This window comes from Rhodobacter capsulatus, from assembly GCF_052363175.1.
Classification (GTDB): Bacteria; Pseudomonadota; Alphaproteobacteria; order Rhodobacterales; family Rhodobacteraceae; genus Rhodobacter; species Rhodobacter capsulatus_D.
Window position 1 is genome coordinate 2,314,499 of sequence record NZ_CP198946.1, and the last position, 113,728, is coordinate 2,428,226.

Below are 113,728 nucleotides of genomic sequence, written 5' to 3' on the forward strand. Positions count from 1 at the left end.
AAATCCATCGCCGAGGCCGCACGCGGCGCCGAGGTCGTCATCACCATGCTGCCCAATGGCGCGATCCTGCGTGCGGTGGCGGACGAGGCGCTGCGCGCGATGACACCGGGCGCGGTGCTTTGCGATTGCTCGACCGTCGATGTCGAAAGCGCGCGTCAGGTCGCGGCCGAGGCGGCCACCGCGGGCATGGGCGCGCTCGATGCGCCGGTCTCGGGCGGCGTCGGCGGGGCGACGGCGGGCACGCTCACCTTCATGGTCGGCGGCTCGGATGCGGCCTTTGCCACGGTGAAACCGCTTTTTGACGTGATGGGTCAAAAGGCCGTGCATTGCGGCGCCTCGGGCGCCGGACAGGCGGCAAAGATCTGCAACAACATGATCCTGGGCGTCACGATGATCGCCACCTGCGAGGCCTTTGCGCTGGCCGACAAGCTGGGCCTTGACCGGGCGAAGATGTTCGATGTGGTCTCGACCTCATCCGGTTACAGCTGGGTGATGAACGCCTATTGCCCCGCCCCCGGCGTCGGCCCGAAAAGCCCGGCGGACAATGGCTACAAGCCCGGTTTCGCCGCCGAACTGATGCTGAAAGACCTGCGGCTGAGCCAGCAGGCGGCGACGGGTGCCGATGCCGACACGCCGATGGGCGCGCTTGCCGCCGAGCTTTACGCCCGCTTCGTCGAGGAAGAAGACGGCAAGGGGATGGATTTTTCCGCCATGCTGCCGCGGTTCGAGAAACGCGGGCGCGGCTGAACGTCCGCCCCCTTGCAGGCGGGTGCGCGGCGGCGATAGACATGCGAATATGACTTGGATCGACGCCGCCCCCGCCCTCGCCTGCCTTGACGACATTGCCCGCGCCACGCTCGCGCCGCTGGTGCCCGTCGAGGTGCCAAAGGGCACCGTGCTCTTTCGTCCCGGCGATGCGGTGCAGGGTTTCGTTCTGATGCTCGACGGCCGGATCGAGGTGTTTCTGACCGGGGCGAACGGCCGCGAGCTGCTGCTTTATGCGGTCGAACCGGGGCAGACCTGCGTGCAGACGACGCTTGGTCTGCTCGGCGAGGCCACGTACAGCGGCGAGGCGATCACCACGCAGACAAGCCGCCTTGTGCTGGTGCCACGGCCCATCTTCCTGACATTGATGGAGAATTCTGTCGGGTTTCGCAGCCTTGTCTTTGCAGCAATGGCGGCGCGGATGGAAGATCTGATCCGGCTGATGGAGCGGGTCTCGTTCCAGTCGGTCGAAAGCCGTCTGGCGGGCTGGCTTGTGGCGCGGGCCGAGGCCGGGCGCGTCACCGCCACCCATGCCGAGATCGCGGTGCAGATCGGCTCGGCGCGCGAGGTGGTGTCGCGCCGCCTTGACGCCTTTGCCCGTCGCGGCTGGGTGCGCACCGAACGCGGCGCGGTCGAACTCTGCGATGCCGCAGCGCTCTCGCGGCTTGCCGCGACCGAGCCTGTGTGACGAGGTCACCGACAGCGCCCCCCGGGCTTTGTTACCCTTCCGCATCGGCCGGATCTGCCCGGCCCGGAAGGGAGCACATATGTTCAAGACCAATGTTGGCGGGCTCGACAAGATCGCCCGCATCGCCGCCGGTGTCCTTTTGCTGCTGGCCGGGTTCCTGACCCGTGGCGAAGGCGCCTACAACTGGATCTTCCTCATTGGCGTCGTGCCGCTGGCGACCGGGCTTCTGAATACCTGCCCGCTGTACACGCTGATCGGCCTCAACACCTGCAAGCGCTGACCCGAGCCGACCCGCTGCGGCCCCGGCTGCGGCGGGTTTTCTTTTGCGCGGCCTGCGCCTAAATTTGCCCCATGCGCGCGCCCCTGCTTCTGCTTTGTTTGACCCTGCCCCTGCCCGCTCTGGCCGAGGATCTGCCGCTGCCGCCTGGCGCGACGGAATGCAAGGTGATGCAATCGACCCACGACACGTTCTGCAAATTCGGCAACCGCTGGCGGCTGCAGAATACCCGCCCGGCTGGATTCCAAGTCGGCGATGACTTCCCGGTCGCGAGCCAGTCGATGCTGATCGAGCTTGATCGCTACGACCTGCCCCCCGTCGACGGGCGCTGGCGCTATTACCTGCGCGATTGGGTGATCTACAAGGTCTCGGCCGAGACCGGCAAGGTGATCGAGGTCGTCGGTCCGGCCCACACGGATTAGGCTCAGCCCGGCTTACGCGCGACGATGTAGCGGCTGTGGGCGCCCTTGCCGAAGGTCCGCTCCGTCTCGATGGTGAAGCCCGCGGCGGTGATCAGCGCCCGCAACTCCGACGCTTTCAACGCCCGTGCAGGCGGCATCCAGCCACGCAGCCGCAACAGCGGCAGGATCGCCTTCATCCAGAGCGGCAGATCGGCCAGACACCAGGTCTTCGACAAGAACAGCCCGCCGGGTTTCAGCTGCGCGAACAGCGCATCCAGCGTCGCCCCGGCATCGGGCACCAGATGCAGGATGTGAAAGGCGCAGATCGCATCGAAAGGCGCCTCGGCGTGGTGGGTCTCGGCCGCAGCCAGCCGGAACTGCACCGGGGCGCAACCGGGCTTGGCGCAGGCGATCCGGTGCATCTCGGGCGAGAGGTCGGTGGCGAGCCACAGCCCCACCTGCGGCCCGAGCCGCAGCGCGGTCGAGCCGGTGCCGCAGCCGATTTCCAGCACCTTGTCGCCGGGGCGCAGCCGCCCGGCCACCTCGGCCAGCATCTCCTGATAAGCGGCACCATCACGCACCGGCCGCGCCGCATAGCGCTCGGCCACCCGGTCCCAGAACCTGACCTGATCCGCCGTCATTCCGCGGCCTCCTTCATCCCCAGCATCGGCGCCAGATAGCGCCCGGTGTGGCTGGCCGGATTGGCGGCCACCTTCTCCGGCGTGCCCTCGGCCACGATCCGGCCGCCGCCATCGCCGCCCTCGGGGCCGATATCAATGATCCAGTCGGCGGTCTTGATGACATCGAGGTTATGCTCGATCACCACCACTGTATTGCCCTGATCGACCAGAGAATGCAGCACTTCCAGAAGCTTGCGCACATCCTCGAAATGCAGCCCCGTGGTCGGCTCATCCAGGATGTAAAGCGTGCGCCCGGTCGCCCGGCGGGAAAGCTCCTTCGACAGCTTCACCCGCTGCGCCTCGCCGCCAGACAGCGTCGTCGCCTGCTGACCGACCTTGATATAGCCCAGCCCCACCTCGACCAAAGCATCCATCTTTTCGCGGATCGAGGGCACGGCCTTGAAGAACTCCTGCGCATCTTCCACCGTCATTTCAAGCACATCGGCGATGCTCTTGTCCTTGAAGCGGATCTCCAGCGTCTCGCGGTTGTAGCGATGCCCCTTGCAGGTCTCGCAGGTCACATAGACGTCGGGCAGGAAGTGCATCTCGATCTTGATCACACCATCGCCCTGACAGGCCTCGCAGCGCCCGCCCTTGACGTTGAAGCTGAACCGCCCGGGCTTGTAGCCGCGCGCCTGCGCCTCGGGCAGGCCCGCGAACCAGTCGCGAATGGGGGTGAAGGCGCCGGTATAGGTCGCGGGGTTCGAGCGCGGCGTGCGCCCGATCGGCCGCTGATCGATATCGATCACCTTGTCGAGATGCTCGAAGCCCTTGATGCTGTCGCAAGGCGCAGGCGTTTCGCGCGCGCCATTGAGCCGCATCGCCGCGGTTTTATAGAGCGTCTCGATCGTCAGCGTCGACTTGCCACCGCCCGAAACCCCGGTCACGCAGACGAATTTGCCCAAGGGGAACTCGGCCGTCACATCTTTCAGGTTGTTGCCGCAGGCCTTTGAAATCTTGAGCTTCTTGCCATTGCCCTCGCGCCGGACGCCGGGCACTTCGATGCGCCGCGTGCCCGCCAGATATTGCCCGGTGAGGCTCGCCGGATCGGCAGCAATCTCGGCGGGCGTGCCATGCGCCACCACCTGCCCGCCATGCACCCCGGCGCCCGGACCGATGTCGAAGACGTAATCCGCATGGCGGATCGCATCCTCGTCATGCTCGACCACCAGCACCGTATTGCCTTGATCGCGCAGGTTCTTCAGCGTTTGCAGCAACCGGTCGTTATCGCGCTGATGCAGCCCGATGCTCGGCTCATCAAGCACATAAAGCACTCCCGTCAGCCCCGAGCCGATCTGGCTCGCCAGCCGGATCCGCTGGCTTTCACCGCCCGACAGCGTGCCCGCCGCGCGGCTCAGCGTCAGGTAATCCAGGCCCACATTGATCAGGAAACCCAGCCGTTCGCGGATTTCCTTCAGGATCGGGCGGGCGATCTCGTTCTTCTGCTTGCTCAGATGCTCGGGGACTTCCTCGATCTTCGCGTAAGCCTCCTTGATCGACATTTCCACGACCTGCCCGATGTGCAGCCCGCCGATCTTCACCGCCAGCGCCTCGGGCTTGAGCCGATAGCCGCCGCAGGCGCCGCAGGGGCGGTTGTTCTGATAGCGCTCCATTTCCTCGCGCGACCAGGCAGAGTCGGTCTCGCGGTAGCGCCGTTCCATGTTCGGAATGATGCCCTCGAAGCTGCGCGCGACCTCATAGACCCGCCCGCCCTCGTCGAAGCGGAACTTGATCTCGTCTTTGCCGGAGCCATAAAGGAAAAGCCGCTGCACCTCGGGGGCCAGATCCTTCCATTGCTTGCGCTTGTCGAAACCGTAGTGCTTCGACAGCGCGTCGATGGTCTGGGTGAAATAGGGGCTTTTCGACTTCGACCAGGGCGCCAAGGCCCCCGCGGCCAAGGTCAGCGAGGTATCGGGCACCACCAGCCGTTCGTCGAAGAACAGCTCCACCCCCAGCCCGTCGCAGACTGGACAGGCACCGAAGGGCGCGTTGAAGGAGAAGAGCCGCGGCTCGATTTCGGCAATGGTGAAGCCGCTGACCGGACAGGCGAATTTTTCCGAAAACGTGATGCGCCCGGCTTCCTTGCCCGCCTCGGTTTCCTCGGAACTCAGCGCATCTTCCCAAAGCGCGATGCCATCGGCCAGATCGAGCGCCGTGCGGAAACTGTCGGCCAGCCGGGTTTCAAGACCGGGTCGCACGACGATCCGGTCCACCACCACATCGATGTTGTGACGGAATTTCTTGTCAAGCGTCGGCGGGTCTTCAAGGTCGTAAAACGCCCCGTTCACCTTCACCCGCTGGAACCCCGCCTTGCGCCATTCGGCGAATTCCTTGCGATATTCGCCCTTCCGATCGCGGATCACCGGGGCCAGCAGATAGCCCCGCGCGCCCTCCTCCATCGCCATGACGCGATCGACCATGTCCTGCACCTGCATCGCCTCGATCGGCAGGCCGGTGGCGGGCGAATAGGGCGTGCCGGCGCGGGCGAACAGCAGACGCAGATAGTCGTAGATCTCGGTCACCGTGCCGACGGTCGAGCGCGGGTTCTTCGAGGTCGTCTTCTGCTCGATCGAAATCGCGGGGCTGAGCCCCGAGATGTGATCCACATCGGGCTTGCCCATCTGATCGAGGAACTGCCGCGCATAGGCCGACAGGCTTTCGACGTAGCGCCGCTGCCCCTCGGCATAGATCGTGTCAAAGGCGAGCGAGGACTTGCCCGAGCCCGAAAGCCCGGTGATCACCGTCAGCGCATCGCGGGGAATGTCGAGATCGACGCCCTTGAGGTTATGCTCGCGCGCCCCGCGCACTTCGATGAACTTTTGCTCGGCCATGCCCGCCCCCAGATGTCAGGCCCCATAGATAGGGGCTTGCGCCCGAGTCTCCAACGAGAAATTGCGAACGTAACGAGAACTTTTCTCCTGCTGCGCCCGGAAACAGGGCAATGGCAGTCATTGCATTCAAATCTTCGAATGTATAATATGAAAAGGCTTGAAAGCCGCGGCGGTTTGGCCGCATGAAAAGCGTCAAGGCGCCGGTCGGGGCGCATGGAGAAGGAGTTTTCGATGTTCAACTTCCTGCGTTCTGCCGTGTCGGGTGGCGCCCGCGTGCAACGGATCGCGCCTGCCGATGCGGTGGCGAAAGCTGCCAAGGGCGAGGTGGTGCTGATCGACGTGCGCGACGGGATGGAGCTGCGCGCCTCGGGCACCGCCAAGGGGGCGCTGCATGTGCCGCTGGCCACGGTGAAGATGAAATGCGACCCGTCGAGCCCGGAATGCCTGAAGGAGCTGTCGCTCGAAAAACCCGTGGTGCTGTTTTGCGCCGCGGGCGGACGCAGCGCGGGCGCGGCGCAGATGCTGGTCGAGATGGGCTATAAGGAGGTCTACAACCTCGGCGGCTTTGGCGACTGGGTGTCGGGCGGCGGCGCGGTCGTTAAGGTGTAAGAAAGCGGGGGCGCCGCCCCCGCACCCCCGGGATATTTGCGGCAAGATAAAACATGAAGGGCGCTCCGCGATGGGCGCCCTTTATCTTGCCCCAAATATCTCGGGGGGAGTCCGCTTGCGGACGGGGGGCAGAGCCCCCCTTTCCGTCACATGTGCAGCGCGCGTCCATAGGCGTCGAGCACCGATTCATGCATCATCTCGCTCAGCGTCGGATGCGGGAAGACGGTGTGCATCAGGTCTTCCTCGGTGGTCTCCAGCGTGCGGCCGATCACATAGCCCTGGATCATCTCGGTCACCTCGGCGCCGACCATATGCGCGCCGAGCAACTCCCCGGTTTTCGCGTCGAAGACGGTCTTCACCATCCCCTCGGGCTCGCCCAAAGCAATCGCCTTGCCGTTGCCGATGAAGGGGAAGCGACCGACCTTGACCTCGTAACCCGCGGCTTTCGCCTTTTCCTCGGTCATGCCGACCGAGGCCACCTGCGGCGTGCAATAGGTGCAGCCCGCGATCGTGCCCGGCTTGATCGGATGGGCATGCTTGCCCGCGATCAGTTCGGCCACCATCACGCCTTCATGGCTGGCCTTGTGGGCTAGCCACGGCGCCCCGGCGATGTCGCCGATGGCGTAAAGCCCCGGCACGCCGGTGCGGCAAAATTCATCCACGACCACATGGGTGCGGTCGATCTTCACGCCAAGCGCCTCGAGCCCCAGCCCTTCGACATTGCCGACGATGCCCACGGCCGAAATCACCGTGTCGAACTCGGCCGTCACCGTGCCCTTGGCATCTTGCAGATGCGCGACGACCTTGCCCGGGCTGCGGTCGAGCTTCACCACCGTCGTCTTTTCAAGGATCTTCATCCCCTGCTTGACGAATTGCTTCTTCGCGAAAGCCGAGATCTCGGCGTCTTCCACGGGCAGCACCCGGTCCATCACTTCGACCACCGTGGTATCGGCGCCCAAGGTGTTGAAGAAGGACGCAAATTCGATCCCGATCGCGCCCGAGCCGATCACCAGAAGCTTCTTCGGCATCCGTTTCGGCACCAGCGCATGCTTGTAGGTCCAGACCAGATCGCCATCGGCCTCGAGCCCCGGCAGGGTCCGCGCCCGGGCGCCGGTGGCGAGGATGATGTTCTTGGCCGTGATTTCCTCGACGCTCGCGCCGCTTTTCACCGCCACCACACCGGCGCGGGGCAGCGTGGCCTCGCCCATCAGCACAGTGACCTTGTTCTTTTTCAAAAGATGCCCGACTCCGCCCGACAACTGCTTCGCCACAGCCCGCGACCGCGCCACCACGGCATCAAGATCATAGCCCAGCCCCTCGGCCTTCAGCCCGAAGTCCTTGGCGCGGTGCATCAGGTGGAACACCTCGGCCGAGCGCAGAAGCGCCTTCGTCGGGATGCAGCCCCAGTTCAGACAGATGCCGCCCAGATGTTCGCGCTCGACCACGGCCACCGAAAGCCCCAGCTGCGCACCGCGGATCGCGGCGACATAGCCCCCCGGTCCCGCACCGATCACGATCATGTCGAAGCTCTTGGCGGCCATATGTCCCTCCATCTCAAGATGGTTTGGCATTAAACTATTTTCGCGGCCGCTTCAAGAAGCCGCACCCTGAAAAGGAAAACGCGCCCTGAAAAGGGCGCGTTTCAGGATCTTTGCCTGCGCGATCAGCGGGCGACGTGGGCCAGCATCCGCTCGTAGCCGCCCTGCCACAGGAAGACGGCTTCCTCGTCCGAGGAATAGCGGCCAACGAGCTCGTTGCGCCACGGGAAGCGGCCGAACCGCGCGATCACCGCGCGATGGGCTTTGGCGTGCAGCAGATGCTCGTCCGGCATCCGTTCCGCCGCCAGACGCACACCGCGTTCCTGATCGGCAAGGCTTTCGGAATGCATGAACGGCACATAGAAGAACTGCCGCAGCGGGTCGACGATTTCCATGTCGAAGCCGCGCTCGATCGCGGCATCGGCCACCTTGCGGGCCTGCGCATCGGTCGCGAAGGCCAGTTTCTCGCCGCGGAACATGTTGCGCGGCATCTGATCGAAGAGGATGCAGAGCGCGAGCGCGCCCACGGCCGATTGCGCCCAATCATCACAGGCGCCCGTTCGTGCCCGTTCCCACAGCCCCTGATAGCGGGTGCGGATCTCGGCATCGAGTTCGGGTGTTGCGTTGTACCAGCGGTCCGGCCCGACATCGTCGTGCCAGTACGCGATCACTTGGGTGATCTCATCCATTGTGTCCCCCCTTGGGTTAGGAGCAGCCCTGTTAGCGTGCCAACTGGCCCGCGAATTGCAAGTCTGCTCCGCTTCCGCGGAGAATTGGTCTGCAGATCTGCCCCATCTTGCCCAAATGTTCAGCAGCTTGCCCAAGGCTCAGGCAGAGTGAGAAGGCCGTGGCTTGGGCCCTTCGGCCCCCGAGTCGAGCACCGCCTCGACCGCCAAAGCGGTTGCGGCGGGGGACACCACCGCGAAGGAGGCCGGATAGGCCCCGGCCCGTCCGGGCGCGCGCAGGATGCGCCAGCCCGCGTAAAGCGCGATGCCCGCCATCAGGATCGCGACGTACAGGAAGAAGCCGCCCGAGCCCGTGCGCTCCATCAGCCAGCCGGTGACGGGCGGGCCGGTGATGGCGCCGACGCCGTTGACGAAGAGAAGCCCGCCTGAGGCCGCGGCCATGTCGGTATTGTCGAGGTAGTCGTTCGTATAGGCGATGAGCAGGCCATAAAGCGGGTTCGCCACGCCGCCGATCACGGCGCCAAGGCCGACCAGCGCCCAGAAGCCCGGATTGAGCAGCCCCGCCGCGAGCATCGCCGCCGCGCCGACGATCGCCACCTGCAGGATCAGCTTGCGCCGGTCCATCCGATCCGACATCCAGCCGATCGGATATTGCGCGACAAGCCCACCCAGATAGATCGCGCCGACGAAGATCGAGATCTCGCGCACCGACAGCCCGGCCGAGGTGCCCCAGACCGAGACCATCCCGAAAAGCGCCGAGAAGACGCCCCCCATCAGGAACATCGCCACGACGCCCAAGGGCGAGACGGCAAAGAGCTTGCGGAAATTCAGCCGCCGCACCTCGGAAAATTCGGGGGCGGGCGCGACCGAGAGCAGGATCGGCGTGAAAGCGACCGACACCAGCACCGAGGGGATGACGAAGAGAAGATACCCACCCGGATCGCCGACGTTCATCAGCGCCTGCCCCGAGATGATGCCGATCATCTGCACGATCATATAGGCCGAGAGCGCCTGCCCACGCATCCGGTTACTGACCGAGGCGTTCAACCAGCTTTCCGCGGTGATGTAGACGCCCGAGAAGGAAAACCCGATCACCACCCGCATCGCCGCCCAGCCGATCCAGTTCGGCCAGGCCGGATAGAGGATCAGCACCGCGGAAATCATCGAGCCAAGGGCCGCGAAGACCCGCACATGGCCCACGCGCGCGATCATCTGCGGGGTGAAATGCGAGCCCAGAAGGAAGCCCGCGAAATAGGCCGACATCACCATCGACATCTTGTAGGTGCCGATGCCTTCGAGCGCGCCGCGGATGCCGAGCAACGTGCCCTGCATGCCGTTGCCGACCATCAGCAGCATCACGCCCAGAAGCAAAGGCCAGGTGGAACGCAGAACGGACAGCATCGGAATACTCGCAGTTGGGGGACGTCACCCGGGTAGCAGAAGCGAGGCATCACCATAAGAGAAGAAGCGATAATTCTTCGTGAGCGCATGGGCATAGATTTCGCGAATGCGGTCTTGCCCCATCAGGGCGGACACCAGCATCAGCAGCGTCGATTTCGGCAGATGGAAATTCGTCATCAGCGCATCGGCGATGCGGAAGCGATAGCCCGGGTAGATGAAGATGTCGGTCGTGGCGGCAAAGGGCGCGATCACGCCCGGCCCTGTCGCGGCGCTCTCGATCAGCCGCAGCGCCGTCGTGCCCACCGGAATGACCCGCCCGCCTGCGGCTTTCGTCGCATTGATCTCGGCCGCGGCTTGGGCGGAAACCTCGCCCCATTCCGCATGCATCTTGTGCGTCGTCACATCCTCGACCTTGACAGGCAGGAAGGTTCCGGCGCCGACATGCAGCGTCACCTCGGTGAACTGAACGCCTTTTTCGCGCAGCGCTTCAAGCAGCTCCGGGGTGAAATGCAGGCTGGCCGTGGGCGCGGCGACAGCGCCCGGCTTTTGCGCGAAGACGGTCTGGTAATCGGTCTTGTCCTGCTCGTCGGGCGCGCGCAGCGCCGCGATATAGGGTGGCAGCGGCATCGCCCCGGCTTCCGCCAGCGCCGCGTCGAAATCCGGTCCCGTCAGGTTGAAGCGGATACGCATCTGGCCCTCGGCAATCGCCTCGATGCGGGCCGAGAGGGCGTCGGAAAAGACGATCTCCTCGCCCTCCTTCAGCTTGCGCAAGGGCTTCGCCAAGGCCATCCAGTCGCCTCCCGGGGCGGGTTCCAGAAGCGTCACCTCGACCCGGGCCACCACCTCGCCTTGCACGCTCTGGCGCGTGCGCCTGCCCGAGAGCCGCGCCGGAATGACCTTCGTCGTGTTCAGCACCAGCCGATCGCCCGGCCTCAGAAGATCGGGCAGATCCGCCACGGTCAGATCGCGGATCGCCTCGGGCGTCGCCACCAGCAGTTTCGCCGCCGTGCGCGGGCGGGCGGGCCGGGTGGCGATCAGCCCCTCGGGCAGGTCGAAGTCGAAGTCGGACAGGTTCATTCGGTTACCAGTTTCGGCGGAGCGCGGCGGAAGATCTCGCGGAACATGCCGGGGGTGAAGATCGACAGCGGGTTGATGGTGATGCGCGGTGCCTCAGACGTGCCGCGCATGCGGTAGTTGAAGCCAAAAAGCCCCTCGCCCTTGCGCGCAAAGATCTGGCCGATGGAATTGACCAGATAGAAGGGCGTCACCACGCCCTGCATGTCGATGGCCTTGGTGTCGGGGTAGTAATTGCCGGTCATCGTCACTCCCATCGAGGCGCCGATCGCCTGCCCCGCGGTGACGGAAACGCCCTGCGGCGACAAATGGAACTGGCCCGAAACACTCGAGAACTGAATGCCTTCGCCGTTCAGCTGTTCCAGCAGCCCGATCACCGAGGCCGCCGACAGCATCGAGGCCAGAACCGGCGCATCCTTCACCCGCAGGTTCGACACCGCAAGCCGCCCGTCGAAGCTTTTTGACTCGACCGGCATCAGCGTCAGATCGAGCGTGCCGCCGCGGGCCTTCGTGAACACCCCCGCCGCCGCCAGCGCCGCCCCGGCATCCGGCCCGGTGATCCGCACCGCCGACCGTCCGTTGCCCGCAGGCAGCATCGCCCCCGTCACCTCCGGGCCGCCATTCACCTTGCCGCGGAAATCGCCCGAGACACCGCCCTTCACCACGAACTGCCCGGCAAGCGGCGTCAGCGCGATGCCGTTTGAGATCGTCAGCCGGTCCAGATGCGCATCAATCCGGCTGCCTGACCCGGCCCCACCACCGCCCGCCGCCGCTCCGGCGCCGCCGCGCGAGCCTCCGCCCCCTGAAGCGCCGCCAAAACTTGCCGTGCGCAGATCGAGCCAGCCGGAATGCACCGTCACATCGGGCACCCGTCCCTTGCCGCGGCCGATCAGATCGACCGCGCCATCGAACCATTTGCCGACGGCAAGCTTGCTGAAAATCGCCTTCTCGAAGCCCTTGTCCGAGATCTGCAGCCGCCCCTCGGCCGCCAGACCGGGGGCCGTGGCCTTCAGGCTGTCGACAGAGGCCACCGGGCCCAAATGCCCCGCCACCTCGATCCGCCCGGTCGCCGCAGCACCTTTCGACCAACCCACTTCGGGGATCGCGAGCTTCAGCCCCTTCAGGTCGGAGGCAAAGCGATAAAGCGGCAGCTGATCCTTGTGCAGATCGATCACTAGAGAGCCCCAGCCCTCGCCCTGAACCGAGCCCTTGGGCAGCGCGATCTTGAAGTGATCGAGCCCTTCGGGTGTCACCTCGACAAAGCCGTCGACACGCGAAATGCCGCGGAATTCCGGGCCGAAGCGCTGCGCCCAGCGGCCCTGGAAAGGCACGATGTCAAACGTCCCGGCGCCCGAAATCACCATCCCGGCGCGATCGGCGGTCAGCGTCAGCCGCGGCGCCGTCAGGGTGTGGCCCGGCACGATCTTGTCGGAGACGACATCGGTCAGCCGTGCCGCGACCTGAAAATCGACGTCTTCGGTCAGGATGCGCTTCTTCATCTGAAAGCGCAGCTGCGTGCGCGCCTCGGCCCAGCCGGTGGCAATGTCGGTGCCGCGCCCGGCCTTCGACATGAAATGGAAGGGCTCCTGATCGAGCAACGACAGCGCCGCGGGAATCGGCGCGCGGGTGACCAGCTTCACCTCGGCGCGGGCGGGTTTTTCGCGGATGTCGGGCACGGTCATCACCGAATCCGCCACCTCGATCTGCCCACCCGAGGGCGCCTGCAACGTGCCCTCCTCGACCATCAGCGTGTGCTTGTTCTCGGTGATCCCGGCGAAACCGCGCCCCTCCCGCACGGGGGGCAGCGTGCGCAGCACCTTCACCTCGGCGCCGCGGAACTCATAGCCAAGCTCGAACCGCGGCGGCGCCTTTGGAACGAGCCGCAAGGCCGCGTGAACATTGCGCAATTCGCCAGTGGCCACATTCTCGGCCAGCCATTCTCGGGTCGGCGGCACCATCGATTTCGGCCAAAGTGCCAGCAGATCGGCGCTGCTGATCGCGCCCACCCCCGCGTCAAAGGCCACCCGCCAGCCCGCAGGACCGGCCGTGACCTGCCCCTTCGCGGAAATCCGGCGGTCCCCCTCGACCAGCTGCACCTGTCCCAGATCGACGCGGAACGGATCGAGCCGCAGGCGCAGATCAATCGCGCCTTGCGAGATGCGGGCGGGTTTTTCCAAAAGTCCCTCGGGATCGGCGTCGATGTCGGACAGCTGCACCTGTGCCAGCGCCTCGCGCGGCAAGCCCTTTTCGAAATCGCGCAGCCGCACCTTGCCGGTCGCCGAAAGCCGCAGCGTCTGACCTTGCAGATCAAGACGGCTGATCTCGACGATGCTGCTGCGCGGCTTGTAGGTCAGCTTCAGATCGGCGGCATCGAAGGGCACGGGCTTCACCCCCTCCGAAGGCTGCAGCGCGCCCTGCCCGATATGCAGGCTCGCATCAAGGCGGCGCAGCGTCCCCTCTGCGGTGATGCCCGAGCGCAGCGTGCCCGAGATCGGCGCATCCAATGTGCGCAGCACCGCCAGCGCGGGCGATTGCACCGCCAGATCGGCGGCGGGCATCCCGGTCACGGCGGCGCCGAATTCGGCGGCGGGGCTGTTTTTCTGCGTCGAGGCGGTCAGCGCCACCTGTGCGGGCAGCGTCCCCCTGGCGCCCACATCGAAGGCCAGCGTCAGCGCGATCGCCTCCGCCGTCTGGGTCAGGCGGAACCGCCCCTGCGACACTTCCCAGACCCGATCCAGCCGCTCGTCGACCATGCGGATATGCAGATCCTCGGCCGAGACCTCGGTCACGCCCTGAAGCGCCGGGGTGGCAAAGAGCGCCTCGATGCTGTCGGTGACCTTCACCGGATCGGTCAGGTCAAGCTTGATCGCCCCGGCCCCGGCATCGTCGAGATTGAGATCGATCCGGCCATCCGCGCCGCGGTAAAGCGCGACCGAAGCCCCGGCGATCTGCAGCCGCTGCGGCCGCAGCCGGCCCTGCAGCAGTTCCTCGGGGCGCAGTCGCGTGCGCAATTCGGGCAGGGCCGCCAGCGGCAGGCCGGAGGGCTGGGCAATCTGCACCATGTTCAGCCGCACCTCGGGGGCGAAGCCTTCTTCGATCACCAACGCGGCAGAGCCGACATGCAGCACCATCCGCCCGGCCAGCGCCGCATTGGCGCGCGCCTCGATCCGGCTGAGCAAGGCATGTGGCACCGGCACCGGCAGATGCGTCAGCGCCACCCCGGCCCCGGCCAGCGTCAGCGCAAAAAGCGTCAGCCCCAGCACAAGCCAGATCCCCAGCCGACGGCGCGGCCGCGCAAAGCCAGACGGCTGTGCCGTCGGCCGCCCGCGAGGATGCCCCCCGAGATCCGAAATATCGTCCGTTTCGTTCATCCTGCCCTTGACGTCGCGCCCCTTTGACCGCGCGTTCTTCTGCCCTACTCTAATTTACGCATCCGACAAGGAGGAACGCAAATGATCGCTATCGGCGAAAAGGCGCCAGATTTCACCCTTCCCGTCACCCGTCAGGGCGAAGAGACGGGGGAACTGACGCTCTCCAGCCTCGCACCGCGCAAGGTGGTGCTCTATTTCTACCCCAAGGACGATACCCCCGGCTGCACCACCGAGGCGCTGGATTTCACCCGTCTCGGCCCCGATTTCGACGCCGCGGGCGCGATCGTGGTGGGGATTTCCAAGGACAGCACGAAATCGCATGCGAAATTCTGCGCCAAGCACGCGCTGGGTGTGGCGCTCGTCTCGGATGAAAGCGGCGCGGTCTGCGACGCTTACGGCACCTGGGTCGAGAAAAGCATGTATGGCCGCACCTCGATGGGGATCCAGCGCGCCACCTTCCTGATCGACGCCACCGGCACGGTGGTGCAGGTCTGGCCCAAGGTTTCGGTCAAAGGCCATGCCGAAGCGGTTCTGGCGGCGGTGCAGGCGCTGGCCTGATCCGCCTCAGGTCAAAGGGGCGGTTTTCGGCAGGTTTTCGCCCAAACCGCCCCGCCGACGCGGGGCGTCCTGCATGCGGGGGTGAAAGCGGTTGCGCCGCGGGTACGGCAGTTGGTAAGTCCGACGAGGACCGGGCCCTGCCCGCGTGGTAAGACCGGGCCCTGCCCGCAAGACAGGAAAACCGCTTTGCCCAGACGGATACTCGACCGCGTCAATGCGGTGCTCGACCGGTGGCTTCCCGAACAACGTCTGTTCCTGAAATCGGAGGATGCCACACGCTTCGTGCGGATGCGCCCGCTGACTCAGGCGATGACGCTTGTGGCGGGGCTGGTGCTGTTCCTGTGGTCGGTGATCGCCACCTCGCTTCTGTTCATCGACGGGGATTTCCTCGGGCGGCGCGCGCGAGCAGTCGGCGATTGCGCGGGCGCAGTTCGAGGCTCGTCTCGACAGCCTCTCGCGCGAGCGTGATGCCCGCGCGGCCGAGGCGCTGGCGGCGCAAAAAACGCTTTCAGCTGGCGCTGGATCAGGTGTCACGGATGCAGTCGCAACTGCTTTTATCCGAAGAGCGCCGCCGCGAACTGGAAACCGGGATCAACGTGATTCAGACGACGCTGAAGCGCACGATGACCGAGCGCGACACGGCGCGGGCGGAACTGGACAAGAGCCGCGGCACTGGCTCTGGCAGCGCCGCGGCGCTGCGCCAGCGCGTCGGCGAAATGGACGGAACGGTCGATCTGCTGGCCTCTGCGCTTGATCAGACCGCGCAGGAGCGCGACCGCGCCACCCGTTCGGCCCAAAGCGCGCGCGCCGAAGCCGATCAGGCGCTGCAGGAACGCCGGATGATCGAAGAACGCAATGCCGAGATCTTCGACACGCTCGAAGGCGCGGTGACGGTCTCGATGGAGCCGCTCGACCGGATGTTCCGCAAATCGGGGATGGACCCCGACTCGATCCTGCGCGAGATCCGCCGCGGCTATTCGGGCTCGGGCGGGCCGCTGCTCTCGGCCGCGATCTCGACCAAGGGCTTCGTCGACAACAGCGAGGATCTGGCCCGCGCCAAGGGCATCTTGAAGCAGCTCGACGAGATGAACATGTATCGCATCGCCGTCGACCAGCTGCCCTTTGCCATTCCGATCAAGGGCGGGTTCCGTTTCACCTCGCCCTTTGGCTATCGCTGGGGGCGGCTGCATGCGGGCATCGATCTGGCCGGGCCGGTGGGGATGGATGTGCATGCGCCCGCCGATGGCGTCGTGACCGATGCGGGATGGGAGAATGGCTATGGCCAGGTGATCAAGCTGCGCCACAAGTTCGGCGTCTCGACGGTCTATGGCCATCTGTCCAAAATCCGCGTGAAGGTCGGGCAAAAGGTGTCGCGCGGGGATGTAATTGGTGATAGTGGGAATACCGGACGGTCCACGGGACCGCATCTGCACTATGAAATCCGGGTCGGTGGCGCCCCCATCAACCCGATGACCTTCATCAAGGCGGCTCAGGATGTTTTCTAAAAGCAAAATCCACGAACCCGGCCCGAAAGCGGCCTCTGAACCCGAGAAGAAGTCCGAGGCGATGAGCTCGCCGCAGCGGCCTCTGGGCGATTTCGTTCCCGCCGCGCCGCGGCCGAAGGCAGCCGCTTCAGTGCTGTCGGCGGACCTGACGGTGACCGGCAACATCAAGACCACCGGCGACGTTCAGGTGGAAGGGATCGTCGAGGGCGATATCCGCGCGCATCTGCTGACCGTTGGCGAAAGCGCCACGATCAAGGGCGAGATCGTCGCCGATGACGTCGTCGTGCATGGCCGCGTCGTCGGTCGCGTGCGCGGCCTCAAGGTGCGTCTGACCTCGACCGCGCGGGTCGAAGGCGACATCATCCACAAGACCATCGCGATCGAAAGCGGCGCGCATTTCGAAGGCTCGGTGCAGCGTCAGGATGACCCGCTGCAAGGCGCGAATGCCCCCAAGCTGATGCCGCCGGCGGCGGACGCGCCTTATACGGGCAAATAAGTCTTCCCCGGGAACGGGACAAAAGGGCGGCTCATGCCGCCCTTTTGCTTGGGCGGGTGTCTTGAGGCCAAGGCCGGGGCTCTGCCCCGCAGGGCTTCCACGGGCAGCCCGTTCGACGGAAAAGCCTTCCGCCCGGAAGGCTTTTCGATCCCGTCTCATCCGGGGATATTTGAGGCAAGATAAAGAGGATGCGGCTCAGAGCGCCGCGAGCCGCGCCAGCACCTTTGCCAGAAGGTCCTCAAGCGGCATCGAGCCCGACAGTTCCAGCACCGGCTCGGGACGGCCCGAGAGCCAGTTGCGATGGCGTGTCAGCGACCGGCCCGAGAAATAGGGCTCGTCATAGCTCGCCGCCCATTTCAGGAATTGCGCATGGGCATGTTCCATGTCGCCGCCGGGCTTGATGCGGGCGCCGAATTTTTCGCCCTCGCGGCGGCGGATCCGGGCCAGACGCACCGGGGTTGGCGCGGTCAGGAAGACGATCAGCTCGGCCCCGGCAATCGCCGTGTCGCCCCAGCCATCGCAAGAGCCCGCCAGCACCCAGCCACCATCGAGCCCCTGCCCCAGCTGCGCCGCCGAGATCAGCGCCAGCCGCTCAGCCACCGCGCGCTTTTGCGTGAAGGGCTGCGCGGTCGGCGCCCAGTAGAAATCGTCGGTATCGAGAAAGGGCAGATCAAGGTCGGCAGCAAGCGCGCGGCCCAGCGTCGAGGTTCCTGACCCGGCGGCGCCGGTGATGTAGATCCGTGCCGCCACCGGCTCAATCGTCCGAATTCGCGTCGGCGCGCGATTTGCCCGCCACATCCATCGCCAAGGTCGCCGCCATGAAGGCGTCGATGTCGCCATCAAGAACCCCCTGCGTGTCCGAGGTCTCGTGGCCGGTGCGCAGGTCTTTCACCATCTGATAGGGCTGCAGGACGTAAGAGCGGATCTGGTTGCCCCAGCCCGCATCGCCCTTGGCTTCGTGCTGCGCGTTGATCGCCGCATTGCGCTTGTCGAGTTCGAGCTGATAGAGCCGCGCGCGCAGCGCGATCATCGCGGCTTCGCGGTTCTGGTGCTGCGATTTCATCGACGAGGTCACGACGATATTGGTCGGCAAGTGGGTGATCCGCACCGCCGAGTCGGTGGTGTTGACGTGCTGCCCACCGGCGCCCGACGAGCGATAGGTGTCGATGCGGATATCGCTGGCCGGGATCTCGATCTCGATATTGTCGTCAACGACCGGATAGACCCAGACCGAGCTGAACGAGGTATGCCGCCGCGCGGCGCTGTCGTAGGGCGAGATCCGCACCAGCCGATGCACGCCCGATTCCGACTTCAGCCAGCCATAGGCGTTCTGCCCGGAAATCTTGTAAGCGACCGAGCGGATGCCCGCCTCGTCGCCCGCGGTTTCCGATTGCAGCTCGACCGTGTAGCCCTTTTTCTCGGCCCAGCGGGTGTACATCCGCGCCAGCATCGAGGCCCAGTCGCAGCTTTCCGTGCCACCCGCGCCGGCGTTGATTTCAAGGAAGGTGTCGTTGCCGTCGGCCTCGCCATCGAGCAGGGCTTCGAGTTCCTTCGCCGCGGCGAGTTCCTTCAGCGCGCGCAGGGATTTCTCGGCCTCGGACACGATTTCGGGATCGTCCTCCATCTCGCCCAGTTCGATCAGCTCGATGTTGTCGGTCAGATCGCGGTCGATCCGGCGATAGGTTTCGAGCTTGTCCATCAGGGTCTGGCGCTCGCGCATCAGTTTTTGCGCGCGGGCCGGATCGGACCACAGATCGCCATGTTCGATCATGGCGTTGAATTCCTCGAGCCGGTGCGGCGCCGTCTCGAGATCCATGCGCTGCGCAAGCAGCTTGAGCGTCTTGCGGACGGCTTCCACGATATTGAGCATTTCGGCGCGCATGGCACTGTCCTTTCGCGGGGTTGGCCGGGTCATACAATCCCCGCGCGTCTCGGGCAAGGGGGGCGGGAAAGGCCATGTCCTTCCCGCCCGCCTTAGACCTCAGACGGCCTCTTCTTCCGGCATCAGCACATCGCCGTAAAGCTCGCGCAGACGCGCCTTGACCACCTTGCCCGTGGCCCCCAACGGCAGGTTGTCGATGAACAGAACCCGGTCGGGGATCTGCCAGCTCGGCACCTTGCCCTTGTAGCAGGCGAGGATTTCTTCCTCGGTCACTTCCATGCGCAGATGGCGCTGCACGATCACCACCGGGCGTTCGTCCCATTTCGGGTGCCGCGCGGCGATGGCGGCGGCATTGACCACGGCGGGATGCGCGATGGCGATGTTTTCGAGTTCCACCGTGGAAATCCACTCGCCGCCCGACTTGATGATGTCCTTCGAGCGGTCGCGGATCACCATATAGCCATCCGGGTCGATCGTCGCGATGTCGCCGGTGTCGAACCAGCCGTCGAAGGTCAGGGCCGAGCGGTCCTTGTTGTAATAGGTATCGACGACCCAATGGCCGCGAATCTGCAACTCGCCTTGGGTGACGCCATCATGCGGCAGCACATGCCCGGCGCTGTCCACCAGACGCAGCTGCACGCCAAAGGGCGGACGCCCCTGCGCCAGACGGCGTTCGGCCTGCTCCTCGGGCGGCAGATCGAGGTGCTTTTGCAAGAGCTGGTTCACCGTGCCCACCGGGCTCGTTTCCGTCATCCCCCAAAGATGCACGAGATCGACGCCATGCTTGTCGCGGAATTCGGCGATCATTGAGGGCGGCAGCGCCGTGCCGCCAACCATCGCGCGGCGCAGGCAGGACACATCCGCCCCGGTCGCTTCGAGCCCTTGCAACAGACCGAGCCAGACCGTCGGCACGCCAAGCGCCAGCGTCACCTTTTCCGAGGAGATCAGCCGCGCCAGACTTTCACCATCCAGCTTCGGGCCGGGCAGCACCAGCTTCGCCCCCACCGCAGCGGCGATATAGGGAATGCCCCAGGCATTGACGTGGAACATCGGCACCGCGGGCATCACCGTGTCACGCGCCGACAGCGCCAGCCCGTCGGGCGAATTGCCCGCCAGCGTGTGCAGCAGCGTCGAGCGGTGGGTGTAAAGCACGCCCTTCGGGTGCCCCGTCGTGCCCGAGGTGTAGCACAGCGACGAAGGTTCGGTTTCGGCGAACTTCGGCCATTTGAACGCGGCATCGCCCTGCGCGATCAGCTCGTCGTAAAAGACCAGACCGTCAAGTTGGGCCGCCAGCGCCTCGTCGCGCGCGCCCATCATCACCACCATCTTCACCGTCGGCATCTGGTCGATCAGCCCGGCAATGGTGGCGACGAAGCCGCGGTCGATGAACAGCACCCGGTCGCGGGCGTCATTGACGATATAGACGAGCTGCTCGGCCGAGAGCCGCGGGTTCAGCGTGTGGCAGACCATGCCGCCGCCCGAAACGCCGAAGTAGATTTCAAGGTGGCGCCGCGTGTTCCAGGCGATGGTGCCGCAGCGGTCGCCCTGCATCACCCCGTGCATCTCCAGCGCCGAGGCCAGACGGCGGGCGTTGCCGATCACCTCGCCCCAGCTGGTATGGGTCACCTCGCCCGTGGTTTCGACCGAGACCACCTCGGTCGCGGTGTGAAAGCGCTCGGCATGATCGGCCAGCGAACCGATCACCAGCGGCATGTGCATCATCGAATTCTGCATGGGTCCCTCCCTCGATACGACCTCGCGCGGCGGCCGTCCTCGGGGCTGCGCGCGGGGGTCCTCACTCCTCGCGCGTATTCCGACGGCTCGGGGCTATCGTGTCAAGCGGTCGCACGGGCGAAAGGCCGCAGCGCAGAATTGACGTTACGGCATTTGCCGCAATGCGGCGGAAATCGCGCAAAGGTTGAACGGGCGGAAAAGGAAACGCATCGCGTTTCCCCGCCCGCAGGCGCCACGGGTGCAGCACGACCGTTTCCGCAAGCACACCAGAGGCCTGCGCTCCGCCCCGGCGGCGCGAATGCGCCCGCCATGGGCGGGGCGGGCGCAGGCCGAGTGCCTTTGGGCCCTCGGCGGTCACGGGGCCGATGTCACGCTGTGCCTCGGCGATGGCCTCGGCAAAACGAAAACGGCGGCCCCGAAGGACCGCCGTCTTTTCTGTCACTGGTCTCAGTTGCCCGAGATCGGCGCGCCGCCCAGCCCCAGGGGCGCCGGGATGCCGAGGCTCGCACCGCCTGCAGGCGGGGTCACCGGCTTGCCCGCGGGCGCACCCAGACCCGGCGGCAGACCACCAAGGCCCCCCGGCGCGGGGATCGCGCCACCGGCCGCGGGCTTGCCTCCGATCGGCGGCAGGCCCATGCCGCCCGGCAGGCTCAGCCCGCCGCCAAGACCGCCACCGACGCCACCGCCCGGCACCACGACCTTGACATGCGACACGTCCACCGGCTTGCCCTTGTAATGCATCACCAGGCTCGGGAAGGCGATCACCACGCCGATCATCACGATCTGGATGAAGACGAAGGGCACCGCGCCCCAATAGATCTCGGAGGTTTTCACCGGATCGGTCAGCTTGCCCGTCACCTTGTCGAGGAACGGCACCTTCGGCGCGACCGAGCGCAGGAAGAACAGCGCAAAGCCGAACGGCGGGTGCATGAACGAGGTCTGCATGTTCACGCCCAGGATCACCCCGAACCAGATCAGGTCGATGCCGAGCTTCTCGGCCGGTGCGACCAGAAGCGGCACGATGATGAAGGCCAGCTCGAAGAAGTCGAGGAAGAAGGCCAGGAAGAACACCAGCATCGAGACGAAGATCAGGAAGCCCATCTCGCCGCCCGGCAGCGACACCAGCAGATGCTCGACCCAGATATGCCCGTTCACGCCATAGAAGGTGAGCGAGAACACCCGCGCGCCGAGCAGGATGAACATCACGAAGGCCGAGAGCCGGGTGGTGGCGGCCAGCGCCTCGCGCACCACCTCCATCGACAGGCGCTTCTTCACGCCCGACAGGATCAGCGCCCCCACCGCGCCCATCGCGCCGCCTTCGGTCGGCGTCGCAACGCCAAGGAAGATGGTGCCCAGCACGAGGAAGATCAGCGCCAGCGGCGGGATCAGCACGATGATCACCTGCTGCGCCAGGTGGCTCATCCGGTCGAGCCCGCTCGCCTTGTCAATCAACGCCATCAGATAGACGAAGAGCACCGCGATCGACGAGGCCAGGATCGGCGTGTTCTTCGTCGCCGCCGTCGTCGCCAGCCACTGCGCGGCAAGGACATAGACCGCGACCGCGATCGCCATGGCGACGAAGAAGGACATCACCCCCGAGCCCAGCGTGCGCGCCTCTTTCGGCAGCGCGGGCATCGAAGCGGGTTTCACGATCGACATGACGAGCACATAGGTCATGTAGAGCCCGGTCAGCACGAGGCCGGGGATCATCGCGCCCTTGTACATGTCGCCCACCGATTTGCCGAGCTGGTCGGCCAGAACGATGAGAACGAGCGAGGGCGGGATGATCTGTGCGAGCGTCCCCGAGGCGGCAATCACGCCCGAGGCAATCCGCCGGTCATAGCCGTAGCGCAGCATGATCGGCAGCGAGATCAGCCCCATCGCGATCACAGACGCGGCGACGACGCCCGTCGTGGCGGCCAGAAGCGCGCCGACGATGATCACCGCATAGGCCAGACCGCCGCGGATCGGCCCGAAAAGCTGCCCGATGGTGTCGAGCAGATCCTCGGCCATGCCGGATTTCTCCAGCACGATCCCCATGAAGGTGAAGAAGGGAATGGCGAGCAATGTCTCGTTCGACAAGACCCCCCAGAACCGTTCCGGCATCGCCAGCAGAAGCGGCCAGTCAAGGTTGATCGAGCCGCCCGACAGCGGCGCCAGTTCGACACCGACGATGAAGAACACCAGACCGTTCGCGGCGAGCGAAAAGGCGACCGGATAGCCGAGCAGCAGGAAGATGATCAGCGAGACGAACATGATCGGCGCCATGTTCTGCGCGATGAGTTCCATCAGCATCAGATGCCTTCCTCTTCGACGAAGGCCTCGGCAGCGCCATGATGGCCCGCGAAGGTATGCGGATCGGGGATCAGCCCCATCATCACGCCGACCTTCTTGATGATTTCAGAAATGCCCTGCAGGAAGAGCAGCCCGAAGCCGATCAGCAGCAGCGATTTCGCCGGCCAGATGATCAGACCGCCGGAGTTGGTCGAGACCTCGCCCGAGCGCACCGACATCATCAGCCAGGGGAACATCAGCCACAGCATCAGCACAAGGAAGGGCATCAGGAAGAAGACATGGCCAAAGAGGTCGATCCAGTGCTGGATGCGGCGCGAGAAGGCGCCGTAAACGATGTCGATGCGGATATGCTCGTTCTGCTTCAGCGTATAGGCGGCGGCGAGCAGGAAGGCCGCGCCGAACAGATACCACTGCGCTTCCAGCCAGGCGTTCGACGAGACGTCGAAGATCTTGCGGATGGCCGCGTTGATGGCAGAGACCAGCACCGCCACCAGAATGAGCCACGACACCGATTTGCCGATGAATTCGTTGATACGGTCGATGCCCCGTGCGAGGGCAAGCAAAGCGCCCATCGTCTCCTCCCCTTCCCTTATTTCCCTTGACCCCGCTGCGGGGGCTGCGGACTTCCTTGCCGGGTTGTGCTGCGGAAATCAAGAAACTCGGGCCTGTCCGGTCCTCTTTTCTTACCAATCCCGCGAAAATTCGACGAAGAGACGGTCCGAACTGCCCTTAGAGTAAAGATTTGATCAAAGAAGAAAAGCGAAAACGCGTCGCAATCGGCCTTTGCAACCGATACGCGAAGCGGGCGATCGGGCCGACTCGGTCCTGTTTTTTCCGGGGTCCAAATCGCCCTTCCCCAACGTCACCCAAGGTGTTTTTTCCGGAAATGTCGCGCGACTTGCCGTTTTGCGCAATTTTCGCAATGCGATTTGCCCAAAGCGCGACATTATATTCACGGATTTGCCGTTGACGCTGTTCCGATCCCCCCCTAATGTCCGCCGCGATAGTGGGAAAGGATCAGCGATGCTCTCGCTTCTTGTCGTAGGGAAGGAATGGCGCATGGGCCGGTGACGGTCGACCATGATGGTTCCCATGCGCCCTCGCCAACCCAGCGGGGGCTTTTTGTTGACGAACGGGCGGGGTTCGAGACCCCCGGAAAGGACGGAGAAGATGTCGCGGCAGATGACCGGCGCGGAAATGGTGGTGCAGGCCCTGAAGGATCAGGGGGTCGATACGATCTTCGGATATCCGGGCGGTGCCGTCCTTCCGATCTATGACGCGATCTTCCAGCAAAACGACATCCGCCACATTCTTGTGCGGCATGAACAGGCGGCGGTGCACATGGCCGAGGGCTATGCCCGCTCGACCGGCAAGCCGGGCGTGGTGCTGGTGACCTCGGGCCCTGGCGCGACGAACGCCGTGACGGGCCTCACCGACGCGTTGATGGACAGCATTCCGCTCGTCGTCTTCTCGGGTCAGGTGCCGACCTTCATGATCGGCACCGACGGCTTTCAAGAGGCCGACACGATCGGCATCACCCGTCCCTGCACCAAGCACAACTGGCTGGTGAAGGACCCGGCGAAGCTGAGCGAAACCATCCATCAGGCCTTCCATGTCGCCACCTCGGGTCGTCCGGGCCCGGTGCTGATCGACCTGCCGAAGGACGTGCAATTCGCCACCGGCCAATATACCGGGCCGAAACTGGCGCGCGTCGATCACTATCAGCCGAAGGTCAAGGGCGATCTGGAGGCGATCACCAAGCTGGTCGAGCTGATCGAAAAGGCCGAGCGGCCGATCTTCTACACCGGTGGCGGCGTGATCAACTCGGGCGCCGGGGCGTCGCAGCTCTTGCGCGAACTGGTCGATGCGACCGGCTTCCCGATCACCTCGACGCTGATGGGGCTCGGCGCCTATCCGGCCTCTGGCAAGTCGTGGCTGGGCATGCTCGGCATGCATGGGCTTTACGAGGCCAACCTCGCGATGCACGGCTGCGATCTGATGATCAACCTCGGCGCGCGGTTTGACGACCGCATCACCGGGCGCGTCGCCGATTTCAGCCCCCATTCGACCAAGGCGCATGTCGATATCGACGCCTCCTCGATCAACAAGATCATCACCGTCGATCTGCCGATCGTGGGCGATATCGGCCATGTGCTGGAAGACCTGCTGAAGGTCTGGAAGGCGCGCGGGCGCAAGGTGAACAAGGACGGTCTGGCCAAGTGGTGGCACAAGATCGAGGAGTGGAAGAAGATCCGCTGCCTCGCCTACACGAACTCGGACAGCATCATCAAACCGCAATATGCGCTGGAGCGGCTGGAGGCCCTGACCAAGGGTCGCAACCGCTACATCACCACGGAAGTGGGTCAGCATCAGATGTGGGCGGCGCAATATCTGGGCTTCGAGGCGCCGAACCGCTGGATGACCTCGGGCGGGCTTGGCACGATGGGCTATGGCTTCCCGGCCTCGATCGGGGTGCAGATCGCGCATCCGGACGCGCTTGTGATCAACATCGCAGGCGAGGCCTCGTGGCTGATGAACATGCAGGAAATGGGCACGGCGACGCAGTTCCGCACCCCGGTCAAGCAGTTCATCCTGAACAACGAGCGTCTGGGCATGGTGCGGCAATGGCAGGACCTGCTGCATGGCGGGCGCTATTCGCAAAGCTGGTCGGAAAGCCTGCCCGATTTCGTGAAACTGGCCGAGAGCTTCGGCTGGAAGGGCATCCTCTGCCGCGATCCGAAGGAACTGGACGACGCGATCATGGAAATGATCAATTACGACGGTCCGGTGCTGTTCGATTGCCTCGTCGAGAAGCACGAGAACTGCTTCCCGATGATCCCCTCGGGCAAGCCGCATAACGACATGCTGTTGTCGGCCGATGCCGAGGCCTTCCGCGGCGGCGCCGCGCTGGTGTGAGAGCGCCGGGGGCGCTGCCCCCGGACCCCCGGCGTATTTGCGCCAAGAAAAAGAGATACGTTGAGAGGAGAGAGCCCATGGCCGCTCTGAACATCAAGAAAGGCTCGTCGAGCCACTCCGCCTATGACCTGCGCGACTTCCATTCGGATGTCGAACGCAGCCACACGCTCGCCGTCATCGTCGAGAACGAACCCGGGGTTCTAGCCCGCGTAATCGGGCTATTTTCCGGGCGCGGCTACAACATCGACAGCCTCACCGTGGCGGAAATCGACCACAAGGGGCACCGGAGCCGCATCACCATCGTGACGCGCGGCACGGAAGCGGTGATCGAGCAGATCCGCGCCCAGCTTGGCCGCATCGTGCCGGTGCATGAGGTCCACGACCTGACGACCGAGGCCCGCGCGGTCGAGCGGGAACTGGCGCTGTTCAAGGTCACGGCGACCGGCGAAAAGCGGGTGGAATCGCTGCGTCTGGCCGATATCTTCCGCGCTTCGGTGGTGGACAGCACGCTTGAAAGCTTCATCTTCGAGATCACCGGCACCTCGGAAAAGATCGACGCCTTTGCCGAGCTGATGCGGCCCTTGGGTCTGGTCGATGTCGCCCGCACGGGCGTCGCGGCGCTGGCGCGCGGCGTCTGAACAGCCGATCCGGAACAGCATCAGGGGGCCTTTCGGCCCCCTTTTCTTCTGCCATTCAATCTGTTGCGGCCCGAGAAGGAGTCAGTGCCCGACGCCGTTCCGGATCCGGCGCAGCGCCAGCCAGACCACCGCGACGACGAAGGGCGTCAGCCCGGCCACCGCCATTTCCTTGCTGATGCCGATTTCCTTGGCGATCGGATAAACCGCATAGGCCGCCAGACTGACCGCGTAATAGCTGATCGCCACCACCGACAGCCCCTCGACCGTGCGTTGCAGCCGCAGCTGCAGATCCGAGCGCCGGTCCATGCTTTCCAGCAGTTTCTGGTTTTGCGCCTGCCGCGCCACATCGACCCGGGTGCGCAGCAATTCGCCCGCCCGCGCCGCGCGTTCGACCATCGCATTGAGCCGCACTTCGGCCGATTTCACCGTCCGCATCGCCGGATCATAGCGGCGGTTCATGAATTCGGAAAACTTCTGCCGCCCGTGGAAGCGGCTTTCGCGCAGCACCTCGACCCGCTCGTTCACGATCGCCTCATAGGCCGCAGTGGCGGAGAACCGGAACGTGTTCGTCACCGCAAGGCTTTCAAGCTCGGTCGAGACCTCGAGCAGCCGGTGCAGCGTATCCTCGGCCGGATGGGCGTCGTCGTTCATCAGCGCGACGATATTGGTCAGCTCGGGGTCGAGCGCATTGAGCGTCTGCGTCAGCGCCCGCGCCCGGCCAAGGCCCAGCATCGACATCGCGCGATAGGTCTCGAGTTCGCAAATCCGCTGCACGATCCGGCCAATCCGCCCCTGCCCCGTGCCGGGTTTGGCAAAGACCGCAAAACGCATCTGCCCGGCCGGGTCGATGCGGAAATCGGTGGCGATCACCGCGGTTTCCTCGAGCACCCAGGTGCAGACAAGGCTTTCGGGCACGAACCAGCTGTCGATCAGCGGCAGGATCGCCTCGGTATCCTCGGGCAGGTCCTCGATCCGGATCGAGACCGCCGCCAGCCGCCGCCCCGGCGCATTCTGAATCCAGTCGGACGGAAAGACTTCCGCCTCGGCCGGATCGAAGGGCCGGGCCGAGACCCCCGGCGCATAGGCAAGGAAGGTGGTGAATTCGGTATGGCTGTCCCATTTCAGCGTGTGCCTGCCGATCTCGCCCGAGTAATGCGTGACATCGGCGGGCGGGATCGCGGCGCCGTAGCGGGTCAGCAGATCGCACAGATGCGTGTGATCCTTGGCGCGATCGCGGTTGGCGGCGTCGAAGGGCTCCTTGATCGCAAGATAGACGACATGGGCTGGCGCGCCGACCGAGGGAAAGGGACGGGCGTGAAGCTCGTTCACCAACGCATAGCGCAGCGGATGGTCGTCGATGGGCGTCATGTCAAAGCCTTTGGCTGAGGTCTTGTTGTGCTCTTTCGTCCAGATAATCCTGCACGGTGACGGCACAAGAACGGAAGAGGCGGAATTCACGCAGCTTTGCGGCATACCGGCGCATACGGGCATTGCTGCAACAGCGAAGCTCTGAAAGCAAAGGCCCCGGCTATGCCGAGGCCCGCGTCATTTGGAACCGCGAACGGCTCAGTCGGCCATCAGCCGCGAGACGACGACCGTCACCTCGGGTTTCTTGCCGATCTCTTCCATCGCGACCTGCCGGGCGATGCGACGCAGCGCTTCGTCCAGCTTGTCGTCATCGCGCACGATCTTTTCGGGCGCGGTTTCAAGGAAGGCCGAGAGCTCGTCCTCGATGATCTTCATCATGTCGCCGCCCGACTTGCCGCGCTCGGGCAGGCCCATCAGCTCGACCCAGGCATCGCCCAGGGGCACGTCGTCCTCGTCGATGATCACGGTGATCAGCACATGGCCGTTCAGCGCCATGCGGATCCGTTCGCGCACGACCCCGTCGAGCGCGCCGATCAGCACCGTGCCATCCAGATAAAGCCGCCCGGTCTCGATATATTCGACCACCTTCGGCGCGGCGCCGGTCAGGTCGACCATCGTGCCGTTCGTCGCCACCTCGGTCGCGATGCCCTTCGACATGGCGATCTTCGCGTGCTCGCGCAGGTGGCGGTGCTCGCCGTGCATCGGAATGAGGATCTGCGGCCGCAGCAGGTCATGCACCGCATCCAGATCGGGGCGGTTGGCGTGGCCCGAGACGTGGTAAAGCCCGCCCCGGTCATCGACCACATCGACGCCCATTTCAGAAAACGCGTTCATGATCCGGATCACGCCGCGCTCGTTGCCCGGAATGACCTTCGACGAGAACAGGAACGTGTCCCCTTCCTTCATCGAGAGGCCCAGATATTTGCCGCGGCTCAGTTGCGCCGTCGCCGCGCGGCGTTCGCCCTGCGAGCCGGTGACGATCAGCATCAGGTTTTCGCGCGGCACATCGACCGCATCCTCGGGCTGAATTGTGCCCGGAAAGCCCTTGAGAACATTTGCCTCTTCCGCGACCTGCACCATCTTGCGCATGGCCCGGCCCAGAAGACAGACCGAGCGCCCGGCAGCGCGGCCCGCTTCGGCCAGCGTCTTCAGACGCGCGACGTTCGAGGCGAAGGTGGTCGCCACCACCATCCCCTTTTGCGAGGCGATGAAATCGCGCAGCGGCGCCACCAGCGTCGATTCAGACCGGCCCGGGTTGTGGGTGAAGACGTTCGTCGAGTCGCAGCACAGCACCTTGATGCCCGCGCCCTCGTTCGCGATCTCGTGCCATTCCAAGGGGTCGAAGGGCTCGCCGACCACCGGATTGCCATCCAGCTTGAAGTCGCCCGTATGCACGATGCGCCCCGCGGGCGTGTCGATGATCAGCGCCGAGCTTTCCGGGATCGAGTGGCTGACGGGGACGAACTGCACCCGGAACGGGCCGACATCGACCGCCTTCGGGCGCGGCTCGACGACGCGGATCATGTCCGAGGCCATCCCGGCCTCTTCCATCTTCATCGCGACAAGCGCGGCGGTGAAGCGACGGGTGAAGACCGGCGCGCGCAGCTTCGGCCACAGATGCGGCATCGCGCCGATGTGGTCCTCGTGGCCGTGGGTCAGGAAGATCGCATCGATGCGGTTGACGTTGGCTTCAAGCCAGGCGGTATCGGCCATGATCAGATCGACCCCGGGCGAGCCGTCCATATCCGGGAAGGTGACACCCAGATCGACGACGATCAGCCGTTCCTTCCCCTCGGGCCCATAGCCATAGACATAGGCATTCATGCCGACTTCGCCGGCACCGCCCAGAGGAAGGTAGATCAGTCGCTCGCTCACGCCCCAAGTCCCTTGTTGTAATCGAAGATCAGACGCAGACCATGCATGGTCAGGTCGTCCTCGACCTTATCGAACAGATCGAACCCCAGATCGAAGAGCGAGGCAAGACCCCCGGTGGCAATCACCTTCATCGGGCGGTCCCGTTCCATCCGGATCTGCCGCACGATGCCTTCGACAAGGCCGATATAGCCCCAATACACCCCGGATTGGATACAGGCCACCGTATTCGTGCCGATCACCCCTTGCGGTTTCGTGACATCGACATGCGGCAGGGCCGCTGCCGCCATATGCAGCGCTTCAAGACTGAGGTTGACCCCCGGCGCGATCACGCCGCCGATATAGGCGCCATCGGGGGCGACCACGTCGAAGGTGGTGGCGGTGCCGAAATCGACGACGATCAGATCGCCGCCGTGGCGGTCAAACCCGGCCACGGTGTTCACCAGACGGTCCGGCCCGACGGTGGTGCCGACATCGACCCGCGGCGCGACCGGAAGCTCGCAGCCCGGCTTGCCGACGACATAGGGGCGGCAGTCGAAATAGCGGTTGCAGAGCACCCGCAGGTTGAACACCACGCGCGGCGCTGTCGAGGAGATGATCGCCTCGGAAATCCGGCCCTGCAGGCCCTTCAGTTGCATCAGCGTGTTCAGCCAGACGAAATATTCGTCGGCGGTGCGGCGATGGTCGGTGGCGATGCGCCAGGTGGCGGCGAAATCCGCCCCGTCCCAGACCGAAAACACGGTGTTGGTGTTGCCGCAGTCGATGCACAGAAGCATGGGGCTTGCCCTCAGAAGAAGATGTCCGCCGCCGAGATCGCCCGCCGCCCCGAGCCGGTCACAAGGATCAGCGCGCCGGTGTCGTCGATCGTCTCGAAGGTGCCCGTGGTGCTCTCGGTGCCGGTGCGGGCGGTGATCCTTTGCCCGATCCTGGCCGCGCGGGCAAGCCATGCCGCGCGAATGGGGGGGAAACCATAGCGTTCAAAGGTTGCGGCATAATGCGCGAAGGCCCGCGCGAGCGGCGGCAGGAAATCAAGCGGGGCGATCTTCAGCCCGGTTTCGCCCATGAGCGAGACCGGGGCGACGGCGCCCGGTTCCAGCGCCGCGGCGGGCGGCGCCGCGGCCAGATTGACGCCGATGCCGATGGCAAGATGGCTGATCTGCCCACCGGTGCCGACGCTTTCCAGCAAGATCCCGGCGATCTTGCCGCCGTTCAGAAGCACGTCATTGGGCCATTTGATCGCGGTGACGGGACCGGGGCCAGTGACCTCGGCCAGCGCCGCATCAAGCGCGAGCGCCGCGACAAAGGAATACAGCGCCGCCGTCGCGGGCGTCACCGCCGGGCGCAGCACCAGCGTTGCGGCGAAATTGCCCTCCGGCATCAGCCAGTCGCGGCCCCGCCTGCCCCGCCCCGAGGTTTGACGATGGGCAAAAACCCAAGCTGGCCCCGCAAGATGCGGAGCCAGTCTGGCCGCTTCGGCCATGGTCGAGTCTGTCTGCCCAAGGACGTGGCGGGCCACACCCTCGGGCCAGTCGTCCTCACTGGACAAGGGATGCCGCCGCAGCCTGCGCCGCGCCTTCGATGCCGACCATGTTGATCGCGCCGCCCACCATCGCCACAGCCGCCAGCACGAGGAAGGCGAATTGCAGCACCGGCATCCGGCCGTCGAGCGGCTCGGACTTGTCGCCGAAGTACATGAAGTAGACGATGCGCAGGTAGTAGAAGGCGCCAATGACCGAGGCCACGACCGCCGCCACCGGCACCCAGAGGAAGCCCGCCGCGATCGACGCCTTGATGACGGCGAATTTCGCGAAGAAGCCAAGCATCGGCGGCACACCGGCCAGCGAGAACAGCAGCACCAGCAGCGCAAAGGCCTTCACCGGGTCGGTCTTCGACAGCATGTTGAGCGCCGCGATTTCGGTGACCGGCTTGCCGTCGCGCTCCATCGACAGGATGAAGGCGAAGGTGCCGACGTTCATCACGATGTAGATCGTCATGTAGATCAGCATCGACTGCACGCCCTCGGCACTGCCTGCGCTCAGGCCCAGCAGGGCAAAGCCCATGTGCGAGATCGAGGAATAGGCCATCAGGCGCTTGATGTCGCGCTGCCCGATCCCGGCGATGGCGCCGAGATACATCGAGGCAAGCGCGAGCGCGGCCAGAACCTGACCCCATTCGCCCGGCACCTGACCGAAGGCGTCATGCACGACCCGCGCGATCAGCGCCATCGCGGCCAGTTTCGGCGCGGTGGCAAAGAAGGCGGTGACCGGGGTGGGCGAGCCTTCGTAGACGTCGGGCGTCCACATGTGGAACGGCACGGCCGAAACCTTGAACGCCAGCCCCGCCAGCAGGAACACCAGACCGAACAAGAGGCCGATCGGCAGGTGGCCTTGCTCGACCACGGTGATGATGCCCGAGAAGGTGGTGGTGCCCGCAAAGCCATAGACGAGCGAGGCGCCGTAAAGCAGCAGCCCCGACGACAGCGAGCCGAGCACGAAGTATTTCAGCCCCGCTTCCGACGAGATGGCCGAGTCCCGACGCAGCGCCGCGACAACGTAAAGCGCGAGCGATTGCAGCTCGAGCCCGACGTAAAGCGACATCAGATCGCCCGCCGACACCATCATCATCATGCCGACGACGGCCAGCACGATCAGGATCGGATATTCGAACCGCAGCAACCCGCGACGGCCCATGTAGTCCGAGCTCATCGCCAGAACGGCGGAGGCCGACACAAGGATCACCACTTTCGAGAAGCGCGCAAAGCCGTCGGCGATGAAAAGCCCGCCAAAGGCCGTGTCATTGCCGGTGCCCATGCCGATGATCAGCGCGAGCGCCAGCATCGTCGCCGCCGAAGCCCAGAGAATGGGCTTCGCGACCTTGTCCTTGCCGGTCCAGACGCCGAACAGCAGCACGCCCATCGCATAAAGGGCGAGCAGCACTTCGGGCAGGACGAGAGAGAGTTCCGCTTTGGTCATGGGTCTTTCTCCTCAGTTGCCCGCGGTCGCTTGCGCGACGGTGCCGAGGTCGGCGTGGTAAGTCTGGACAAGATTGGCCACAGACGGCCCGATCATGTCGGTCACAAGGCTCGGATAGATGCCGAGCAGCAGCGTCATCACGACGAGCGGCGCGAAGATCGCCTTTTCGCGGGTCGTCATGTCGGAGATCGTCTTCAGGCTTTCCTTGACGAGTTCGCCGAAGACGACGCGCCGGTAAAGCCACAGCGCATAGGCCGCCGACAGGATCACCCCCGAGGTCGCAAACAGCGCCACCCAGGTGTTGACCTGGAAGATGCCCATCAGCGTCAGGAATTCGCCGACGAAGCCCGAGGTGCCCGGCAGGCCGACGTTCGCCATGGTGAAGAACATGAAGATCAGCGCGTAAGCCGGCATCCGGTTCACCAGACCGCCATAGGCGGCGATCTCGCGGGTGTGCATTCGATCATAGATCACGCCGACCGAAAGGAAGAGCGCCCCCGAGATGAAGCCGTGGCTGAGCATCTGGAAGATCGCCCCGTCAACGCCCTGCTGGTTCGCCGCAAAGATCCCCATCGTCACATAGCCCATGTGGGCGACCGACGAATAGGCGATCAGCTTCTTCATGTCTTCCTGCGCCAGAGCGACAAGCGAGGTGTAGACGATCGCGACGGCCGACAGGATGAAGACGAAGGTCGTCATCGTCTCGGTCCCCACCGGGAACATCGGCAGCGAGAAGCGCAGGAAGCCGTAGCCGCCCATCTTCAGCAGAACCGCGGCCAGCACGACCGAGCCCGCCGTCGGCGCCTGAACGTGCGCGTCGGGCAGCCAGGTGTGCACCGGCCACATCGGCATCTTCACCGCGAAGGAGGCGAAGAAGGCGAGGAACAGCAGCGATTGCACGCCGCCCGTCAGGCTCCAGTAGCCCAGGAACGGCAGATCCGCATGCGGGAAGTCGAAGGCCATCAGTTTCACGATGTCGGTGGTGCCCGCCATCATGAACATCGAGACCATCGCGACCAGCATCAGCACCGAGCCGAGGAAGGTATAAAGGAAGAACTTGAACGTCGCGTAGATGCGATCCTTGCCGCCCCAGATCCCGATGATCAGGAACATCGGAATGAGCCCCGCCTCGAAGAAGAGGTAGAAGAGCACCAGATCCAGCGCCACGAAGACGCCGATCATCAGCGCTTCCAGCACAAGGAAGGCGATCATGTATTCCTTGACGCGGCTTTCCACATGCCAAGCGCTGGCGATGGTCAGCGGCATCAGGAACGTCGTCAGCATCACGAAGAGAACCGAGATGCCGTCGACGCCCAGCTTGTAGTGCAGGCCCATGATCCATTCACGGTCCTCGACGAACTGCATGCCCGGGTTGGCGGGGTCGAACCCCGCCAGCAGCAGCAGCGACACGAGGAAGGTGATCGTGGTCGCGGTCAGCGCCACCCATTTCGCATTCCGGTCGGCAGCGGGGCTGGCCCCGCGGCTCGTGACCGAAAGCACCGCCGCCGCCGCGAGCGGCAGGAAGGTGATGATGGAGAGGAGGTTTTGCATCAGTTCATTCCCCCGGTCCGCACGACCCAGAACATCAGAGCAACGATGCCCAGCACCATCGCAAACGCATAGTGGAAGAGATAACCCGACTGGATCCGGCCCGCGACGCGGGTGAAGAACGGGATCCAGCCAAGCGCGAGCCCGTTGATCGCCCCGTCGATGACGGCGCCATCGCCGCCCTTCCACAGTTTGCGACCAAGCGATTTGGCCGGGTTCACGAAGAGCAGGTCATAAAGCTCGTCGAAATACCACTTGTTGAGCAGGAAGCGATAGAGACCCGGCAGCGCCCGCGCGGTCCGGCCCGGCAACGGCTTGTCGCCGATGTAGTAGAGCCAGGCGAAGAAGAAGCCGGTGACCATCGCGCCGAAGGGCGAGAGTTTCACCCAATCCGGCACCGAGTGCGATTCATGCAGGACATGGTTGGTTTCCGCCATGAAGATCGCGCCTTGCGGGGCTTGCGCCACGGCATGCTCGGCGGCGGGTTCAACCATGGTCATCGCCATCATCGAGCCCGCCATCGCAGCTTCATGCGCGGCCTCGGCGGTCGGAGCCGCTTCGGTGCCATGACCCTCGGTCGCGTGTCCCTCGGCCATCGCATGGTCCTCGGCCGGCAGGTTGAAGAAGGTCGCGACCTTTTCACCGACGAAGGAATTGTACCAGACCATCCCGGCCAGAACCGAGCCGACGGCCAGAAGCGCGAGCGGTGCCAACATCACCGCCGGGCTTTCATGCGCATGGTCGTGCTTGTGGTGATCGCCGCGCGCCTCGCCGTAGAAGGTGAGGAAGATCAGACGCCAGGAGTAGAACGAGGTCATCCCCGCCGCCGCCACCAGCACATAGAAGGCGAAACCGTTGCCCGAGGCGAAGGCGCTTTCGATGATCGCGTCTTTCGACAGATAGCCCGCAAAGCCCACCGGCACGCCGCCGATCGAGAAGAACGGGATGCCGACGCCGGTGATGGCGAGGGTGCCGATCAGCATGATCGCGAAGGTGAAGGGGATCTTCTTGCGCAGGCCACCGTAGTTGCGCATGTCCTGTTCGTGGTGCATCGCATGGATCACCGAGCCCGCGCCGAGGAACAGCATCGCCTTGAAGAAGGCATGCGTCAGCAGGTGGAACATCGCGACCGAATAGACGCCCGATCCCGCGGCCACGAACATGTAACCCAGCTGCGAACAGGTCGAATAGGCGATCACGCGCTTGATGTCGTTCTGCACCAGACCCACGGTCGCGGCGAAGAAGGCGGTGACGGCGCCGACATAGACGACCATCATCTTCGCTTCGGGCGCATATTCAAAGAGCGGCGACATCCGGCACACGAGGAAGACCCCCGCGGTCACCATCGTCGCGGCGTGGATCAGCGCCGAAACCGGCGTCGGGCCTTCCATCGCGTCCGGCAGCCAGGTGTGCAGGAAGAGCTGCGCCGATTTCCCCATCGCGCCGATGAACAGCAGCACGGCCAGCAGGTTGGCGGCATTGAACTCCCACGACAGGAAGTGCAGCTCGGTCTTCGCCAGCTCCGGCGCCGAAGCAAAGATCACATCCATGTCGATGCTGTCGGTCAGGAAGAACAGCCCCATGATGCCGAGCGCAAAGCCGAAGTCACCGACACGGTTGACGACAAAGGCCTTGATCGCCGCGGCATTGGCAGAGGGTTTCTTGTAGTAGAATCCGATCAGCAGATAGGAGGCAACGCCCACCCCTTCCCAGCCGAAGAACATCTGCACCAGGTTGTCCGAGGTGACGAGCATCAGCATGGCAAAGGTGAAGAACGACAGATAGGCGAAGAAGCGCGCCTTGTAGTTCTCGTGGTGGGTCCAGTTCTCGTCATGGGCCATGTAGCCCCAGGAATACAGGTGCACCAGCGCCGAGACCGTGGTGACGACGATCAGCATGATCGCGGTCAGACGGTCGAGCCGGATCCCCCAGGAGGTATCAAGCGAGCCCGAGCGGATCCAGTCGAGCAGATGGACATGTTGCGTGCCCGCGGGCAGCGTCAGGAAGACGTACCACGACAGCGCGCAGGACAGGAACAACAGGCCGGTGGTGACGACAAGCGCCCCCTTTTCCGTGATCAGCCGCCAGCCGAAGCCGCCGATCAGGGCCCCGAGGAGGGGCGCAAGCAGGATGATCGTGGCCATGACGCCTTACCCCTTCATCACGTTGACGTCTTCAACCGCGATGGTGCCGCGGTTGCGGAAGAAGACCACCAGGATCGCAAGGCCGATCGCGGCCTCTGCCGCCGCCACGGTCAGGACGAACATCGTGAAGACCTGTCCGACCAGATCCCCCAGATGCGTCGAGAAGGCGACGAGGTTGATGTTCACGGCCAAGAGCATCAGTTCGATCGACATCAGGATGACGATGACGTTCTTGCGGTTGACGAAGATGCCGAAGATGCCGGTGACGAACAGGATCGCCGCCACACTCAGGTAATGTTCCAATCCGATCGTCATCGCTTCCCCTCCGGGCCCGACCCCGTTTTCTTGTTCTTTGTCATCACAGCCCCTGCCCCGGTTTCACGTCGACCATCTCCAGCGCCTTGGCCGGATCGCGGTGCATCTGCGCCAGCACGTTTTGCCGCTTGATGTCGGTGCGGTGGCGCAGCGTGAGCAGGATCGCCCCGATCATCGCAACCAGAAGCACCAGACCCGCGCCCTGGAAGAGGTAGAGGTATTTGTCATAAAGGATCATGCCGAGCGCGGCGGTGTTGGTCATGCCCTCGGGCGCAGGCGCCGCGCGCAGACCGGCCGCGCCATCGGCCGCGTGCCAGACCGCAAGCCCGGTGCCGAGCTGCATCAGCATCACGAGCGCGATCAGACCGCCCACCGGCGCATAGCGCACCAGCTGGCCCCGCAGCGCCGCAAAGTCGATGTCAAGCATCATCACGACGAAGAGGAAGAGCACCGCCACCGCGCCGACATAGACGATGATCAAGAGCATCGCGACGAATTCCGCCCCCATCAGCACGAAGAGCCCCGCCGCCGACAGGAAGGTCAGAATCAGCCACAAAACCGCATGAACCGGATTTTTGGACAAAACCACCATGAGGCCCGCAACCACCGCCACGACGGCGAAAAGGTAAAAGGCGAATACGAACACCGTCATGTGTTTTCCCCCGATTTCTCGTCGAAGACCTCGCGCGCAAGTTCCAGCGCCTTGGTCATGGCGGGCACGCCGCCGAACATGCTCATCTGGAAGATCACCTCGGCGATCTCCCGCTCGGTTGCGCCCGCTTCGAGCGCGTGGCGGATGGTCAGCCGGATCGGCGCCTCGGCCTGCGCGCCCAAGGTCACCTGACCCGCCAGCGTCACCAGAAGCCGGGTGCGCGCATCCAGCCCGTCGCGGTTGAAGGTCTTGCCGAACCACATTTCCAGCATGTCGGCCGGCATGGTCGGAAACATCTTCTCGAAAGCCTTGGGGTTGAAGCTTTCCAGAGCCGGGTTGAACATCCGGGCCATTTCCGTGCCCTGTTCCATCATCGCCATGAAGAGCTTCTGAAATTCCGTGTTCATCTGTAGGGTGCATCCATCTCGATGTTACGGGCAATTTCGGCTTCCCAGCGGGCGCCGTTCTCCAGCAGTTTTTCTTTCGTGTAGAACAGCTCTTCGCGGGTCTCGGTGGCGTATTCGAAGTTCGGCCCCTCGACGATCGCATCGACCGGGCAGGCTTCCTGACAATAGCCGCAGTAGATGCACTTGGTCATGTCGATGTCGTAACGGGTCGTGCGGCGCGAGCCGTCGTCGCGCGGTTCGGCGTCGATGGTGATCGCCTGCGCCGGGCAGATCGCTTCGCAGAGCTTGCAGGCGATGCAGCGTTCCTCGCCCGAGGGGTAGCGACGCAGCGCATGTTCGCCCCGGAAGCGCGGCGAGAGCGGCCCCTTTTCATGCGGGTAGTTCAGCGTGGGCTTGGGCGCCACGAAGTATTTCATCCCCAGCGCGAAGCCTTTGATGAAGTCCCACAGGACGAAGTATTTCGCTGCGCGAACGTAATCGAAAGCCATCAGTTCTTCTCCGCCGGATCGGTCGTGCCGGTGCCTTGCTTGACAGGGCCGGAAACGGTCCATTTCCGGCTGTCGGAGGCGATCTCCAGATCGCCCACGCCAAAATCTCCGCGCCCTTCCAGCGCGCCCACCGCCCGCATGATCGGCGGCGTCTTCGACAGGAACGAGGTCACGTTCTTGCCATCCACCTCAAGCCGGTAGCCCTCGACGATCACCGGCACGAGCTTGACCACGCGCCCGTCGAGCGTCAGGGAGAGCGTTTCGCGGTTCGGATCTTTCACGTTCATGCGCCCATGCTCCAGCGTGCCCAGAAGCCACCAAGGACTTCGAATTTTGCAAGGAAAGCCACCACAACGACCCAGGCGAGCGAGAGCGGCAGGAAGACCTTCCAGCCGATGCGCATCAGCTGGTCATAGCGGTAGCGCGGCACGATGGCCTTCACCATCGCGAAGACGAAGAAGACCGCGGCCATCTTGGCCACCATCCAGAGCACGCCATCGGGCACGCCGGGAATGGGCGAGAGCCAGCCGCCGAAGAACAGCACCGAAGTCAGCGCGCACATCAGCCAGACGGCAATATATTCGCCCGCCATGAACAGAAGGTAAGGTGTCGAGGAATATTCGACCATGAAGCCCGCGACGAGTTCGGATTCCGCTTCCGGCAGATCGAACGGCGGACGGTTGGTTTCGGCCAGCGCCGAGATGAAGAACAGCGCCACCATCGGCAGGTGGGGTAGCCAGTACCAGTTCAGCAGGCCGAACGAACCGCGCTGCGCCTCGACGATCGCCGAAAGGTTCATCGAGCCGGTCGAGATGATCACGCCGACGATGATCAGACCCATCGAGACTTCGTAAGAAATCATCTGCGCCGCAGACCGCAGCGAGCCGAGGAACGGATATTTCGAGTTCGACGCCCAGCCGCCCATGATCACGCCGTAAACCTCAAGCGACGAGGCCGCGAAGACGAAAAGGACGGCGACGTTGATATCCGCCATAACCCAGCCTTCGTTGAAGGGCACGACGACCCAGGCCAGCAGCGCCAGCACGAGGCTGAGCATCGGCGCAAGGAAATAGACCGGCTTGTCGACACCCGCGGGGACGACGATTTCCTTGAACACGTATTTGGCGGCATCGGCCACCGATTGCAGCAGGCCAAACGCGCCCACCACGTTCGGGCCCTTGCGCATCTGCACCGCCGCCCAGATCTTGCGATCGCCCCAGACCAGCAGCAAAAGGCCGATCATCACGAAAGCGATGATGCCCAGACCCTGCGCCAGCAGGATGAGTGTCTGTCCAAGTGATGTTGCCCAGAAGTCAGCCATGTTGTCCCTCGGATCCGTCCTGCATCATTCGTTTCAAACCGTCGGAATACCGCGCTCGTGGCAATCGGCGACGGTCACTTCCGCATCGATCGTGCGCAGGCCCCGCGGCAGCGCCGGCGAGATGAGGTAAACCGCATCCGCCTTCAGGCTGCCGCCAGAGCGTGTCACGTTGGTGCGCACATGCCGGGCAAAGCCGAAGCCGCGGATCTGCGCATATTGTGCGGCGGCGCAGGTGGCATAAGCCGTCACCGCCGCCTTGCTGGTGGTGCCCGACAGCGCCACCTGAAATCCTACCAGATCGTCATCGAGCAGATGCGTTTCGACCCCTTCATAGGTGATCGTCGCGCCCGAGACGGCCCCGCCCCCGGCTTCCGCGCAGCCGCTCAGCCCGGCGGCAAGGCCGGTCAGAAGCGCCACGGGAAGGATCGGGGAAAGGGTCATGGATCACTCCGCCGCCACGGCCGGGGCCTTGCGCCCCTTGGCCTGCGCCGAGCACTCGGCCATCACGACCGAGGCCCGGGCAATCGGGTTGGTGAAGTAGTAATCCTTCAGCGCCAGACGGAAGCTGGCCTTGCCCATGTCGCGCCGCTCGGGCACCGTCCAGCCGTTGTCGGCCAGATGGTCGATATCGCCCAGATGCGGGACAGCGGCCAGCATCGCCTGACGCAACCCACCAAGGCTGTCCCAGGCTTGCGTCGCGCCGAGTTCGGCCGACAGCGCCCGCAGGATCGCCCAGTTCTCCTTGGCTTCGCCCGGCGCGAAGGTTGCGCGGAAGGCAAGCTGCGGACGGCCCTCGGTGTTGACGAAAAGCCCGTGTTCCTCGGTATAGGCCGCGCCCGGCAGGATGATGTCGGCCCGCGCCGCACCCCGGTCGCCATGCGAACCCTGATAGATCACGAACGGCCCGCCTTCCGAGGCCGGAGTGATCTCCACCTCGTCGGCGCCCATGTTGTAGATCACCTGCACGCCCTCGAGCGCGACCAGCAACCCGCCATTCGTCACCGCACCCACATCCATCGCGCCAACGCGCGACGCGGCGGTGTGCAGCATCAGCATCCGGCCCGAAAGCGCCATCGCATTGGCGATGACCGCATCGCCATCGGCTTCCGAGATCGCGCCCTGACCGACGATGACGATCGCATCCTTGCCCGCTTTCAGCGAGGCCAGCGCCGCGCGGTCGGTGCCGACATGTTCATAATCATAGGTCAGATCGACCGCCGGGCCGACCAGCTTGACCACGGCGCCCTTCGCCCAGGCCTTGCGGATGCGGGCGTTCAGCACCGGCGCTTCGGTGCGCGGATCGGTGCCGATCAGGATGATTTCCTTGGCGTCGTCGATATCGGCAATCGCCACGTTGCCGACATAGGCGGAACGGTTGCCGATCGGCAGACGCGCGCCATCGGTGCGGCACTCGACCGAGCCGCCCTGCCCCTCGATCAGGGTCTTCAGGCTGAAGGCGGCTTCGGTCGAGACCAGATCGCCGACCAGACCCAGCACCTTCTTGCCCTTCATCGCAGTGGCGGCGGCTGCCAGCGCCTCGCCCCACGAGGCTTTGCGCAGCTTGCCGTTTTCGCGGATGTACGGCGTATCAAGACGTTGACGGCGCAGGCCGTCCCAGATGAAGCGGCCCTTGTCGCTCAGCCATTCCTCGTTCACGCCGTCATGGTTGCGCGGCACGATGCGTTTGACTTCGCGACCCTTGGCATCGATGCGGATGTTCGAACCAAGCGCGTCCATCACGTCGATGCTTTCGGTCTTCACCAGTTCCCACGGCCGGGCGGTGAAGGCATAGGGCTTCGAGGTCAGCGCGCCGACCGGGCACAGGTCGATGATGTTGCCCTGCAGGTTGCTGTCGAGCGTGCAGTTCAGATAGCTGGTGATTTCGCTGTCGGCGCCGCGGCCGGTCTGGCCCATCTGGGTGATGCCCGCGACTTCGGTGGTGAAGCGCACGCAGCGGGTGCAGCTGATGCAGCGGGTCATCTCGGTCTTCACCAGCGGGCCAAGCTCGAGGTTGTCGGAGGTGCGCTTGACTTCGCGGAAGCGCGAGACCGAGCCGCCATAGGCCATCGCCTGATCCTGCAGGTCGCATTCGCCGCCCTGATCGCAGATCGGGCAATCAAGCGGGTGATTGATCAGCAGGAATTCCATCACGCCCGCACGGGCCTTCTTCACCATCGGCGAATTGGTCTTGATCACCGAGGGCTCGCCATTCGGGCCGGGACGCAAGTCCTTGATCTGCATGGCGCAGCTGGCGGTGGGCTTCGGCGGGCCGCCGACCACTTCGACCAGACACATCCGGCAGTTGCCCGCGATCGACAGGCGCTCGTGGTAGCAGAACCGCGGCACTTCGATGCCCGCCTGTTCGCAGGCCTGGATCAGGGTCAGGCTGGGATCGACCTCGACCTCGATACCGTCGATGATGATCTTGCGCAGGGTGCTCACGCTTGGCTCTCCATGTCGAACTTCAGGCGAGGCGCACAGGGCGCCCCGGAGATGCCGCCGGTGCGGCGGTAGGAATGCGGGATGCGGGGCTCAGCCATCGGCGTCGTCCTCGCGGTCGGGGGCGCCGGGTTTGCCGCCGATGATCGAATTGACCGGCGGGTGCACCGGGTCTTTTTCCAGGACGATGATCGCGTCATGCACATGGATGCCCGAGACCAGATGCCCGAACGGCCCGACCTTCTGCTTGCCGCCGTGATACCAGCGGTGCATGTCGTCGGTCAGTTTGCGCAGGAAATTGAAGATGTTGTCGGGGGACTCAAGGCCGCCGCCGAAGTTCTTCCAATAGGCGCATTGCATGTCTTCGATCATGTAGAGGCCGCCCTCGGACAGCATCGGAAAGAGCGTGCGCAGGCTGGCGCGGACATGTTTCATCACATGGCTGCCGTCATCGAGAATGATGTCGACACCGCCCATTTCCGCGATCACGCGGGCCAGAAACTCCGGGTCGGCCTGCGATCCGATCCGCACCTGCCCCGCCTCGCCGTCATATTTGGCACAGTCGGGGTTGATGTCGATGCCGAAGATCACCGCTTCGGGGCCGAAATAGCGCCGCCAGAGCCCAAGCGAGCCACCGCGCCAGGTGCCGATTTCCAGCATCCGCACCGGTTTGCCGCGGAACTTCTCGAAGTAACGCTCGTAGATCGGCAGGTAATGGTGCCACTTGTGCACCTCCCGCCCCTCGGTCGTAGCATAAAGATCAACCAGATCGCCGCCGGTCTTGTATTTCTCGCGAATATCCGCGGCCACATCGGTGCCCTGAAAGCGGAAGTTCGGCTTGGCCTTTTTCGCCTTCGGCGCGGTCTCAGGCAGCGCATCCATCGCAGCCTGTTCCATCACATCGGTCTGCGCCGCGGTCTTGTCCTTCGCGCTCATGCACAGCCCCCCGGAAAGATCCACGCGCCGTCGCGGAAGTTGTCGGTGTCCCCCGACGCGACCTTGCCACCACACAGCGCATTGGCCGCCCGTTTCGCCTCGGCCCCCTCGTCATAGCCAAAGGGCGCAGCCTTGCGGCTCACGGCCAGCGCGCCCGTGGGCAGGACGCTGCCAAGATAGCCATTCGTCTCGACCAGACGCGGCGCGCGGGCGCCACCATCGGGCATCGGCGCCGCGGGGGCGCAGGCAGCCACAGCAAGGGGGAGAAGCAGAGCCCGCATCAGTAGCCCATCCTCTCGTTCACGCGCGGACAGGCCGCATCGAGCCGATAGACACCCGGCGCCAGGCGCTGCACTTCGGACGGGTCGCGCGAAATCGCCCGCGACGAGGGGCAGACAACGTCAATCGCCAGCAGCACGCCCTTTTTCAATTCGCTCTCGCGGGTTTCGGTGACACCCTCGTATTCGACCTCGAAAGCCGACAGGAAGCCGTCCCAGAAGACACATTCCTCGACGCCCTTGGCGTTCTTTGCGCAATGCTGACCCCCGGTCATCACCTGACCGTAATAGTCGACACGCGCCCCGCGCACGCCCTCGGACATGCGCAGATGCCGCGACAAATCGGGGATGTTGCCGGAGGCACGCAGGCTGTAATCCGGCGCGTCAGCCAGACCGGGCAGACCAAGGCAGGCGGCCAGCGCCCCCGCCCCGATCGCACCGACATGACCAGCCTGCGCCCGCATCACGACCTCCACCGCAGAATGCCCGGAACGATCACGCGGCGCAGACCGCCCTCGTCCCAGAGCACATGGGCGTGGTTGTCCTGGTTGATCTGGATCGCGACGCGGCGATGCGGTCCGGGGGGCAGCAGCGCACCCGCCGCGACATCGAAGCTTTTTCCGTCCGGCTGGGTGCAGCGAAATGCCACCCGGCCGGTGTCGCCCTTGATGTGGTATTCGATCTCGCGACCGACCTCGACCGTGACCGTGCCACGCGTGTCGAACACACGGCAGCTGGTGCCCTGCGGGAAGAAGCCGAAATCGACGTCGAGCACGTCGGTCTCGGCCGCGGCAGGTTGTGCCAGCGCAGCAAGGCAGATCACGAAAAGGGCGGCGCGAGTGGTCATTCTGCTGCCATCGCCCCCATGCGGCCGGTCTTGCGGGCCTTGATGCGGTCCTCGATCTCTTCGCGGTAGTGACGGATCAGCCCCTGGATCGGCCAGGCGGCGGCATCGCCAAGGGCGCAGATCGTGTGGCCTTCGACTTGCTTGGTCACGCTGAAGAGCATGTCGATCTCTTCGATCTCGGCCTCGCCCTTCACCAGACGGTCCATGACGCGCCACATCCACGAGGTCCCCTCGCGGCAGGGCGTGCACTGGCCGCAGCTCTCGTGCTTGAAGAATTTCGACAGCCGGGCGATCGCCTTGATGATGTCGGTCTGCTGATCCATCACGATCAGACAGGCGGTGCCGAAGGACGACTGCTTTTCGCGCATGCCGTCGTAATCCATGATCGCGTCTTCGCACAGATGCGCCGGGATGACCGGGCAGGAGGCGCCACCGGGGATCACCGCCTTCAGGTTCTTCCAGCCGCCACGGACGCCGCCGCCGTGCTTCTCGATCAGCTCTTTCATGCTGATCGACATCGCCTCTTCGACGACGCAGGGGGTGTTCACATGGCCCGACATGGCGAAAAGCTTGACGCCGGTGTTGTTCGGACGGCCGATGCCCGCGAACCAGGCGCCACCGCGGCGCAGGATCGTCGGCACGACGGCGATGGATTCCACGTTGTTCACCGTGGTCGGGCAGCCATAAAGCCCCGAGCCCGCCGGGAACGGCGGTTTCATCCGCGGCATCCCCTTCTTGCCCTCAAGGCTTTCCAGAAGCGCGGTTTCCTCGCCGCAGATATAGGCGCCCGCACCGTGGTGCAGATAGACGTCGAAATCGTAGTCCGAGCGGCAGGCGTTCTTGCCGATCAGCCCGGCCTCGTAACATTCGTCGATGGCGGCCTGCAGGGCCTCCTTTTCGCGGACATATTCGCCGCGGATGTAGATATATGCGGCCCGCGCGCCCATGGCGAAACCGGCGATCAGCGCGCCTTCGACCAGCGTATGCGGATCGTGGCGCATGATTTCGCGGTCCTTGCAGGTCCCGGGCTCGGATTCATCGGCGTTGATCACCAGAAACGACGGACGACCGTCCGACTGTTTCGGCATGAAGGACCACTTGAGCCCGGTCGGGAAGCCCGCACCACCGCGGCCGCGCAGCCCCGAGGCCTTGACCTGTTCGATGATCCAGTCACGGCCGTTGCCGAGGATCGCCGCCGTGCCATCCCAGTGACCACGTTGCATCGCGCCCTTCAGCGAGCGGTCGTGCATCCCGTAGATGTTGGTGAAGATGCGATCCTGATCGTTGAGCATGTCCATTCCCTCGGTTTCGGCGGGGGCCGGTGCCCGGCCCGCGCGGCATCGGCTGTGCGATACACACGGTCTCCCACGGCCGGACCGCAGCCCGGCATCCTCCGGACTTCGGGTCCGGGTCATCCCGAGCCCCTCGGGGCTCGGGATATTGGTGTGCCGCGTCAGCGCCTCTCCCCAAGCGCCGGGCGGGGTCTTCGATCAGCCCCGACGGGGCTTCGACTTGCCTTTCGGCGCGGGCGCCGGAGCGGCCTTCGGCGCCGGTTTCGGCGCTTCGGCAACCGGAGCAGGCGCCTTAACCGGAGCCGGAGCGGCCACAGGCGCGGCCTTCACCGGTTCCGCAGCTTTCGGCGCCGGTTTCGGAGCCTCGGCCACCTTCACCGCCGCCGCCGGAGCGGCAGCAGGAACCGCGCGACGCAGCGCGGCGCCCTCTTCAGCCGTCATCGGCGCTTTCGGTTCAGGCAGACCGCAGGTCGCCCAGCAGATCAGCCGCGCAAGGATCAGAGCAGAGATCACGCCAGCGATCGCCGCCATCCAGATCCCCACCGAACCCAAAAGCCAAAGTGCGAAGAAAATCGCGGCACCAAGCCAACCACCCAGCTTGCGGGCTTTCGTTTGGCAGTCTGTGTCGTTCGTCGACATTTTGCCTTTCCTTTCCCTCTTTCCGTGCCGGTCTGGCGGACGTCACGCCGTCCCGGCTCTAAGGTTGTCGTTCAAGTCTTCAGATCAGTATTCCGTCTTCAGTAATTGTTTGTCTTCGCCCGTTCGAGGAAACGGTCAAGCCCCTCGTCGACGATGATCTTCGCTTGAACGACCCAGCGGTCGCGGCTGACACGGCCCTTGAAGCCCTTCAGATTGGCATCCATCCAGGCAATTTCCGCCTCGCCCCAGCCCGCAATCTGGTCGAAGTGGAAGATGCCCAACCCGTTCAGAAGCCCCTCGAGCACCGGCCCGATGCCCTCGATCTTTTGCAGATCGTCGGCCTTGCCCGCGCGCGCCGCGGCCAATGCAACCGGCTTCTGGCCAGCAGTTTCAGCGGATTCCGCGGCTTTCGACGCGGCCTCTGCCCCGCCCGCAGCCGGGGCTGACGTCCCCCCGGCCGGTGCCGCCGCCGCCGCCGCTTTCGCCGCTTCGGCCGCCGCCTGCTGCTGCACCGCCGAGCGCGGCCGCGCGGTCATCAGACCGATCGCCGCCATCTGGCCCGACACCTGCCATGGGGCGGAAAGCCGCACCTCGGAACCGTCGATCCGACGGGTTCCGTCGCCCACGGAAACGGCCCGGGAGACGGCGCCGTTATGCTCTTCCCGCGCCCCCGGCGTGGCGGTGCAGGAAGTCAGACCCGTGGCCGGTTCGGCGCCGAAACGCCCGGCTTCCGAGCCCGGCTTCAGCACCTTGCCCGCGGCCAGATCGTCGATCAGCCGTGCGAGCCCCGCCTCGGTCAGGTCTTCGTAGTAATCCTTGCCGATCTGGGCCATCGGCGCATTCGCGCAGGCGCCCAGACATTCGACTTCTTCCCAGCTGAACTTGCCATCGGCCGACAGCTCATGCGGGTGATGCGCGATCTTGCGCTTGCAGACCTCGATCAGGTTTTCCGAGCCCATGATCATGCAGCTCGTGGTGCCGCAGACCTGGATATGCGCCACCGACCCGGTCGGCTGCAGCTGGAACATGAAGTAGAAGGACGCCACTTCGAGCACGCGGATATAGGGCATGTCGAGCATGTCGGCGACATATTCGATCGCGGGCTTCGTCAGCCAGCCTTCCTGCTCTTGTGCGCGGAACAGAAGCGGGATCACCGCCGAGGCCTGACGACCCTCGGGGTATTTGGTGATCTGCGCTTCGGCCCAGGCGCGGTTGGCGGGCGTGAAGGCGAAGCTGTCGGGTTGGGTGGCGTGCAAACGGCGCAGCATCAGCGGTCAATCTCCCCGAACACGACGTCCATCGTGCCGATGATGGCCGACACATCGGCCAGTTGGTGTCCCTTGGCGACGGCATCGATCGATTGCAGATGCGCATAGCCCGGCGCGCGGATCTTGGCGCGATAGGGTTTGTTGGTGCCATCGGCGACCAGATAGACGCCGAACTCGCCCTTGGGCGCCTCGACCGCGGCGTAAACCTCGCCTGCGGGAACCTTGAAGCCCTCGGTGTAAAGCTTGAAGTGGTGGATGAGCGCCTCCATTGAGGTCTTCATCTCGGCCCGCTTCGGCGGCGTCAGCTTTCCGCGCGACAGGATATCGCCCTGCCCGTCCGGCGCACGCAGCTTGGCGCAGGCCTGCAAGATGATCGAGGTCGACTCGCGCATCTCGGCGACGCGGACAAGGTAGCGGTCATAGCAGTCGCCATTCTTGCCGACCGCGATCTTGAAGTCGAATTCGTCGTAGCATTCATAGGGCTGCGCGCGACGCAGGTCCCAGGCAAAGCCCGAACCGCGGACCATCACGCCGGAATAGCCCCATTTCGAGATTTCTTCCTCGGTGATGATGCAGATATCGGCGTTGCGCTGCTTGAAGATGCGGTTTTCGGTCAGCAGCCCCTCGATATCGTCAAGAACCTGCGGGAAGGCCTTGGCCCAGATCTCGATATCGTCGATCAGCTCCGGCGGCAGATCCTGATGCACCCCGCCCGGACGGAAGTAGTTCGCGTGCAGACGCGCGCCACAGGCCCGTTCGTAGAAGATCATCAGCTTTTCGCGTTCCTCGAAGCCCCAGAGCGGCGGCGTCAGCGCGCCGACGTCCATCGCCTGCGTCGTGACGTTCAGCAGGTGGTTCAGGATGCGGCCGATTTCCGAAAACAGCACCCGGATGATCGAGGCGCGACGCGGCACGGCGGTGCCGGTCAGCTTCTCGATCGCCAGGCACCAGGCATGCTCCTGGTTCATCGGCGCCACATAGTCGAGCCGATCGAAATAGGGCGTGTTCTGCAGGTAGGTCCGGCTTTCCATCAGCTTCTCGGTGCCGCGGTGCAAAAGCCCGATATGCGGGTCGGCGCGTTCGACGATTTCCCCGTCAAGCTCCAGAACCATCCGCAAAACCCCGTGCGCCGCAGGGTGTTGCGGGCCGAAGTTGATGTTGAAGTTGCGGATGCTCTGCTCGCCGATCAGCACGTCTTCCGAGCCGTCGTCGTAGCTGTTGTGCCGGATGTCGCCGTCCATGCTTCTTCCCCTTGTGCCTTTTGCCTCAGCCGTTCCGATGCCGGATCAGCTGCGCTTCTCGTCGCCCGGAAGCACGCTCTGCGCGCCTTCCCACGGGCTGAGGAAATCGAATTGCCGGTATTCCTGCGTCAGCTTCACCGGCTCGTAAACGACGCGCTTTTGCACCTCGTCGTAACGCAGTTCGATGTAGCCGGTCGTCGGGAAGTCCTTGCGCAGCGGGTGGCCGCGGAAGCCGTAGTCGGTCAGCAGACGCCGCAGATCCGGGTGACCCGAGAACAGGATGCCGAACATGTCGAAGACTTCGCGTTCATACCAGTTCGCCGCCGGATAGACCTCGGTGATCGAGGGGCACATCTCGTCTTCGGCGACCGCCGCCTTGACGCGGATGCGCTGGTTCTTCCACATCGACAGGAAGTGCCAGACCATGTCGAACCGGGCCACGCGCTCGGGCCAGTCGATGGCGGTGATATCCACCAGCGTGGTGAAGCGGCACTCGGCATCGTCGCGCAGGAATTGCACGAAGCCGACGATCGCGGCGGCCTTGACGGTCACCGTCAGCTCGCCATGCACCACTTCGGTCGAAATCACGTTACCGGCGCGCGTCGCGGCCAGATGATCGGCAAGGGCTTGCAGCTTGTCGCTCATGCTCATCCTCCTCAGCGCACCAGGGTCCCGGTGCGGCGGATCTTGCGCTGCAACTGCAGGATACCATACATCAGCGCCTCTGCCGAGGGCGGACAGCCGGGCACATAGATATCGACCGGCACGATCCGATCGCAGCCGCGCACAACGGAGTAGCTGTAGTGATAGTAGCCGCCGCCATTGGCGCAGCTGCCCATCGAGATCACATAGCGCGGCTCGGGCATCTGGTCGTAGACCTTGCGCAGCGCCGGGGCCATCTTGTTGGTCAGCGTGCCCGCGACGATCATCACGTCGGATTGCCGCGGCGAGGCGCGGGGCGCGAAGCCGTAGCGTTCGACGTCATAGCGCGGCATCGCGGTGTGCATCATCTCGACCGCGCAGCAGGCCAGACCGAAGGTCATCCAGTGCAGCGAGCCGTTGCGCGCCCAGTTGATGATGTCTTCGGCGGTGGTCAGCAGGAAGCCCTTGTCCTGCAGGTCGCGGTTGAGCGCCGCGGCCGCCACGTCCATGTCGACGGCGGCGGTGTTGGCTCCGGTCATCACGCCCATTCCAGCGCCCCCTTCTTCCATTCATAGGCAAAGCCGACGGTCAGCACGGTCAGGAACACCATCATCGACCAGAAGGCGACCATGCTCATCGTGCCGAAGGCGACCGCCCAGGGGAACAGGAACGCCACTTCAAGGTCGAAGATGATGAACAGGATCGAGACGAGGTAGAAGCGCACGTCGAACTTCATCCGCGCGTCGTCGAAAGCGTTGAAGCCGCATTCGTAGGCAGAAACTTTTTCCGGGTCGGGATTGCGATAGGCGATGATCGCGGCGGCGGCAATCAGCACCAGCCCAAGTCCGATCGCCATGGCCAGAAGGACGAGTATGGGAAGATATTCCCGCAACATTCCATGCGTGAGCGCGTCTTGCATCTTTTGACCCCTTTTGCCCCCGGTTGCACCTTCCCGTGCGCGGAGGCGGCAAGGGATGGAATAGCCCTCTCCCCCCCTCCGGTCAACATCGCGACGCCCGGATTCTGGGCTTGACGCGCATTTTGTATACCGATGCACACCGGATTTGAGACGTTTCGCCGCTGGGACAGGGCGTTGCCGCAATGCGGCAACTTGTCTCGCCCCATGACAGGGGCGAGAACCGGGGCGAATCGCCCAATGCGCGAAATAATATTGCGAATCTGTCAGTTCACAAGCCAGTGAGGCGAACGACGGTCAAAGAATGCCGCCAGACCCTCGCGCGCCTCGGCGCTTTCCCAGCGTGCGACAAGGGCGGCAATGGTGCGCTCTTGCGCGGCGGAGTCGAGCCCCGGCGTCAGCTCACGCACCAGCGCCTTCGCCTCGGCCACAGCGCCGGGCGCGCAGGCCAGATAAGGGGTCACTTCCGCCTCGATCGCGGCATCGAGATCGGCGGCCGGAACCACCCGCGCGAGCAGATTCAGCCCCACCGCCTCCTCGGCCGAAAAGAGCCGCGACGACATGAAGACGGCGCGGGCTTTCGCAGGGCTCATCCGGGCGATGACATAGGGGGAAATCGTGGCGGGGGTCAGGCCGAGCTTCGTTTCGGTCAGCCCGAACCGCGCCTCGGGCACGGCGAGCGCGACATCGCAGACCGAGATCATGCCGATGCCCCCGCCGAAGGCATTGCCCTGCACACGGCCGATGACGGGCTTCGGGCAATCGTTCACCGCAGCGAGCATCGCGGCCAAGGTGCGGGCACTCGCCGCCCGCGCCTCGGGCGTGGCGGTGATATTGGCCTGCATCCAGCGCAGATCGCCGCCCGCGCAGAAACTGGCCCCCTCGGCCGCCAGCACCACGACCCGCACCGCGGGATCGGCGCCCAACTGGCCGATGGCACGGGTGAGTTCGGCAATCATCTGCGCATCAAGCGCATTGTGCTTGGCCGCGCGCGAAAGCCACAGCGTCGCCACACCGCGGGCATCGGTCTCGATCCGGATCGTCTCAAACATCGCGTCCCCCCTTCATCGCCCGCGCCAAGGCCGCCGCCCGGGCCAGCGCCGCCGGGTCAAGCCCGGTCTCATAGCCCAGCGCCATCAGCCGCGCCGCGACCTTTTCCGTCGCCACATTCCCCGCCGCGCCCGGGGCATAGGGACAGCCGCCCAGCCCCCCCGCCGCAGCATCAAAGACCCGAAGGCCCAGCGCCAGACTTGCGTCGATATTGTCGAGCGCCCGGCCCGCGGTGTCGTGGAAATGCCCGGCCAGCCGCTCGGGCGGCATCTCGTTCAGCACCGCTTGCAGCATCGCCGTGATGGTCTCGGGCCGCCCCTGCCCGATCGTGTCGCCCAGGCTGACCTCGTAACAGCCGAGATCGCGCAGCGCGGCCACGACCTGCGCCACCTTGTCGGGCGCAATCGCGCCGTCGAAGGGGCAATCGGTGACCATCGAAACATAGCCCCGCACCGGCACCAGCGCCGCCTGCGCAGCCTCCGCCACGGGGGCGAAGCGCTCAAGGCTCTCGGCGATCGAACAGTTCAGATTGGCGCGTGAAAACCCCTCGGAAGCCGAGGCGAAAATCGCCACCTCATCGACGCCCGCAGCAAGCGCCGCCTCGACCCCGCGCAGATTGGGCGTCAGCGCCGCATAGCGCGTGCCCGGGCGCCGGGTGATGCCCGCGAGCACCGCAGCACCATCGGCCATCTGCGGCACCCATTTCGGGCTGACGAAGGAGGCCACCTCGATCCGGGTGAAACCCGCCTCCGAGAGCGCATCGACGAGCGCGATCTTGTCTGGCGTGGCGATGAAGCGGGCCTCGTTCTGCAAGCCGTCCCGCGGCGCCATCTCGACGATCTCGACGCGCTCAGCCATCGGGCAGCTCGTAAAACTCGCGGGTATAGATCGTGTCGCCGCCGCGCTCGACCGCGCGGATATGGGCGGGCCGCGCCTTGGCGCGCGTCACCCAATCGGCGATGGCGGGGAAGCTTTCGCGGGGAACGAAGCGGAACATCGCATCCATGTTGAAGCCGAACATGCAGTCTGCGGCCGAGAAGGCGCCCAGAATCCAGTCGCGTCCGGTCAGCCGTGCCTCCAGCGCGCGCATGGTGATTGCGAGCCGCTTCGTATCGAGCCGCATCAACGGCACCGAGCGCGCCGAATCCGGGCGCAGGAAGATGTGGTGAATGTTGAGCGATTGCAGGATGTTGCCCTGCGTTTCGGCAAAATGCACCCATTCGAGGAAGGCGCCCCGCTCGGGGTCGCCCGGCATCGGCGCCAACCGCCCGCGGGTCTCGGTCAGATATTGCGCGATGGCGCCCGATTCAAAGATCACCCGACCGTCGATTTCCAGCGCAGGCACCCGCCCGGCGGGCGAGAGCGCGCAAAACTCGGGGCTGCGCAAGCTGCCATCGGTCAGCGACCAGAGCCGGATTTCGGCCGGTTCGCCCAGTTCTTCCAAGAGCCACAGCACCCGATGCGAGCGCGAGCCCTGAATGTGATGCAGGATCGTCATGCCACTTCCTCCTCGGCCAGTCGGATCAGCGCCGCCCCGGCCTCCACCTGATCGCCCGCGCCCGCCAGCACCTCGGCCACAAGGCCCGCCCGCGCGGCGCATAGCGTGTGCTCCATCTTCATTGCTTCGAGCACGGCGAGCCGGTCGCCCGCGGCCACCTGCGCGCCGGGCGCGACGAAGACAGCTTTGACCAGACCCGGCATCGGCGCAAGCGTGAGGCCGGAGGCGGAAGCGCGGCTTTCGCGGGCCAGCGGATCGGGACGCTGGAAGCGATGCGCGCCGCGCAGGAAGACGGTGATCTCGTCCCCCGCGACATGGATCTTCGCCCCGGTCTTGGCGCCATCGACCCACCAGCCATCGGGGTGCAGCGCGCAGTCGTGCCCCTGCCCGTCGATCTCGACGCGCAGGCGGTTCGGCCCGATGACCTGCAAATGCGCGGGTGCCTCGAAGGACACGGGGCGGCGCAAGGGCGCCCAAAGGCTAAAGCCGGTGCCGCTGCCCTCGTGCAGCCCCGCCGCGGCGATCACGGCCAGCGCCCGGGCGGCGGGCGGTATTGGCAGCGGATGGGTGAGCGCCTGCAGATCGCGGGCGATCAGCCCGGTATCGACATCGCCCGCGACAAAGCCCGGATGGCGGGAGAGCCGCGCCAGAAACCCAAGGTTCGTCACCGTGCCCGCAACCTCGGTCGCCTCGAGCGCCCAGGCCAGCGCGGTCAGCGCGGCGGCGCGGGTCGGGCCGTGGCTGATCACCTTGGCGATCATCGGATCATACCAGGGGCTGATCACATCCCCGGGCCGGACCCCGGTTTCGACCCGGATGCCGGGCGGAAAGCGCAGATGCTTGAGCGTGCCCGTCGCGGGCAGGAACCCGGCCGGAACATCCTCGGCGTAAAGCCGCGCCTCAAACGCATGGCCGCGGATCTGCAGATCCTCCTGCCGCGCGGGCAAGGGCTCGCCCGAGGCGACGCGCAACTGCCATTCGACCAGATCGACGCCGGTGATCGCCTCGGTGACCGGGTGCTCGACCTGCAGGCGGGTGTTCATCTCCATGAACCAGAACCGATCCGGGCGCAGCCCGTCGGAGGCATCGGTGATGAATTCGACCGTGCCCGCACCACTATACCCGATCGCCTCGGCGGCACGGACGGCGGCCTGCCCCATCGCGGCACGCATCTCGTCGGTCATGCCGGGCGCCGGGGCTTCCTCGATCACCTTCTGATGGCGGCGTTGCAAGGAACAGTCGCGTTCGTAAAGATGCACGGCGCGGGTGCCGTCGCCAAAGACCTGCACCTCGATATGGCGGGGCTTTTCGACATATGTCTCGATCAAGACGGCGGGGTTGCCGAAGGCGGTCTGCGCCTCGCCTTGCGCCGAGGCGAGCGCGGCGGCGAAATCCTGCGGGTGATCGACGCGGCGCATACCCTTGCCGCCGCCGCCCGCCACCGCCTTGATGAGAACCGGATAGCCCAAAGCCTCGGCAGCGCCCGCAAGGTGGTCCGGGTCCTGATTGTCGCCGTGATAGCCCGGCACGATGGGCACGCCCGCCTGCGCCATCAGCGCCTTGGCGGCATCCTTCAGCCCCATCGCCCGGATCGCTGCGCCCGAGGGCCCGATGAAGACCAGCCCCGCCGCCTGCACCGCATCGACGAAATCGGGGTTTTCCGAAAGAAACCCGTAGCCCGGATGGATCGCCGCGGCCCCGGTTTTCAGTGCGGCCTCGATGATCGCCGCGCCGCGCAGGTAGCTGTCGGCCGGGCGAGGGCCGCCGATATGCACGGCCTCATCGGCCATCGCCACATGGCGCGCACCGGCATCGGCGTCGGAATAGACCGCGACCGTGGCGACACCCAGACGGCGGGCGGTGTCGATCACCCGGCAGGCGATCTCGCCGCGGTTGGCGATCAGGATCTTGGCGAACATGGCGGTCTCCTTGGTCTGCGGCAGGGGGCGCTGCCCCCCGGGCCCCCCGGGATATTTGTGGCAAGATAAAAGCCATCCCATTTATCTTGCAGTAAATATCCCCGCCGGAGGCATCGAAAGTTACATGCGGAAGAGGCCGAAGCGGGTGGGCTCGATCGGCGCGCAGAGGCTGGCGGAGAGCGAAAGCGCCAGCACCTCGCGGGTCTTGCGCGGATCGACGATGCCGTCATCCCAAAGCCGCGCCGAGGCATAGAGCGGTTGGCTCTGGCGCTCGAACATCTCGAGCGTCGGGCGTTTGAACTCGGCCTCTTCCTCGGGCGACCAGGTGGCGCCCTTGCGCTCGATCCCCTCGCGCTTGACCGTGGCGAGGACGCCCGCCGCCTGTTCCCCCCCCATCACCGAGATGCGGGAGTTGGGCCAGCTCCAGAGGAACCGGGGCGAATAGGCCCGGCCTGCCATCCCGTAATTCCCGGCGCCGAAGGAGCCGCCGACGAGCATCGTGATTTTCGGCACGTTCGTCGTGGCGACAGCCGTCACCATCTTCGCGCCGTGCCGGGCGATGCCCTCATTTTCATATTTGCGCCCGACCATGAAGCCGGTGACATTTTGCAGGAAAACCAGCGGGATGTTGCGCATCGAACAGAGCTCGACGAAATGCGCGGCCTTTTGCGCGGCCTCCGAGAAGATCACCCCGTTGTTGGCGATGATGCCCACGGGGCAGCCCTTCACATGGGCGAAGCCGGTGACGATCGTCTCGCCAAAGCGCGGCTTGAATTCGTCAAAGCGCGAGCCGTCGACGACGCGGGCGATCACCTCGCGGATGTCATAGGGCGTGCGCAGATCGGCCGGGACCACGCCGAGGATGTCTTCGGGGTCATAGGCCGGGTCTTCGGGCGCCTGCCATTGCACCGTCGCGGGTTTGGCGCGGTTCAGATGGCTCACGGCCCGACGGGCGAGCGCCAGGGCATGCGCATCATCCTCGGCCAGATAATCGGCCACACCGGACAGGCGCGTGTGCACATCGCCGCCGCCCAGATCCTCGGCGCTGACGACCTCGCCCGTGGCTGCCTTGACAAGAGGCGGACCGGCCAGAAAGATCGTGCCCTGATCCTTCACGATGATCGTCACATCCGACATCGCGGGCACATAGGCGCCGCCCGCAGTACACGACCCCATCACCACCGCGATCTGCGGAATGCCCTTGGCCGACATCCGCGCCTGATTGTAGAAGATACGGCCGAAATGGTCGCGGTCGGGGAAGACCTCGTCCTGATTGGGCAGGTTGGCGCCGCCTGAATCCACCAGATAGACGCAGGGCAGCGCGCAGTCCTCGGCGATCTCCTGCGCGCGCAGGTGCTTTTTCACCGTCATCGGATAATAGGTGCCGCCCTTCACGGTGGCGTCGTTCGCCACCACCATGACCTCCTGCCCGCTCACGCGACCGATGCCCGCGATCACCCCCGCACAGGGGGCAGCGTTGTGATACATCCCATGCGCGGCGGTGGCGCCGATTTCCAGAAACGGCGAACCGGGGTCGAGCAAAGCCGCCACCCGCTCGCGCGGGGCCATCTTGCCGCGCGCGGTGTGGCGTTTGGTGGCCTCGGGCCCGCCGCCCGCGGCCGCCTGGGCGGCAGCCGCGCGCATGGTATCCAAAAGCGCCAGATGCGCTTGCCGATTGGCGCGGAAGGTCTCGGAACTGGGCAGGGCGGCAGAGGTGAGCTTCATTTCGCCCCCAGCAATTCGCGGCCAATCAGCATGCGGCGGATTTCCGAGGTGCCCGCGCCGATCTCCATCAGCTTCGCATCGCGGAAAAGGCGTGAGACGGTCGAGTCATTCAGGAACCCAGCCCCGCCGAGCGCCTGCACCGCCTGATGCGCCTGCACCATCGCCTGTTCCGAGGCATAAAGCACCGTCGCCGCGGCATCCTGCCGGGTGACCTCGCCGCGGTCGCAGGCCTTCGCCACCTCGTAGGTATAGGCGCGGGCGGTGTTCGCGGCGACATACATGTCGGCGATCTTCGCCTGCATCAGCTGGAAATTCCCGATCGGCTGGCCGAATTGCTCGCGCGTCTGCGCATAGGGCACAACCTCGTCAAGGCAGGCCATCATGATCCCCGTGCCGATGCCCGAGAGCACCACCCGCTCGTAATCGAGCCCCGACATCAGCACCCGCACGCCCTTGCCCTCGGCGCCGAGCACGTTTTCCGCAGGCACCTCGCAAGCGTCGAAGAAAAGCTGCGCCGTGTTCGAGCCGCGCATGCCGAGCTTGTCGAAATGCGGCGAGGTCGAGAACCCCTTCATCCCCTTTTCGACGATGAAGGCGGTGATCCCCTTCGAACCCGCGCCCGGATCGGTTTTCGCATAAACCACCAGCGTATCGGCATCGCAGCCATTGGTGATCCAGTATTTGTGGCCGTTCAGCACATAAGCATCACCGCGCTTTTCCGCCCGCAGCTTCATGCCGACGACATCCGAGCCCGCGCCGGTCTCGCTCATCGCAAGGGCACCGATCTTCGCCCCCGAGACCAGATCGGGCAGGTATTTGCGCTTCTGCTCGGGCGAGCCGTTCAGCTTCAGCTGATTGACGCACAGGTTCGAATGCGCGCCATAAGAGAGCGAGATCGAGGCCGAGACCCGGGCGATCTCCTCGGTCGCCACCACATGCGCCAGATAGCCCATGCCGGAGCCGCCGTAGTCCTCGGGCACGGTGATGCCCAGAAGACCGAGCGCCCCCATCTCTGGCCAAAGCTCGTTCGGGAAGAGGTTGTCGCAATCGACCTTGGCCGCAATCGGCGCCAGCCGGTCGCGCGCCCAAGCCTGCACCATGTCGCGCAGCGCCGCGATATCTTCCCCCAGATCGAACCGCATCGAGCCCGCGAACATCTTCCCCTCCACTTATTGAACATTTGTTCATTTATTTCCGGACAGGGCGATTCCGTCAAGCGCAGGTGCCGCAACGTCACGTCACGGGACCAACTATACGAAAGGATAGTTTGCGCACTTTCGATAGCCGTCGATGGCCTTCCGCGCGCGGGCCAAGACCCGGGTGAATTGCTAAGGAATTTTTAAAGGATAACGACAGAGAGCAGCGTCATGGGCCCAATCGCTACCGCCAGTCAGCACGCGTGGATCTATGCCGTGCTGATCGAGATGAACGATTATTGCCGTAGCGAGGGGCTGGGCGAGGTGTCCGCCGCTCTCACCCGGGCGATCGAGCGAATGGAACCGGTGGTTTTTCCGCGCCCCGCCACCCCCGCACCACTGCGGCCGCGCCGCGCTGCGCCCTTTTCCAAACGGGCCGGGCACGGCCGATCGGCAGAGGTCGTGCCGTTTCCGGCGCGCAGGTGATCTGACAAGCCGGTCCGCATCTGACCAAATTGACGGATCGGCACGCCGCCGTCCCACTCGACCCGGCGGTGAAAGGCGGTGCTTCGGCACCGCCTTTACAATCCTTTGCAAGTTGGGCGCTCAGAACCAGCCGTTTTCGCGGGCGATCATCGCGGCATGGGTGCGGTTGCGCGCACCGATCTTGCGCGTCAGCGTGCGCACATGCAGCTTGACCGTGACCTCTTGCAGATCCATGTCGCGGGCGATTTCCTTGTTCGTCCGACCGGCACATATGCCGCGCAAGACCTCGGTTTCCCGGGCCGAAAGACCGCCTTGGCTGGGCGGGTCTTCCTGCTTGAGAAAATCGAAGGGCGCAAAGACCGAGCCCGAGGCCATCAGCGTCACCGCCCCGATGATCGAGCGCGCAGGCATCGCCTTCGGAATGAAGCCGATCGCCCCGGCCTCGAGCGCCTCGCGTGCCGTCGAGGGGCGGGCAACGCCCGAGATGATCGCCACCGGCTGCGCCGGAAAGGTCCGCCGCATCTCGATCAGGCCGTCGATCCCGTCCATGCCCGGCATGTCGTAATCGAGCAGCACCAGATCGAAGCCGCCCGCCGCCTGAACCGCGGTCAGCGCCTCGGGCAGGGTTCCGGCCACGGCAACCTCTTCGCACCCGCCCGCGCGCAACAGCGCCGCAATCGCATCGCGTACGAGATCGTGGTCATCGGCAATCAGAAGTCTCACCCTCACCTCCGGAAATCCCGCCCGCGGCCCGCTCGCAGGGGATGCAGAAAGGTAATCTTAAAGAAAGCGAGCTATTTCAAGACCGCGGCAGGACGTTTCGACGGGCATCGCCCTAAGCGACACCGGACCTACCGCTTCTGAGGATGAACCTATCCATTCGGATAGGGCAATATACTTAATTCAGCATAGCCTGACCGAAGGGCTATGCGACAATCCCGCGGTCATGCATGGTCCAACGGGGGAAAGACATGCGTAGCACTTCCAAGACGGCGCCCGCCGCCCTGATCCTGAGCCTCTCCCTGCTCGCCCTCGTGGGCGTGGGCGTTCACGCGCCGCGCGCCCTGGCCGAGTCTGCTCTCCCGGTTTCCGCCGCACCGCTTGAGACGCCCAAAGGGCCTGTGCTGCTGACCGTCACCGGCAAACTTGGTGTCACCGATGCCGGGGGCGCTGCGAATTTTGATGCCGCAATGCTGGCCGCGCTGCCGCGCACGAGCTTTGAGACAACGACGATCTGGACCCATGGGGTGCAAAGCTTCTCGGGTGTCGAGCTGCGCACCCTGCTGGACCGTCTCGGCATCACCGATGGCACGCTGAAGATCACCGCGATCAACGATTACTCCGTGCAGATCCCAGTCTCCGAAATCACGGCGGGCGGGGCACTGCTGGCAGACATGCGCGACGGAAAGCCCATGACAGTCCGCAACAAAGGCCCGCTCTGGCTGGTCTACCCCTATGATTCCGCGCCAGAATTCCGCAACGAAATTGCCTATTCCCGGTCCGTCTGGCAGATCGACCGGATCGAGGCGCTGCCGTAACCCGGGTCATCTGCCCCCAACCGCACATCGGTTTCATGTCCGACAGTTCCCATTCGTTGTCCGAACCGCGCCAGCGCCTGCACCCGTTCCTGATCGCGGGGATGGTGGCGCTGTTCCTTGGCGCGGTGGGCGCGCTTTATCGCTACGGCGTGATGGTGCAGTCGGAAATCGACACCTTGGCGATTGCCAATTCCGACAGTCTGCAATGGACGCTCGCCCAGCTTGAAGTCGAGTATTTCCACATGGACGGGGCGCTTCTGCGCGCCCGACCCGAAGCGCCCGAGACAATCGCGGAATTCAGCCGCAGCTTCGACATCTTCTACAGCCGGGTGCACACGATCCTCGAAGGTCGCGGCTTCACGGCCATTGTCACCCCCCGAGGTCGCGGGCACAGAGCTGCGCCGCATCGACAGTTTCCTGCACGAGACCGCGTCTGTGGTCGATGCCGGCCCCGCCGTGCTTGGCCCCGCGCTGCCCGAGCTGCGCCAGAGCGCCGAGGCGATCGAGGGCGATGTCCGCACTGTCTCGCTCGAAGGCGTGTGGAAATTCGCCGAAGAGGCGAAGCAACAACGCGAGCAGGTGTTTTCCTCGCTGATGCTGCTTGCCTCGTTGACGACGGCGCTGCTGGCCGCAATCACCGCGGGTCTTGTGATCACCTGGTCGCTCTGGCGCTTCGGCATGCGGCAGACCGGCTCGCTCTCGGCCGCCAAGGCCCGGCTCGAGGCGGTGATCGGCACATCCTTCGACGCGGTGATCGTCGTCGATCAGGACGGCAAGGTGCTGGAATTCAACGGCGCCGCCGAGCGGGTCTTCGGTTACAGCCGTGACGAGGCGATGGGCCAGCATCTGAATGACCTGATCGTGCCCGACAACATGAAATCCGCGAAAGTGGCGGGGTTCAAACGCTACCGCACCGGCGGCGTGCCGCGGATCGCGGGGCATGGGCTGATCGGCCTGCAGGCACGGCGCAAGGATGGCTCGGTCTTCCCGGCCGAGATTTCGGTCACCGCCACCCGCATCGGCCGGAAAGAGATTTTCGTCGGCTACATGCGCGACATCACCGACCGCGTCGCCGCCGAAAAAGAGCTGATCGACGCGCGCGACGCCGCGATGGCGGGCGAACAGGCGCAGGCCGAATTCGTCGCTGTGATGAGCCACGAGATGCGCACGCCGCTGAACGGGCTGCTTGGCACGCTCGATCTGCTGCGCGAAACCCCGCTCGACGCAAGCCAGACCGCCTTTGTCGCCTCGATGCAGAAGGCGGGCGAAATCCTGCTGACGCATGTCAACAACACGCTCGATGTCGAGCGGCTCGATGCGGGCAAGCTGTCGCTGACGCGCGAGCCCTTTGCCCCGATGTCAGTGCTGGACGAAATCGTGCAGATGCAGGCCGCAGGCGCAGCTGCGCGCGGCAACGCATTGACAGCGCGAGCCGAGGGCAGGCTGCCCGACTTCGTCGAAGGCGATGCGATGCGGATCCGGCAGGTGCTGCTGAACCTTGTCGGCAATGCGATCAAGTTCACCCGCGACGGCTCGATCACACTTGAGGCGGAATATCACCGCGAGCAAGGCCTGCTCGAATATCGCGTCATCGACACCGGGATCGGCATTCCCGCGGGCGAGACCGAGCGGATTTTCGACGATTTCGTCACGCTTGACCCCGAACTCTCGCGCGAAGCGACGGGATCGGGTCTCGGTCTTTCGATCGCGCGTCGGCTGATGCGGGCGATGCGCGGCCAGATCGGGGTCGAAAGTGACGTCGGTAAGGGCTCTGCCTTCTGGATCAGCCTGCCCGCGCCGGTGGTGTTGTGCATGTCGCCCCCCGCGCCCGCCGCTCCGGCGCATGCCGCCCAGACGAACACTGCCGCCGCCCGAACGGCCGCCCCGACGGAACTGTGCTGCGATGATGGCGGCACGCCAAGCCGCCTGCCCGTCTCGGTCGACGTTCTGGTGGTCGAGGACAATGACATCAACCGGGTCGTGATGTGCGAAATGCTGCGCCGCGCCGGGCATCGTTTCGAGGAAGCCCGCGATGGCATCGAGGCCATCGAAAAGGCCGCCGAGCGGCGCTTTGACGTGGTGCTGATCGACTTGAACATGCCGCGGATGAACGGTGTCGACGCGACCGAGGCGATCCGCTCGGGCACCGGCCCGAACCATGAGACACCCTTCATCGCGGTCACCGCGAACGTGCTGCCGGAAGCCCGTGCACGGCTGGAGGCGGCAGGGGTCTGCCGGGTAATCTCGAAACCGATCACGCGCAAGCTGCTGGATCAGGTTCTGGCGGAGGTCCTTTGCCCGCGCTTGCGCGACCGCGCGCTCAGCCACATGCCGGACAGAACCGCCGCAGCCGAAACGGAACACCCGGTGCTGGACGCCGACACGCGCGACGAACTGGCTTTGTCGCTCGGGGCGGAGATGATGGCCCAGACAACACAGCGCTTCCTGTCCGAAGGCGAGACAATGCTGGCTGCGCTGACGGCTGCGGCAGCGCAGGAAACGCCCACCGAAACCGCGGCACTGGCACATAAATTTGCGGGTTCTGCAGCGTTGCTCGGGGCCGAACGGCTCTACCACCGGCTCAAGTCGGTCGAGCTTGCCCTGCGCAGCGCCCAACCGGGTAACGCACCCGAAGCGGCCACGCTGGCGGCGCTCGACTCGCTCGGCCCGATCTGGGCAGAGACCCGCGCCAGACTGTCCGAGACCCGCGCGACGACGCCCTGATCTCACCGCCCATCACTCCTGATCGGTTCAGCGGCATCCACAACATGGTCGCCCGCGGCTTTGGGTGAGCCCTTCGATTTTCAGGACGGCGGCGGGGCTCAGGGCTGAACGCGGCGCACTTCGGCATCGATGATCCGGGCAATCCGCGCCGCATCGACCTCGGAAAAAGTCAGCGGCAGACGCAGATCAAGCAGACCCGCCAGCACCGCATCCGTGCGCGGCAAGGCCTGCGCAGCGACGTAACGCCAGCTTTGATGCCGCGAGGTGAAGGCCACGGGCTCGGCAGCCCCAAACCATTTCAGCTCCACCCCCCGCGCGGCACAGGAGGCGACAAGGGACAGGATCCGATCCCCGGCCCAACCGGGCAGGAGAAACTGGAACGACGAGCCGACGAAGGCTTCGGCCTGGGGTCTGTCGATCACCCGCAGCCCCGGCGTCGCGACAAGCCCCGCCTCCAGCGCCCGATACAGCCCGTTCCAGCGGCGAATCCGGTCGGGCAACGTCGGGATCTGCGGCCGCAGGATCGCTGCGCGCAGGTTGTCCATCCGCCCCGACACATTCGGCGTATCGTATTTCAGGCCCTCGAAGACCTCAGGCGCGGGCGCCGCGGCATGGCGGGAATACAGCATGTAAGAGCCTGAAAGCAGGATCATTTTCGCCATCAAGACCGGATCATCCGAAATGATCAGCCCGCCCTCGCCCGAATTCATGTGCTTGTAGGTCTGCGTCGAATAGCAGCCCACCGCCCCATGCCGCCCCGAGGCCACGCTGCGCCAGCTGGCCCCCATCGTATGAGCGCAATCCTCGATCACCAGAAGCCCGGCGGCCGTGGCGATCTCCATCAGCCGGTCCATGTCGCAGATATGGCCGCGCATATGCGACAAGAGCAACACCCGCGCACCTGCGGTTTTCGCTTTCGTCTCAAGGTCTTCAAGGTCGATCACCAGATCTTCGGTGACCTCGACGAAGACCGGCTCGGCGCCAAGTGCGGCAATCGCCCCGGGCACCGGCGCCAGCGTGAAGGCATTCGTCAGCACCCGATCCCCCGGCCCGACCCCGGCCGCGCGCAGCGCGCAGCCCATCGCATAGCCGCCCGAGGCGACGGCGAGGCAATATTTCGCCCCGGAGAAGGCGGCAAATTCGACCTCGAGCGCGGCGGTTTCGCCGATCTCGCCCGCAGCCACGTTGTATCGGTGCAGCCGCCCCGAGCGCAGCACCGCGACGGCGGCCGCAATCGCCGCCTCGTCGATCGGTTCCTGCTGGGTGAAATTGCCGGTAAAGACCTCGTCCGTCATGTCTCTGTCCTGCGCATCAGCATCGCGAAGGGCACCGCCAGAAGCACCGCCGCGACGAAATAGGCGGCGTCGGGGCTTTGCACCGGGGCCGCATCCGAAAGGAAATACCCGAAGACCTGCGCAAAGAACAGCGCCCCCGCCAGCATCATCAGATTGGTCACCGCGCCAAGCCCGCCCTGCAACGCGCCCTGTTCGGTCTCGGGCACGCGCGCCGACATCATCGCGGTCAGCGCCGGTTGCGCGAAGCCCTCGGGGCCGTGGAAGATCAACAGCACCACGACGCCGACGATGCCGGGCACCAGCCCGTAGCCCGCCGCCGCCAGACAGGCGATGGCGAGGCCCAGAAGCGCCGCCCGCCGCTCGCCAAGCCGCTTGACCACCGGGCCGGTCAGAAGCCCCTGAAACAGCGCCCAGACGATGCCGAAAGCGGCCAGCGAGACTCCGATCGTGAGTTCGGACCAGCCGAATTTCGCGATCCCCCAATAGGACCAGACCGCCGGATAGACCGCCGAGGCAAAGAAATAGAGCGCGTAGATCGCCACCAGCGGCAGCACCCCCTTGTGGCGGCGAAAGACCGTCAGGATGCCGAACGGATTCGCCTCGCGCCAGATCACGGCACGGCGGTTCTCGGGCGCAAGCGTTTCCGGCAAGGCCCTGAGCCCCCAAAGCAAATTGAGCGCCGCCAGCCCGGCGGCGGCCCAGAACGGCACCCGCGGACCAAAGGCGCCCAGAAGCCCCCCCAAGGCCGGGCCGAGCACGAAGCCAAGCCCCAGCGCCGCACCGAGCCAGCCAAAAGCCCGGGCGCGGTCCTCGGGCGCGGTGAAATCGGCGACATAGGCATTCGCGATGCCCTGTGTCGCCCCGCAGATCCCCGCCACGATCCGCGCGAGGAAAAGCCACAAAAGCGAGGGCGCCAAGGCACACAAGACATAATCGATGCACAGCCCGGCCAGCGACAAAAGCAGAAGCGGCCGCCGTCCGAAGCGGTCGGAGAGCGCGCCCAGAAGCGGCGCCGTCAGAAAAAGCGCCAGCGAATAGACCGCATAAAGCCAGCCCCCCACCTGCGCCGCATCCTGCAGCTGCAGCCCGCCCACCTCTTCGATCAGCTTCGGCAAGACCGGCAGGATCAACCCGAGCCCGGCCATGTCGAAGAAGACGACAATCAGGATGAAGATCGTCGCGCGGCGCGGGTGCAGAACGGTCTCAGCCATGGCGCGGCAGGAATTGCGCCACGCGCAGGCTCAGATCGGCGAAGCTGTCGAGCATCGCCTCGGGGGCAAGGCGTTCGATCGCGCGGCCCTCGGGACCGAAGGCGACCAGAAGGCAGGGCACGCCGACGGCACGGGCAGTCTCGCGGTCGGTCGCGGTGTCGCCGACCAGCAGCGATCGCACCACCGTGCCGCCCGCGCGCGTCACCGCCGCATGGTAAGGCGCGGGATCGGGCTTGCGGGTGGGCAGCGTGTCGGCCCCGACGAGCGCATCGAAAAAGGGACGCGATCCCCAGCGCATCCAGCAGTTGCACCGCCAGCGCCTCGGGTTTGTTGGTGCAGATCGCGGTGCGATAGCCGGCCGCGCGCAGCGCCGCCACCGCCCCCCGCCGCACCGGGATAAAGCCTTGTATGCACGCAGATATTCTCGCCGTAATGCAGAAGCAGGCGGAAGTAATCCTCGGCGACGATCGGCGCGGCATCGGGCGTGCCAAGCCGCGCATGACCCAGCGCCAGCATCGCCTTGCCGCCATGAAAGGCTGTCAGCGCATCCGCCACCGGATCAAGCACTTCGCCCAAGCCCCGCGAAACGAAACAGGCATTCGCCGCCGCGATCAGATCGGCCGAGGTATCGGCCAGCGTGCCGTCCAGATCGAAAACCACCGTGCCCATTGTTGCGCCCCCGAAAGATACTGTTTCGCCCGCGAAAGATTGCGTGATCCCCGCCCCCTTGCAGCGAGATATGGTATCGGTAAAACAGGCGAGAGCAGAAGGAAAGGCGTCCTCATGGCCATTGCCCTTATTGTCCTGGCCGCAGGCCAAGGCACCCGCATGAATTCCGACCTGCCGAAGGTGCTGCATCGACTGGGCGGCGCGCCGCTTGTGGCGCATGCGCTGGCGGCGGGGCAAAGGCTTGATCCCGAACGGGTGGTGGTCGTTGTCGGCCATGGCGCCGATCTGGTGGAAAAGGCCGTGCGCAAGATCGAGCCCGAAGCAGAGATCGCCCTGCAAGAACAGCAGCTTGGCACCGGTCATGCGGTGGCGCAGGCGCTGTTGCAGATCCCGATGTTCGAAGGCAAGATCGTCGTTCTTTACGGCGACACCCCCTTCATCTCGCCCGAGACGCTGGAACGGCTGGTCGACAGCACTGCCGACGTCGTCGTGCTGGGCTTCGAGGCGGCCGATCCGGGTCGCTACGGGCGGCTGATCAGCAACGGCGACCGGCTGGACCGGATCGTCGAATTCAAGGACGCATCCGAAGAAGAACGCGCGATAACCCTTTGCAATTCCGGGGTGATCTGCTGCGATGCAACGCTTCTGGCAATGCTCGTGCGCGAACTGAAGAACGACAATGCGGCGGGGGAATATTACCTGACCGACATCGTCGCCGGGGCCCGTGCCAAGGGCTACGTGGCCGAGGTGGTGCGCTGCGCCGAGGCCGAGACGCTGGGGATCAATACCCGCGCGGAACTCGCCGCCGCCGAGGCCGCCTTTCAGGCCCGCGCCCGCGCCGAGGCGCTGGAAAATGGCGTGACAATGGTGGACCCGTCGACGGTCTATTTCGCGCTCAACACCTGCATCGGCCGCGATGTCGTGCTGGGTCCGAATGTCGTCTTCGGCCCCGGCGTGACGATCGAAAGCGGCGCGACGATCGAGGCCTTCTGTCATCTCGAAGACTGCCACATCTCGCGCGGGGCCACGGTCGGCCCGTTTGCGCGGCTGCGCGGCGGGGCGGAGCTGGCAGAAGACGTGCATATCGGCAACTTCGTCGAGGTGAAGAATTCGATCCTGGGCGAGGGCGTCAAGGCCGGGCATCTGACCTATCTGGGCGATGCCGACGTGGGCGAATTCACCAACATTGGCGCGGGCACCGTGACCTGCAATTATGACGGCGTGTTCAAGCACCGCACGACGATCGGCGCGAATGCCTTCATCGGATCTGATACAATGCTGGTGGCGCCGGTCACGGTGGGCGATGGCGCGCTGACGGGCTCGGGCTCGACGATCACCGAGGATGTGCCGCCGGGCGCCGTCGCGCTGGGGCGGGCCAAGCAGGTGAACAAGCCGGGGCTGGCGACGAAACTCTTCGAGATGCTGCGCTCCAAAAAGGCCGCGCAGAAGAAAGGCGCGTAAATGTGTGGAATCATTGGCGTTCTTGGCTTTCACGAAGTGGCGCCACTGCTTGTGGAAAGCCTGAAACGGCTGGAATACCGGGGCTATGACAGCGCCGGCATCGCCACGGTGAACGACGGTCGGCTCGATCGTCGTCGGGCTGTCGGCAAGCTGGTGAACCTGTCGGATCTGCTCGTGCATGAGCCGCTCGCGGGCAAGGCGGGCATCGGTCACACCCGCTGGGCGACGCATGGGGCGGCCACGACGGGCAATGCCCATCCGCATCGCTCGGGTCCGGTGGCGGTGGTGCATAACGGCATCATCGAGAATTTCCGCGAGCTGCGCGCCGAACTGGCCGAGGCCGGGATCTTGCCCGAGACCCAGACCGACACCGAGACCGTCGCGCTGCTGACGCGGATGTTCATCGACCGCGGCCTGACGCCCCGCGAGGCTGCGGTGGCGACGCTGAAAAAGCTCGAAGGTGCCTTTGCGCTGCTGTGGCTGTTCGAAGGCGAGAACGATCTGATGATCGCCGCCCGCAAAGGCTCGCCGCTTGCCATCGGGCATGGGGATGGCGAGATGTTCGTCGGTTCGGATGCGATCGCGCTTTCGCCGCTCACCGACCGCATCACCTATCTGGCCGAGGGCGATTACGCCTTCGTCACCCGCGCCGGGGCCGAGATCTTCGACGCCGAGGGGCGGCGGGCGAACCGCGAGGAAACCCGGATCGACCTGTCTTCGACCCGCGTCGAAAAGGCGGGCTACAAGCATTTCATGGCCAAGGAAATCGCCGAACAGCCGGTGGTTCTGGGCGATGCGCTGCGCCATTATCTCACGCCCGAGGGCGTCAACCTGCCCGCCGAACTCGACTTTTCGGGGCTGGAGCGGCTGACGCTTGTTGCTTGCGGCACCGCTTTTTACGCCTGTTCGGTGGCGAAATACTGGTTCGAGCAACTGGCGGGCCTGCCCTGCGAAATCGACGTCGCCTCGGAATTCCGCTACCGCGAGCCGCCGCTGCCGCAAAACAGCTATGCGATTTTCGTCAGCCAATCGGGCGAGACGGCCGACACCCTCGCCGCTTTGCGTTACTGCACGGAAAAGGTTCGAAAAACCGTCGCCGTGGTGAACGTGCCCACCTCCTCGATCGCGCGCGAGGCCGATCTGGCGCTGCCGATCCTCGCCGGGGTGGAAGTCGGCGTTGCCTCGACCAAGGCCTTCACCTGTCAGCTTCTGGCGCTGGCGGTGATGGCGCTGAAGGCGGGGATCGACCGCGGCCATCTGAGCCCCGATCAGCTGCAGGGCCATCTGGACACGCTGCGCGCACTGCCGGGGCTGATGAATGCGGCGCTCTCCACTTCGGACGACATCGCAAAGCTGGCGGGGCAGCTGGCCGAGGCGCAGGACATCCTGTTCCTGGGCCGCGGCCCGATGTATCCGCTGGCGCTGGAAGGGGCACTGAAACTCAAGGAAATCAGCTATATCCATGCCGAGGGCTATGCCTCAGGCGAACTCAAGCACGGGCCCATTGCACTCATCGACCGGATGGTTCCGGTGATCGTTCTCGCCCCGCATGACCGGCTTTTCGACAAGACGGTGTCGAACATGCAGGAGGTGATGGCCCGGCATGGCAAGGTGCTTCTGATCACCGACGGCAACGGCATCGCCACCGCGGCCGAGGGCACCTGGGCCAGCCTGCGCCTGCCCGAAGTGGCCGAGCCCTTCGCGCCGATCCTTTACGCCCTGCCCGCGCAACTGCTCGCCTATCACACCGCGATCGCCAAGGGGACGGATGTCGACCAGCCGCGCAACCTCGCAAAATCCGTGACGGTGGAGTGATGGCACGAAAGCGCGGCAGCAAGGTGATCGTCGCCGAAGACCGGCCGCTCACTGAAGAAGAAGTGGCTTTGGCCGCAGAGGCCGCCGCCTATGCCGCCTCGGATGCGGCCTATACGCAATATGAGGAAGAGGCCGAGGGCGACGACCTCGGCCCGCCCCCCACTCTGGCCGAGGCGATCACCGCACTCGAAGCCTGTGGCGACGCGGAAAAGGCTGCGGGCGCCGCCGCTTACCACAAGGTAGAACGGCGCTACCTGGGCGTGACCGTGCCGCTGATCGAGGATATGGCGCGGCTCTGGCGGGCGCAGGCGACGCTTGAGGAACGCATCGCGCTGGCCGACGGGCTCTGGCAGAGCGACATTCACGAAGCGAAGGTTGCGGCGGCGAAACTGCTGACGCAGGCGCGCATCCGGCCCGATGACGCGGTCTGGCGCACGATTGCAGGGTGGGTGCCCGGCTTCGATGCCTGGGCGATTGCCGATCATGCCTGCAACGCGGGCGGACGGCGGCTTGCGGGCGCGCCCGAACGGCTCGACGAGATCGAGACCTGGCTTGACGCCGAAAACATGTGGACCCGCCGCGCGACGCTCGTCATGACGTTGCCCTTCACGAAATCGAACCACCCCGATGCCGCCGAACAGGCCGCCCGCGCCCGCATTCTGGGCTGGTGCGTCCGTCTTGCGCCCGACCGCGACTGGTTCATTCAGAAGGCGATCGCGTGGTGGCTGCGCGAACTTTCGAAACACGACGCGCAGGCCGTCGCGGATTGGTTGGCCTCGCACGGCGCGACTCTCAAGACCTTCGCCCGCAAGGAAGCGTCGAAATACCTGACCTAGCCTCGGCTTTTTCTTGGCCCAAATACGCCCTTCGCGCCGCGCGTCACCCGCGCGCGGCGGCAAACTGGCGCACCGCATCGCCAAAGGCGGTAAAAAGCGGTCGCGACACCGGGTCGTTCTGCGCATTCCATTCGGGATGCCACTGCACCGCCAGCGTGAAGCCCGGCGCATCCTTCACATAGATCGCCTCGGGCGTGCCATCCTCGGCCCGGCCCTCGATCACGATGCGCGGCCCCGGTTCGGAAATTCCCTGCCCGTGCAGGGTGTTGGTCAGCACGTCTTCGGTGCCGAAGAGACTGGCAAACCGCCCGCCCGAGGTCAAAACGACCTTGTGGCGCAGCGCGAACAGCTCCTCCAGACTGCCCTCGGGCGGCATCCGATGGTTCATCCGGCCGGGCAATTCGCGGATCTCGGGGTGCAGCGTGCCCCCCATCGCCACGTTCACCTCCTGAAAGCCGCGGCAGATGCCCAGAAACGGCTGCCCCGCCGCCACACAGGCCCGCACCAAGGGCAGCGTGATCGCATCGCGGGCACGGTCGAAAAACCCGTGCTTCTCGGTCTCCGGATGGCCATATTCCGACGGATGGATATTGGGCCGACCGCCAGTCAGCAAAAATCCGTCGCAGACCTGCATCAGCTCCTCGACCGAGACCATCGTCGGATCGGCCGGAATGAGCAGCGGCAGACACCCCGCGACATTGGCCACGGCACAGGAATTCATCTGCCCGCCCTCGTGGATCGGGTAGCGATCATTGATCAGCCCGCGGTTGCCGATGATCCCCACGACCGGGCGATGTGATCTTTTTGCCGCCGTCTGTGCCATGTCATGCTCCTTTCGCGAAACCGTAGCAAAGTCACGGCTTTGCGCAAAGGGGGGAAGCCCGCGCAGGATCTGTGCAAAGGTGCAGGGTCAGGCGGCGGCGGCCTCGGCGGCCAGCTTGCGGATGCGCTCGACCATCGCGGTCAGACCGTTCGAGCGCTGTTGGCTCAGGTGCTCGTTCAGACCGAGACGCCCCATCTCGGCTTTCGCATCGACCGCACCCACCTCGGTCACCGAAAGCCCCGCATAAAGCGCGTGCAGAAGCGCGATCAGCCCCTGCACGATCATCGCATCCGAGGCGCCTTCGAAATCGAAGACAGCGCGGGGCCCGGTGCCCGCGATGCGCGGCATCAGCCAGACCTGCGAGGCGCAGCCCTCGACCTTGGTCGCAGGCACTTTCAGCGCCTCGTCCAGCGGCGGCAGCGCCTTGCCCAGTTCGATCACATGGCGGTAGCGCTCCTCCCAATCTTCAAGGAAGTCGAAGGTTTCGGCAATTTCTTCGAAAGCGGGGCTGGCCATGGGAAACTCCTGCGTTTTCCCTTGCGTAGCCTTCATGCGGCGGCGCGGCAAGAGGCGCGCGGCGGCCCGCGCAAGCGCCGGGCCAAACGCCGCTTTTCAAACCGGGCCGGATCGGCTACCCAAAGGCAAAGACCGACCCAAGCCTCCCGAGGTGCCTCATGTTCCTGCGTGCCCGCCCTGCCCCCGTGGCCCTTTCGCTTGCGCTGGCTCTGGCGCTGTCGGGCTGCGGCTTCGGCAAATCGAAGCTGAACCCGTGGAACTGGTTCAAGCATGAACAGGTGATGACGCTCGCGCCGAAGGACGGTTATCCGGACGTCAAGGAAGACCCGCGCGAGCTGATCGCTCATGTGACCGCGCTGGAGGTGAAACAGACGCAGGGCGGCGCCATCGTCGCCGCGACCGGCCAGACGCCGACGCAGGGCTGGTGGGGGGCGAAGCTTCTGGCAGAGAATGACGGCAAGCCCGTCAACGGCGTGATGACCTATCGTTTCGTCGTCGCCTGGCCCGACCCGCAAAGCCCGGCCGCGAGCCGCGTCAGCACCCCGCAATCGCGCGACGTGACCGCTGCGGCCTTCATCGACAACGTCCTGCTGGCCGAGGTGACGAAGATCGTGGTGATCGGCGCGGACACCCAGCGATCCATCAGCCGCTGAGTGCAAGGCCCCGGAATCCAAAAGGGCGGTCCCGTGGGACCGCCCTTTGTCGTTTCGATCAGACGCTCAATACTGCTCTTCGTAGTGATCGAGCGTCGCGACAAAGCTGGCCGTGCCGCGGGTGGCGCCGCCGAGCGACTGGAACAGCTCGGAGAGCGACGACGCGGGCATCAGCGCCTCGAACAGATCCCAGCCTTTCGCGGCCGGATCGGCTTCGAAGCCCAGCACCTGCCCCTTGAGACCGGAGACGAGCGGCGACAGCCCGCCCGCATAGGTCGACGGCACCGAGATCACCACTTTCGACACCGGCTGCAACACCACCGAGCCGATTTCCGCCATCGCCTCGCGCAGCGCCATCTTGCCCGCCGTGCGGAAGGCATGGTCGGAGCTGTCGACCGCATGGTGCTTGCCGTCCGAGAGGTTCACCGCGATATCGACCACCGGATGGCCCTTCGGCCCCGCCGTCAGCGCCTCGCGCGCGCCCGCCTCGACCGAGGGGATGTAGTTGCGCGGCACGGCCCCGCCCTTCACCGTCTCGGTGAAGCGGAAGCCCTCGCCCCGGCCCAGGGGGCTCACTTCGATCACCACATCGGCAAACTGCCCCGCCCCGCCCGATTGCTTGCGGTGACGGTATTGTTTTTGCGCCGAGCCGGTGATGGTTTCGCACAAAGCCGCCGTCAGCGGCGCCGTGCCGACCTTGATGCCGAAATCGGCGTCAAGTTTTTCCAGCGTTCGGCGCAGATGCAGCGGGCCCTGCGTGCCAAGCACGGTCTTGCCGCTCGCCGGATCGGTGCCAAGCGTCAGGCCGGGATCGATTTCGAGCAGTTTCGGCAGCGCCGCCGCCAGACGGGTTTCGTCGCGCTCGTTCTCGGGCTCGAGGATGAGCCGGTGGTTCGCCTGATGCGCCGCCATCCAGTCGGGGTTCGGCACGATGCCTTCGGCGGTGTAAAGCGGCCCGGTCAGGCTCAGGTGATCGGTTTTCACGGTCAGCCCGATGTCCCCCGCCTTCAGCGCGCTCAGCTGGGTCTTGCCATCGACATCGACGATCGAGCCCACAGGCGCCCCGCAGAGCTTCGCGCCGGGTGCCACGCCATCGGCGAGCGCGCGGACCAGCACGGTCTTGCCAAGGTGCTTGACGGTATCGGCCAAGGCGCCCACGGCCAGCGCGCCGATGCGTTCCTTCGTCTCGGCCACGCCCGGCACTTCGTGACGCAGGCTCTTCATAAGCCGCATCATGCCGTTGCCGTGGCTCGCCGAGCCCAGAAGCGCGGGCAGAAGATCGTGATGTTGCAAGACCTTGGTCGAGACCTCATAGACCTCGTCGGTCATCGGCGCCTGATCCTCGATCAGTTCGGTCAAGAGCGTCTCGTCGAAATCGGCCAGATGTTCGAGCAGTTCCGCCCGGGCCTCGGCCTCGCGGTCGCGAATCTCGGCGGGCAGCTCCATCAGCGAAGACCGCGCATGGTCGTGATATTCCCAGGCGCGTTCGGAAATCAGATCGACCGCGCCGATCACATGGCCATCCTTGCGGATCGGGATCTGCCGCAGCACGATTCCATGCGGGCAGAAATTCTGCAACGCCGCCACGATTTCACTGGTGCGATCCTGCGCGATGTCGATCTTGTTGATGAAGATGAAGGTCGGCAGGTTCGCGGCCTCGACCAGCCGCAGATAGGGCGCACACAGCACCGCGGCATCGGCCTCGGCGGGAACGCACAAAACAACGGCATCCGACGCGGCAAGCATCGGGCCAAGCTGCGGCAGATGGTCGGCCCCACCGGGCGCGTCCAGAAGCGCCCAGTCTTCCCCCATGAAAGCGAAGCGCGTCACGGCGGTCTCGCCGAAAAGCACATGTTTGCGCGGTTTGGCCCCTTCGAGCGTGGCCAGCGCCTCGGCAAGCGTGGTCTTGCCGGCCTGCGATGGGCCTACGATGGATACGACTTTCATTGGGCACCTCCTCGGGTCTGTTGCGCCCGTCATTTTTGGGGCGCATGTGATTCTCTTAAAGGTTTGAACGGACCCCGGCCTTGACCCATGCCAAACAGCGGCTTATCCGAAGAAATTCCGCGCGATCTCTGGGGAGACGAAGATGAGCGAGTGGCGCACACGCACGAAACTGGTCCACGAGGGCATCCGGCGCAGCCAGTTCGGCGAAATGGCCGAGGCGCTGTTCCTGACGCAGGGCTTCATCTATCCCTCGGCGAGCGCCGCCGAAGCGCGCTTCATCGAGGCGGGCGAGGATGAATTCATCTATGCCCGCTACGGTAACCCGACGACGCGGATGTTCGAAGACCGGATGGCCGCGATCGAGGGCACCGAGGATGCCTTTGCCTGCGCCTCGGGCATGGCGGCGATCAACGGGGCGCTGACCTGTATCCTCAAGGCGGGCGATCATGTCGTCGCGGCGCGGCAGATGTTCGGGTCGTGCCTGCATGTGCTGAAGGTGCTGGCCGGGTTCGGCGTCGAGGTGACGCTGATCGACGGTGCCGATCTGGAAAACTGGCGCGCGGCGGTGAAGGCCAACACGAAGATCTGCTTCTTCGAAAGCGTCTCGAACCCGGGGCTTGAGGTGATCGACATCAAGGGCGTCTCCGAAATCGCCCATGCGGTCGGCGCCATCGTCGTCGTGGACAATGCCTTCGCCAGCCCGATCTTTTCGCGCGCGGTCGATCTGGGCGCCGATGTCGTCGTCTATTCGGCGACGAAACACATCGACGGCGGCGGGCGCGTGCTGGGCGGCGTCGTCTGCGGCACGAAAGAATTCATCCGCGGTCCACTGGAAACCTATGTCAAGCACACCGGCGGCGCGATGAGCCCGTTCCATGCGTGGCTGCTTCTGAACGGTCTGCAGACGCTCGATCTGCGGGTGCGCGCGCAGGCGGCCTCCGCCAAGGCCGTGGCCGAAGCGATCGACGGTCATCCGCATGTGAGCCGGGTGATCTATCCGGGCCTGCCGAGCCATCCGCAGCACGCGCTCGCCATGGCGCAGATGGGCGCGGGCGGCACGATGCTGGGCCTCGATTTCGAGGGCGGCAAGGAGGTGGCCTTCCGCTTCCTTGATGCGCTGGATGTGGTGTCGATCTCGAACAACCTTGGCGATGCGAAGTCGATCGCGACGCATCCGGCCACGACGACGCACAAGAACCTGACCGACGAAGACCGGGCGACGATCGGCATCACCCCCGGGCTGGTGCGGATTTCCTTCGGCATCGAGGATACCGCCGATCTGATCGAGGATATCCAGTCGGCGCTGGAAGTCGCTTTGGGCGAATGCGGCGAGGCGGGCTGAGAGCCCTCCCGGTGCAAAGCCTTGAAATGACGAACAACTCGGAAGCGGGGAAACGGAACACGTTTCCCCTTTTTCGTGTCCCACCCCGGCACAAATTGCAGTTCCGACGATTTCCTGAGCTCTTTCGTCGTTTCTTGTGCAACTTTGGTTGGACTTTCGACGTCTCACTCCCATATCGAAACTTGCGCGACAGGCGAAAGGGAGACGCCATGAATATCCACGGACGCATCGACACGCCCGATACGGCAGAAGCCAAGGCCGCGCTTGAAGTTCTGCGGGCTTTCGTGGCGCAGGCACATCCCGCCGAGGTGGCGGGACTGGACCCGGCCATTGCCCGGCTCTTCACCCCGGCCCCGACCCCCTACCCCGAGCTCGCCCGCGTCTATGACGCCGAGTTCCGCCCCGATGACGCCTACAAGGCCGCGATGCCCGATCTGCAGAACGGTCCGGCTTCGCTGATCCGCGGCGCCAAGACCCGCATCGAACATGTCGGCATCTCGAATTTCCGCCTGCCAATCCGCTACAAGCTGCGCGATGGTGGCGATGTCACGCTTGAAACCTCGGTCTCCGGCACGGTGAGCCTTGAAGCCGAGAAGAAGGGCATCAACATGTCGCGCATCCTGCGCAGCTTCTATGCCCATTCGGAAAGCGAATTTTCCTTCGAGGTGATGGCGGCGGCGCTGGATGACTATATCGACCATCTGGAAAGCTTCGACGCGCGGCTGATGATGCGGTTCTCGCTGCCGCTGCAGGTGGACAGCCTGCGCTCGGGTCTGCGCGGCTGGCAATATTACGATATCGCGCTGGAGCTGGTCGAACAGGCCGGGGTGCGCACCAAGATCGTGCATCTCGATTACGTCTATTCCTCGACCTGCCCCTGCTCGCTCGAACTGAGCGAAGACGCCCGCATCCGCCGTGGGCGGCTGGCGACGCCGCATTCGCAACGCTCGGTGGCGCGGATTTCGGTGGTGGTCGAGCCGGGCAAAACGCTCTGGTTCGAAGACCTGATCGAGATCGCCCGCGACAACGTGCCAACCGAAACGCAGGTCATGGTCAAGCGCGAAGACGAACAGGCCTTTGCCGAGCTGAACGCGGCCAATCCGATCTTCGTCGAAGATGCGGTGCGCTCGTTTGCGGCCGGGCTCATGGCCGAGCCGCGGGTGGCGGATTTCCGCGTCATCGCCAGCCATCAGGAAAGCCTGCACAGCCACGATGCGGTGGCCGTGCTGACGGAAGGCCCCACTTTCGCCAGCGCGAGCCTCGATCCGAAACTTTTCGCATCGCTTGTGCATGCCGGGTAACGCGACGCGGAAGGCGCCCCTTCCGACCGTGTAACCCGCTCCCCCCGGGGGATCCGCAACCGGCATCGGGTTTGCCGCGCACGGATCGCCCGGGGGGTTCGTATTTGCAAGAACAAAAACCGAACAGGCCTTGGCTTTGTCGTCGCGCAAGCTATAGTGGCGCCCCATGAGCAGTATCCTCGATGATGATGATTTCGGCGGGCTGAGCCTGTCGCAACGCGCCATGATGGCGGCGCGCGGCCCTGTCGGCACGCGCTATCTTGACGAACTCAACCCCGCGCAGCGCGAGGCCGCCGAGACGCTTGATGGACCACTCCTGATGCTCGCTGGGGCCGGGACAGGCAAAACCAAAACCCTGATGGCGCGCATTGCTCACCTTATAACCACCAATCGCGCGAACGCGCGCGAAATACTGGCCGTCACCTTCACCAACAAGGCGGCGAAGGAAATGAAGGATCGGCTGGAAAGGACGCCTTTCCATTTGCCGGACCCCGTCAGATGGATGGGCACCTTTCACTCCATATGTGCCAAATTGCTACGCAATCACGCGGAACTGGTCGGGCTGCGCTCGAACTTCACGATTCTCGATACCGACGACCAGATCCGGCTGTTGAAACAGCTGATCATCGCCGCGAACATGGATGAAAAGCGCTGGCCAGCGCGGCAATTGGCCGGGATCATCGACAGCTGGAAGAACCGCGCCTGGACGCCCGAACATGTCCGCGGCGCCGAAACCGCGCATTTCAACAACCGCGGCTCCGAGCTTTACGCCGCCTATCAGGAGCGTCTGCGCACGCTGAATGCCGTCGATTTCGGTGATCTGCTGCTTCATATGGTGACGATCTTTCAGCGTCACCCCGACGTACTCGCCGACTATCAGCGGCGCTTCAAGTATATCCTTGTCGACGAATATCAGGACACCAACACCGCGCAATATCTGTGGCTGCGGCTGCTGGCGCAGGCCCATCGCAACATCTGCTGCGTCGGCGACGACGATCAGTCGATCTACGGCTGGCGCGGTGCCGAGGTGGGCAATATCCTGCGGTTCGAAAAGGATTTTCCGGGCGCGGTGGTGGTGCGGCTGGAACAGAACTACCGCTCGACCGAACATATTCTGGCGGCGGCCTCGGGGCTGATCACCGCGAACCGCGACCGTCTGGGCAAAACGCTCTGGACCGCGGACAAGGGCGGCGAAAAGGTCCGGCTGATCGGCCATTGGGACGGCGACGAGGAAGCGCGCTGGATCGGCGAAGAGGTCGAGAGCCTGTCGCGCGGCACCCGCGGCCTTGACCCGATCCCGTTGAATGGACAGGCGATTCTGGTGCGCGCCAGCCACCAGATGCGCGCCTTCGAAGACCGCTTCCTGACCATCGGCCTGCCCTATCGCGTCATCGGCGGGCCGCGCTTCTATGAACGGCAGGAAATCCGCGATGCGATGGCCTATTTCCGGCTGGCCGTTTCCCCCGACGACGATCTGGCGTTCGAGCGGGTGGTGAACCTGCCCAAGCGGGGCTTGGGCGACAAGGCGCAGGCGGTCATCCAGACCTGTGCGCGGGCGGCCGAGGCGGGTCTCGTCATGGGCGCGAAAGCCGCGCTGCAGCAGGGCGCGATCACCGGCAAGGCCGCGGGGGCGCTGCGCGCTTTCCTTGAGGGCATCGGGCGCTGGCATGCGGCGGTGCTCGACAATTCCGACCACGTGCGGCTCGCCGAAACCATTCTGGAGGAGTCGGGCTACACCGAGATGTGGCTTGCCGACAAGACGCCCGAGGCGCCGGGGCGGCTCGAAAACCTGAAGGAACTGGTGAAGGCGCTGGAAGGCTTCGAGAACCTGCAAGGCTTCCTCGAACACGTCGCGCTGATCATGGACAATGACAAGGACCAGTCCGAGGACAAGGTCTCGATCATGACGCTGCATGCGGCGAAGGGGCTGGAATTCCCCGCCGTCTTCCTGCCCGGCTGGGAGGATGGGCTGTTCCCCAGCCAGCGCGCGCTGGATGAAAGCGGGCAGCGCGCGCTTGAGGAAGAGCGGCGGCTGGCTTACGTGGGCATCACCCGGGCAGAGGAGATTTGCACGATTTCCTTTGCGGGCAACCGCCGGGTTTACGGGCAATGGCAGTCGCAGCTGCCCTCGCGCTTCATCGACGAATTGCCCGGCCGTCATGTCGAAATCCTGACCCCGCCCGGGCTGTACGGCGGCGGCTTCGGCGCGGCGACGGCATCGGGCTTCGGCAGTCTGGAGAGCCGCGCGACCAAGGCCGATGTCTACAATTCTCCGGGCTGGAAGCGGATGGAGACCCGCGCGACCGAGCCGCCGCGGCCGAAGGCGCGCACGGTGACGACGGTCGACAGCGTCGCCTTTGGCATCGGTGACCGGGTGTTCCACCAGAAGTTCGGCTATGGCGAGGTGATTGACCTCGAAGGCGATACCGCCTTGATCGAATTCGAAAAAGCCGGTTCGAAGCACGTCAAGGCCGGGTTCCTGAAACCCGCCGTCGGGCTGGATGACGTGCCGTTCTGACCGGACCGTCTGATCTGACCGAGGCCATCGCCGAGGTCACGCGCAAGATTAGCCCCGTGACCGCCGAGGGCCCAAAGGCACTCGGCCAGCGCCCGCCCCGCCCATGGCGGGCGCTTCTCGCCCGCCGGGGCAGGCGCCCGCCTCTGATATCGCTTGGGGATGCAGTCTTGTCGCGACTATGCGGAAACGGGCGGGGAAACGCGCTGCGTTTCCTGTTCCGCCCGAGGACATCTTGCTAATCCGGATCAGACCGGTACGACCCGCACCGACCCGCCCGAGGCGGTCAGCGCGATCTCGCCCTTGGCCAGCCGCAGCGCATCATTGCCGAAGACATCGAGCCGCCAGCCGTTCAGCGCCGCCACGTCGCGCTTGCCCGCGGCGATCCGGTCCAGATCCGCGGCGGTGGCAATCAGCTTCGCCGCCACCCCGGTCTCTTCCGATTTTGCCTTCAGGAGCACGCGCAGAAGATCCGCCAGCGCCGTGTTCACCTGCAGCTGCGCATCTTCGTCGGGCACGCGCGGGAAATCTTCGGGCTTCGTCTCCATCCCGACCTTCACCGCCGCGATGATGCCATCGGCAATGTCGCCCCGCCGCGCCTCGCGCAGCAAAAGCCGCGACTTGCCCAGCTCATCAAGCGTCACCGGCTTCGTCGAGGCCAGCTCCAGCAGCGCATCGTCCTTGAACACGCGCGAACGCGGGATGTTCTTGCCCTGCGCATAGGCCTCGCGGAAGCGGGCCAGTTCGCGCACGACCGCCATGAAGCGGCCCGAGTTCGTCCGCGTCTTCACCCGTTCCCAGGCTTCCTCGGGGCGGGTGATATAGGTCTCGGGCGAGAGCAGGATCGCCTCCTCCTCCTCGACCCATTTCTCGCGGCCGGATTTCTTAAGCTCTTTCGACAGGAATTCGTAGATCATCCGCAGATGCGTGACATCGGCCAGCGCATAGGCCTTTTGCGCATCGGTGAGCGGACGGCGCGACCAGTCGGTGAAGCGCGAGGTCTTGTCGAGCGACTGCTTGGCGATCTTCTTCACCAGCGTCTCGTAGCCGACCTGTTCGCCAAAGCCGCAGACCATCGCCGCGACCTGCGTGTCGAACAAGGGCAGCGGGAACACCCCGGCTTCGGTGAAGAAAATCTCCAGATCCTGCCGGGCGGCGTGGAAGACCTTGACGGTCGCCTGATGGCGGAAGAGGTCGTAAAGCGGTTCGAGCGACAGGCCCTCGACCAGCGGATCGACCAGAACCGCCTCGCCATCCTTGCCGGGAAGCGCCATCTGCACAAGGCAGAGCTTCGACCAGTAGGTGCGTTCGCGGAGAAACTCGGTATCAACCGTTACATAGGGGGCAGCCTTGGCGCGGGTGCAGAACTGCTCCAGTGCGTCGGTGGTGGTAATCGTCTGCATCGTGCCTTTCCCGGGGATCGCGGGGTCATCCCGCCCTGTTTCTTCGGTTTAGGCATTTGTCCGCACAAAGGAAAGCGTGTCATTGCAGGAATGCACAATTCCTTGTGACTGACGACACATTATTTCCTGCAGACTGCCGTGTCAGCGGGATGGGGTGCCCGCCGTCACAGATCCAGACGGCTGCGGTTGCCGGTCACGAAGCGGCGCAGCACGGCCGGGTAAAGCTTGTGCTCCTGCGCCAGAACCCGGGCCGCCAGCGTTTCTGCCGTATCGCCCGGCTCGACCGGCACGCGCGCCTGACCAAGGATCGGGCCGTCATCCAGAACCGGCGTCACCTCATGCACAGTGCAACCGGCCTCGGCATCGCCCGCCTCGAGCGCACGCTGATGCGTGTGCAGGCCGGGATATTTCGGCAGCAGCGAGGGGTGGATGTTCAGCATCCGCCCGGCAAAGGGCGTGACGAAATCGGGCGTCAGCACCCGCATGAACCCGGCAAGGCACAGAACATCGGGCTTCGCCGCAAGGATCGGTTTCAGCAGTTCCGCCTCGAACGCCGCGCGATCCTTGCCGAAGGGGCGATGGTCGATCACCGCCGTCGCCACACCCAGACGCGCGGCGCGGTCGATGCCCGCCGCGCTCGGGTCGTTCGAGGCCACCAGAACCGGCGTCGCATAGCCGAGCCCGTGCATGTCCTCGACCAGACGGATCATGTTCGACCCGCCCCCCGAAATCAGGATCGCGACGCGGGTGGTCACAGAAGCTTGCCCGTATAGGCGACGCCCTGCCCCTCGGTCACGGTGCCGATCACGGTGACAGTTTCGCCCGCCGCTTCCAGAAGCGATTTCAGCGCCTCGGCCCGGTCCGCCGAAACGACGCAGATCATGCCGATGCCGCAGTTGAAGGTCTTCAGCAGCTCGGGTTCCGCCATGTTCGCGGTCTCGGCCAGCCAGCGGAAGACCGGCGGCAGCGGCCAGGACGAAAGATTGATCGTGGCGCCCAGCCCCTCGGGCAGAACGCGCGGCAGGTTCTCGGTCAGACCGCCGCCGGTGATATGGGCAAGCGCATGCACGCCGCCCGCGCGGATCGCGGCCAGCGCCTGTTTCACGTAAAGCCGGGTCGGCGCGAGCAGCGCTTGGCCCAGAGTGCCGTCCGAGAAGGGCGAGGCCGCGTCCCAGCCAAGGCCCGAAAGCTCGACCACCTTGCGCACGAAGCTGTAGCCGTTCGAATGCACGCCGTTCGAGCCAAGGCCCAAAAGCACATCGCCCGCGACCACGCCCGCGGGCAGATCCGACCCGCGTTCCATCGCGCCGACGGCAAAGCCGGCAAGGTCGAAATCTTCCTTCGCATACATGCCCGGCATCTCGGCGGTCTCGCCGCCGATCAGCGCACAGCCCGATTGCGCACAGCCCTCGGCGATGCCCTCGATGATCGTCGCGGCCTGCGCGACCTCAAGCTTGCCGGTGGCGAAATAATCAAGGAAGAACAGCGGCTCGGCGCCCTGGCAGACCAGATCGTTCACGCACATCGCCACCAGATCAATGCCGATCGTGTCCACGACGCCAGTGTCGATCGCAATCCGCAGCTTGGTGCCGACGCCATCGGTCGCGGCCACAAGGATCGGATCATTGTAGCCCGCGGCCTTGAGATCAAAGAGCGCGCCGAACCCGCCCAGCCCGGACACGGTGCCCGGACGGTTGGTGCGCTTCGCCGCCGGTTTGATCCGTTCGACGAGCGCATTGCCCGCATCGATATCCACGCCTGCATCGGCATAGGTCAGGCCAGTCTTGCGCTCGGTCATCGCTGTCTCCGTCGGATTCGTCGTGCGAAGCCCTAGCGCAAAGGGGGCCGCTTGAAAAGCACCGCGTGGGGGCGGGCTCAGCTGACCTTGGCCAGCGCCGCGCGGCGGCGGTCGAGCGCTTCGGGCGACCAGACCTCGGCGCTTTTGTAATATTCGGCAAAGACCTTCGCGCTCTCGGGGAAGACCAGCCACGGCTGTTTCGTCGAGGTGAAGATATGCACATCGGGAGGACAGGCGGCGGGGGTGTCGAGCGTGCCGACGCGGACAAAGGCCAGCACCCGCCCGGCCCCGGCATAATGGCTGAAGACCGCGACGCGGCAGCTGGGGCAACGCGCGATCTCCTGCCCCTTGCCCGAGGCCGAGGGCGTCATCACGTAATCGACCACGCCTGTCACTTCGAGCCGGTCGGTCTCGATCAGGGTGTTCAGCGCAAAGGCGGTGCCGGTCTCGCGCTGGCACCAGCTGCAATGGCAGGCATGGGTGATCATCGGCGCCGCGGTCATCCGGTAGGTCACCTGCCCGCAGGTGCAGCGGCCAGTCAGGCTTTCGGTCATGCGATCCTCCTTAGTGCTGCGCCGCCTCCCACATCTCGTAGCAGCGCGCGAAGCGGGTTTCATGTTCCGCCCGCAAAGCGTCGGGCAGATCGAGCGCGCGCTGGGGCGAGACATTGACGACGGGAAGCTCCACCGGGCCGCCGAAACGCTCGGCGAGAAAGGCCAGAATGCGGTCTTGCGCCTCGTAGCGGAAGAGATGCTGCACCGGGCAAGACCCGTCCTTGAGGCTCAGAAAGCGCGATTGCGCGCCCTCGGCCTCGGGGTTGCCGGGGGTCAGCATCCGCGCGATGAACTCGGCGAACGTCAGATGCGCGGTCGAACGGGCCGTGCCCTGCAGCTTCGGCCGGGTGCGATAGCGGTAATTCGAGCCGTGCCAGTCGAGCGGATGACGGATCACCGCCATCATCTCGTAATCGGCCTTGAGCAGCGGGCGCAGCGACCGCGCGTAGCTGGCCACCGTCATATGTTTCAGATGCGGCGGATCGCGCAGCACGATCGCGGCCCGGGCATCAAGCGCCGCCTCGATCGCGGTGGTGCCGGTCTTGGGAACCGCGAAGAACACGAGGTTCTCGCGGGGGAACACCATCATGGGGGGCTCTCGCCTGTTGTTTTGGTCGCGGGCGAGTATGACGGCGCCCGCGCCCCATCGCAAGCGTCCCTCAGTCGGGCAGCGCCTGTGCGAGCGCGGTGAAATGCTCGCCGCGTTTTTCGAAGTTCGGATATTGGTCGAAGGAGGCCGCGGCAGGGGCCAAAAGCACGGTATCGCCCGGCTCGGCCTCCTCGGCCGCGCGGGCGACAGCGCGTTCCATCGTCTCGCAGATCTCGTGGTCAAGTGGCGCCAGTTCGAGGGCGAAATCGCGCCCGGAATGGCCGATGAAATAGGTCTTCTTCACCGTGCCCAGAAGCGGTTTCAGCGCACTCACGCCGCCTTCCTTGCCCATGCCGCCCACGATCCAGCGGATGTTGGTGAAAGCTTCCAGCGCCTTCGCCGCGCTGTCGACATTGGTGGCCTTGCTGTCATTCACATAACGCACGCCGCGCTTTTCCGCGATCGTCTGGCTGCGATGCGGCAGCCCGCCAAAGCTGTGGAAAGCCTCCTCGATCAGCTTCGGCGCAAGGCCGAGCGAGCGGCAGGCGGCATAGGCGGCGCAGGCGTTTTGATGGTTGTGCGCGCCGGGCAAGGCCTTGACGGCGCGCAGATCGATCGAGGCGACCTGCCGCCCCTTGCGCCATTCGGCCAGAAAGCCCTTGCGCGCAAAGACCGACCAGCCGTAATCGCCGAGCTTCTTCGCCGACGAGACCCGGATCACCCGGTCATCCTCGCGCCCCATCGCCATCTGATTGGCCAGATAGACCCCCTCGGGCTCGTCGATGCCGATCACCGCGCGGTCGGGCGCACCTTCGGCAAAGAGCCGACGCTTGGCGGCAAAATAGCCGCCCATGCCGGAGTGGCGGTCCATGTGATCGGGCGAGAGATTGGTGAAGACGGCGATATCCGGCGTCAGCGCACGGGCGAGATCGGTCTGGTAGGAGGAGAGTTCCAGCACCACCACCTCGCCATCTTCGGGCGGATCGATGTCAAGCACACCGCGGCCGATGTTGCCCGCCATCTGGGTCGGGCGGCCCGCGTGGGTCAGGATGTGATGGATCAGCGCCGTGGTGGTAGACTTGCCGTTCGAGCCGGTGATGCAGACGGTTCGGGGCGTGACGTCGAAATCATCCCAGCCCGCGGTCGCCCAGGAGCGGAAGAAGAGCCCGATGTCATTGTCGACCGGCACGCCCGCCGCCATCGCCGCGGCGATGACCGGATTGGGGCGGGGATAAAGATGCGGAATGCCGGGCGAGGTGATCAGCGCGGCGATACCGTCAAAGGCGCCCTGACGGGTCAGATCGGTGCAGGTGTAGCCCGCGGCCTCGGCCTTGGCGCGGGCTTCGGGGCTGTCGTCCCAGAGCACGGGCTCCGCGCCCCCCGCCTTCAACGCCGCCGCCGTCGCGAGCCCCGAGCGCCCGAGCCCCAGCACCGCGACGCGCGCGCCCTCATATCCCTGAACCGGTATCATCCGCGACCTCCGTAAGCAGCGGGGCTCTGCCCCGCACCCCGAGATATTTGAGGCAAGATAAAAGGAAAAGCCCTTCCGGTCCGGTTCACGGCACAAGCGCGCGAGGCGTCTCAGCGCCGCCGCAGGATCCGGTGCAGCGCCCAGGCCGCGGCAAGGACGCCAAGCGCCGCGATCGCCAGATGGACATGCAGCGCCAGATGGCCGAAGAAGCGGGTGATCGCCTGCCCCGCGACGAAGCCGAGCCCGACGAAAAGATGCGCCCAGATCAGGCAGGAAATCGCGTCGAGCGTGGCAAAGCGGCGCCAGCCGATGCCGGATGTGCCGATCAAGACCGCGCCCGCGATCTTCAGCCCGTAGACGAAGCGAAAGCCGAGGACCGAGAGCGTCTGATGCCGCCCAAGCTGGCGATGCAGCGCTTGCACCGGGCCTTTCGAGAGCAGGCGGGCGGCCAAGGCGCCCTGCCCCGCAAGCCGCCCGAGCGCGAAGAAAAGCTGATCGGCCGCGATGGCTCCGGCGGCCACGACGAGCGCCACAATCTCGACCGGAAAGAGCGCGCGATGCGCCAGCACACCGCCCAGCACGGCGACACCCTCGCCCTCGGCCATCGTGCCGAGAAACAGGCCCGGAAGACCGGCGGTCTGGATCAGCGTGTCGAACGACATGGGAACCCTTTGAAAATGCGAAGAACGGCCCGGCTCACCCGCAGTTCCGGGCCGTCGCGCTGCCTGCGCCGCATCTGCGGGCACAGATCGTCGGAAGGGGCGGATCGCGCCTTCCCGCCCGGGGGCCCGCGTGTTCTGGAGCGGGGGGCCGGGACTTGCGGGCTCACTCGGGCAACCTCCCGATCCTGCGCCCGCACGCGGGATCGGGGCATCCCGGGGGACCCGGGGGTTGCCGTCCTCGGGCGGGCGGCCAGCCGCCCGCTCAGCCGACCCGGCTCAGCGCTTTTTCAGCGCGTAGCCGGTGATCGAGACGAAGCACAGCACCACGGCGCCGGCGAAGGCGACCGGCGCGAGGCCCGGCTGGGTCATCGCGAAGATCAGCGCGACGATGTTGAGCAGGGTAAGGAACACCCAGACCGAGGTGCGGGCGCGTTCGGCGGTCATCGGGCGCGTATCGGCGCCGACGATCACGTCGAGGAACTTGCACAAGGCCAGAAGACCGATGGTCAGCGCGATGACCGGGCCCCAGCCCAGCGTCAGGTTGCTCATGCCGGTCAGATTGGCAAAGAACACGAGGAACGGCAGCAGCAGCGCCGTGACTTTCAGCGGATCCGTGAAGTTCTTGATCATGCGGGTCTTCCTTCCTTTTCAAGGGGTCAGCGGATTTTCAGCGTAGCAAGGCCGATGAGCGCAAGGATCAGCGAAACGATCCAGAAGCGGATCACGATCTGCGGTTCGGCCCAGCCCTTCTTCTCGAAGTGGTGGTGGATGGGTGCCATCAGGAACACCCGTTTGCCGGTGGCCTTGAAGTAAGCCACCTGAATGATGACCGAGAGAGCTTCGACGACGAACAGCCCGCCGACGACGCCAAGAACAAGCTCGTGTTTCGTGCAGACGGCAATCGCGCCCAGCGCGCCGCCGAGCGCCAGCGAGCCGGTGTCGCCCATGAACACCGCCGCCGGGGGCGCGTTGTACCACAGGAATCCGAGGCCCCCACCGATCAGCGCGGCGGTGAAGACGAACAGCTCCCCGGTGCCCGGCACGAAATTGACGCCCAGATATTGCGTGAAGTCGGCGCGGCCCACGACATAGGCTATGGCGCCCAAAGTGCCCGCCGCGATCATCACTGGCATGATCGCGAGACCATCAAGCCCGTCGGTCAGGTTCACCGCATTGGCGGCGCCGACGATCACGAACATCGCGAAAGGCACGAAGAAGATGCCAAGGTTGATCAGCACGTTCTTGAACACCGGCAGCGCCAGCATATTCGTCAGTTCCGGCGGATGCATCAGCGCGGCAAAGATGCCCGCCAGCGCCGCCAGCGCAAGACCCAGCGCCATGCGCGTGCGCCCCGAGACCCCTTTGACGTTCTGCTTCGTCACCTTGGCATAATCATCGGCAAAGCCGATCGCGGCATAGCCATAGGTCACGCCCAGCACGATCCAGACATAGCCATTGTCGAGCCGCGCCCACAAAAGCGTGGACACAAGCAGCGCCGACAGGATCAGCAAGCCCCCCATCGTCGGCGTGCCCGCCTTGGCGAAATGGGTTGCGGGGCCGTCGTCGCGGATCGGCTGGCCCTTGCCCTGCTTGCGGCGCAGAATATTGATCAGGGGCCGCCCGAACAGGAAGCCGAAGATCAGCGCGGTGAAGAAGGCCCCACCGGCGCGGAAGGTGATGTAGCGGAAGAGGTTGAAGAAATCGCCCCCGTCCGAAAGGTTCGCAAGCCAGTAAAGCATTATTCTTTTCCTTTGAAGGCCTCTGCCGCGCCGGGCTGACCGAGTTTTCTGAGCGCGTCAACCACGAGCGAGACCTTCGAGCCTTTCGATCCTTTTACCAGCACCACATCCCCGGCATCGACCAGATGCGGCGCGCGGTCGGCCAGATCCCTGGCGGTCTCGACCCACTCGCCCCGCTTGTTCCGCGGCAGCGCTTCGTACAGCGCCTGCATCCGCGGTCCGGCCAGATGCACGATGTCTATCGATACCATTGCGGGCAGTTCGGCAATCGCGGCATGAAGCCGCGCCTCCTCGGGACCGAGCTCCAGCATATCGCCCAGAATGGCGACGCGCCGCCCGCGTTTGACCCGCCCGACCCCGTCGCGCGGGACCTGTCCGGCAAGCACGTCGAGCCCCGCTTCCATCGAAGCAGGATTGGCGTTGAAGGCATCGTCGAAGAGATCGAAGCTCTGCGCCTCGTCGATCAGATCAAGCCAGATCCGCTCGCGTTTGCCCCGCCCCGCGGGGGGCGCCCAAAGCCCGATATCCAGCGCCGCAACGGCCGGATCGGCCCCCACCGCCTGCGCCAGTGCAAGAACCCCCAAGGCGTTGTTTGCAAAGTGTTTTCCGGGTGTCATCACCTTGAAGAGCATCGGCCGCCCGGCATGGTCTGCCTGCACGATCGTGGCATCGCCCACGATTTTCGCACTGACCAGCCGGTAGTCCGATCCGGGGGCCGGACCGAAGGTCACGACCTGCCCGGCGCGCGCCTTTGCCGCATCCAGAAGAATGCCGGTCGTCTCGAGGCCGGTGGGCACGACAGCGGTGCCGCCGGGCTCCAGACCGTCGAAGATCGCGGCCTTCTCGTGCGCGATCTGATCGAGGTTTTCGAAGGCCTCCAGATGCGCCGCGGCGACCGTGGTGATCATCGCGGCATGGGGTCGCGCCATCTTGACCAGAGGCGAAATCTCCCCCGGATGGTTCATGCCGATCTCGATCACCGCGAAATCCGCATCCGCGGGCATCCGCGCAAGCGTGATCGGCACGCCCCAGTGGTTGTTGAACGAGGCCTCGGCCGCATGGACGCGACCCTGCGCCGAGAGCACCGCGCGCAGCATCTCCTTGGTCGAGGTCTTGCCGACCGAGCCCGTCACCGCGATCACCTGCGCGCGGCTCCGCGCCCGACCCGCACGGCCCAGATCTTCGAGCGCCTTGAGCACATCGGGGACCAGCAGCAGCGGGTCTTCTTCGCTCATCCCCTCGGGGATGCGGCTCACCAGCGCGCAGGCGGCGCCCTTTTTCAATGCATCGGCCACGAAATCATGGCCGTCGCGCACATCCTTCAGCGCCACGAACATCTCGCCCGGGCGGATCGAGCGGGTGTCGATCGAAAGCCCGGTCACCATGAACGGGCGCGTCGCCCGGCCGCCGGTGGCGACCGCCGCATCGATCGAGGTCCACAAAACGGCCATGTCAGATCTTCCCATCCAGAGCGGCCACGGCGATCGAGGCCTGTTCGGCATCGTCGAAGGGGAAGACATCGGTGCCGATGACCTGACCGCGCTCATGCCCCTTGCCCATGATCAGAAGCGCATCGCCCGGGCCAAGCGCATCGACGCCGCGCAAGATCGCCTCGGCGCGGTCGCCCACCTCGGTCGCCTCCGGCCCGGCACCCGCCATGACGGCAGCCCGGATCGAGGCCGGGTCTTCGGTGCGGGGGTTGTCGTCGGTGACGATGACCTGATCGGCATGGGCCGAGGCCGCCGCGCCCATCAGCGGGCGTTTCGTGCGGTCCCGGTCACCGCCCGCGCCGACAATGGCAACGATGCGGCCCAGAACATGCGGGCGCAGTGCCTTGAGCGCGGTTTCGACCGCATCGGGCGTGTGGGCGAAATCGACGAAGACGGCGGCGCCATTCGTGCGCGTCGCGGCCAGCTGCATCCGCCCGCGCACGGTCATCAGCTGCGGCAGCGCGTCGAACACTTCTTTCGGCTCGGCGCCGCAAGCGATGACCAGCCCCGCCGCGGTCAGCACGTTCATCGCCTGAAACCCGCCAATCAGCGGCAGGCGCACCATCTGCGGCCCGCCGTGCCACAGGAAGCGCACATCCTGCCCGGCCGCATCGAAGCGCTGCCCCTGCAGCTGGATCTCGCAGACATTGCCGTGGCCAACCCGGATCACCTGTTGCCCACGCGCCTTGGCCAGCGCCGCGAGCCCCGGCCCTTTCGGATCGTCGGTGTTGATCACCGCCGTCCCTTCCTCGGGCAGGACGCGGGTGAAAAGACCCGCCTTGGCGTCGAAATATTCCTCGAAACTCGCGTGGTAATCGAGGTGATCCTGGGTGAAGTTGGTGAAAGCCGCCGCGCGCAGCACGACGCCATCAAGACGGCGCTGCGCCAGCCCGTGCGAGCTGGCTTCCATCGCCGCATGAGTGACGCCCGCCGCCGCCATGTCGGCCAGAAGCCGGTGCAGCGTGATCGGCTCGGGCGTCGTGTGCGCAGATGGCGCGGTAAAGGCGCCCTCGACCCCGGTGGTGCCGATATTGGCCGCATCAAAGCCCAGCGCCTGCCAGATCATCCGGGTGAAGGTCGCGACCGAGGTCTTGCCGTTGGTGCCGGTCACCGCGACCATCTGATCGGGCTGCGCGCCGAAAAACAGCGCCGCCGCGCAGGAGAGCGCCAGCCGCGCATCCTCGACCACGACCAGCGCGACCGAGGTGCCCGCAAGCGCCTGTCGCGCGCTTTCCTCGCCCGAGCGATCCGTCAGCACCGCCGCCGCGCCACGCTCCAGCGCCGCCGCGACAAAGGTTGCGCCATGCACCTTGGTGCCCGGCAGGGCCGCGAACAGATGCCCGGGTTTGACCAGCTGGCTGTCCACCGAAAGGCCCGTCACCGCAACGTCGCTCCCCGGACGGGCCGTCAGCCCCAATGCACTCAAAGGCTTCGCCGTGAGGGCCATATCTTGTGTCCTTGTTCAGTTCCTGCCCCATTTAGAGGCGAAGCCGGGGGGGCGTCAACGCAAGCCTTGTAAACAAGGCCGAAGCCGCCCATCGGGTCACGACCGCGCGGCGATGCCTTGGCGGGCAAAGAGCCTGTCAAAGCCCCATGTGAACAGGAACGTGTAGACGAGGAAACAAACAAGCAGGGCCGTTTCCATCGCAATGGCTTCGGTAAGGGAGACCCCGTAAAAGCCCATGTAAAGCGGCACGGTAAACAAAAACAGTCCGCCCTCGAACCCCAGCGCATGGAGCGCGCGCAAGGCAAGGGTGCGGGTCAACCGGAAGCGATGCTCGATCGCCTCGAAGCCGCGGTTGAAGACAAGGTTCCAGATCAGCGCCACAACCGTCACGAGGATCGAGACGACCAGCGAGTCTTCGGCCGGGCCGGAACTGAGCACCGACAGGAGCAGCGTCGACAGCGCGATAGCCCCGGCTTCGAAGGTAAAGGCATAGAGAAGACGCCGCAGCATCGGGGAAAGTGTGAACATGGCAGGCCTCGAAGCGGTTGCTTCCCGATTTCGGATCGGCCCGTCCCGACTTTGGTTTGTGCAACGGCGCCACGGTTTCCGCGCCTGCGGTTGAAATATCCCCGCGATGCGGACAGGGTCAAGGCTGAAGCGGGGCGCAGATCACTCGGGGAAGACGCAGACGAGTCGGCCCGGCTCGCCCTCGGCGATATAGGCCCGGTTCCGATCGCCGGTCTCGGCGCGCAGCATCCGCTCGGCCTGATCGATCGCCGCGCCAAAGCGGGTCACGACCTCGGCCCGGGGACGTTCGAAGACAAGGCTCTGCTCCAGAAATCCGCCGCCTTCGGGCCGGTAATCATACTGCAACCGCGAGACCGGCAGGCCAAGGTAGTTGCCCTGCAGCGCAACATCGATCTGCATCCGCGGACCAAGCTTCTGCGCCGCAACCAGCTCCGGCGCCAGAAGCCCGCCCGGAGGCCAGATCACCGGCGTCTCGGTCGCCGCGACCGGGCCATCGGGCGCATCGGGCGGCGTCGCGTAACTGTCGGACAGGTTTTCGAAAAAGGTCTTCAGCGCCTCGGACGGGGTGCAGCTGTCCATCCCGGCCAGAAAGGTGTCAAGGACGGGCAGCCCGGGTTCCGGCCCCGGCTCGAAGCGCAGCACCTTGCCCGCCTCGGTCGAGACGACAAGCCAGCCCTCGGAATCCTCGCCGATGAAGGTGACGGGGCTGTCGAGGAATTGCGAGGTGCAATCCTGGCCCACACCGCGCAGCAGATTGGCCTCGCCCCGGCCGGGGATCTGCACGGTGATCACCTCGCCAGCGCAGCGGCCCCCGGTGTCTTCCGCCGTGACCTTGGTGCGCAGGATGGCACAGGTGCCGCGATAGGAAAACTTGCCCGCTTTCACCAGTTCACACGCCCCCGCGAAGGGCAGATCCGGTGCGCGGGCCTGCGCCGAAGCCCCCGCAAAGAGGGGGAACAACGCGATCATGGCGGCGATGATGACAGAATGCAGCCGTGCCATCCGGTCCCTTTCCGTAAGCCCTTTGCTTGTGCAGCATGACGCCGAGCACTGAAGGAAAGGCTAATCCGCGCCGGTTTCGCCCCGGGTCCGGCGTTTTTTCTCTGCCCGAACAAGGCAAGAGACCCCGGATCGGCCGGAGGCCCCCGCCATACGCGCGGAATGACAAAAAACCGTCATAAAAGCTTCATTGGACCCGCGCGAACACTTCCATCATTCTGAAAATATGGAACACAAATCCGCCACTCAGGCCTTTGCTGCCCTTGGTCACCCCGACCGGCTTGCCGTCTTCCGGCTGCTGATGCGCTTCGCCCCGCTGGGCGTGCGTCCGACGGAAATCGGCACGGCGCTCGGGCTGCGGCCCAGCACGCTGTCGCATCACCTTTCGGATCTGGTCGCGGCCGGATTGGTGACGGTGGAGCGGCGCGGCCGCTCGCTTCTGCATGCGGTCGATCTGAGCCGGACCGAGGCGTTGATCGGCTATCTGGCGCTTGACGTCGGCCGCGCCCGACCCGATCTGCTCACCGGCCTGCCGCAGCCCGGACCGGAGCGACACGGGGGGCGCAACGTTCTGTTCCTGTGCACGGGGAATTCCGCACGCTCGCTGATGGCCGAGGCGCTGCTGCGTGATCTCGGCAAGGGCCGGTTCATCGTCCATTCAGCAGGCGCCGCACCGGCCGCGGCAGCCCATCCCGCGGTGATCGCGCTGCTTGCGCGCGCCGGGCATGACACCTGCGGCCTGCATCCGAAAAGCCTGAACGCCTTTCGCGGACCCACGGCGCCGGTAATGGATTTCGTCTTTACCCTGTGTGACAATGCCGCCGCCGAGGAATGCCCGCCCTGGCCGGGCCAACCACTGGCGGGGCATTGGAGCCTGCCCGATCCGCTGAAAGCCGAGGGGACAGAGGCCGAACGGGCGCTGATCCTCGCCCAGACCTACAGCGCACTCAGCAAGCGGATTGCGGCTTTCGTGGCCCTGCCCTTCGAAAGCCTTGATCGGCTGGCGTTGCAGACGCGGCTTGACGGGCTGAGCCTGCGCCCCGCCCCCGAGGCCTGACACCGGTCCCCACCGGAACAGCCTGTCACCCCGGCTCAGTAAAAGCCGACCTCGCGGACCTCGATCTCGGCCTCGTGCTCGCGACCGTAAGCCACGACTGCGACCGAGCGCAGGCTTTTCACCGCGGGGGTCCCCGGCATCATCCGCCCCGAGGCGTGAAAGGCGGTGAAGGGCAGACGAACTTCGGCCCAGTCGGGCGTGACCTCGAAGGGCGCCTGATAATATTGCCAGGGCATCAGCGTCGCCCCGTTGCGCAGATGCGCGAAGTAGCGCTGACCATTGCCGCGCACGATCAGCCGCAGGCCAGTCGTGCCCGCGGGCGGCGGGGCATCGAGATCGCGCCGCATCTGGATGAAGCCGCCATTGTTCGCGGTGCTGATATGGCCGGTCATCCGCGCATGCGGCGCGCCGTTGCCCGTGACCATTTCGAGCCGCCCGGTCGAAACGCCCCCCATCACGGCATCAGTGAAGAAACGCCAGCGGTTTTCGGGATGCATGGTGAAATCCTCGATCACGGTGTCGGCCTGCGCGGGCAGGACCGCGGCAAGCCCGAGCGCCAGCGTGAGGACAAGGGACAGTTGCCGTCGCATCGACCCCTCCGAAGGTTTGCAAGGCTTTCAGGGGACCATGAAACCCGGCTTTTTTCCAGCGGTTTTCACAGCCCCCCTTGGCTCAGAACCGCGCCAGCCGATAGGGTGCGGGATCGACGATCGGTTTGGCCCCGGTCGCCAGATCGGCCGCCAGATGCCCCGCGGCGGGACCGGTGCCGAAGCCATGGCCCGAAAAGCCGGTGGCGAGGATCAGACCCGGCATGGCAGCGACGCTGTCGATCACCGGATCGCTGTCGGGGGTGACGTCGATCATCCCCGCCCAGGTCGCGGCGATGCGGGCCTGCTCGAAGACGGGCCAGGCCTTGCGCAGCGCCGCCATCGCCTCGGCGTTCAGGCCGGGATTGACGTCGGGGTCCATGATCCGGCAGCGCTCGAACGGGGTGATCTCGTCGTCTTTCCAGCGCCTTGCGGACAGAAGTTCGTGCAGGAAATGCCGCCCGAGGCCCACCTGCGTCGCGCCTTTCTGCGCGCGCAGAACCGGCAGATAGCGCAGCCCGAGCCGCAGGTGATCGGGCGTCAGCGGCGCATCAAGCCGCCCGCGCTGCGTGATGGTGAAGCCGCCATCCGTGCGCTTGCGGAACGAAAAGTCCGGCCCGCCCACGGCGGTTTCACAAGGTCCCTCCATCGGCGCGGTGCGCAGGACCGAGCAGATCAAGGGCAGCGTCGGCAGGAAGATCCCCAGATTGCCCAAGAACCGCCGCGACCAGAGCCCCGCGGCGAGGATCACCTTTTCGCACCCGATCTCGCCGCGTTCGGTAACGACGCCCGCGACCTTGCCCGCCTTGGTCGCAAGGCTGCGCACGGCGCAATTCTCGACGATCTGCCCGCCCTTCGCCAGCACCGCCTTGGCCAGCGCCGCACAGGCGAGCGAGGGTTCCGCCCGGCCGTCCGAGGGCGTGTGCACGCCACCCAGCCAGTCGCCCTTGCCGCCGGGTACAAGGCGGTCGATGTCCTTGGGCGAAACGAGGCTTGAGCCCAGATCCAGCGGCGCGACGGCCTTCAGCCAGTCCTCGTAAATCCCCATCTGCTTTTGCGACCGGGTGACAAAAAGGATGCCTGCGGAGCGATAACCGCAATCGGCGCCCACCCGCGCGGGCATCTCGGCCCAAAGCCGGTCAGCGGCCTGTGCCAGCGGGACATCGGCAGGCGCGCGCGAGGTCTTGCGCACCCAGCCCAGATTGCGCCCAGATTGCTCGGCGCCGATGCGGCCCTTTTCCAGCACCGTCACCGGGATGCCGCGCTCGATCAGCGTCAGCGCGGCCGACAGACCAACGATCCCGGCGCCGATCACGACGACGGTGGTTTGCGCCGGAATGTCGGGGGTGGACGCCGGAAGGATAGCAAGCGGTTCCATCACTTACACCCCCAGCCGGATCATTTCGGCGCCCTGCGACGCCCCGCGATAGGCGGTCACTTCGATCTCGACCTTGTAGACACTCGAGCCAAGCGGCGGGCAGGTGACGGTCAGCGCCGGATCGACCCCGCGGAACATCTCGCCAAAGATTTCCATCACCAGCGGCGTATCGGCCGGTTCCTGAATGAAGACGCGGGCCGAGATCACGTCGCCCAGACCCGATCCCACCGCCTGAAGCGCGCGGGAGATATTGGCGAAGACCTGATGGGTCTGCGCGGCCACATCCTCGGGGATCAGTTTCGTCTCCGGGTTGCGCCCGGCGGTGTTCGACACGAAAATCCAATCGCCCACGGCCACAAGGCGGGAATAGCTGCTCTTGTCCTCCAGCACCGCGCCGGATTTCAACTTCACGATCTTTGTCATTGGTTTTCCTGAAGGTTTTGGGGGGCTGACCTGCGGGGTCAGCGCCCCCGAAAGGTCAGCGCAGGACGGGCTCGTCCCAGAGGTTCAGCTTCACGCCGATGCCGCGTTCGATCGCGTTGCGGTAAAGCACCGTGCCCCAGGCCACATCCTCGACCGGCATCCCGCCCACCGACATGATGATGATTTCCTCGTCATTCTTGCGGCCCGGCGCGTCGCCCGCAACGATGGCGCCAAGGTCTTCCAGATCGTCATGGGTCAGCTTGCCCTCGGCGATCATGTCCATGAACTTCACGCCGATCACCGGAATGGTGTTATGCGCGGGCTTCGGCACTTCCTCGTACCAGGCCTCGTAAAGCCCGGTGTTATCCAGCACCTTGCGCACGTCAGGCGCCTGCATCCCCTCGTCGATGTTGCACACCGCGGGCATCGCCATGAAGGCGCCGGGCTTGACCCATTCGCGTTTGACAATCGGATAGGTCGAGGGGTCGCCCGTCTCGCCCGAGTTGCAATAGGAGAACAAATCCGAGCCGCGCACGACCTCTTCGACACTGTCGACAACCGTGACCGAGATGATTTGCGGATAGGTCTCGGCCACCCACGAAAGGAAATTGTTCAGGCTTTTCTCGCCGCGGCCCTTCACCTTCAGCGTGTCGATTTTCGGACAGGCGACCATGAAGGCGGCCAGCGTCGTCTTCGCCATCACCCCCGGCCCGAGGATGCCGACGATCTTCGAGTCGGGCCGGGCGAGATGGCGCGCGCCGACGCCCGGCACCGCGCCGGTGCGATAGGCCGAGAGCAGGTTCGCCGACATATGGGCCAAGGGCGCCCCGGTCTCGGTGTCGTTCAAGGTGAACATCAGGATCGAGCGCGGCAGGCCCTTTTGCCGGTTCGCGATGTTCGAGCCATACCACTTGACGCCCGTGGTGCAGAAGCGACCGCCCAGATAGGCGGGCATCGCCATGAAGCGGCGGTCCGCGGTGGGTTTCGGCATCGTCGGGAACGGGCTTTCCGCCGGGAACATTACCATCGCGCCGTGGCTGTCGTTGTTCGCCCCGGCCATGCGGTAATCGCCCGAATGCAGCAGGCCGAACATCTCCTCCATGCAGTCGACGCAAGCGGCCATGTCGGTGACGCCCGCCTTGATCATGTCAGGTTCGGACAGGTAGATGAAATCGATACGCGTTTCGGCGTTCATGGGGTTTCTCTCTGGTTTGGGAAGGGTGGCCCTGCCGCGCGGCAGGGCGGGAAAGGCTCAGTCGAAGGCGCGGCCGAGGCGGGCGTAAAGCTCGGGCTGGCTGCGTTTGATGCGCAGGGCGAGAAGCGAGCCGGAGGCGGCGACGCAGACGACGATCACCGGGAAGGCCTGCACGATCGGGCTTTCGGACCCGGTCAGCATCGACAGGTTCGACCAGACAAGACCGAAGGCGGTCATCAGGCCAAGCGTGGCAAGAGCGGGCGCCACCACGGTCACAAGGGGCGAGCGGCCGAAATTGTCGCGCCGGAAAAAGGCGATGACGGCGATCGAGACCATGATCTGCACTGCGACGATCGACAGAACCGCCAGCGCTGACATCCAGGAAAAGACGATGCCGTAAGGGTCGGCGCCAAAGAGCGCGAACAGGCCAAGGATCGCAGCCACCAGCGCCGCCTGCACCAGCCCCGCCACATGCGGCGAGCCGTGATCGTCATGCACTTTCGTCACATGCGAGGACAAAAGCCCCTCGTGGCCCAGCGCATAGAAGTAGCGGTTGAGCGTGTTGTGGAAGGACAGCAGGCAGGCAAAAAGGCTGGTGATCAGAAGGATATTGGCCAGTTTCACCACCCAGCCGCCCAGCAGCGCCTCCATGACGTTGAAGTAGAACCCTTCGAGCGAGGCGGCGGCGGCGGCCTGCGCCTGCTCCGGGCCGTAGTATTGCACGATGGCCCAGGTCGAGAAGGCATAGAAGGCGGTGATCAGGATCACGGCGATATAGGTCGCCCGGGGAATGGTGCGGTCGGGGTTCGAGGCTTCCTCGCCGAAGATCGCGGTGGCCTCGAAGCCGACATAGGAGCCCAGCACGAAGACCATGGTGACGCCAAGGCCGGGGCCGAAGACCTCCGACAGGCGGAAGCCCGAGACCGTGATGCCGATCTCGCCGCCGCCATGCGCCAGAATGGCGATGTCGAGGACGAGCAGGATGATCAGCTCCGCGATCATGCACAGGCCAAGGATCACCCCCGACACCGCGATGTGGCGACGGCCCAGCAGGACCACGATGACCAGCCCCGCAAAGGCCCAGACCCACCAGGGCAGATCAAGCCCGAGCGAGGCCGCAAAGCCCGAAACAAAGACGGCGAACAGCGCGAAAACCGAGATCTGGATGGCGAAATAGGCCAAAAGCGCGGTCAGCGCGCCGCCGATGCCCGCGGGGCTGCCAAGGCCGCGGGTGATATAGGCGTAAAATGCCCCTGCCCCGCTGACGTGCCGGGTCATCGCGGTGAACCCCACGGAGAACAGCAGATAGAGGATCCCCGCAAGGATGAAGGCGCCCGGCACGCCCGCGCCATTGCCAAAAGCGAAGGCGGGCGGCGTCGCGCCGACGACAGCGGTCATCGGCGCGGCGGCCGCGACGACAAAGAAGATGATATGCGCAAGCCCTATCGAATTGGCCTGCAGGCGGTTCGCGCCCGGTTGGTTTTCCATTTTCCCGATCCCTGTTTCGGTTTCTTTGACTCCGGTCTGCAGGCCGCAAGACAAGAGCGACCATTGCAAAGCGCGCCAAAAATCCGATAGTTTGCGCCAAAGACCCCCTACGGGCGGAAAATGAGGAAAAATGTCCGCGATCAGCAGCCCATTGCCCGGAATGCTGTCTGTCAGGGCCCTGATTTTTGGGCCAATTCTGGAATACTTTGCCGATGATCCGGGCAAGTTGAAAATTCTGCTTGCCCGCGAAAAGCTCTCGCCCGAGGTGCTGGCCGATCCTTACGAAGCGATTCCCTTGCAAAGTTATCTCTCGATTTTCGAGACTGCGGCGGAATTGGCGGGCGATCCGCTCTTTGGCGCACGCTTGGGGTTCGGGATGCGGCCGGGCAATCTGGCGCCGATCGGCCTGCGCGCGGTGCAGGCGGGCACGATCCGCAGCGCGCTTGCGGCCTTTGCGCGCTGGTCGGGGGCGCTGCAAAGCGCGACGCAATCGAGCCTGACCGAGGAGGACGATCAACTTGTCTTCACCTACCGGCTGACAGCGCCGGTGCTGATCGCCTCGCGGCAGGATACGGAATTCAGCCTCGCGGCGGTTTCACGGCTGATCCGCGGCGCCTTCGATCCGCGCTGGCGCCCGCTGGAGATCCGCTTCACCCATCCGCCGATCCCCGAGAAAGCGCGGCTCGAGGCGCTGTTCCGTGCCCCGGTGCGCTATTCGCAACCGACGAATGCCATCGTCTTTGCCGCCGCCGAGGCCGACCGGGTGCATCGCGCTGAAGACCCGGACATGATCGCGCTGATCGAGCGGCATCTGCAGGATCTGACCGCCGATGTCAGCCGCGCCGAAAGCCTTGTGTCCCAGGTCGAGGCGCTGATCGACCTTTATCTCGGTGTGCGCGCGATCGACCTGCCGACGATTGCGGCGGCGTTGCGGATGGCGCCGCGCAGCCTGCAACGGGGTCTGGCCGCGGAAGGTGCGAGCCTGAGCGGGCTATTGCGCCAGCAACGGCAGCGCCGGGCCGAGGTGCTGCTGCGCGAGCGCGGCCTGAGCGTCGAGGCGGTGGCGCAGGCGCTGGGCTATGCCGATGGCACGGTGTTCTGGCGCGCGTGGCGCAACTGGACCGGCGTTGCCCCAAGCCGCGTCCCCCCGAAATGACAGCCCCGACAGGGGCGACGAGGTCGACCGCCAGCACGGCGGGTCTTTGGCTGCGCGGCGCCACAACCAAAAGATGACCTGCAAGCCAGAAACACCCTTGACGGAATCGTTCGATCATGGATTGTTATTATACATAACAATTATGGAGACGCGCGATGCTGGCGACATTCGGAACGGCTTTGGTGACCGGAGGCGGCAGCGGCCTTGGTCGCGCAACCGCCCGGCATCTGGCCGCGAATGGCTGCCGCGTTGCGGTGCTCGACCGTGACGGCGCCGCCGCTCAGGCCTTGGCGGACGAGATCGGCGGGCTCGGCCTTGCCTGCGATGTCGCCGAGGAAACCTCGGTCGCCACCGCCTTTGCCGAAGTGCAGACGGTCTTTGGCACGGCGCCGCGCATCGCTGTCAGCTGTGCGGGCATCGGCACTGCCGGGCGCATCCTGCCGCGCGAGGGCGCCCTGCCCATCGCCACCTTCGAGCGCACGCTGCGGGTCAATCTGCTTGGCACCTATATCGTGCTGAGCCACGCCGCGCAGGCGATGGCGGGGCTGAAGCCGATGCCGGATGGCGCGCGCGGCGTGATCATCAACACCGCCTCGGTCGCCTGGCAGGATGGGCAGATCGGTCAGGCGGCTTATGCGGCCTCCAAGGGCGGCGTCGCCGCGCTGACACTGCCGGCCGCGCGCGAATTCGCCCGGCTCGGCATCCGCGTGATGACGATTGCGCCGGGTCTTTTCGAGACGCCGATGACCGCAGGTCTGCCCGAAGACGCCCGCGCCGCGATCACCGCCACGATCCCCTTTCCCGCGCGTCTTGGCGCCCCCGAGGATTTCGCCCTCCTCGTCGGGCAGATCGCGCTCAACCCCTATCTCAACGGCGAGGTGATCCGGCTCGATGCCGCAGTTCGCCTTGCACCGCGCTGATTGCAAAGGACATTCGATGAACAAGCCGCTTTCCCGCCCGCTTCTGGACATCACGCTCGAGGGCGCCATCGCCACGCTCACGATGAACCGCCCGGCCAAACGCAACGCCATGTGCGACGGCCTTCTGGCCGAAATCGAGGCCTTCTTCGCCGCCCCGCCCAAGGGCATCCGCGTGGTGATCCTGACCGGAACCGAGGGGCATTTCTGCTCGGGCCTTGATCTGTCGGAACATGTCGCCCGCGACGCCGAGGGCACGTTGCGTCATTCCCGCAACTGGCACCGGGTGATGGAGATGGTGCAGTTTTCCGGCCTGCCGGTGGTCTCGGCGATGTTCGGCGCAGTGATCGGCGGGGGGCTTGAACTCGCCGCCGCGACCCATGTCCGCGTGGCTGAACCCTCGACGATTTTCCAGCTGCCCGAGGGGCGGCGGGGGAATTTTGTCGGCGGCGGCGCCTCGGTCCGGGTCGGGCGCATCCTGGGCGCCGACCGGATGTGCGAGATGATGCTGACCGGCCGCACCTATTCGGCCGAGGACGGGCTGGCGCTGGGTCTGACGCATTACCTTGTCCCCGAGGGGCAGGCTTTGGCCAAGGCACGCGAGCTTGCCGCCCGCATCGCCGACAATGCGCAACTTTCGAATTTCATGATGATTCAGGCGCTTGCCCGGATCGAGGACATGGGCCGCGCCGACGGGCTTTTCACCGAAAGCCTCTGTGCCGCCGTTTCACAGACCAGCCGTGACGCCGAGGAAGGGCTTTCCGCCTTCCTTGAACGGCGGCAACCGAAGTTCCGCTAGCCCCCGCAAGAGGGGCGGCGGTCCGTCCGGCCGGGAGGGGCCAGGACGCCACCAAGGGAGGAAGACATGACGATGAACCTGACCCGTCGCGGGGTTCTCGCGACGCTGGGTGTCGCTTTGGCCGCACCCGCCTTTGTCCGCCGTGCCCGGGCAGCCGAGGTGACGCTGCGGCTGCACCATTTCATGCCCGCGATGACCTCGACCCAGACCAAGGTCTTCGAACCCTGGGCGCAGGAGCTCTCTGACGCTTCGGACGGGCGGATCGCCGTGCAGATCTTCCCCTCGATGCAGCTGGGCGGCAAGCCGCCGCAGCTTGTCGATCAGGTCAAGGGCGGCACCTGCGACATTGCCTGGACGCTGACCGTCTACACGCCGGATCGCTATCTGGTCGCCGAAACCCTGTCGCTGCCCTTCATGGCAACGACGGCGGCGAAGACCACGGTGGCGATGCGGACCCTGATGGAGGAATTCGGGCAGGCCGATTACAAGGGGGTGCGGCCGCTCGCCTTTCACACCCATGCGGCGGGCAAGTTCCACATGACCAAGGCCGCGGTGACGACGGCCGCCGACATGAAGGGGCTGCGGCTGCGCTCGCCCAACAAGACGACGGGGGAGTTTCTGGCCGCACTTGGCGCCGAACCCGTCTTCTTTCCGGTGACCGAAATGGTTGTCGGCCTCTCGAACGGGGTCATCGACGGCTGCTGCCTTCCCTATGAGGCGGTCCCGGCGCTGAAGCTGCAGGAACTGACGCATGAACATTCCGCCGCCGCCGCGGGGGCGCGGGGGCTTTACACCAACACCTTCGCGCTGGTGATGAACGAACGCAGCCATGACCGGATGCCCGAGGAGCTGCGGGCGATCTTCGATGCCACCACGGGCGCCGTGCTGTCAGACCGGATGGGGCAGAATTTCGATGCCTCGGAAGAGGTTGGCCGTCAGGCGGTGATCACCGCGGGCAGCCCGATCCACGAGATCGACGCCGCCGAGATCGCCCGCTGGCGCGAGGCCGCCGCCCCGGTGCACGAGGCCTGGGCCGCGAAACTGACCGCGGCCGGTCTGGATGGTGCCGCGATCATGGCGCGGGCGAACGCGCTGCTGGATGCCTGACATGGAACAGATCCGCACCCTTCCCCGCGCCGATGGTCCGCCGATGACCCCCGCGCCCTTGGGCGAGACCCGCTCGGCCCATCCCGATCCGCTCTCGTTGCGGGTCACCGCACTGGACCGGCTTTGCACCCTTTCCGCCGGGCTCGGCGGGGCGGCGATCTTCGCCGTCTCGCTGACCGTCACCGCTTCGGTGATCGGGCGCAACCTTGGCCTTGGCGGCATCCGCGGCGATTTCGAACTGACCGAGATCGTCGCCACCACCGCCGCCAGCCTGTTCCTGCCGCTGTGCCAGCTCAAGCGCGGCCACGTCGTCGTCGATCTGTTCACGAACTGGCTGCCGATGCGCAACCGGCTGCAGCTTGAGGGTCTTTGGACCACCGTCTTCGGGCTGTTCTGGGCCTCGGTCGCGGTCTGGCTCTGCCTTGGCCTGATCGAGGTGAAAGGTTACGGCGACCGCACGATGCTTCTGGGTGTGCCGGTCTGGTGGCTGCATGTCCCCGCGATCTTCGGCACCGGGCTGTCGGCACTGGTCGCCTTCGAAACGGCCGTCGCGCTGCTGCGCGGCCATGAGCCAAAGGAGCGCGGCTGATGGACCCTGTCACCCTTGCGATCCTGTTGTGCGCGCTGATGCTGCTGGCAATCTTCGCCCGCGTGCCCGTGGCGCTCTCGATGGGCGGCATCGGCGCCATCGGCTATGCGATGCTCGCCAGCCCCGAAGCGCTGACGACCTATCTTTCGACCGCCTGGCCCGACAAGTTCCGCTCCTATGAACTGGCGATCGTGCCGCTCTTTGTGCTGATGGGCAATATCGCCACGATGACCGGGATTTCGGGCCGCTTGTTTGCCGCCTCGAACGCCTGGATCGGGCATTGGCGCGGCGGCATGGCGCTGGCCGCGATTGGCGGCTGCGCGATGTTCGGCTCGATCTGCGGATCGTCACTCGCCACCGCCTCGACCATGGCGCGCGTGGCATTGCCCGAGATGAAACGGGCGGGCTATTCCGGGGCGCTGTCCTCGGGCGCGCTCGCCGCGGGCGGCACCTTGGGGATCCTGATCCCGCCCTCGGTCGTGCTGATCATCTATGCGATGCTGACCGAGCAGAACATCGTCAAACTTTTCCTTGCCGCCACGATCCCCGGAACCCTTGCCGTCCTTGGTTTCGGTCTGGCCGTGCTGGTCTGGGTCCGGCTTTTCCCCGAGGAAGGCCCGGCCACGCCCGCGGCAAGCTGGGCAACCCGGTTCCGGTCACTTCTGGGCATCTGGCACATCGTCGGGATCTTCGCGACGGTTCTGGGTGGCATCTATGGCGGCTTCTTCACCCCGGCCGAAGGCGCCTCGGTCGGAGTCGTCGCCGTGGCCGCGGCGGGGCTTCTGACCCGCACGCTGACGCCGAAAATCCTGATCGCCTGCCTGATCGACACTGCGGTGTCGAGCGCGATGATCTTCGCCATCGTCTTTGGCGCCGATCTGTTCAACGTCGCACTGACGCTGTCGCGGATGCCGGTCGAGCTGGCCGATTGGGTCGGCGGCTCGGGCCTTGCGCCGCTGACCGTGATGATCGCGATGATCACCTTCTACCTGATCATGGGCTGCGTGATGGACAGCCTGTCGATGATCCTTCTGACCGTGCCGGTGTTCTTTCCGACCGTGATGGGGCTCGATTTCGGCCTGGCCCCGGAAGCGCAGGCGATGTGGTTTGGCATCATCACCCTTGTCGTCGTGGAAATGGGGATGATCACCCCGCCCGTCGGCATGAACCTGTTCGTCATCTCGGCGATGGCGCGGGACATTCCGACCCGGCAGGTCTTCCTTGGCACCGTGCCCTTCGTGGTCTCGGAACTCGGGCGGATCAGCCTTCTGGTCGCCTTTCCGGTCCTCAGCTACGGTCTGGTGAGCCTGATGCAATGAGGACACCATGAAACGCCCCAAACCCGCCCCGGACGCCGCTTTCCTGCCCAAGGACGACAGCTTGCGCCAATTCATCGGCTACAACATGAAGCGCGCCTATCTGGTGATCGACGCCGACATGCGGCCGACGATCGCGGCGCTTGGATTGCGGCCCGCCACCTTTTCGGCGCTCGCCATCATCGTCGAGAACCCGGACATCACGCAATCGGCGCTGGGGCTGGCCCTTTCGATCGAACGCTCGGGCGTGGTGCTGATCGTCGATGAACTCGAAGCCGCCGATCTGATCAGCCGCAACAAGGTCGAGGGCGACCGGCGTTCCTATGCGCTGCGCCCGACGCTGGCCGGGCGCAAACTCTGGAATGACGCGCAGCGGCGCGTGCAGGAGCACGACAATCGTGTGCTTGCGCCGCTGAGCCCCGAAGAACGCGCCCAGCTGCGCGACTTTCTCAACCGCATCGAGGCCCCTTCGGCCACCGACCGAACCGGATAGGAGACGACATGAATATCGCCGCCACCGACTGCCCCGCCTACACCGATTACCTGCCGCACAAGGCGCATCTCGACTACCGCGACGACGGGTCGATGATCTTTCGCTCCGATTACCCGCTCGATCCGATCGTGTCGAACACCGGCGAGTGGTTGCACCGCTGGGCCGCCACCGCCCCTGACAGCCTCTTTCTTTCGGAACGCAACGGCGCTGGCTGGCGGGATCTGAGCTATGCCGAGGTGCTGTCCCAGGTCCGTGCCATTGCCGCGTCGCTTCTGGCGCGGGGGCTTGGCGCCTCCACCCCGATCGTGATCCTCTCGGGCAATTCGATCGATCACGCGCTTCTGTCGCTCGGGGCGCAATATGTGGGCGTGCCGGTGGTGCCGGTGGCCGAGCAATATTCGCTGATCCCCGAGGCCCATCCGCGCCTTGTCTACGTGCTGAGCAAGGTCCGCCCGGCGCTGGTCTTCACCGAGAATGCCGGAACCTATGCCGCGGCGCTGGCGCTGCCGGAACTCTCCGCGGTCGAGGTGGTCGCAAGCCGCATCGACGGCGCCCCGCGCCCGGTCACGCCCTTTGCCGATCTCTTGACCGCAACGCCTGACCGCGCGCTGGATGTGGCCCATGCCCGCGTCGGGCCGGATACGGTGGCGAAGATCCTCTTCACCTCGGGCTCGTCTTCGGACCCGAAGGGCGTGCTGACGACACAGCGGATGATGTGCGCCAATCAGGCCCAGATCGCCTCGGTGCTGCCGTTCCTGAAAGCCCGCCCGCCGCGCATCGTCGATTGGCTGCCGTGGAACCATGTTTTTGGCGGCTCGCACAATCTGAACATGATGCTGGCGCATGGCGGCACGCTGGTGATCGACACCGGCAAGCCGACCTCGGCGGGTTTTCCGACCTCGGTCGAGAATATCCGCGCCCGCGCCGACACGATGTCCTTCAACGTCCCGGTCGGCTATTCGATGCTGCTCACGGCGATGGAGGAAGACCCCGCCCTGCGCGAGGCCTTCTTTGCCGATCTCGACCTGATCTTCTACGCGGGCGCCTCGCTGCGGCAGGAGGTCTGGACCCGGCTCGAGGAATTCGCGCTCGAGATCGGCGGGCGGCGGCCCTTGATGGTCTCGAGCTGGGGGCTGACCGAAACCGCCCCGGCCTGCGTGATGCTGCACGAACCCGTCACCCGCTCGGGGCTGATCGGCGTGCCGCTTCCGGGGGTGGAGGTGAAGCTGATCCCCGACCCCGATCTGCGCTGCGAAATCCGCGTCCGCGGCCCGAATGTGATGCCCGGTTATTTCGAAGACCCGGTGAAATCCGTCGCCGCCTTTGACGAGGAAGGCTTTTTCATCACCGGCGATGCGGTGCGTTTCGTCGATCCCGCCCACCCGGAACGCGGGCTGATCTTTGACGGCCGCGTGTCCGAGGATTTCAAGCTGACGACCGGCACCTGGGTGCAGGCGGGGCGGCTGCGGATGGAGGCGCTCGAAGCGCTGCGCGATCTGGTGCAGGATGTGGTGATCTGCGGCCATGACCGCGGCGAGGTCGGGCTGTTCATCTTCCCGAAGCCCGACCATGTGCACGGGCAGAACACCTCCGAAGGCGCGGTGATCGATCCGATCCTGCAATATGAAATCGAGATGGTCCTGCGCGAGATGGCGCGCCACGCGACGGGCTCGGCGAAGCGGATTTCGCGCGCGCTGATCCTCGCCGAACCGCCCTCGTTGAAGGATGGCGAGCTAACCGACAAGGGGTCGCTCAACGTGCGCAAGATCATCACCCGCCGCGCCGACCTTCTGGAACGGCTCTATGACAACGAAGACCCCGGCCTGATCCGGGTGTGAGGCGAAGATGGTCGATTTCTCCAAGATCCGGGCGGTGGATTTTCACACCCATGCCGAAGAGCCCTGCGGCTGCCATGCCGATGATGGCTATGACGATCTGCAAACCACGATGGCGCGCTATTTCGGCGCGCCCTGGACCCACCCGCCGACAATCGCGCAGACGGCGGCGCATTACCGGGCCCAGAACATCGCGGCGGTGATCTTTCCCGTCGATGCCGAGCGCGAAACCGGCTACCGGCGCTACAAGAACGAGGAGGTGGCCGAGGCTGCGGCCGAGCATGCCGATGTGCTCATCCCCTTTGCCTCGATCGACCCGCACAAGGGCAAGATGGGCGCGCGCGAGGCGCGCAGGCTGGTGGCCGATTTCGGCATTCAGGGCTTCAAGTTCCACCCGACGATGCAGGGCTTTTACCCCAACGACCGGCTGGCCTATGACCTTTACGAGGCGATTGCCGAGACCGGCAAACCTGCGCTCTTTCACACCGGGCAGACCGGCGTCGGCTCGGGGATGCGCGGCGGCAACGGCATGCGGCTGAAATATTCGAACCCGATCTACATCGACGATGTGGCGGTCGATTTCCCCGACATGCCGATCATCCTCGCCCATCCCTCCTTCCCCTGGCAGGAGGAGGCGCTGTCGGTGGCCACCCACAAGCCCAATGTCTACATCGACCTGTCGGGCTGGTCGCCGAAATATTTCCCTGAAATCCTCGTGCGTTATGCGAACACACTTCTGAAGGAGAAGATGCTCTTCGGGTCCGACTGGCCGATGATCGCGCCGGAAAAATGGCTTGATGCTTTCGCCAAGGCCCCCTTCCGCGACGAGGTGCGGCCACTGATCCTGAAGGAAAACGCCATCCGCCTGCTGGAGGGCTGCCGATGATCCCGTTCCGTGCACCGACCGACGACATTCTTTTTGCGCTGCAGGTGGCGCGGGCCGACGCCCTGCCCGGCTGGGACGATGACCTCGCCCGAGCGTTGATCGACCATTTCGCCAGCTTCGCCGAAGCCGAGATCGCGCCGCTCGACCCCGTTGGCGATGCCTTGGGGTGCCGATTGGAAAACGGGCAGGTGCATCTGCCCGAAGGCTTTCCGGCCGCTTATCGCGCGCTGATCGATCAGGGTTGGCAGAAGCTGGCCCTGCCCGAAGCGATCGGCGGCGAGGGCGTCCCTGCCCCGCTGGCAGGTGCCGTTTCAGAAATCTTTTCTGGCGCTTGCCATGCGCTTTCGATGCTGACGGCGCTTGTGCCCGGGGCGGTGCGGGTGCTGATGACCCACGGCACGCAAGCGCAGCAGGCGGCGCATCTGCCCGATCTCGTCTCGGGGGCGGCGCTCGCCACGATGTGCCTGACCGAACCCGGTGCGGGCTCCGACCTTGCGGCGATCCGCACCCGGGCGCGGCGGACGGGCGATCACTGGCGCATCGACGGCGAGAAGATCTTCATCTCGGGCGGCGGGCAGAATCTGTCCGAAAGCATCCTTCATCTGATCCTCGCCCGCACTGGAACGATGGCCGACGGCGTCAAGGGGCTCTCGCTGTTCCTTGCCCGCTCGGGCGGGGCCGTGGGCGCGAACGGCATCAGTGTCGCGCGGATCGAGCACAAGATGGGCCTGCATGCCTCGCCCACCTGCGCCATGGTCTTCGACGGCTGCGAGGCCGAGCTGATCGGCCCCGAGGGCGAGGGGCTGGCGGCGATGTTCACGCTGATGAACCACGCCCGCATTGATGTCGCGCTGCAAGGCGTCGCCCATGCCGCCCGCGCCACGGCCATTGCCACGGCGCATGCGCTGGAGCGGGTGCAGGGGCGCACCAGCGATGGCCGCATCGCCCGGCTCGCCGATCACCCCGATGTGCGGCGGATGCTGGACGAGGGGCGGCGCCTGACGCTCGCGACCCGCGCCATGTGCGCCCTGACCTTGGTCGAGATCGAAGCCGCCAGCCGCCCCGATCTGCTTGAGTTCCTGACGCCGCTGGTGAAAATCGCCGCCACCGAAGCCGGGATGCGCGCCGCCGATCTGGGCATCCAGGTGCTGGGCGGCTACGGCTATCTGACCGAATATCGCATCGAACAGACCTGGCGCGATGCCCGCATCACCGCGATTTACGAAGGCGCGAACGGCATTCACGCCGGGGCGCTGGCCGGGCGGCTTCTGCGCCGCAACGCAGGCGCCGCGGGCGCGGCCTTTGCCGCCTATGTGTCTGAGATTGCGCCCGAAACACCCGAGCTGGCGCGCCGTCTGCATGACTGGCAGGCGCTGCGGGCGACGCTGCTTCTGCAGCCCGATCCGGCCGAGCGCGCCTGGGAGTTCGCGCAGGCGAGCATCGCGCTGTTCGAGGCCGCGGTCTGGGCGCGGATGGAGGCCTTGGCCGAAGCCGCCCCCGATCCGGCCGAGATCCGCAGGCTGGCAGCACAGGCGCTGGGCCGGACCACCCCCGAAGCACTGCGCCGGACCGCCTAGCCCCGCGTGAGAAGCGCGCAGGCGGCAGTGATCCGCGCCAAAGCCTCGCGCAGCTCGGCCTCAGACGTCGCATAGGAGATGCGGAAATAGGGCGAGAGGCCAAAGGCCGCGCCGGGCACCATCGCCACCTCGGCGGTTTCGAGGAGCCAGGCGCAGAAGTCGCGGTCCGAGGCGATCGTGCCGCCCTCGGGCGTCGTCGCGCCGATCAGGCCCGAACAATCGGCGAAGGTGTAAAACGCGCCCTCGGGCACGCGGCAGGTGATCCCCGGGATCGCGTTCAGCCCCGCCACCACCAGATCACGGCGACGCTGAAAATCGGCGGCGCGTTCGGGCAAAAGATCCTGCGGCCCGGTGAGCGCGGCCAAGGCCGCCGCCTGCGAAATCGAGGAAGGGCAAGAGGTTGACTGGCTCTGCACCACCGCCATCGCCTTGATCAGCGCCTCCGGCCCGCCGGCATAGCCGATCCGCCAGCCGGTCATCGCATAGGCTTTCGAGACGCCATTCACCGTCAGGATGCGCCCCTTCAGCCGCGGTTCGAGCGCAGCGGGCGTGGTGAAGCGGAAGCCCTCGTAACAGATGTGCTCATACATGTCGTCGACCATCAGCCAGACCTGCGGATGGGCCATCAGCACCTCGAGCAGCGGGCGGTAATCGGCCTCGGAATAAGCCGCCCCGGTCGGGTTCGAGGGCGAGTTCAGCATAAGCCAGCGCGTCTTCGGCGTGATCGCGGCGGCCAGTGCCTCGGGTTGCAACCGGAACCCCTGCGCGCCGTCGCAGGGCACGGCCACCGGCACGCCGCCCGCGATGCGCACGATGTCGAAGTAAGACGTCCAGCACGGCGTCGGGATGATCACCTCGTCGCCCGGATCGAGCGTCGCCATCATCGCATTGTACAGCACCTGCTTGGCGCCGGTGCCCACGGTGATTTCCGCCATCGTGTAGTCCAAACCATTCTCGCGTTTGAACTTTTCGACAATCGCCGCCTTCAGCGCCGGGGTGCCGTCAAGGGCCGTGTATTTCGTCTCGCCCCGCGCCATCGCTTCGGCAGCGGCTGCTTTCACATGCTCGGGCGTATCGAAATCGGGCTCGCCCGCGCCAAGGATGATCACCGGCCGCCCGGCCCGCTTCATCGCCGCCGCCTTGGCGCCGATCTGCAGGATTTCGGAGACGCCAAGCGTGGCGATACGCGCGGCGGGGCGGAAGGCCACGCCGGTCTGGTCTTGCACAGTCATCTGATCCTCACTCGATGTCGAAAACCACGCCCTGCGCCAAGGGCAGGTCACGCGAGAAGTTGATGGTGTTGGTGGCGCGGCGCATGTAGCCCTTCCACGCGTCCGAGCCGCTTTCGCGCCCGCCGCCGGTTTCCTTTTCGCCGCCGAAAGCGCCGCCGATCTCGGCGCCCGAGGTGCCGATATTGACATTGGCAATGCCGCAATCCGACCCCGCGGCCGACAGGAACGTCTCCATTTCCCGCATGTCGAGCGTGAAGATCGAGGACGAGAGCCCCGCCGCCACTGCATTGTGCTCTTCGATCACCGCGTCTAGGTCGGAGAAGCGCATGACATAAAGGATCGGCGCGAAGGTTTCGTCCAGCACCGGGCCGATCTGCGCGGGCATCTCGACCAGCGCCGGGCGGGTGTAATAGGCGCTGTCGGGTCCACAGGCGACGCGGGTGCCCCCATGCACAAGGCCCCCCGCCGCCAGCGCGGCATCGAGCGCCGAGCACATCGCCTCATAGGCGGCGCGGTCAATGAGCGGTCCGACAAGCGCCTGCGTTTCCAACGGGTTGCCGACCGAAACCGAGGCATAGGCGCGGATCAGCCGGGGCATCAGCATGTCATAGACGCTGTCATGCACGAAGAGGCGGCGCAGCGTCGTGCAGCGTTGCCCGGCCGTGCCCATCGCGCCAAAGGCCACGGCGCGCAGGGTCATGTCGAGATCGGCCGAGGCGCAGACGATCCCCGCATTGTTGCCGCCAAGTTCAAGGATCGAGCGCCCAAACCGCGCCGCCACTTTCGGGCCGACGATCCGGCCCATCCGGGTCGAGCCGGTGGCGGAAATCAGCGCCACTTTCGGGCTTTCGACCAGCGCTTCGCCGACCTCCGGCCCGCCGATCAACAGCTGCGCCAGCCCCTCGGGCGCGGCGTCAAAGCGGGTGATCGCATGGCGCAGCACGGCCTGCGCGGCCAAGGCGGTCAGCGGGGTTTTCTCGGAGGGTTTCCAGATCACCGGATTGCCGCAGACAAGCGCCAGCGCCGTGTTCCAGGCCCAAACCGCCACCGGGAAGTTGAAGGCCGAGATCACGCCGACGACGCCCAGCGGGTGCCAGGTTTCCATCATCCGATGCCCCGGCCGCTCGGTCGCGATGGTCAGCCCGTAAAGCTGCCGCGACAGGCCAACCGCGAAATCGCAGATGTCGATCATCTCCTGCACCTCGCCCAGCCCTTCCGAGGCGGACTTACCCGCCTCGATCGAGACGAGACGGCCCAGATCCGCCTTGGCGGCGCGCAATTCCTCGGCCCAGAGCCGGACGAGTTCACCGCGTTTCGGCGCAGGCACCAACCGCCAAGCGCGGAAAGCGACCGCGGCGCGGTCGATCGCGGCGGCGGTGGATTTCGGCGTCTCGGGCGTCAGCGCGCCAATCTGTGCGCCGGTCAGGGGCGAGAAACTGGCCATCGGCCCGCCCTCGTAGGCCGCAGCGGCAACGCCAAGGCGGCAAAGCAGGGTCCGGGTTTCGTCGCGAAGCGTCATCGGGCGTCCTTTCGGGTCGGTCAGTCGAGAACGTAGACAAGGCCGACGACCAGCGCCGCGGCGGCCATCAGTCCAAGGGTGAAGCGCAGGTTCAGCGCAAAGGTGACGCGCTGCGGCGTGACACCCAACTCGCGCCCGGTGATGATCGACATCGCCGAGATCGGCGAGGCGGCAATGGCCAGCGCCCAGGCGAAAAGCAGCGCAAGTCCAAGCGCATAGGGGTGATCCGCGCCGACCGGCCCGGCCCCGAAAAGCTGCGCCGCCATGATCATCACGATCGTATGCGGGATCATCACCGCGCCAACGGCCGGAATGAGGACAAGGCAGGCGAGGATCACGGCGAGCGCCGGAAGCTGGCCCCCCGCGATCAGCGCATCGATCCCGGCCGCCTGCGCCGCCGCGGCCACCGCCGCGCCGATCACCGCCGCGGCCAGAAAGATCGTGCTTTCCGTCGCCATCCCCTCGGAGGCGGCCGAAAGCCGGGTCAGGGCGCCCTCGCTGCCGGTGCTGCGCAGACCCGGCTCCAGCCGCGGCCAAAGCGCGGCCAGAAGCGGCAGCACAAGGCAGGCGGCGATCAGGAAACTGACGTCAAGCAACCGGTGCGCGGCGATCGTCAGCGCGATCAGCCCCGCGATGGCGGCCAGAACCAGCGTCAGCGCGCGGCCAGCCCCCTCGGGCGCGGGGTCATGCGGGCGCGGGCCGGTCGGAACCGCGGTGGCGGCGGCATCAAGGACCGCGGCGACGACGGAGATCAGCGCAACGATGGCGAAGGCAAGGCCGAAGAACAGCACCGGATCCAGCGTCGGGATCGCGCTTGTGACGATGGCAAAGCCAAGCCCGATCGGCGACCAGACCGTCATCAGCAGCGTGCCGCGCAGCGCCGCCAAGGTCATCGCCCGGGTGTCGATGCCGCGCTTGCCCGCCGCCTTGCGCGCGGCGTCATGGTTGCGCGCGATATCGGCAATCATCCCGATCGTGCCGATGTTGAACAGCACCGAAATCCCCTGCGCGCCAAGCGAGACAGCGAAAACGCGTGCCCGGGCGGAATGGGCGAAAAGCCCCTCGGCCGCGCGGGCGATCAGGGTCGAGCGGCGCACCGGCGCGCGGATGAGGCCGAGTGCGGTCAGAAAGGCGGAAAAGGCCGTGCCCTGCATCAACGCCGCCTGCATCGCGGGCAGCGCCTTGGGCAGAGCCACCGCGACGATCAGCGTGGCGAGGAAAGCACCTGCCAGAAACACCTGCGCGATGCGCGAGACGCGGGGCAGACGCAGCAGCGCGAGCCCGATCGCGGTGATCGCGGAAAGCGTCAGCAGCGCCGTTGCCCCCGGCAGCCACGCCGCGCCGATCTTGCCCACGACAAGGCTGGAGAGCAGCAGAAGCGACAGCACCCCGGCGGCGGCCATCGCGGTTTGCGGGCCAAAGGGCAGGCTGAAACGGGGGGTGGTGGTGTGCATGGCGGTCCTCAGATCCGGTCGGCGAGCAGATGCGCCGCCGCCGCGCCGGTGATGTAACCGGCCTCGTGCAAAAGGCGCAAGGACGCCGGGGCGATCGGGCTGACCGGCAAGGGCATCGCCTCGATCTTGCGCGCGCCACAGACATGCTCGGCCAAAGCCTTGCCGAAAACGGTGCCGGGGGCGATGCCGCGACCGTTGTAACCGGCGATCGAAAAAGCATTTTTTCCCAGCACATGCAGGCGCGGCAGGTTGTCGGCGGTCATGCCGATCCAGCCGAACCATTCGCTGTCAAAGCCGATGCCGCCGAGTTGCGGGAAGATCCGGTGCATCGCCCGCAGCGCCCAAGCCCGGTGGATGGCGCGGTCCGCCATTCCGAGCCGCCCGACCGACCCGAAAACAAGCCGCCCCGCCGCATCCATGCGAAAGGACGAGAGCACCTCGCGCGTGTCCCAGCAGCCCTCGCCGCCCGGCAAGAGCTCGGCGCGGATCGCGTGCGGCAAGGGCGGTGTTGCCATGTTGAAATAGGGCAGCCCGACCTGCGCGCGGCGCAGCCCGGGGTTCGGCCCCTGGGTATACATGTCGGTGGCGGCGATCAGCCACGCGGCCCGCACCTCGCCCTTGGGCGTGGTGACGCGCCAACCCGCGCCCTGCGGCGCGACGCCCGTCGCGGCGGTTTCGGTGCAGATCCGCGCCCCCGCGGCCAGCGCCGCCCGGGCAAGCCCGCGCACATAGGCGAGCGGCTGGATCGTGCCCGCACGCCGATCGAGAAGCGATCCCGCATAGCGCCCGCCGCCAAGCCGCCGCGCCGTTTCTGACGCATCCAGCAACTCGACCGGCGCCCCCCGCGCCGCCCATTGCCGGGCGCGTTCGGTGATCTCGGCCAGCCCCGTGGCGCCAACGGCGCAATGCAGCGTGCCCTTCGGCACCGCCTCGCAATCGATCCCGTGGCGCTTCACCAGCGCGAAAACCTCGGCCGGTGCCGCGCCCAGAAAATCGAGCAGCCGCGGCCCGTAGACGGGACCAAGCGCCTGCGGCATCGCCTCGGGCATCACCCACATGCCGGCATTGACCAGCCCGACATTGCGCCCGGACGCGCCAAAGCCGATCTGATCGGCCTCGAGCACGAGCACCGATTTCCCGGCCTCGGCCAGATGCAGCGCGGCGCAAAGCCCGGTGAAACCTGCACCGATCACCACCACATCGGCCTCGGCCGGGCCGACAAGCGGCACGGTCGCGGGCGCTTGCGGCGCCGTGGCTTCCCAAAGACCATGCGAGCGGGGATCGTTGCGCATCTGACCCTCCTGCGGGGCTGTTCCGGCCCTTCCTGCCTGTCTTTCGCCGCGAAGGCCAATTCCCGATATGTCTCAGATCATTCCATTTCAGAATGACCTTTTCGCGACAACGCCCGAAAAACGCTTGTGGCGCAGGGCGGAACGCGCAAGGACTGGGCAGGACCGGAGAGAAAAGATGAAGACCCCGCGCCGTTTTCTGCCCTCGCTCGCGCTTTTGCAGGCCTTCGAAACCGCTGCCCGCACGCAAAGCATTACCGCGGCGGCGGCGGAACTGTCGCTGACGCAAAGCGCGGTGTCGCGGCAGATCCGGGCGCTGGAGGCGCAGCTGGGCACCGAGCTGTTCCACCGCGAAAAGCAG

At 65.5% G+C, this 113,728-nt stretch carries 104 protein-coding genes and 2 pseudogenes (2 of these 106 cut by a window edge); 32 read left to right on the forward strand and 74 right to left on the reverse strand.

Annotation, left to right across the window (positions count from 1 at the left end):
• The 4 genes from mmsB to ACTTAI_RS12270 form a co-directional block, all read left to right on the forward strand.
• Positions 1-747, forward strand: the 3' portion of a protein-coding gene (gene mmsB, locus ACTTAI_RS12255; RefSeq protein ID WP_444451835.1) for a 3-hydroxyisobutyrate dehydrogenase. The gene continues 126 nt to the left of window position 1, outside the view; the window shows 747 of its 873 coding nt (coding positions 127-873); the start codon falls outside the window, past its left edge; it ends in the stop codon at positions 745-747.
• A gap of 49 nt (positions 748-796) precedes the next feature.
• Positions 797-1,453 carry a Crp/Fnr family transcriptional regulator gene (locus tag ACTTAI_RS12260; RefSeq protein WP_444451836.1) on the forward strand — a complete coding sequence of 219 codons (657 nt, stop codon included), beginning with the start codon at positions 797-799 and terminating at the stop codon, positions 1,451-1,453.
• Positions 1,454-1,532: 79 nt separating this feature from the next.
• Positions 1,533-1,733 carry a YgaP family membrane protein gene (locus ACTTAI_RS12265; RefSeq protein WP_444451837.1) on the forward strand — a complete coding sequence of 67 codons (201 nt, stop codon included), beginning with the start codon at positions 1,533-1,535 and terminating at the stop codon, positions 1,731-1,733.
• Between the two features lie 71 nt (positions 1,734-1,804).
• Complete coding sequence (locus ACTTAI_RS12270) at positions 1,805-2,152, forward strand: hypothetical protein (RefSeq protein ID WP_444451838.1); 348 nt, start codon at positions 1,805-1,807, stop codon at positions 2,150-2,152.
• Positions 2,153-2,154: 2 nt separating this feature from the next.
• On the opposite strand, the gene ACTTAI_RS12275 is transcribed toward ACTTAI_RS12270, so the two are convergent.
• Together ACTTAI_RS12275 and uvrA are read right to left on the reverse strand one after the other, a co-directional pair.
• A complete protein-coding gene (locus ACTTAI_RS12275) occupies positions 2,155-2,772 on the reverse strand; it encodes a class I SAM-dependent methyltransferase (protein WP_444451839.1) in 618 nt (205 codons plus the stop codon).
• Complete coding sequence (uvrA, locus tag ACTTAI_RS12280) at positions 2,769-5,642, reverse strand: excinuclease ABC subunit UvrA (protein WP_444451840.1); 2,874 nt, start codon at positions 5,640-5,642, stop codon at positions 2,769-2,771. The genes ACTTAI_RS12275 and uvrA overlap by 4 nt, the downstream gene beginning before the upstream one ends.
• 231 nt (positions 5,643-5,873) lie before the next feature.
• Here uvrA and ACTTAI_RS12285 point away from each other — a divergent pair, with 231 nt between their 5' ends.
• Complete coding sequence (locus ACTTAI_RS12285) at positions 5,874-6,251, forward strand: rhodanese-like domain-containing protein (RefSeq protein ID WP_444451841.1); 378 nt, start codon at positions 5,874-5,876, stop codon at positions 6,249-6,251.
• 146 nt (positions 6,252-6,397) lie between these two features.
• On the opposite strand, the gene lpdA is transcribed toward ACTTAI_RS12285, so the two are convergent.
• The 5 genes from lpdA to ACTTAI_RS12310 all read right to left on the reverse strand — a co-directional run bounded on the left by lpdA (position 6,398) and on the right by ACTTAI_RS12310 (position 14,321).
• Complete coding sequence (gene lpdA / locus ACTTAI_RS12290) at positions 6,398-7,792, reverse strand: dihydrolipoyl dehydrogenase (RefSeq protein WP_444455754.1); 1,395 nt, start codon at positions 7,790-7,792, stop codon at positions 6,398-6,400.
• Positions 7,793-7,914: 122 nt separating this feature from the next.
• Entirely contained in the window at positions 7,915-8,478 is a 564-nt protein-coding gene (locus ACTTAI_RS12295) for a DUF924 family protein (protein WP_444451842.1), read from the reverse strand.
• A gap of 138 nt (positions 8,479-8,616) precedes the next feature.
• Positions 8,617-9,876, reverse strand: a complete 1,260-nt coding sequence (locus ACTTAI_RS12300; RefSeq protein ID WP_444451843.1) for an MFS transporter — start codon at positions 9,874-9,876, stop codon at positions 8,617-8,619.
• Between the two features lie 24 nt (positions 9,877-9,900).
• Complete coding sequence (gene queA / locus ACTTAI_RS12305) at positions 9,901-10,953, reverse strand: tRNA preQ1(34) S-adenosylmethionine ribosyltransferase-isomerase QueA (RefSeq protein ID WP_444451844.1); 1,053 nt, start codon at positions 10,951-10,953, stop codon at positions 9,901-9,903.
• The gene (locus ACTTAI_RS12310) at positions 10,950-14,321 is read right to left on the reverse strand and encodes an AsmA-like C-terminal region-containing protein (protein WP_444451845.1); all 3,372 of its coding nucleotides are present in this window, start codon (positions 14,319-14,321) and stop codon (positions 10,950-10,952) included. The genes queA and ACTTAI_RS12310 overlap by 4 nt, the downstream gene beginning before the upstream one ends.
• A gap of 81 nt (positions 14,322-14,402) precedes the next feature.
• Here ACTTAI_RS12310 and ACTTAI_RS12315 point away from each other — a divergent pair, with 81 nt between their 5' ends.
• From ACTTAI_RS12315 to ACTTAI_RS12325, 3 genes and pseudogenes are all read left to right on the forward strand, one after another.
• The gene (locus ACTTAI_RS12315) at positions 14,403-14,879 is read left to right on the forward strand and encodes a peroxiredoxin (protein WP_444451846.1); all 477 of its coding nucleotides are present in this window, start codon (positions 14,403-14,405) and stop codon (positions 14,877-14,879) included.
• A gap of 186 nt (positions 14,880-15,065) precedes the next feature.
• Positions 15,066-16,384: pseudogene (locus ACTTAI_RS12320) on the forward strand (DUF5930 domain-containing protein).
• Positions 16,374-16,880 (forward strand): bactofilin family protein, encoded by a 507-nt coding sequence (locus ACTTAI_RS12325; protein WP_444451847.1) that lies wholly within the window; start codon positions 16,374-16,376, stop codon positions 16,878-16,880. Before ACTTAI_RS12320 ends, ACTTAI_RS12325 begins: the two are co-directional and overlap by 11 nt.
• A gap of 195 nt (positions 16,881-17,075) precedes the next feature.
• Here the strand turns inward: ACTTAI_RS12325 and ACTTAI_RS12330 are convergent, their stop codons facing one another.
• From ACTTAI_RS12330 to ACTTAI_RS12350, 5 genes are all read right to left on the reverse strand, one after another.
• Positions 17,076-17,630, reverse strand: a complete 555-nt coding sequence (locus ACTTAI_RS12330) for an AAA family ATPase (RefSeq protein WP_444451848.1) — start codon at positions 17,628-17,630, stop codon at positions 17,076-17,078.
• 4 nt (positions 17,631-17,634) lie between these two features.
• Positions 17,635-18,762 (reverse strand): peptide chain release factor 2, encoded by a 1,128-nt coding sequence (gene prfB, locus ACTTAI_RS12335; protein ID WP_444451849.1) that lies wholly within the window; start codon positions 18,760-18,762, stop codon positions 17,635-17,637.
• A gap of 99 nt (positions 18,763-18,861) precedes the next feature.
• Positions 18,862-20,496, reverse strand: coding sequence for a long-chain fatty acid--CoA ligase (locus ACTTAI_RS12340; RefSeq protein ID WP_444451850.1), 1,635 nt, complete (start codon positions 20,494-20,496; stop codon positions 18,862-18,864).
• A 447-nt stretch (positions 20,497-20,943) separates the two neighbouring features.
• Complete coding sequence (locus ACTTAI_RS12345) at positions 20,944-22,791, reverse strand: TRAP transporter large permease (protein ID WP_444451851.1); 1,848 nt, start codon at positions 22,789-22,791, stop codon at positions 20,944-20,946.
• Positions 22,791-23,363, reverse strand: a complete 573-nt coding sequence (locus tag ACTTAI_RS12350; protein WP_444451852.1) for a TRAP transporter small permease subunit — start codon at positions 23,361-23,363, stop codon at positions 22,791-22,793. Before ACTTAI_RS12350 ends, ACTTAI_RS12345 begins: the two co-directional genes overlap by 1 nt.
• A 598-nt stretch (positions 23,364-23,961) precedes the next feature.
• Between ACTTAI_RS12350 and ACTTAI_RS12355 the strand changes: the two genes are divergently transcribed.
• On the forward strand, positions 23,962-25,707 hold the full coding sequence (locus ACTTAI_RS12355) for an acetolactate synthase 3 large subunit (protein ID WP_444451853.1): 1,746 nt from the start codon (positions 23,962-23,964) through the stop codon (positions 25,705-25,707).
• Between the two features lie 77 nt (positions 25,708-25,784).
• Positions 25,785-26,345, forward strand: a complete 561-nt coding sequence (ilvN, locus tag ACTTAI_RS12360; RefSeq protein ID WP_444451854.1) for an acetolactate synthase small subunit — start codon at positions 25,785-25,787, stop codon at positions 26,343-26,345.
• Between the two features lie 81 nt (positions 26,346-26,426).
• On the opposite strand, the gene ACTTAI_RS12365 is transcribed toward ilvN, so the two are convergent.
• From ACTTAI_RS12365 to ACTTAI_RS12520, 32 genes are all read right to left on the reverse strand, one after another.
• Positions 26,427-27,713 (reverse strand): DUF3422 family protein, encoded by a 1,287-nt coding sequence (locus tag ACTTAI_RS12365; RefSeq protein WP_444451855.1) that lies wholly within the window; start codon positions 27,711-27,713, stop codon positions 26,427-26,429.
• A gap of 198 nt (positions 27,714-27,911) precedes the next feature.
• Positions 27,912-29,537: a ribonuclease J gene (locus ACTTAI_RS12370; protein ID WP_444455756.1), complete on the reverse strand. Its 1,626-nt coding sequence runs from the start codon at positions 29,535-29,537 to the stop codon at positions 27,912-27,914.
• Positions 29,538-29,584: 47 nt separating this feature from the next.
• Positions 29,585-30,361, reverse strand: coding sequence for a type III pantothenate kinase (locus ACTTAI_RS12375; RefSeq protein WP_444451856.1), 777 nt, complete (start codon positions 30,359-30,361; stop codon positions 29,585-29,587).
• 11 nt (positions 30,362-30,372) lie between these two features.
• Positions 30,373-31,131: a biotin--[acetyl-CoA-carboxylase] ligase gene (locus ACTTAI_RS12380; RefSeq protein WP_444451857.1), complete on the reverse strand. Its 759-nt coding sequence runs from the start codon at positions 31,129-31,131 to the stop codon at positions 30,373-30,375.
• Positions 31,121-32,557 carry an NADH-quinone oxidoreductase subunit NuoN gene (gene nuoN, locus ACTTAI_RS12385; RefSeq protein ID WP_444451858.1) on the reverse strand — a complete coding sequence of 479 codons (1,437 nt, stop codon included), beginning with the start codon at positions 32,555-32,557 and terminating at the stop codon, positions 31,121-31,123. The genes ACTTAI_RS12380 and nuoN overlap by 11 nt, the downstream gene beginning before the upstream one ends.
• 12 nt (positions 32,558-32,569) lie before the next feature.
• Positions 32,570-34,108 carry an NADH-quinone oxidoreductase subunit M gene (locus ACTTAI_RS12390; protein ID WP_444451859.1) on the reverse strand — a complete coding sequence of 513 codons (1,539 nt, stop codon included), beginning with the start codon at positions 34,106-34,108 and terminating at the stop codon, positions 32,570-32,572.
• A complete protein-coding gene (gene nuoL, locus ACTTAI_RS12395; protein ID WP_444451860.1) occupies positions 34,108-36,249 on the reverse strand; it encodes an NADH-quinone oxidoreductase subunit L in 2,142 nt (713 codons plus the stop codon). Before nuoL ends, ACTTAI_RS12390 begins: the two co-directional genes overlap by 1 nt.
• Before the next feature lie 6 nt (positions 36,250-36,255).
• On the reverse strand, positions 36,256-36,564 hold the full coding sequence (gene nuoK, locus ACTTAI_RS12400; protein WP_110803849.1) for an NADH-quinone oxidoreductase subunit NuoK: 309 nt from the start codon (positions 36,562-36,564) through the stop codon (positions 36,256-36,258).
• Between the two features lie 43 nt (positions 36,565-36,607).
• Entirely contained in the window at positions 36,608-37,216 is a 609-nt protein-coding gene (locus ACTTAI_RS12405; RefSeq protein ID WP_110803848.1) for an NADH-quinone oxidoreductase subunit J, read from the reverse strand.
• Entirely contained in the window at positions 37,213-37,623 is a 411-nt protein-coding gene (locus ACTTAI_RS12410) for a carboxymuconolactone decarboxylase family protein (RefSeq protein WP_444451861.1), read from the reverse strand. The genes ACTTAI_RS12405 and ACTTAI_RS12410 overlap by 4 nt, the downstream gene beginning before the upstream one ends.
• The gene (nuoI, locus tag ACTTAI_RS12415) at positions 37,620-38,111 is read right to left on the reverse strand and encodes an NADH-quinone oxidoreductase subunit NuoI (protein ID WP_013067255.1); all 492 of its coding nucleotides are present in this window, start codon (positions 38,109-38,111) and stop codon (positions 37,620-37,622) included. The genes ACTTAI_RS12410 and nuoI overlap by 4 nt, the downstream gene beginning before the upstream one ends.
• Positions 38,111-38,398, reverse strand: coding sequence for a hypothetical protein (locus ACTTAI_RS12420; RefSeq protein WP_444451862.1), 288 nt, complete (start codon positions 38,396-38,398; stop codon positions 38,111-38,113). The genes nuoI and ACTTAI_RS12420 overlap by 1 nt, the downstream gene beginning before the upstream one ends.
• Positions 38,395-39,432: an NADH-quinone oxidoreductase subunit NuoH gene (nuoH, locus tag ACTTAI_RS12425; RefSeq protein ID WP_444451863.1), complete on the reverse strand. Its 1,038-nt coding sequence runs from the start codon at positions 39,430-39,432 to the stop codon at positions 38,395-38,397. Before nuoH ends, ACTTAI_RS12420 begins: the two co-directional genes overlap by 4 nt.
• A 33-nt stretch (positions 39,433-39,465) precedes the next feature.
• Complete coding sequence (locus ACTTAI_RS12430) at positions 39,466-39,873, reverse strand: hypothetical protein (RefSeq protein ID WP_444451864.1); 408 nt, start codon at positions 39,871-39,873, stop codon at positions 39,466-39,468.
• Positions 39,874-39,876: 3 nt separating this feature from the next.
• Positions 39,877-41,874, reverse strand: a complete 1,998-nt coding sequence (gene nuoG, locus ACTTAI_RS12435) for an NADH-quinone oxidoreductase subunit NuoG (RefSeq protein ID WP_444451865.1) — start codon at positions 41,872-41,874, stop codon at positions 39,877-39,879.
• A 90-nt stretch (positions 41,875-41,964) separates the two neighbouring features.
• A complete protein-coding gene (locus ACTTAI_RS12440; protein ID WP_444451866.1) occupies positions 41,965-42,807 on the reverse strand; it encodes a class I SAM-dependent methyltransferase in 843 nt (280 codons plus the stop codon).
• Entirely contained in the window at positions 42,804-43,088 is a 285-nt protein-coding gene (locus tag ACTTAI_RS12445) for a hypothetical protein (protein ID WP_444451867.1), read from the reverse strand. Before ACTTAI_RS12445 ends, ACTTAI_RS12440 begins: the two co-directional genes overlap by 4 nt.
• Positions 43,088-43,549 carry a hypothetical protein gene (locus tag ACTTAI_RS12450; RefSeq protein ID WP_444451868.1) on the reverse strand — a complete coding sequence of 154 codons (462 nt, stop codon included), beginning with the start codon at positions 43,547-43,549 and terminating at the stop codon, positions 43,088-43,090. Before ACTTAI_RS12450 ends, ACTTAI_RS12445 begins: the two co-directional genes overlap by 1 nt.
• A complete protein-coding gene (locus tag ACTTAI_RS12455) occupies positions 43,549-43,932 on the reverse strand; it encodes a hypothetical protein (protein WP_444451869.1) in 384 nt (127 codons plus the stop codon). The genes ACTTAI_RS12450 and ACTTAI_RS12455 overlap by 1 nt, the downstream gene beginning before the upstream one ends.
• Positions 43,929-45,224, reverse strand: coding sequence for an NADH-quinone oxidoreductase subunit NuoF (gene nuoF / locus ACTTAI_RS12460; protein WP_444455757.1), 1,296 nt, complete (start codon positions 45,222-45,224; stop codon positions 43,929-43,931). The genes ACTTAI_RS12455 and nuoF overlap by 4 nt, the downstream gene beginning before the upstream one ends.
• A gap of 198 nt (positions 45,225-45,422) precedes the next feature.
• Positions 45,423-45,863 carry a hypothetical protein gene (locus ACTTAI_RS12465; protein ID WP_444451870.1) on the reverse strand — a complete coding sequence of 147 codons (441 nt, stop codon included), beginning with the start codon at positions 45,861-45,863 and terminating at the stop codon, positions 45,423-45,425.
• A 98-nt stretch (positions 45,864-45,961) separates the two neighbouring features.
• Positions 45,962-47,131: an NADH-quinone oxidoreductase subunit E gene (locus ACTTAI_RS12470; protein ID WP_444451871.1), complete on the reverse strand. Its 1,170-nt coding sequence runs from the start codon at positions 47,129-47,131 to the stop codon at positions 45,962-45,964.
• Entirely contained in the window at positions 47,131-48,372 is a 1,242-nt protein-coding gene (locus tag ACTTAI_RS12475; RefSeq protein WP_444451872.1) for an NADH-quinone oxidoreductase subunit D, read from the reverse strand. Before ACTTAI_RS12475 ends, ACTTAI_RS12470 begins: the two co-directional genes overlap by 1 nt.
• 45 nt (positions 48,373-48,417) lie before the next feature.
• On the reverse strand, positions 48,418-49,017 hold the full coding sequence (locus ACTTAI_RS12480; RefSeq protein WP_444451873.1) for an NADH-quinone oxidoreductase subunit C: 600 nt from the start codon (positions 49,015-49,017) through the stop codon (positions 48,418-48,420).
• Positions 49,018-49,028: 11 nt separating this feature from the next.
• Positions 49,029-49,562, reverse strand: a complete 534-nt coding sequence (locus tag ACTTAI_RS12485) for a NuoB/complex I 20 kDa subunit family protein (protein WP_110803837.1) — start codon at positions 49,560-49,562, stop codon at positions 49,029-49,031.
• A complete protein-coding gene (locus ACTTAI_RS12490) occupies positions 49,553-49,933 on the reverse strand; it encodes an NADH-quinone oxidoreductase subunit A (RefSeq protein WP_444451874.1) in 381 nt (126 codons plus the stop codon). The genes ACTTAI_RS12485 and ACTTAI_RS12490 overlap by 10 nt, the downstream gene beginning before the upstream one ends.
• Positions 49,934-50,196: 263 nt before the next feature.
• Positions 50,197-50,982 (reverse strand): crotonase/enoyl-CoA hydratase family protein, encoded by a 786-nt coding sequence (locus ACTTAI_RS12495; RefSeq protein ID WP_444451875.1) that lies wholly within the window; start codon positions 50,980-50,982, stop codon positions 50,197-50,199.
• On the reverse strand, positions 50,975-51,838 hold the full coding sequence (locus tag ACTTAI_RS12500; RefSeq protein ID WP_444451876.1) for a hydroxymethylglutaryl-CoA lyase: 864 nt from the start codon (positions 51,836-51,838) through the stop codon (positions 50,975-50,977). The genes ACTTAI_RS12495 and ACTTAI_RS12500 overlap by 8 nt, the downstream gene beginning before the upstream one ends.
• A complete protein-coding gene (locus ACTTAI_RS12505; protein WP_444451877.1) occupies positions 51,831-52,478 on the reverse strand; it encodes a glutathione S-transferase family protein in 648 nt (215 codons plus the stop codon). The genes ACTTAI_RS12500 and ACTTAI_RS12505 overlap by 8 nt, the downstream gene beginning before the upstream one ends.
• The gene (locus tag ACTTAI_RS12510; protein WP_444451878.1) at positions 52,475-54,397 is read right to left on the reverse strand and encodes an acetyl/propionyl/methylcrotonyl-CoA carboxylase subunit alpha; all 1,923 of its coding nucleotides are present in this window, start codon (positions 54,395-54,397) and stop codon (positions 52,475-52,477) included. Before ACTTAI_RS12510 ends, ACTTAI_RS12505 begins: the two co-directional genes overlap by 4 nt.
• A 120-nt stretch (positions 54,398-54,517) precedes the next feature.
• A complete protein-coding gene (locus ACTTAI_RS12515) occupies positions 54,518-56,122 on the reverse strand; it encodes a carboxyl transferase domain-containing protein (protein ID WP_444451879.1) in 1,605 nt (534 codons plus the stop codon).
• A complete protein-coding gene (locus ACTTAI_RS12520) occupies positions 56,119-57,279 on the reverse strand; it encodes an acyl-CoA dehydrogenase family protein (RefSeq protein WP_444451880.1) in 1,161 nt (386 codons plus the stop codon). Before ACTTAI_RS12520 ends, ACTTAI_RS12515 begins: the two co-directional genes overlap by 4 nt.
• Positions 57,280-57,489: 210 nt before the next feature.
• On the opposite strand from ACTTAI_RS12520, the gene ACTTAI_RS12525 reads away from it, so the two are divergent.
• Positions 57,490-57,744, forward strand: coding sequence for a hypothetical protein (locus tag ACTTAI_RS12525; RefSeq protein ID WP_444451881.1), 255 nt, complete (start codon positions 57,490-57,492; stop codon positions 57,742-57,744).
• Between the two features lie 120 nt (positions 57,745-57,864).
• On the opposite strand, the gene ACTTAI_RS12530 is transcribed toward ACTTAI_RS12525, so the two are convergent.
• Positions 57,865-58,473: a response regulator gene (locus ACTTAI_RS12530; protein ID WP_444451882.1), complete on the reverse strand. Its 609-nt coding sequence runs from the start codon at positions 58,471-58,473 to the stop codon at positions 57,865-57,867.
• A gap of 242 nt (positions 58,474-58,715) precedes the next feature.
• On the opposite strand from ACTTAI_RS12530, the gene ACTTAI_RS12535 reads away from it, so the two are divergent.
• Positions 58,716-59,282, forward strand: coding sequence for a molybdopterin-dependent oxidoreductase (locus ACTTAI_RS12535; protein WP_444451883.1), 567 nt, complete (start codon positions 58,716-58,718; stop codon positions 59,280-59,282).
• Here the strand turns inward: ACTTAI_RS12535 and ACTTAI_RS12540 are convergent.
• Positions 59,234-59,689 carry a hypothetical protein gene (locus tag ACTTAI_RS12540; RefSeq protein WP_444451884.1) on the reverse strand — a complete coding sequence of 152 codons (456 nt, stop codon included), beginning with the start codon at positions 59,687-59,689 and terminating at the stop codon, positions 59,234-59,236. The two genes, ACTTAI_RS12535 and ACTTAI_RS12540, sit on opposite strands and share 49 nt — an antisense overlap.
• Before the next feature lie 28 nt (positions 59,690-59,717).
• Here ACTTAI_RS12540 and ACTTAI_RS12545 point away from each other — a divergent pair, with 28 nt between their 5' ends.
• Entirely contained in the window at positions 59,718-62,006 is a 2,289-nt protein-coding gene (locus tag ACTTAI_RS12545) for an ATP-binding protein (RefSeq protein WP_444451885.1), read from the forward strand.
• Between the two features lie 98 nt (positions 62,007-62,104).
• Here ACTTAI_RS12545 and ACTTAI_RS12550 read toward each other — a convergent pair whose 3' ends face one another.
• The 3 genes and pseudogenes from ACTTAI_RS12550 to ACTTAI_RS12560 form a co-directional block, all read right to left on the reverse strand.
• A complete protein-coding gene (locus ACTTAI_RS12550; RefSeq protein WP_444451886.1) occupies positions 62,105-63,301 on the reverse strand; it encodes a DegT/DnrJ/EryC1/StrS family aminotransferase in 1,197 nt (398 codons plus the stop codon).
• Positions 63,298-64,512, reverse strand: a complete 1,215-nt coding sequence (locus ACTTAI_RS12555) for an MFS transporter (RefSeq protein ID WP_444451887.1) — start codon at positions 64,510-64,512, stop codon at positions 63,298-63,300. Before ACTTAI_RS12555 ends, ACTTAI_RS12550 begins: the two co-directional genes overlap by 4 nt.
• Positions 64,505-65,181 (reverse strand): annotated as a pseudogene (locus ACTTAI_RS12560) (HAD-IA family hydrolase). Before ACTTAI_RS12560 ends, ACTTAI_RS12555 begins: the two are co-directional and overlap by 8 nt.
• A 114-nt stretch (positions 65,182-65,295) precedes the next feature.
• Between ACTTAI_RS12560 and glmU the strand changes: the two are divergent.
• The 3 genes from glmU to ACTTAI_RS12575 are packed head-to-tail and all read left to right on the forward strand — an operon-like array spanning position 65,296 to position 69,293.
• Entirely contained in the window at positions 65,296-66,642 is a 1,347-nt protein-coding gene (gene glmU, locus ACTTAI_RS12565; protein WP_444451888.1) for a bifunctional UDP-N-acetylglucosamine diphosphorylase/glucosamine-1-phosphate N-acetyltransferase GlmU, read from the forward strand.
• Entirely contained in the window at positions 66,643-68,457 is a 1,815-nt protein-coding gene (gene glmS, locus ACTTAI_RS12570; RefSeq protein WP_444451889.1) for a glutamine--fructose-6-phosphate transaminase (isomerizing), read from the forward strand.
• On the forward strand, positions 68,454-69,293 hold the full coding sequence (locus ACTTAI_RS12575) for a DNA alkylation repair protein (protein ID WP_444451890.1): 840 nt from the start codon (positions 68,454-68,456) through the stop codon (positions 69,291-69,293). The genes glmS and ACTTAI_RS12575 overlap by 4 nt, the downstream gene beginning before the upstream one ends.
• 43 nt (positions 69,294-69,336) lie before the next feature.
• Here the strand turns inward: ACTTAI_RS12575 and ACTTAI_RS12580 are convergent, their stop codons facing one another.
• A complete protein-coding gene (locus tag ACTTAI_RS12580) occupies positions 69,337-70,116 on the reverse strand; it encodes a gamma-glutamyl-gamma-aminobutyrate hydrolase family protein (protein ID WP_444451891.1) in 780 nt (259 codons plus the stop codon).
• Positions 70,117-70,203: 87 nt separating this feature from the next.
• Positions 70,204-70,632 carry a SufE family protein gene (locus tag ACTTAI_RS12585; RefSeq protein WP_444451892.1) on the reverse strand — a complete coding sequence of 143 codons (429 nt, stop codon included), beginning with the start codon at positions 70,630-70,632 and terminating at the stop codon, positions 70,204-70,206.
• A 158-nt stretch (positions 70,633-70,790) separates the two neighbouring features.
• On the opposite strand from ACTTAI_RS12585, the gene ACTTAI_RS12590 reads away from it, so the two are divergent.
• Complete coding sequence (locus ACTTAI_RS12590) at positions 70,791-71,285, forward strand: hypothetical protein (RefSeq protein WP_444451893.1); 495 nt, start codon at positions 70,791-70,793, stop codon at positions 71,283-71,285.
• 66 nt (positions 71,286-71,351) lie between these two features.
• On the opposite strand, the gene ACTTAI_RS12595 is transcribed toward ACTTAI_RS12590, so the two are convergent.
• Positions 71,352-73,232: an elongation factor G gene (locus ACTTAI_RS12595; protein WP_444451894.1), complete on the reverse strand. Its 1,881-nt coding sequence runs from the start codon at positions 73,230-73,232 to the stop codon at positions 71,352-71,354.
• Positions 73,233-73,374: 142 nt separating this feature from the next.
• On the opposite strand from ACTTAI_RS12595, the gene metZ reads away from it, so the two are divergent.
• The 3 genes from metZ to ACTTAI_RS12610 all read left to right on the forward strand — a co-directional run bounded on the left by metZ (position 73,375) and on the right by ACTTAI_RS12610 (position 78,393).
• Positions 73,375-74,574: an O-succinylhomoserine sulfhydrylase gene (gene metZ / locus ACTTAI_RS12600; RefSeq protein WP_444451895.1), complete on the forward strand. Its 1,200-nt coding sequence runs from the start codon at positions 73,375-73,377 to the stop codon at positions 74,572-74,574.
• 209 nt (positions 74,575-74,783) lie between these two features.
• Positions 74,784-75,875 carry a GTP cyclohydrolase FolE2 gene (folE2, locus tag ACTTAI_RS12605; RefSeq protein WP_444451896.1) on the forward strand — a complete coding sequence of 364 codons (1,092 nt, stop codon included), beginning with the start codon at positions 74,784-74,786 and terminating at the stop codon, positions 75,873-75,875.
• A 166-nt stretch (positions 75,876-76,041) separates the two neighbouring features.
• The gene (locus ACTTAI_RS12610; protein WP_444451897.1) at positions 76,042-78,393 is read left to right on the forward strand and encodes an ATP-dependent helicase; all 2,352 of its coding nucleotides are present in this window, start codon (positions 76,042-76,044) and stop codon (positions 78,391-78,393) included.
• A 245-nt stretch (positions 78,394-78,638) separates the two neighbouring features.
• Here ACTTAI_RS12610 and rnd read toward each other — a convergent pair whose 3' ends face one another.
• From rnd to ACTTAI_RS12675, 13 genes are all read right to left on the reverse strand, one after another.
• Positions 78,639-79,793, reverse strand: a complete 1,155-nt coding sequence (gene rnd, locus ACTTAI_RS12615; protein ID WP_444451898.1) for a ribonuclease D — start codon at positions 79,791-79,793, stop codon at positions 78,639-78,641.
• 164 nt (positions 79,794-79,957) lie between these two features.
• The gene (purN, locus tag ACTTAI_RS12620; protein WP_444451899.1) at positions 79,958-80,548 is read right to left on the reverse strand and encodes a phosphoribosylglycinamide formyltransferase; all 591 of its coding nucleotides are present in this window, start codon (positions 80,546-80,548) and stop codon (positions 79,958-79,960) included.
• A complete protein-coding gene (gene purM / locus ACTTAI_RS12625; protein WP_444451900.1) occupies positions 80,545-81,591 on the reverse strand; it encodes a phosphoribosylformylglycinamidine cyclo-ligase in 1,047 nt (348 codons plus the stop codon). The genes purN and purM overlap by 4 nt, the downstream gene beginning before the upstream one ends.
• A gap of 77 nt (positions 81,592-81,668) precedes the next feature.
• Positions 81,669-82,133 carry a GFA family protein gene (locus ACTTAI_RS12630; RefSeq protein WP_444455759.1) on the reverse strand — a complete coding sequence of 155 codons (465 nt, stop codon included), beginning with the start codon at positions 82,131-82,133 and terminating at the stop codon, positions 81,669-81,671.
• Positions 82,134-82,155: 22 nt separating this feature from the next.
• The gene (locus tag ACTTAI_RS12635) at positions 82,156-82,734 is read right to left on the reverse strand and encodes a gamma-glutamyl kinase (protein ID WP_444451901.1); all 579 of its coding nucleotides are present in this window, start codon (positions 82,732-82,734) and stop codon (positions 82,156-82,158) included.
• A gap of 70 nt (positions 82,735-82,804) precedes the next feature.
• A complete protein-coding gene (gene murD, locus ACTTAI_RS12640) occupies positions 82,805-84,205 on the reverse strand; it encodes a UDP-N-acetylmuramoyl-L-alanine--D-glutamate ligase (RefSeq protein ID WP_444451902.1) in 1,401 nt (466 codons plus the stop codon).
• A 110-nt stretch (positions 84,206-84,315) separates the two neighbouring features.
• Positions 84,316-84,867, reverse strand: coding sequence for a DedA family protein (locus tag ACTTAI_RS12645; RefSeq protein ID WP_444451903.1), 552 nt, complete (start codon positions 84,865-84,867; stop codon positions 84,316-84,318).
• Positions 84,868-85,143: 276 nt separating this feature from the next.
• Positions 85,144-85,497 (reverse strand): hypothetical protein, encoded by a 354-nt coding sequence (locus ACTTAI_RS12650; protein WP_444451904.1) that lies wholly within the window; start codon positions 85,495-85,497, stop codon positions 85,144-85,146.
• Between the two features lie 26 nt (positions 85,498-85,523).
• Positions 85,524-86,606, reverse strand: coding sequence for a phospho-N-acetylmuramoyl-pentapeptide-transferase (gene mraY, locus ACTTAI_RS12655; RefSeq protein WP_444451905.1), 1,083 nt, complete (start codon positions 86,604-86,606; stop codon positions 85,524-85,526).
• Entirely contained in the window at positions 86,606-88,057 is a 1,452-nt protein-coding gene (locus ACTTAI_RS12660; RefSeq protein WP_444451906.1) for a UDP-N-acetylmuramoyl-tripeptide--D-alanyl-D-alanine ligase, read from the reverse strand. Before ACTTAI_RS12660 ends, mraY begins: the two co-directional genes overlap by 1 nt.
• A 1-nt stretch (position 88,058) precedes the next feature.
• Positions 88,059-89,543 (reverse strand): UDP-N-acetylmuramoyl-L-alanyl-D-glutamate--2,6-diaminopimelate ligase, encoded by a 1,485-nt coding sequence (locus tag ACTTAI_RS12665; RefSeq protein WP_444451907.1) that lies wholly within the window; start codon positions 89,541-89,543, stop codon positions 88,059-88,061.
• A 96-nt stretch (positions 89,544-89,639) separates the two neighbouring features.
• A complete protein-coding gene (locus ACTTAI_RS12670; protein ID WP_444451908.1) occupies positions 89,640-90,071 on the reverse strand; it encodes a PACE efflux transporter in 432 nt (143 codons plus the stop codon).
• Between the two features lie 141 nt (positions 90,072-90,212).
• The gene (locus ACTTAI_RS12675; protein WP_444451909.1) at positions 90,213-91,073 is read right to left on the reverse strand and encodes a hypothetical protein; all 861 of its coding nucleotides are present in this window, start codon (positions 91,071-91,073) and stop codon (positions 90,213-90,215) included.
• 223 nt (positions 91,074-91,296) lie between these two features.
• Here ACTTAI_RS12675 and ACTTAI_RS12680 point away from each other — a divergent pair, with 223 nt between their 5' ends.
• Positions 91,297-92,127 carry an arsenate reductase/protein-tyrosine-phosphatase family protein gene (locus ACTTAI_RS12680; protein ID WP_444451910.1) on the forward strand — a complete coding sequence of 277 codons (831 nt, stop codon included), beginning with the start codon at positions 91,297-91,299 and terminating at the stop codon, positions 92,125-92,127.
• A 35-nt stretch (positions 92,128-92,162) separates the two neighbouring features.
• Here the strand turns inward: ACTTAI_RS12680 and ACTTAI_RS12685 are convergent, their stop codons facing one another.
• The 5 genes from ACTTAI_RS12685 to ACTTAI_RS12705 all read right to left on the reverse strand — a co-directional run bounded on the left by ACTTAI_RS12685 (position 92,163) and on the right by ACTTAI_RS12705 (position 97,198).
• Complete coding sequence (locus ACTTAI_RS12685; protein ID WP_444451911.1) at positions 92,163-92,717, reverse strand: CIA30 family protein; 555 nt, start codon at positions 92,715-92,717, stop codon at positions 92,163-92,165.
• A gap of 82 nt (positions 92,718-92,799) precedes the next feature.
• The gene (locus ACTTAI_RS12690) at positions 92,800-94,092 is read right to left on the reverse strand and encodes an NAD(P)/FAD-dependent oxidoreductase (protein WP_444451912.1); all 1,293 of its coding nucleotides are present in this window, start codon (positions 94,090-94,092) and stop codon (positions 92,800-92,802) included.
• A 3-nt stretch (positions 94,093-94,095) separates the two neighbouring features.
• Entirely contained in the window at positions 94,096-94,515 is a 420-nt protein-coding gene (locus ACTTAI_RS12695; RefSeq protein WP_444451913.1) for a Rid family hydrolase, read from the reverse strand.
• A gap of 55 nt (positions 94,516-94,570) precedes the next feature.
• Positions 94,571-95,710 (reverse strand): tyramine oxidase subunit B, encoded by a 1,140-nt coding sequence (locus ACTTAI_RS12700; RefSeq protein ID WP_444451914.1) that lies wholly within the window; start codon positions 95,708-95,710, stop codon positions 94,571-94,573.
• A gap of 57 nt (positions 95,711-95,767) precedes the next feature.
• On the reverse strand, positions 95,768-97,198 hold the full coding sequence (locus ACTTAI_RS12705) for an APC family permease (protein ID WP_444451915.1): 1,431 nt from the start codon (positions 97,196-97,198) through the stop codon (positions 95,768-95,770).
• Between the two features lie 226 nt (positions 97,199-97,424).
• On the opposite strand from ACTTAI_RS12705, the gene ACTTAI_RS12710 reads away from it, so the two are divergent.
• From ACTTAI_RS12710 to ACTTAI_RS12755, 10 genes are all read left to right on the forward strand, one after another.
• Positions 97,425-98,354, forward strand: a complete 930-nt coding sequence (locus ACTTAI_RS12710; RefSeq protein WP_444451916.1) for an AraC family transcriptional regulator — start codon at positions 97,425-97,427, stop codon at positions 98,352-98,354.
• Positions 98,355-98,509: 155 nt separating this feature from the next.
• The gene (locus ACTTAI_RS12715) at positions 98,510-99,274 is read left to right on the forward strand and encodes an SDR family NAD(P)-dependent oxidoreductase (protein ID WP_444451917.1); all 765 of its coding nucleotides are present in this window, start codon (positions 98,510-98,512) and stop codon (positions 99,272-99,274) included.
• Positions 99,275-99,290: 16 nt separating this feature from the next.
• On the forward strand, positions 99,291-100,070 hold the full coding sequence (locus ACTTAI_RS12720) for a crotonase/enoyl-CoA hydratase family protein (RefSeq protein ID WP_444451918.1): 780 nt from the start codon (positions 99,291-99,293) through the stop codon (positions 100,068-100,070).
• Between the two features lie 66 nt (positions 100,071-100,136).
• Complete coding sequence (locus tag ACTTAI_RS12725) at positions 100,137-101,177, forward strand: TRAP transporter substrate-binding protein (RefSeq protein WP_444451919.1); 1,041 nt, start codon at positions 100,137-100,139, stop codon at positions 101,175-101,177.
• 1 nt (position 101,178) lies between these two features.
• On the forward strand, positions 101,179-101,766 hold the full coding sequence (locus ACTTAI_RS12730; protein WP_444451920.1) for a TRAP transporter small permease: 588 nt from the start codon (positions 101,179-101,181) through the stop codon (positions 101,764-101,766).
• Positions 101,766-103,085, forward strand: a complete 1,320-nt coding sequence (locus ACTTAI_RS12735) for a TRAP transporter large permease (protein ID WP_444451921.1) — start codon at positions 101,766-101,768, stop codon at positions 103,083-103,085. The genes ACTTAI_RS12730 and ACTTAI_RS12735 overlap by 1 nt, the downstream gene beginning before the upstream one ends.
• Positions 103,086-103,092: 7 nt before the next feature.
• The gene (locus ACTTAI_RS12740) at positions 103,093-103,575 is read left to right on the forward strand and encodes a MarR family winged helix-turn-helix transcriptional regulator (RefSeq protein WP_444451922.1); all 483 of its coding nucleotides are present in this window, start codon (positions 103,093-103,095) and stop codon (positions 103,573-103,575) included.
• An 8-nt stretch (positions 103,576-103,583) separates the two neighbouring features.
• The gene (locus ACTTAI_RS12745; protein WP_444451923.1) at positions 103,584-105,413 is read left to right on the forward strand and encodes a feruloyl-CoA synthase; all 1,830 of its coding nucleotides are present in this window, start codon (positions 103,584-103,586) and stop codon (positions 105,411-105,413) included.
• A 7-nt stretch (positions 105,414-105,420) separates the two neighbouring features.
• Positions 105,421-106,296 carry an amidohydrolase family protein gene (locus tag ACTTAI_RS12750; RefSeq protein ID WP_444451924.1) on the forward strand — a complete coding sequence of 292 codons (876 nt, stop codon included), beginning with the start codon at positions 105,421-105,423 and terminating at the stop codon, positions 106,294-106,296.
• Positions 106,293-107,873 carry an acyl-CoA dehydrogenase family protein gene (locus tag ACTTAI_RS12755; RefSeq protein WP_444451925.1) on the forward strand — a complete coding sequence of 527 codons (1,581 nt, stop codon included), beginning with the start codon at positions 106,293-106,295 and terminating at the stop codon, positions 107,871-107,873. Before ACTTAI_RS12750 ends, ACTTAI_RS12755 begins: the two co-directional genes overlap by 4 nt.
• Here the strand turns inward: ACTTAI_RS12755 and ACTTAI_RS12760 are convergent.
• From ACTTAI_RS12760 to ACTTAI_RS12775, 4 genes are read right to left on the reverse strand one after another with little or no spacing between them, the layout of a single operon-like run.
• Entirely contained in the window at positions 107,870-109,105 is a 1,236-nt protein-coding gene (locus tag ACTTAI_RS12760; protein WP_444451926.1) for a pyridoxal phosphate-dependent aminotransferase, read from the reverse strand. The two genes, ACTTAI_RS12755 and ACTTAI_RS12760, sit on opposite strands and share 4 nt — an antisense overlap.
• Positions 109,106-109,112: 7 nt before the next feature.
• Positions 109,113-110,624 (reverse strand): L-piperidine-6-carboxylate dehydrogenase, encoded by a 1,512-nt coding sequence (gene amaB, locus ACTTAI_RS12765; protein ID WP_444451927.1) that lies wholly within the window; start codon positions 110,622-110,624, stop codon positions 109,113-109,115.
• Between the two features lie 20 nt (positions 110,625-110,644).
• The gene (locus ACTTAI_RS12770) at positions 110,645-112,078 is read right to left on the reverse strand and encodes a hypothetical protein (RefSeq protein ID WP_444451928.1); all 1,434 of its coding nucleotides are present in this window, start codon (positions 112,076-112,078) and stop codon (positions 110,645-110,647) included.
• Between the two features lie 8 nt (positions 112,079-112,086).
• Positions 112,087-113,370, reverse strand: coding sequence for an NAD(P)/FAD-dependent oxidoreductase (locus tag ACTTAI_RS12775; protein WP_444451929.1), 1,284 nt, complete (start codon positions 113,368-113,370; stop codon positions 112,087-112,089).
• Positions 113,371-113,545: 175 nt separating this feature from the next.
• Between ACTTAI_RS12775 and ACTTAI_RS12780 the strand changes: the two genes are divergently transcribed.
• Positions 113,546-113,728, forward strand: partial view of a LysR family transcriptional regulator gene (locus ACTTAI_RS12780; RefSeq protein ID WP_444451930.1) — the 5' portion only. The gene runs 747 nt beyond the window's last position; only the first 183 of its 930 coding nucleotides appear in the window; the start codon lies at positions 113,546-113,548; its stop codon lies beyond the right edge, outside the window.

Coding starts and splice junctions, on each gene's coding strand:
- ACTTAI_RS12585 (WP_444451892.1), bottom strand. CDS start 70,632: ATGGCCAGCCCCGCTTTCGAAGAAATTGCCGAAACCTTCGACTTCCTT.
- ACTTAI_RS12580 (WP_444451891.1), bottom strand. CDS start 70,116: ATGGCACAGACGGCGGCAAAAAGATCACATCGCCCGGTCGTGGGGATC.
- ACTTAI_RS12410 (WP_444451861.1), bottom strand. CDS start 37,623: ATGAACACGGAATTTCAGAAGCTCTTCATGGCGATGATGGAACAGGGC.
- ACTTAI_RS12260 (WP_444451836.1), top strand. CDS start 797: ATGACTTGGATCGACGCCGCCCCCGCCCTCGCCTGCCTTGACGACATT.
- ACTTAI_RS12720 (WP_444451918.1), top strand. CDS start 99,291: ATGAACAAGCCGCTTTCCCGCCCGCTTCTGGACATCACGCTCGAGGGC.
- ACTTAI_RS12675 (WP_444451909.1), bottom strand. CDS start 91,073: ATGGCACGGCTGCATTCTGTCATCATCGCCGCCATGATCGCGTTGTTC.
- ACTTAI_RS12700 (WP_444451914.1), bottom strand. CDS start 95,710: ATGAACGCCGAAACGCGTATCGATTTCATCTACCTGTCCGAACCTGAC.
- ACTTAI_RS12525 (WP_444451881.1), top strand. CDS start 57,490: ATGGGCCCAATCGCTACCGCCAGTCAGCACGCGTGGATCTATGCCGTG.
- ACTTAI_RS12740 (WP_444451922.1), top strand. CDS start 103,093: ATGAAACGCCCCAAACCCGCCCCGGACGCCGCTTTCCTGCCCAAGGAC.
- ACTTAI_RS12325 (WP_444451847.1), top strand. CDS start 16,374: ATGTTTTCTAAAAGCAAAATCCACGAACCCGGCCCGAAAGCGGCCTCT.
- ACTTAI_RS12725 (WP_444451919.1), top strand. CDS start 100,137: ATGACGATGAACCTGACCCGTCGCGGGGTTCTCGCGACGCTGGGTGTC.
- lpdA (WP_444455754.1), bottom strand. CDS start 7,792: ATGGCCGCCAAGAGCTTCGACATGATCGTGATCGGTGCGGGACCGGGG.
- ACTTAI_RS12490 (WP_444451874.1), bottom strand. CDS start 49,933: ATGCAAGACGCGCTCACGCATGGAATGTTGCGGGAATATCTTCCCATA.
- rnd (WP_444451898.1), bottom strand. CDS start 79,793: ATGCAGACGATTACCACCACCGACGCACTGGAGCAGTTCTGCACCCGC.
- ACTTAI_RS12755 (WP_444451925.1), top strand. CDS start 106,293: ATGATCCCGTTCCGTGCACCGACCGACGACATTCTTTTTGCGCTGCAG.
- ACTTAI_RS12485 (WP_110803837.1), bottom strand. CDS start 49,562: ATGGGCGTGATGACCGGAGCCAACACCGCCGCCGTCGACATGGACGTG.
- ACTTAI_RS12680 (WP_444451910.1), top strand. CDS start 91,297: ATGGAACACAAATCCGCCACTCAGGCCTTTGCTGCCCTTGGTCACCCC.
- ACTTAI_RS12715 (WP_444451917.1), top strand. CDS start 98,510: ATGCTGGCGACATTCGGAACGGCTTTGGTGACCGGAGGCGGCAGCGGC.
- nuoN (WP_444451858.1), bottom strand. CDS start 32,557: ATGACCAAAGCGGAACTCTCTCTCGTCCTGCCCGAAGTGCTGCTCGCC.
- ACTTAI_RS12690 (WP_444451912.1), bottom strand. CDS start 94,092: ATGGAACCGCTTGCTATCCTTCCGGCGTCCACCCCCGACATTCCGGCG.
- ACTTAI_RS12515 (WP_444451879.1), bottom strand. CDS start 56,122: ATGAAGCTCACCTCTGCCGCCCTGCCCAGTTCCGAGACCTTCCGCGCC.
- ACTTAI_RS12775 (WP_444451929.1), bottom strand. CDS start 113,370: ATGCGCAACGATCCCCGCTCGCATGGTCTTTGGGAAGCCACGGCGCCG.
- ACTTAI_RS12365 (WP_444451855.1), bottom strand. CDS start 27,713: ATGACGCCCATCGACGACCATCCGCTGCGCTATGCGTTGGTGAACGAG.
- amaB (WP_444451927.1), bottom strand. CDS start 110,624: ATGACGCTTCGCGACGAAACCCGGACCCTGCTTTGCCGCCTTGGCGTT.
- ACTTAI_RS12520 (WP_444451880.1), bottom strand. CDS start 57,279: ATGTTCGCGGGCTCGATGCGGTTCGATCTGGGGGAAGATATCGCGGCG.
- ACTTAI_RS12265 (WP_444451837.1), top strand. CDS start 1,533: ATGTTCAAGACCAATGTTGGCGGGCTCGACAAGATCGCCCGCATCGCC.
- ACTTAI_RS12510 (WP_444451878.1), bottom strand. CDS start 54,397: ATGTTCGCCAAGATCCTGATCGCCAACCGCGGCGAGATCGCCTGCCGG.
- ACTTAI_RS12405 (WP_110803848.1), bottom strand. CDS start 37,216: ATGACGGTGTTCGTATTCGCCTTTTACCTTTTCGCCGTCGTGGCGGTG.
- nuoF (WP_444455757.1), bottom strand. CDS start 45,224: ATGCTCAACGATCAGGATCGCATCTTCACCAACATCTACGGGATGCAC.
- murD (WP_444451902.1), bottom strand. CDS start 84,205: ATGATACCGGTTCAGGGATATGAGGGCGCGCGCGTCGCGGTGCTGGGG.
- glmU (WP_444451888.1), top strand. CDS start 65,296: ATGGCCATTGCCCTTATTGTCCTGGCCGCAGGCCAAGGCACCCGCATG.
- ACTTAI_RS12390 (WP_444451859.1), bottom strand. CDS start 34,108: ATGCAAAACCTCCTCTCCATCATCACCTTCCTGCCGCTCGCGGCGGCG.
- ACTTAI_RS12595 (WP_444451894.1), bottom strand. CDS start 73,232: ATGAAAGTCGTATCCATCGTAGGCCCATCGCAGGCCGGCAAGACCACG.
- ACTTAI_RS12455 (WP_444451869.1), bottom strand. CDS start 43,932: ATGACCACTCGCGCCGCCCTTTTCGTGATCTGCCTTGCTGCGCTGGCA.
- folE2 (WP_444451896.1), top strand. CDS start 74,784: ATGAATATCCACGGACGCATCGACACGCCCGATACGGCAGAAGCCAAG.
- ACTTAI_RS12610 (WP_444451897.1), top strand. CDS start 76,042: ATGAGCAGTATCCTCGATGATGATGATTTCGGCGGGCTGAGCCTGTCG.
- queA (WP_444451844.1), bottom strand. CDS start 10,953: ATGAACCTGTCCGACTTCGACTTCGACCTGCCCGAGGGGCTGATCGCC.
- ACTTAI_RS12465 (WP_444451870.1), bottom strand. CDS start 45,863: ATGTCGACGAACGACACAGACTGCCAAACGAAAGCCCGCAAGCTGGGT.
- ACTTAI_RS12420 (WP_444451862.1), bottom strand. CDS start 38,398: ATGAACGTGAAAGATCCGAACCGCGAAACGCTCTCCCTGACGCTCGAC.
- nuoI (WP_013067255.1), bottom strand. CDS start 38,111: ATGGCTTTCGATTACGTTCGCGCAGCGAAATACTTCGTCCTGTGGGAC.
- ilvN (WP_444451854.1), top strand. CDS start 25,785: ATGGCCGCTCTGAACATCAAGAAAGGCTCGTCGAGCCACTCCGCCTAT.
- ACTTAI_RS12735 (WP_444451921.1), top strand. CDS start 101,766: ATGGACCCTGTCACCCTTGCGATCCTGTTGTGCGCGCTGATGCTGCTG.
- ACTTAI_RS12440 (WP_444451866.1), bottom strand. CDS start 42,807: ATGAGCGCGAAGGACAAGACCGCGGCGCAGACCGATGTGATGGAACAG.
- ACTTAI_RS12540 (WP_444451884.1), bottom strand. CDS start 59,689: ATGCGGCGCAGCTCTGTGCCCGCGACCTCGGGGGGTGACAATGGCCGT.
- ACTTAI_RS12555 (WP_444451887.1), bottom strand. CDS start 64,512: ATGGCTGAGACCGTTCTGCACCCGCGCCGCGCGACGATCTTCATCCTG.
- ACTTAI_RS12535 (WP_444451883.1), top strand. CDS start 58,716: ATGCGTAGCACTTCCAAGACGGCGCCCGCCGCCCTGATCCTGAGCCTC.
- ACTTAI_RS12695 (WP_444451913.1), bottom strand. CDS start 94,515: ATGACAAAGATCGTGAAGTTGAAATCCGGCGCGGTGCTGGAGGACAAG.
- ACTTAI_RS12730 (WP_444451920.1), top strand. CDS start 101,179: ATGGAACAGATCCGCACCCTTCCCCGCGCCGATGGTCCGCCGATGACC.
- ACTTAI_RS12445 (WP_444451867.1), bottom strand. CDS start 43,088: ATGCGGGCTCTGCTTCTCCCCCTTGCTGTGGCTGCCTGCGCCCCCGCG.
- ACTTAI_RS12355 (WP_444451853.1), top strand. CDS start 23,962: ATGTCGCGGCAGATGACCGGCGCGGAAATGGTGGTGCAGGCCCTGAAG.
- ACTTAI_RS12665 (WP_444451907.1), bottom strand. CDS start 89,543: ATGGCCCTCACGGCGAAGCCTTTGAGTGCATTGGGGCTGACGGCCCGT.
- ACTTAI_RS12475 (WP_444451872.1), bottom strand. CDS start 48,372: ATGGACGGCGACATCCGGCACAACAGCTACGACGACGGCTCGGAAGAC.
- ACTTAI_RS12300 (WP_444451843.1), bottom strand. CDS start 9,876: ATGCTGTCCGTTCTGCGTTCCACCTGGCCTTTGCTTCTGGGCGTGATG.
- ACTTAI_RS12660 (WP_444451906.1), bottom strand. CDS start 88,057: ATGGCCGTTTTGTGGACCTCGATCGATGCGGCGGTCGCCACCGGCGGC.
- ACTTAI_RS12645 (WP_444451903.1), bottom strand. CDS start 84,867: ATGTCGTTCGACACGCTGATCCAGACCGCCGGTCTTCCGGGCCTGTTT.
- uvrA (WP_444451840.1), bottom strand. CDS start 5,642: ATGGCCGAGCAAAAGTTCATCGAAGTGCGCGGGGCGCGCGAGCATAAC.
- ACTTAI_RS12705 (WP_444451915.1), bottom strand. CDS start 97,198: ATGGAAAACCAACCGGGCGCGAACCGCCTGCAGGCCAATTCGATAGGG.
- ACTTAI_RS12550 (WP_444451886.1), bottom strand. CDS start 63,301: ATGACGGACGAGGTCTTTACCGGCAATTTCACCCAGCAGGAACCGATC.
- ACTTAI_RS12470 (WP_444451871.1), bottom strand. CDS start 47,131: ATGCTGCGCCGTTTGCACGCCACCCAACCCGACAGCTTCGCCTTCACG.
- ACTTAI_RS12685 (WP_444451911.1), bottom strand. CDS start 92,717: ATGCGACGGCAACTGTCCCTTGTCCTCACGCTGGCGCTCGGGCTTGCC.
- ACTTAI_RS12375 (WP_444451856.1), bottom strand. CDS start 30,361: ATGCTTCTGTGCATCGACTGCGGCAACACCAACACCGTGTTTTCGGTC.
- ACTTAI_RS12495 (WP_444451875.1), bottom strand. CDS start 50,982: ATGTTTGAGACGATCCGGATCGAGACCGATGCCCGCGGTGTGGCGACG.
- metZ (WP_444451895.1), top strand. CDS start 73,375: ATGAGCGAGTGGCGCACACGCACGAAACTGGTCCACGAGGGCATCCGG.
- ACTTAI_RS12500 (WP_444451876.1), bottom strand. CDS start 51,838: ATGGCTGAGCGCGTCGAGATCGTCGAGATGGCGCCGCGGGACGGCTTG.
- ACTTAI_RS12350 (WP_444451852.1), bottom strand. CDS start 23,363: ATGGGCGCTTTGCTTGCCCTCGCACGGGGCATCGACCGTATCAACGAA.
- ACTTAI_RS12295 (WP_444451842.1), bottom strand. CDS start 8,478: ATGGATGAGATCACCCAAGTGATCGCGTACTGGCACGACGATGTCGGG.
- purM (WP_444451900.1), bottom strand. CDS start 81,591: ATGACCGAGCGCAAGACTGGCCTGACCTATGCCGATGCAGGCGTGGAT.
- nuoK (WP_110803849.1), bottom strand. CDS start 36,564: ATGACGATCGGATTGGAACATTACCTGAGTGTGGCGGCGATCCTGTTC.
- glmS (WP_444451889.1), top strand. CDS start 66,643: ATGTGTGGAATCATTGGCGTTCTTGGCTTTCACGAAGTGGCGCCACTG.
- ACTTAI_RS12750 (WP_444451924.1), top strand. CDS start 105,421: ATGGTCGATTTCTCCAAGATCCGGGCGGTGGATTTTCACACCCATGCC.
- ACTTAI_RS12275 (WP_444451839.1), bottom strand. CDS start 2,772: ATGACGGCGGATCAGGTCAGGTTCTGGGACCGGGTGGCCGAGCGCTAT.
- ACTTAI_RS12505 (WP_444451877.1), bottom strand. CDS start 52,478: ATGACGATCCTGCATCACATTCAGGGCTCGCGCTCGCATCGGGTGCTG.
- ACTTAI_RS12590 (WP_444451893.1), top strand. CDS start 70,791: ATGTTCCTGCGTGCCCGCCCTGCCCCCGTGGCCCTTTCGCTTGCGCTG.
- nuoL (WP_444451860.1), bottom strand. CDS start 36,249: ATGGCCACGATCATCCTGCTTGCGCCCCTCCTCGGGGCCCTGATCGGC.
- ACTTAI_RS12650 (WP_444451904.1), bottom strand. CDS start 85,497: ATGATCAAGAACTTCACGGATCCGCTGAAAGTCACGGCGCTGCTGCTG.
- nuoH (WP_444451863.1), bottom strand. CDS start 39,432: ATGGCTGACTTCTGGGCAACATCACTTGGACAGACACTCATCCTGCTG.
- ACTTAI_RS12450 (WP_444451868.1), bottom strand. CDS start 43,549: ATGCGGGCGCAGGCTGGTCATGTCGGTGCGATCGGGGCGGGGGCGCTG.
- mraY (WP_444451905.1), bottom strand. CDS start 86,606: ATGCTTTACTGGCTTGCGAACCTTTCGGACGGGGGCGATTTCTTCAAC.
- ACTTAI_RS12310 (WP_444451845.1), bottom strand. CDS start 14,321: ATGAACGAAACGGACGATATTTCGGATCTCGGGGGGCATCCTCGCGGG.
- ACTTAI_RS12770 (WP_444451928.1), bottom strand. CDS start 112,078: ATGCACACCACCACCCCCCGTTTCAGCCTGCCCTTTGGCCCGCAAACC.
- ACTTAI_RS12635 (WP_444451901.1), bottom strand. CDS start 82,734: ATGATGGTGTTCCCCCGCGAGAACCTCGTGTTCTTCGCGGTTCCCAAG.
- ACTTAI_RS12315 (WP_444451846.1), top strand. CDS start 14,403: ATGATCGCTATCGGCGAAAAGGCGCCAGATTTCACCCTTCCCGTCACC.
- ACTTAI_RS12340 (WP_444451850.1), bottom strand. CDS start 20,496: ATGCAGAATTCGATGATGCACATGCCGCTGGTGATCGGTTCGCTGGCC.
- ACTTAI_RS12670 (WP_444451908.1), bottom strand. CDS start 90,071: ATGTTCACACTTTCCCCGATGCTGCGGCGTCTTCTCTATGCCTTTACC.
- ACTTAI_RS12270 (WP_444451838.1), top strand. CDS start 1,805: ATGCGCGCGCCCCTGCTTCTGCTTTGTTTGACCCTGCCCCTGCCCGCT.
- ACTTAI_RS12345 (WP_444451851.1), bottom strand. CDS start 22,791: ATGCTGATGGAACTCATCGCGCAGAACATGGCGCCGATCATGTTCGTC.
- prfB (WP_444451849.1), bottom strand. CDS start 18,762: ATGCGCGCCGAAATGCTCAATATCGTGGAAGCCGTCCGCAAGACGCTC.
- ACTTAI_RS12745 (WP_444451923.1), top strand. CDS start 103,584: ATGAATATCGCCGCCACCGACTGCCCCGCCTACACCGATTACCTGCCG.
- ACTTAI_RS12285 (WP_444451841.1), top strand. CDS start 5,874: ATGTTCAACTTCCTGCGTTCTGCCGTGTCGGGTGGCGCCCGCGTGCAA.
- ACTTAI_RS12370 (WP_444455756.1), bottom strand. CDS start 29,537: ATGAATGCCTATGTCTATGGCTATGGGCCCGAGGGGAAGGAACGGCTG.
- ACTTAI_RS12760 (WP_444451926.1), bottom strand. CDS start 109,105: ATGACTGTGCAAGACCAGACCGGCGTGGCCTTCCGCCCCGCCGCGCGT.
- ACTTAI_RS12430 (WP_444451864.1), bottom strand. CDS start 39,873: ATGACCCTTTCCCCGATCCTTCCCGTGGCGCTTCTGACCGGCCTTGCC.
- ACTTAI_RS12480 (WP_444451873.1), bottom strand. CDS start 49,017: ATGAGCGACAAGCTGCAAGCCCTTGCCGATCATCTGGCCGCGACGCGC.